The organism is Flavobacterium odoriferum (assembly GCF_025499515.1).
In the GTDB taxonomy this organism is placed as follows: domain Bacteria; phylum Bacteroidota; class Bacteroidia; order Flavobacteriales; family Flavobacteriaceae; genus Flavobacterium; species Flavobacterium odoriferum.
Map to the genome: position 1 here is coordinate 173,015 of NZ_JAMKFA010000005.1, position 99,669 is coordinate 272,683.

Consider the following 99,669-nt stretch of genomic DNA (forward strand, 5'->3'; position numbering starts at 1 on the left):
AATAGACAAAACATTAAATGGCGCTTTATTTATTGTTTATCTTGGATTAGCTTACAACATTTTAACTCCTGCAAAAGCAATCTCTAAAGCATCTTACGCAGTAAAAAATGGTTTAGCTGCTGCAGAACGTGTATTCGAAATTTTAGAAGTTGAAAATACCATTACTGATAAAGAAAATGCAATTGTAAAAGAATCTTTCAACGAAAAAATCAGCATTGAAAACATCAACTTTAGATATGCTGATGAAAATGTATTGAAAAACTTCTCTTTGGAAATTCCGAAAGGAAAAACGGTGGCATTGGTTGGGCAATCAGGCTCTGGAAAAAGTACGATTGCGAATTTATTGACACGTTTTTATGATGTGCAAGAAGGAACCGTAAAAATAGATGGTATCGATATTAAAGATATGACTTTACATTCGCTTCGAGATTTAATGGGATTGGTTACACAAGATTCGATTTTATTTAACGATTCGATTAAAAACAATATTCGTTTAGGAAAACAAGATGCGACAGATGAGGAAATTATTGCGGCTTTAAAAGTAGCAAATGCCTACGAATTCGTTTCTGCTTTACCTAACGGAATTGAAACCAACATTGGTGATGCGGGTGGAAAACTTTCGGGCGGACAAAAACAACGTTTATCGATTGCGAGAGCCGTTTTGAAAAATCCACCGATTATGATTTTGGATGAAGCAACTTCAGCTTTAGATACCGAAAGTGAAAAGTTTGTTCAAGTGGCATTAGAAAATATGATGCAAAATAGAACTTCGATAGTGATTGCGCACCGTTTATCAACCATTCAAAAAGCAGATAAAATTGTGGTGATGCACAAAGGCGAAATCGTGGAACAAGGAACGCATGACGAATTATTAGCTTTAAACAGAACGTATTCTAAGTTGGTGATGATGCAGAGTTTCGAGTAAATTAGTACGCTGATGAAACTGATTCGCTAAAGCGAAACGCTGATTTAAACAGATTTTTAAATTTTAAACATATAAGTCACATAAGTTTTTGAAGTTAAGTATCTTTATGGATTAAGTTCATTTAAGTCTTACACAAACTTATCATTCCGACAGGAATCTATTTTATAATTGAATTTTGAACTTGAATTTTGAACTTGAAAAATGTACATAAACAGCTCAAATATTACGTTACCCGAAGACAATGATACTATTGTTTGGAAATATTTGGACTTGTCTAAATTTTTAGACATGTTGATGTCGCGTCAGTTATTTATGTCACGCTCTGATAAGTTTGAAGACCAATATGAAGGCACATTTTCAGAACCCACTTTTGAAGAAATCAAGAAAATTGCAGCAAATAACCCAAAGTTTTTAGACAATTATAAATCGCATCGTGAAAAAGTAGTGGTTAGTAGTTGGCACATTAACGAATATGAATCGTTTGCCATGTGGCAGATTTTCACTCAAAATACGGAAGGTTTAGCCATTCAAACTACTATTGGCAGATTAAAAGAAGCCTTACTTCCTGAGAAAAAAACGGAGCAATACATTGGAGCCGTAAATTATATCGATTACAAAAAAGAATTTATTCCTTTTGATGATACGTTTTTCCCGTTTTTATTTAAACGAAAAAGTTTTCAGTACGAAAGAGAAATTCGCATTATCTCTGACGTTTCCAACACCAATTTAAAAATCGACAACGGGTTAAAAGTAGATGTAAACCTAAACCAATTGATTGAAAAAATCTACATTCACCCAAAAAGTGAAAACTGGTATAAAAATTTGGTAATTGAATTGGTTTCTAAACTAGGATTTGATTTCGAAATTGAAAAATCGGATTTAGAAAGTGATATTTTGATTTAGAGGTTGAACGCAGATGAAAAGGATGCTTTGCAACGCGGATTGAAACTGATTTTATTTTTTAATTTCTATTATTTTAATGTCGTCCCTACGGGACTTTTTCTCACCTATCACTTATTGTTACCAAAATATCGTTCCTACGGAACTAACAAGTCTATGCTAAAAAATTATTGCAATTTGAATAAATGCCGTTAGGCATGTAATATTGGTAACAAAAGAAATCAACAGAAACTAAAATCCCGTAGGGATGATATATACTAATTCGGAGTATACACTTCCACTTTCCACTCGTTTGCTAACAAGTTTACATAGTGATAATGTACTTTATCATTTTTATCAAAAGCACCGTTTTTGTTGATGTCTTCGATACATCTAAAGTATAAACGGTTCTGTGCTTCAATAATATTCCAATCGACTAATTCTTGAAATTCTTCTGAAAGTTTTGTGAAATTTTCGCCACTTGCCGTACTCAAATACAATGATTTAATGTCGTTTTGGTTGATTTTTCCATCTTTATTGGTATCCGCATCAACCAATGTGTAAGCAATAATTTGCTTCTTGGTTTTTGAAGCAATTCCGTCTAAAAAAGTAGCAGTTTGAATTTGAATTTTTTTATCGGTTAAAGGTTTTACATTCGTAGAATCAATATGTTGGAAATTTAAATTATCAAAATATCCTGTAATTTCAAATCGATTATAATTTGAAATTGCATAGCTCACTTGGTTTGTTTTACTACTTCCATATGCTCTACTATCAGTATCATACACACGAATATCGCCAACAGGATGAATCAAATATTGTGTTTCTTCCATCAAAATAGGCAAATCGGCAACTTTAAAAGACGCGGTATCTTTAGCAGTAGTTCCCACTTTAGATTTACCATCTTCGTAAATTACTTTTGGCGTTTCCTTTTCTTGCTTGCAACTGATAAGTGCGGTTAGCAAAACTATTGATGTGATAATGCGTTTCATGGAAAAGTATTTATAGTCAAATATACTAAAAAACATTGATTACAGCCTTGCAACCAATTTAATATTAAAAACTCGAGTAGTCATGTAATTTGGAATTCCGTATTGCGATTTGGTATACACATCTCGCACCCAAGTATTCGTAATGGCATTTTGATTGTTGAATAAATTGAAAATTTCTAATCCCAATGAAAATTCATTAAACGGTTTTAACCAAACTTTACTTGATTTGATTTTTTCATCTTTAAACACAAAAGAGAATCCAACATCGGCTCTGCGGTAATCATTCAAACGTAATTGATAAGCGTATGGGTCAGCATAAGCAGGTGAACCACCTGGCAATCCGGTGTTGTAAACTAAATTCAGATACAATCTCAAATTTGGAATATTTGGCATATAATCTTGAAACAAAACGCCAAATTTTAATCGTTGATCGGTTGGACGAGCAATAAAACCTTTTCCATCTTGATTTTCTTCGGTTTTTAAATAACCAAAAGTAAACCACGATTCTGTTCCTGGTACAAATTCTCCGTTTAAACGAGCATCAAACCCATAAGCATAAGCTTCGGCATCGTTGTTGGCTCTGTAACGAATACGAACGTTATCAATTGTATACGTATTTACATCGGTAATATTTTTATAATACGCTTCGGAAACCAATTTAAACGGTCGCTTCCACATTTTAAAACTATAATCATTGCTCAAAACTACATGAACCGATTGCTGTGCTTTTACATTAGTTTGCACTACACCATCATAATCTCGTAATTCTCTATAAAACGGCGGTTGATGATATAATCCTCCTGATAATCGGAACAACATATCTTTATCCCAATTAGGTTTAAAAGCAAACTGAACTCTTGGTGAAAATGTTATTTGGCTATCCCCTTTAGGTCTTCCATCGGCATCCACTTGCCATTGATGTGCACGAATTCCAGCATTTACCCAATAGTCATGATCGCCAATATTTCCTCTGTAATTCCATTGTGCATAACCTGACAATCGATTGATTTTAGTATAATTAGTTGCTCTTACATTCTGATAAGGTGCTAATGGTCCAACATACGGATTGTAAGGCTGATCATTTTGATAATCTAAAATAGGATTAGGTAAGGAAAACCCAGCTGAGTCAATTACTTCCCATTCTACAATTCTATCACGAATATCTTCTTTAGTGAATTTTGCACCCCATTCAAATTGTGATTTTTCGTTTAGTTCATGAAAACCTTTTACTTCGGCATTTACGATTAAAGCATCTAAATCGTTACGCGCGTGATTTAATTGTGATCCAATTCCACGAGTAAAAACAACATCCCCAAACGTTTCAGAACCAATATTCGCATCCACTTCACCCAAACGATATTGTGCTAAAATATCATAATATTCTTGCTCTTGCGTGTGATATCCTGAAAGGATGAATTTTAATTTATTTTTTTCGTTGTATTGATAAACGGCTTTTCCGGCACCAAAAAACGTTAGGTATTTATCTTTTTCTTGTCCTTCATAAAATACTAACAATGCAATTGGTTCATCGATAGTTCCAAAATTAGTTTGACGCGTTAAAGGTTCGTAGTTATATCGATTTTGCGAAATATTACCTAAAAAACTAAAATTCCATTTGGTTGAAGCATTGAAATTCAACAAGGTTTGAACATCAAAAAATGTGGGTCTAAAATTAGTTTCAGTTTCCTGACTATTTACTAAAAGACTATTATCTCTATATCGAACACCTGTGATATTAGTCCATTTTTGATTTTTGGAAACGCCTTCAAGGGTAAGGCTTCCTCCTAATAAACTAGCTTCTAAACTCGCACCAAAACGTTTTGGATTTCGGTAGGTAATATCTAAAACCGAAGACAATTTATCGCCATATTTCGACTGAAATCCTCCTGCAGAAAAATCCACATTTTGAACCATATCAGTATTCGTAAAACTCAAACCTTCTTGTTGACCAGAACGAATTAAAAACGGACGATAAACTTCAATTTCGTTGACATATACTAAATTTTCATCGTAATTTCCACCACGAACCGCATAAGAAGTACTCAATTCGTTATTGGAATAAACACCCGGAAGCGTTTTGATAATATTTTCGATTCCCGCATTAGCTCCAGGAATTTTTCTAATGACTACAGGGTCAATTGTGGTAACACCTTCGATTCGTTTTTTATTGTTCCCAACCAAAACCACTTCTCCAATTTCTTCAACTTTTGAATTTAAAACAGGATTTAATTCATAATCTTCATTTGGTTTTAATTCTAAAACAAGTTTATAATTCTTAAATGATACATGTGAAAAAACAAGCGTTACTTTTTTATTGGCTGGAATTTCTAACTGATAAAATCCGTTGGAATTTGTAACAGTTCCCAAATCTTCTGCTGAAATACTTACATTTTCAACAGGATTATTATTTTCGTCCAAAATAACACCTTTAACACGGGCTTTTTGGGCAACAGCAACTACAGATACTAAACTAAAAACTAAAAATAGAACTATATTTTTCAAATGAATGCGTTTTAATTATTTTAAAAAGTAAGATTCAAAGGTAGTTGAATTTTGTAAATTATCGGTAACAACAATCTTTAAATCGTTTCTACCTTCAACGTAAATTTTATCATCTAAATTGTGTGTGAGCTTTTTTGTTTTGTAATCATACTCCATTAAAATCCATTTTCCGTTCAAATAACCATTATAGGTATCAATATCGGAATGTAAATCGGTTACAGAAACACTAATCGTTTTTTGGTCTGTAAGTTTTTTTCCTTCAACAAAATTTACATTATAAATTCTTGGTGGTGTAGTGTCTTGTGCTAATTTATATTTCCCTAATGATTTTGTTTTTACTGAAAAACTATTGCCTTTTCGATAGGTTTTGTTGTAATCTAATTTATATCCATCAAGCGTTGCAATATATGTCTTACTTAATTGCTCTTCGGTTAAACCTACAACATCGTTAAATGTAAGTGTGATGTTTTTATGTACTGGAACACTATCATCGTGTAGCGTTACAATATCATTACTTACATCAAAATTCATATAAAAATTATTGTAAAAAGCATTTTCGGGCACATAAACGGAAACATTATTTTTTTCGAAAATAGATTCTGTTTTGGCTTTTATGTAGTATGGCGTTTTTTGAACTGTTTTTGCAATTTTGGTTTCTTGTAAAGCAAATTCAATTGGAATAACCAAATCGACTTTGTTTCCGTGAAAATCATATAATTCAACTTTATAATTGTAATTTGTATTGGGTTGTACTTTTATAATTCCATCTTTTTTATTTCCTGAAACCACCGAAAGAGGATATTCGTTCAATTGAAATAATTTTTGAACACGTTGACCCATTTCGTGAAAACGTTCATAATCAATAAAATTATTGATGTAACGCGATTCATCAAAAGCAAAAGAATCAAAACCATATTGGTACTGCAAAACACCATTTAAATAAGCTTTTACTTTGTATAATCCGTTTTTATTGTAACCATTTGTACAAAAATCGTAGGCATTAATTCCAAAAGCGACTTTTCCGTTGGTTTTTACTTTTACGCTTAAATAACTTCCATCAGCTTGTTTAGAAAACGAAATATTGATTGGTTTTTGCGAATTATTTACAATTGTAGAATCAATAGGATATGCTAGGACACCTTGAATTACAGGTTTTCTTTCATCTTTAATTATTTTTTTAAAACCAAAATGCATCGGATTTATTATTTGTTCAGATTTTGTATCTCTGAATTCAAAATGTAAATGTGGACCTCCGCTACCGCCAGTATTTCCAGAATAAGCAATGATATCTCCTTTTTTTACAGGCAATTCTGTTGGATACAAATACATTTCAATTTCATAAGATCTCTCTTGATAATGTCTTTTTCTTATGTAATCCTGAATTGCACCATTGGCTTTTTGCAAATGACCATAAACCGAAGTATAACCATTTGGATGCGTAATATAAATTGCTTTTCCGTAGCCAAAAGTTGAAATTTTAATACGTGAAATATAACCATCCGCTGCAGCATAAACTGGTAAACCTTCTTTTCCTGAAGTTTTAAAATCCAATCCCGAATGAAAATGATTACTGCGCAATTCGCCAAAAGAACCCGATAAATCTAACGGAATTCCTAATGGAGATTGAAAGGTTTCTTGTGGATAATCTTGACTAAAAAGAAATAAAGGGGCGAGTAAAATGGCTAATAATAATTTCATAGTGCTTTTGTTTATTGCTAAAATAATAAAAAATATTGAGTTAAAGTGAACAAAAATCATACCTCAAATAAATGCTTAACAACCAAATACTTACAAATAATAAAAATTTAATCACAAAATTTAGTAAAAACTATTGCTAATTTTGATTACTAATGTTAACTTTGTGAAATATTGAAATGAATTGTATCGTTAATGAACGGATTATCTGAATTAATTGATTCTCTCGAAGTTAAATTTTTTAAGCTTAACCAAAAATTGGTTCTGTTAGAAAAGAAAAACCAAGAGTTGCAAGACGAATTGTTGCTTTCTAAAAAAAATCAACAAGAGCAATCTGATGAAATTGTTTCGTTAAAAAATCAAATAGATACTCTAAAAATGGTTAATTCATTACTAGGCAGTGAAGAAAATAAACGAGAAACAAAACTCAAAATAAATTCATTAATTCGCGAAATTGATTATTGCATAGCGCAACTTTCTGATTAGAAAGCATTATGAGTGAAAAACTGAAAATAAAAATATCAATTGCAGACCGAGTGTATCCACTAACAGTAGATACAGCGCAAGAAGAAGGACTAAGAAGTGCTTCTAAAAAAATTGATGCTATGATTAAACAGTTTGAACAAAGCTACGCTGTAAGAGATAAGCAAGATGTTTTAGCCATGTGTGCTTTGCAATTTGCAGCACAAGTAGAGCAAAAACAAATCTCGGGTTCGCAGGATAATGAAACAGCTATAACCAGATTGCAAAATTTGGACAAAAAATTGAGTGAGTTACTCGCAAAATAAATACGTTCTTACAACATAAATACAATACTGCCTACATTAGTATATATTTGATAAACTCAACACTAACAAAATAAACGAGTGAATCTTTGCAACTATAACAGGCCCTTTAGTGGGAAGTTTGAACTGCAAGTTAACTCAAATCTTGTATAACAGAGTTTATACAAACACCTAATGTAGGCTTTTTTTATATAATTTTTTTACACACATCATGATACTAAACATAATAATAGGTATTTTAATCGGTCTTGCAGGAGGTTTTGGAATCGCTAAATTTTTAGAGAAAAGCAATGTTTCAAACCTTATTAAAAACGCAAAAAAAGAAGCAGGTTCAATCTTAAAAGACGCAAAAGCTGAAGCTGAAGCCACTAAAAAAGAGAAAATTTTACAAGCAAAAGAAAAGTTTTTAGAACTAAAAGCAGAACACGAACAAGTCATTTTAGCTAGAGATAAAAAAACAGCAGAAGCTGAAAAAAGAACAAGAGACAAAGAATCTCAAATTTCTAATGAATTAGCTAAAGCGAAAAAAGTAAATGACGAAGCGGAAGCCAAAATTGCTGAATATTCGACTAAAATTGAACTTTTAGACAAAAAACAACAAGAAATAGACAAACTTCACAAAAGTCAGGTAGAACAATTAGAAGTAATTTCTGGTTTATCAGCTGAGGAAGCTAAAGAACAATTGGTAGAAAGCTTAAAAGCAGAAGCCAAAACAAATGCTATGTCATTCATTCAAGATACAGTTGAAGAAGCAAAAATGACAGCACATCAAGAAGCTAAGAAAATAATCATTAGCACTATTCAACGTGTAGGTACTGAAGAAGCAGTAGAAAACTGTGTATCGGTATTTAACATTGAATCTGATGATGTAAAAGGTAGAATCATTGGTCGTGAAGGTCGTAACATTAGAGCTTTAGAAGCAGCAACTGGAGTTGAAATCATTGTTGATGACACACCAGAAGCTATTATCTTATCTTGTTTTGATCCAGTAAGAAGAGAAATCGCTCGTTTAGCATTACACAAATTAGTAACCGACGGACGTATTCACCCAGCTCGTATCGAAGAAGTTGTTGCAAAAACAGCAAAACAAATCGACGAGGAAATCATCGAAACTGGAAAACGTACGGTAATTGATTTAGGAATACACGGATTACACCCTGAATTAATCAAAGTAGTAGGTAGAATGAAATACCGTTCATCTTACGGACAAAACTTATTACAACACTCAAGAGAAGTTGCCAAGTTATGTGGTATTATGGCGGCAGAATTAGGATTAAACGTTAAATTAGCTAAAAGAGCTGGTTTATTACACGATATTGGAAAAGTACCAGATACAGAAAGTGAATTACCTCACGCAATCTTAGGTATGCAATGGGCTGAAAAATATGGTGAAAAAGAGGAAGTTTGTAATGCGATTGGAGCTCACCACGACGAAATTGAAATGAAATCATTGATTTCTCCAATTATCCAAGTTTGTGATGCTATTTCTGGAGCACGCCCTGGAGCAAGAAGACAAGTATTAGATTCTTACATACAACGTTTAAAAGATTTAGAAGATATTGCTTTTGGATTTGGTGGTGTTAAAAACGCCTATGCAATTCAGGCTGGTAGAGAATTACGTGTTATTGTAGAAAGTGAAAAAGTTTCTGATGAAGCTGCTTCAAACTTATCATTTGACATTTCTCAAAAAATTCAAACTGAAATGACATATCCTGGTCAAGTAAAAATTACAGTTATTCGAGAAACAAGAGCTGTAAATATTGCGAAATAAAATCTAAAAATATCATATATAAAAAGAGGCTTGTAAATTACAAGCCTCTTTTTATTTCTTAAAATATACTTTAAAAGTACTTCCAACATTTGGTTTGCTTTCCACTTCAATCTTCCCTCCCATAGTTTCAATTTGGTTTTTGGTGATATACAAACCAACTCCTCGAGAATCTTCATGTCCATGAAAAGTTTTATACAATCCAAAAATTGAACTACCATAGCGTTCCATGTCAATTCCTACACCATTATCAGATACATTCAATATTAAAAAATCTGTTGTATCAGTTACATTGAAAGAAATTAAAATATCTTTTTTATCATTGGAATATTTAATTGCATTAGTAACTAAATTCAGTAAAATACTTTCCAAATATGCCGGAATACAATTTACTTGAATTTTTTCATTTACATTATTTTCAATTATGATATTCTTATTGGTAATATCTTCATTCAAAATATAAAGCATTCTAGTAATATAATCTGACAATTGTGATGAAACAAATTCTTTATTAGTTTGTGTATGTACTTTTACTAAATCATTTAAATTTTCTATCGTTTCATTAAGTTCTTTAGACACAATATCAATATTCGTAATAGTTTCTTCGTGTGTAAAACTACTATTATGGTATAACTCTAAAAGCGATTTAATATTTCCAGCATGAGTACGCAAATTATGAGAAACAATATGTGCAAAATTTAGTAACTTATTGTTTTGCAAATTTACAATTTCAAGCATTTTTAACAATTCTTGCTCTTTCTCTTTCTGTGCCGAAATATCTGTATGAGTTCCTGCAATTCGCAAAGGTTTTCCATTTTCATCACGTTCAATTACTTTTCCTCTGTCTAATATCCACTTGTATTCACCATTGCACAATACACGATGACAAGTTTCGTAAAAAGGAATTTTGTTTTCAAAATGCAAATTAATATTCCCATAATATTCCTCACGATCATCTGGATGAACTCGATCATCCCATTCTTCTGGTGAAGCAACCAAATCAGATTCAGTTAACCCCAAAATTTTCATAGATTCCGAAGAATAGTACACTTTATTTGTTACCATATCCCAATCCCAAACACCTCTGTCTGATGCTTGAACTGCAAAATGATAACGTTCATCGGCAACTCTTAATTGAATTTCTTGTTCTTTAATTGTAGTAATATCAGACAACAAGCCATAAAAGATAGTATCATCATTTTCTGTGGCTTTTGGAGTAGCTTCAATTCGAATCCACTTATAGCTGCTATCAGGTAAGAGAAAACGAAAATCTACTTCCCATTTAGCTTTAGTTTCAACTGCAACATTAAAGGTTTCTTTAAAAACCTTTAAATCACTTTCATAAATTCTATACTTTGCAAACTTATATGAATCTTCTAAAATTTCTTCAATAGAAAATTGGTATAAAAATTCAACAGGCTTACTTATAAATTCCAAATGAACTTCCCTATTAGCAGTTACTCTAATTTGAAAAATTATATTTGGAAGTTGCTTTATTAAACTTTCGTATAATTTATTTAAATCTTCAGGCTTTTTGGATGTAAAAATCATGAATATGGGGATTTTTTTAAATATTTACCAGAAAAATAAATTTGGAGTTTACAAAAATACTGAAAACCAATGATTTATTTTGTTAAAATTAAACAAATGTTAATTTATTTTCTTGGATGAAAGTTATGCAAAACCTGTGCCAAATATTTTCGATCTAAATGCATATAAACTTCGGTAGTAGTAATAGATTCGTGACCTAGCATCATTTGAATCGAACGCAAATCGGCTCCATTTTCTAGTAAATGAGTTGCAAAAGAATGACGAAAAGTATGCGGACTTATTGTTTTGTTTAAGCCTATTTTTATAGCTAAATTCTTAATAATAGTAAAAACCATTGCTCTTGTAAGTTGTCTACCACGACGGTTTAAAAATAAGGTATCTTCAAAATTTTTATGAATAGGATAATGTACCCGTATTTGATTGACATATTGAGTAATATATTTTATAGTAGTTTTCCCTACTGGAACAAAACGCTGTTTGTTTCCTTTACCAGTGATTTTAACAAAGCCTTCTTCAAAAAATAAATCAGATATTTTTAATGAAATTAATTCTGAAACTCTTAATCCACAACTGTATAAGGTTTCTAACATTGCCTTATTTCGTTCACCTTCTGGTGTAGACAAATCAATCGCAGCAATTAATCTATCAATTTCTTCTGTAGAGAGTGTATCGGGAAGTTTTCTACCAGTTTTAGGAACTTCTATTAATTCTAAAGGTGTGTCTTTCCGATAATCTTCAAAAATTAAGTAATTAAAAAAACTCTTTAAACCCGAAATTAAACGCGATTGACTTCTTGGATTTACTTGTGTTGCCATTTCATAAATAAATTGCTGCAGTATTTCCTCAGAAATATGAATAGGTGAAACCTCAATTTCTTTTTGATTTAAAAACAACAACAGCTTTTCAACATCAAACGTATAATTTTCAATGGTATTTTTAGAAAGACCACGCTCTAATCTTAAATAGTTTTGATATTCTTTTATATACGATTGCCATGTACTCATATTTCAAATATAAGCAATTTGATGCAATAAAAAAATCCCGATTTTTCTCGGGATTAATAAAATATATTTTCGTTTTGATTAAAATCTAAAACCTAAACCTATTTGAAAAACAGAATTTTTAACACTATTCCCACCAGCTTCAGAATCGCCAATTTCTGTTAAACCACCTTGATATCTTGCATTTGCAAAAATAACATCAGAAAATTCATAATTCATCCCAACACCTATACCAAAATCTGTAGATTTTACATCATCTTTCATATCAACTGTATCTGAACCTAAACCTTCAACATCAAATTTCAATTTAGCACTTGTTAAAAAACCAATATATGGCCCTGCTTCTAATGAAAATTTATTTGCAACTTGATATTTGAACATTAATGGAACATTGATGTAATTAAATTTTAAAGTCGCATCAACATTATAACCATCAATAATTCCATCAGACTTTGAACCTTGAGCTGAATATAAAATTTCTGGTTGAAATATTAATTTATCAGCAACAGGGATTTCAACAAAGAAACCTGCATTAAAACCAATAAAAACATTAGCATCTCCAGCGTCATCACCTACTATATTTGCTATATTTAATCCGCCTTTTGCACCATATTTAATATCAGAACCCGATTTTGTCTCTTCTTGTGCAAACGAAATTCCAAAACTCAAAAGCACTACTAATGCAACAAATATTTTTTTCATGTTTATAATTTTTAATTTGGAGCAAATGTAAGAAAAGTGTACTAAAATTAAAATATAACCGATAAAAAAAATTAAAACTAGTTGAAATAAAAAAATCCCGCTCGAAAGCAGGATTTTATCTATATTAAACCAGAATTATAGTTTAAACACACCACCTACATTAAAAGAACTGTAAGCATTTTTTAATGTAAAATCGCTATCTTTTGGAACTTCCGTTAAACCTGTAATCCCTTGAAAATCAACTAAAATACTGAATTTTTCATTTACTTCAATTTTATAACCAATTCCATAAGCTAAACCTAATTGAAATGAATTAGCGCTATCTTTAATATCCCCAAAATTATTTTCTGCCGACATCAACATACTAAAACTTGGACCAAAATTCAAATTCCATTTTCTTGTAGAGCCAAAATGCCAATTTGCATTTACTGGAAGTGTAAGATAATTTAATTTTTCTTCATAACCTCCAGATCCTTCAGCTCCCATTTTTTGATAATGTAATCCAGAACGTAAACTCCATCTATCATTAAAAAAATAATCAGCTCCAACTCCAAAAGTAACACCTGAAATTGCATTAGATTCTAAATCACTCTCTCCATAATAATTTGCGCTTGAATAACCGATTTGAGGTATTAACTCAATTGCACCTTTTTCTCTATTTTGTGCATTTGTAAAACCAAATACCATAACTGCAATAGCAGCAAAAAATATTTTTTTCATGTTTAAAGTTTTAAATTTTGAGCAAATGTAAGAAAAGTACACAAAAATCAAAATTTAAACGATAAAATAAATTAAAACTAGATAAAAATAAAAAATCCCGCCGAAGCGGGATTTTTGACTTATTTGTCTTTTACAAATTAGAATTTGTAGTTAACTCCGAAAGTAACTGCTCTCCAATCACCACCAAAAGAAAAAGTGTTAGTTTTTTCAGCTCCATCTCCTCCATTATCATTAGAAGAGTAACCTAAAACAGCCACACCAGCTTCGATTGAAAAGTTTGAAGATACGAAATAGTTCATACCAGCCCCTAAACCAAATCCTAATTCTTTACTTTCAAACGAAGTACCAGGAACAATAATAGAACCATCAGTATCAACGAAATACTCATTGTCGTAAGATGTATAATCTACACCTAACTCAGCGAATAAAGAAAATTTGCTTGCTGGAGTAAAATAGTAACGTCCAAAAGCTCCTAAACCTAAACCTGTGTTAGAAACATCATCAGAACCATTATCTAATTTATTAGATTGGTAACCAATTGTAGCACCAACAGCAATGTTTTCAGTTACAAAGTAACCTACTTTTGGAGCAATCTCGAATGAATTCTCTTTGAAATCTCCAGTTTTAGCTGAACTTAATGTGAAAGCACCTGAAACGAATACATCACCTTTAGCGAATCCACCGTTTCCTTTTTCTTCTTCTTGTGCGTTAGCAAAACCAAAAGCTAATAATGCTACTGCAGAAAATAAAACTTTTTTCATGTTTAGTTTAAATTTAAAGTTAATGCAGCAAATTTATATCATTTTTTTATATAAACGAACAAAATTTGTTAGGTTATTAACATTTTTTTTAACCGAAAAAAGCCTACCTATTGTTTATCAAATAGTTACAAAATATGAGTGTTTGTAGTATTTTAACAAAAACAGAGATTCAGAGTTATCAACAATCTAAAACGCTATAGTTAACAAAGTTAAATACTAAAAAAGGTCAAAAAGTTATAAAAATACGTTAATTGAAGTTTTTTGTCTAATAAAATAACGACATTTACGTTAGTAAAAATATAAACCCAATAAATATATAATATGAAAAAAGCAATCTTATTAGCGGTACTTCTAATTCTAGGAATTGGTACTTCTCAAGCACAGTTATTGAAATTTGGTGTTAAAGGTGGTTTAAATTTTGCCAACTATACGGGTGGCGATGTTGAAGGTTATGATTTTAAAACCATCACAAGTTATCATGCTGGTGTTGTTGCAGAAATTAAACTTTTTGAAAACTTTGCTCTACAACCCGAGTTATTGTATTCTACTCAAGGATCAGAATTAGATGGCCTTGGTGAACAAATTAAAAATGAACTAGGTTATGTTTCTTTACCTGTATTAGCAAAATTTTACTTAACAAAAGACAAATTGAGTTTAGAATTAGGTCCTCAAGCTTCTGTATTGGTAAGTGAACGTAATGAAGTAAGTGCAGAAGATAGCAATACATTTGACTTTGCTGTTGCTGGAGGTTTGAGTTATAAAATCACAGATGGCTTATTTGTTTCCGGAAGATATGCAGCTGGTTTAACTGAACCTAAAAAAGATGCTGATGTTAAAAATTCAGTTATTCAGTTTTCTGTTGGATATATGTTTTAATTTATATTCATAATATTTTACTAAAACCATTCTACAAACGAATGGTTTTTTTATTTTTACAAAAACAAACTTCATGCAAATAATTATTATTAATGGTCCAAACCTAAACTTATTAGGTAAACGCGAACCCGAAGTCTACGGAAACGAAACATTTGAATCCTATTTCGAAAAATTAAAATCAAAATTTGCTACTATCGATTTTACTTATTTTCAAAGTAATATTGAAGGTGAATTAATTGATAAAATTCAAGAAGTTGGTTTTTTATATGATGGTATTATTTTAAACGCTGGCGCTTATACGCATACTTCAATAGGTATTGGTGATGCTGTAAAAGCCATAACCACGCCAGTTGTAGAAGTACATATTTCTAATACTTTCTCACGTGAATCGTTCAGGCATCAATCGTATATCTCATCAAATGCAAAAGGTGTAATCATTGGTTTTGGATTGCAGAGTTATGATTTAGCCGTTCAATCGTTTTAAACAATACAACCATTTCATTTTTTATATCGTCTATACAAATAAAGTCCCATGAAAAAAACAATACTTGTAATTACTCTTCTTTTTTCAATTATTTCTTTTGCTCAAATTAGAGGAACTGTAAAAGATACTGATGGAAATCCATTACCTTTTGTAAATATTTATATTGAAAACACCTATATAGGAACCACTACTAATGAATTAGGAAAATACGAAATCAATACAACCGAAAAAAACAATGTTCCATTGATATTCCAATATTTAGGCTATAAAACGCAAAAGCAAATACTAAATATTTCGCAATTTCCATATGAATTTGATGTAACACTTCAAGAAGAAAATTATGAATTAAAAGATATTGTTGTTACGAACTCAGAAAACCCAGCTTACGAAATAATCCGTCAAGCAATAGCATCTAAAAAGAAAAACGCTGCCAAAACGGATAAATTTGAAGCTGATTTTTATTCAAGAGGAATTTTTAGAGCAAAAGATATTCCAAAGAAATTTATGGGCGTTGAAATTGGCGATTTAGATGGCAACTTAGATTCTACCAGAAGTGGAATTATTTATCATTCTGAAACGGTTTCTAAAATTAAATTTGAAAAACCAGACAATTTAAAAGAAGAAATTATTGCTTCAAAAGTTGCTGGTGATGATAATGGATTTAGTTATAATACTGCTATAAAAACCAATTATGATTTTTATGAAAATTATGTTGATTTTGGTATCAATATGATTTCACCAATAGCCGACAATACTTTTAATTATTATAAATTTAAGTTAGAAAGCACTTTTTATGACGATAAAAATCAATTAATCAATAAAATTTTAGTTACACCAAAGCGCGATAAAGAACCGGTTTTTGAAGGTTATATCTACATTGTTGAAGATTCTTGGGCTATTTATGGAATTGATTTAGACATCAAAGGATATCGCATGCAACAACCAATCTTAGAAACCATGAAAATTAATCAGAATTTTAGTTATAATGAAACTACTAAAATTTGGGCAAAAAACGTGCAATCATTGGATTTTATTGCAGGAATTTTTGGAATGAAATTTACAGGTAAATTCACCTATGTTTTTTCTAATTATGTTTTTAAAGATGCATTTGAGAAGAAAACCTTTGGTAAAGAAGTAGTCTCTTTTGCTGAAAATGCCAATAAAAAAGAAACTTCGTTTTGGACAGAAACTAGACCAGTGCCTTTAACTGAAGAAGAAGAAAACAATTATATAAGAAAAGACAGTATTCAAAACGCACGAAAATCTCAAGTATATTTAGATTCAATTGATGCTAAAGGCAATAAGTTTAAATTGCTAAAAATAATTACAGGATACACCTATAAAAACAGCTATAAAAACTGGAATTTTAATTATCAAGGCTTAACAAATTTGAGTTCATTGAGTTTTAATACGGTACAAGGTTACAATTTAGATAGTGGCTTTTCATTTAGAAAATGGAATGAAGAAACTGGAAAATTTACTTCAGTATCATCCACATTTAATTATGGCTTTGCCGAAGATAGATTGCGTGTAAAAGGGAATTTTTATCATCGATTCAATACTATAAATAATGCTTACATTAATTTTTCAGGCGGAAGCGCAATTAGTCAATTTAATCCAAATGAACCAATAAGTAACATTGTAAATTCTGTGGCGACTTTATTCTTTAAAAACAATTATATGAAATTGTACAATAAAGAATTCGCTGAAATTAATTACGGAAGAGAAGTTACCAATGGCATTTTTGCTTCAGGTAAATTGTTATATGAAAACCGAAGAGCGTTATTCAATAATACCGATTATACTATTATTAAAAATGATGATTTGTATTTTTCAAACGATCCGTTACAACCTGATAATTATACTTCGGTTCCGTTCGAAAAGCATCATATTATGAAAGCGAGTTTAGGAACACGTATTCGTTTTGGTCAAAAATACATTTCGCGTCCAGATGGAAAAATCAACATTCAAAACGATGATTATCCAATTTTGAGTTTCTATTACGAAAAAGCATTTGGTGCTTCCAACAGCAATTATCATTATGATTTAATCAGCGGAACAGTTGATTACAACAAAACCATAGGAAATAAAGGCGATTTTGGCTTACGTTTTAAAGCAGGAAAATTCTTTAATGCTGATAATATCTCATTCGTAGATTACAAACATTTCAATGGTAATCAAACACATATAAACTTGTTGAACAATTCCTTGAACTCATTTAATTTGCTTCCTTATTATACACATTCTACGAATGATGCGTATTTAGAAACGCATATTGAGCACAATTTTAAAGGCTACATTATGAATAAAATTCCGTTGCTAAACAAACTACAATGGAATTTAATTGGAGGTTTTCATCAATTGAACATTCCAAACATGAAACCTTATCAAGAGTTTACAGTAGGGTTTGATAATATTGGTTGGGGCAAATTTAGATTCTTACGAGTTGATTATGTAAGAAGTTATCAAAACGGTTTTCAAGGTGATGGCGTGATGTTTGGGTTGAAGTTTTAGCATTTACATAGATATCATTAAGTGGATGTAAAATAATAATTTCTTTTTTTAAATTTTGTATTAACAAAGTCAAAAGACATTTCTAAACGAAATGTCTTTTTTTATTGGTGTACTTTCCACTTTACTTTAATTAGATACTTCCTATTATAAATTTAATTTTATCCATTGATTATACTACAACAAATTCTAACTGTAGTGATGAAAATTATGTCTCTACAGTTCTTGATACATTTTACCTTTATAAATCTGAGGCTTTAAAATGCAAAATACGCGAAGTGACGTTAGTGGAATTACTTTTTATAAAACACAAGAAATGTAATATTAATCCTTTTTGTTACGATTAAGGCTACCTGAATTTTTTATTTTATATTTGGTTAGTATTAATAAACAGTACTATATTAGTGCTATATCTGTGCTATAACAGTGCTATATATAGTAATGAAATTATGGGTAACTATTTATAATGAATTATTCATGGGAAAATTAAAAGGGATTATACAGTTAACTGGAAAATTTGATGGTTTATCATTTTATGAGATGAATGGTAAAATAGTAGTACGAAAAACGGGTGGATTTGATGGCGATAAAATTAAGAATAATGCTAATTATGCTCGTGTTAGAGAAAACAGTTCTGAATTTGCGCATTGTGCTAAAGTGGGAAAATATTTTAGAAGCGCTTTTAGTTCTTGTTTGATGCCGCTACGTATACCTTATGTACACAACCATATTGTGAGTTTGTTTCAAGGGATTTTAAAATTAGATGAGATACAAAAAAGAGGAAATAGAACCGTTAGAAATGGGATGCTAACATCGGAAGGTAAAAAGGCGCTTTTGGCTTTTGAATTTGATAAAACTCAAAAGTTTAGTCGATACTTTCCTTTTAAAATGGAGGTTGATTTTACTGCCGGTAGTTTAAAGGTTTTAGATTTTTGCGCTTCTACTCTTATTGCCCCAAAGGGAGCTGACCAAGTACAATTACAATTACATGTTGCGAAATTAGATTTTGAACATTTTAGAACACCAATAACTCAGACAAGTTCTATGACTTTAATTAACTTGAATGACGCCACTACATACGATTTAGTTTTATCCTATACCCCTACTCTAGAGGATTCAAATATTCCTATAGCTGTATTGGAGGTAGTTTTTTTTCAAAAAGTAAACGGAAGTTTTGTACCACTTAAAGGCGGAGGAATGAAAATTGTGTGGATTGATAATAATTCGTTCTACTAGTTGTAGCTTGAGAATTGAAAAAAACACCCCTTTAAAAGAAGGTTTTTAGGTTTTTGTTGTTTCTTTTTGGGTAAAAAGGAGCAGGAGATCTTGATGGCCTCCGAGTTTTTTCTTTAAACGTTGTTTTGCTTTTTTAACGGCATCTGTAGTGATTCCTAGCGATTGAGAAATTTCGATATTGCTAAATCCTAATTTTTGTAAAAAAATAATTCTCTTATTGGAGTCAGTAAGTTCTGGAAAATTGGTTATTAGGTTTTGAGAAAAATCTGGGAATTCTTTTTCAAATTCTCGCTTAAATCTAATCCAATTGCTTTCGGTCATTAGATGTGATTCGAGAAGTGCATGGAGTTTTCCATTTTTCTTTTCTAAGTAAGAAGAGGAGGAAGTTTCAACGGTTTCAATTTCTTTCTTTAGTAGGTTTATTTGAACGTTTTTATTTTTAAGGTATTCCACTTGACTGCTAAGACTTTCATTTGAAGATTTGAATTTTTCTTCCATTTTTCGTTTCTGATCTTCCAGCGCTGCCACTTTTAGTTCATAAACTTTATGGCGTTTTTTATGCTTCTTTTTTTGATAAAAGAATAGCCCTATGGCTCCAAAAACTGATAATCCAATTAGAACCGCCAAAATATTTTTCACAACGATTTCCTTCTGATATTGTGTGTTAGCTTGAGTAATTTTTTGTTGGTATTTGTCTTTTTGTACTTGCCATTTAACTTGTAGAATTTGTTCATCACCATCTGTTGCTTTTAACGAATCTAGTAAGACCATCATGCGTCTGGTAGTGATCAATTCTTGATTGGCATTGGGTATTCTTTTTAGTAATTCGAGTTTTAACTTAATGATTTCCAGTTCTGATTTTCGAAAATAAGATTTCGAAACTGCAATTTTTTCTGCTTCCGTTAGTATTGCTTGTGCATCGGATAAATTATTATTTTTTAAATAAATTCGGGCTAAGGCAATCGAGGCAAACATTTTATTTTTAGACTCTTTTAACCGTTCCGATAAAGCAATGTCTTCTTTTAAAAGTTGTATGGCTTCAGCGTACTTATTTTGTTCTTCATAAACAAGGGCTTTGTTGCCTAATGTTTTAGCATATCGGAGACTATCATTAATTTTTAAGGCGATTAAACCCGATTTATGAAACTGTTTTAGGGCTTCCTGATAACGACGGTTTTTGTATAAATTTATTCCATAATTGTCCAGTATCGCAGCATAATTTACACTCTCTGGTTTACAATATTTTAAAGCCCGTTTCAGATAGTAATCCGCTTCTGGATAATCGGAGAGCGTTTGCATGATCCAGCCGATAGTTTTATAGGTTTCTAAAGGATTGATTATTTCTGATTCCTTTGTTTGGCGAATGACTTTCATCAACTCTAACAAAACGGGTTGCATTTCTTGATAGTATCCATAATGATAAAGACGTTTTACATAGTTGAGTCGGGTCCAAATGATCAAATAGTTGTTGTTTGCTTGGTTGGCTTGTTCTATAGATTTTTGATAAAGTGCCTTACTTTTTTTTGAAATATTGTCATAAGCGCTTGCGTAGCCATTGGCTAACAAAGCATTATAAATGAGCAAATGAGATTCTGATTTTATTAGAGGTTGTAGGTATTTTTGTAGCGCAATAGTGTCCTTATCAAAATTTCTTTCCTGTTGAATGAGCTGTGTTGTTATTTGAAAATTGGTTCCATTATTAGGTATCTTAATGGTTTGAGCCTTAAGATTTGTAAAAATGCATACTAAAAGTAAATGAAAAAAATGAGATACATTCATGTGGGTGTTCTGCCTTTGGAGCGCTAAAGTAAGAAATCTCATTTGTTTTTTTATATAAAATGACTTGGATTTGTTATTTAATTTAGGAATAAAAAAAATATAATACGTTTCTATTTAAAAATCTTCAGTTTTGATTTTTTTTTCTTAAATAAAAAGAAATGGTCGTTTAAGGTGTTCATTTCCGAAACGTTTTGCATCCATTTATTCATAATTTAAATTAAAACATTAATAATCAATATATTAAAATTTTAATTGTCCCCCATTTGTCCCCCTGTTTCAACTTGAATTTTTAAACAATTCAGATAGTTTTGTGCCAGCCCCAAATCTTTTATTTGTAACCAATTGTGTAACTCTTGTTGTTAGTGTAAAACTTTTAATCATGAAATTAAAAAAACTATTGTTGTTAAGTTGTAACGTATTCGGTCTAATTTCCTTTGCGCAGGTAGGGATTAATACCACCACACCTAATGCGCAATTGGATATTCGCGCGACCAGTGCCACTGCCCCATCAAATACGGATGGATTACTAATTCCTAAAGTGAATATATTTCCAGCCACCAACCCAACCGCTGCCCAACAAGGGATGTTGTTGTACCTAACCACCACTTCAGGAAGCAACGCACCGGGGTTTTATTATTGGGACAATCCTACTGCCACCTGGATTGGTTTAGGAAAAGATGTAAAAGCGTGGCAATTGAACGGTAACACCGTAAACGCCACCACGGATTTCATGGGTTCGACCAACAATGCCGATGTTATTTTTAAACGCAACAATGTAAGAGCCGGACGTTTGGGTGTAGACAATACCTCAATTGGGGTAGGTGCCTTGAATCCACTCGTTACCGGAACATATAATACTTCGATTGGTATGTATACTTTATCTAATACAACTACAGGGTCGCAAAACACCACCATTGGTGAAGAATCATTAAGGATTAATACTTCGGGTAATTTAAATACAGGAAACGGAGCACATGCGCTTTATTTCAATTCTACAGGTTCCGGTAATACTGCTTCTGGGAGTAATTCATTACAGTCCAATACTACCGGAAATTATAACACCGGTTTAGGATATAACAGCCAAACAGGAGCAAATTTGACGAACGCTACAGCCATAGGAGCCAATGCCTCTGCAACGACTTCCAATAGTTTGGTTTTGGGGAGTATCAATGGCACCAACGGCGCTACTGCCAGTACTAGGGTAGGTATTGGCACGACAGCCCCCAATGCTGCTTTAGAGGTAAAAGCTATTAACCCTGCGGCTCCTACGAACACTGAGGGCTTGTTGATTCCGAGAATAAATGTTTTTCCGGCCACCAACCCAACGGCTGCTCAGCACGGTATGCAAGTTTTTTTAACCACAGCCGTGGGTACCCAGCAGCCCGGTTTTTATTATTGGGATAATCCTACCACTAGCTGGGTAGGTATCGGCGGTAGTGCCACAGGAAACAATTGGGCGTTAGCGGGCAATACCGTAAATGCTACCACCGATTTCATGGGCTCGACCAACGATGCGGATGTTATTTTTAAACGGAATAATGTGAGAGCCGGACGCTTAGGAGCTAATAATGTGTCGCTTGGAGTAGGGGCTTTAAACACGGCAACTACCGGTTCATGGAATGCAGCGGTTGGAGGCAATTCTCTTTTGTCAAATACCACCGGATCTTCCAATACAGCTGTAGGAGATGACGCTTCACGAGGCAATACAACGGGTGGATTTAATACTGCAGTTGGATCTAGAGCTTTACGCAATAATGCCACTGGAAATGATAATGTAGGGATTGGGTATGAGGCTTTAGAATCAAATACGGCAGGCGAGAATGTTGCTGTAGGAAATCACACATTGCAAAATAATACCACTGGATATCAAAATACAGCTTTAGGGACTAATGCTTTACTAAGTAATACCACAGGATATGAAAATTCTGCTACAGGGTTAAACGCTCTGCGGTCAAATACTACCGGAAGATGGTTAACGGCCAATGGTGCCTATGCCTTACGTAACAATACCATTGGTGAAGGGAATACGGGAATTGGTGTTACTGCATTAGAAAATAACACTACAGGAAATAGAAATACAGCTTTAGGCCAAGCTGCTTTACGTAACAATGCTACAGGAAATGATAATACAGGTATCGGTTATCAGGCTTTAAGCAGTAATACGGCATCTGGTAATGTAGCTGTAGGGACTAATGCATTACAAAATAATACTGTGGGTAACTTTAATACAGCTGTAGGCTCTAGAGCATTAAGCGTTAATTCAACAGGGAATTGGAATCATGCTTTTGGTTATGAAGGATTAGAGTTTAATACGACGGGAGTATCTAACATATCTGTGGGAGGCCAAACTATGCAATATAATACTACAGGTAGTTGGGGTACTGCATTAGGAGGTGGAGCTCTTGCTTTAAATACCACTGGTAATGACAATACCGCTTTAGGTTTTCAGGCTTTAGCAGGAAATACCACAGGGTCTGCAAATACAGCTTTAGGGAGATGGGCTTATCAGACTAATTTGAATTATTCCAACTCAACCGCTTTGGGGGCTAATACCAATATCACTGCCAGCAACCAAGTGCGCTTAGGGAACAATGCCGTAAGCAGTATAGGTGGGCAAGTGGGCTGGACGACGTTATCCGATGCGCGTTTTAAAACCGAAAACGCTGCAAAAGTGCCGGGTATCGATTTTATCAAAAAACTGCGCCCGGTAACGTATTATGTAGACCATGAGGCGATGAAAGCGTTTATTGAAGCTCATCATAAAGGTTCTGGATTGAGAACTAAAGATGAAAAAAACACATCTATGGGTAAAAGTGATTATAAACCAGAATATATTAAAACCCTAGAATCCGGTTTCATGGCGCAGGAAGTGGAGCAAGCTGCTAAAGAACTAGGCTACGAATTTAACGGTGTAGATGTGCCTAAAAGCGATGATGATTACTACGGTTTGCGTTACGGTCAGTTTGTGGTACCGTTGGTTAAAGCGGTACAGGAGCTCAATGAAAAGTTAGATCAAAAACAAGCCGAAAACGACCAACTGAGAGCCATGTTGCTGGAACTGGAAAAACGCATCGCTAAACTTGAAAAAAATGCTTCTAATTAAATAATTAAATTTTATCATGTTAAAAAAGTACCTTTTTGTGTTGCCTTTTACTTTGGCAGGATTAGTATCGAATGCTCAGACTATTTTGGAAAATAAAACTGTCAATGCTGTGCCGGCAACGCATTTGGATTTTGACGGTATTAACGATTATGTGAACTGTGGTAACGCTCCTGCGGTGCAAATTTCAGGAAATGCCATCACATTAGAAGCCAGAGTTAAGTTCAAATCTTTTGCAGGTTCTTTTAATGACGGAAGTATTATTAATAAAGAACAAAATAGTCCTGATTATGGTTACATGTTGCGTGCCGGATCGTCTGGAATTGTGAATTTTAATTTAGGTAATGGTTGGTGGAATGAATTGTCCTCCCCTAGCTATTCGGTAACTATAGGAGTGTGGCATCATATTGCGGCAACTTATGATGGGACGACCATGAAAATTTATGTAGATGGGGTGTTAGTAGCTTCTCAAGTAAGTGCCAATATTTATTTTAGTAGTACAAACCAAAATCTAATGATTGGCTCTTGGAGTAATATTGGTAGGTATTTAAATGCAGCGGTAGACGAAGTGCGTGTTTGGAATGTGTCTCGTACAGCAGCAGAAATACAGCATTATATGAATTGTGAATTAAGTAATCCGACTTCTCAAACCGGTTTGGTTGCGTATTACCAATTTAACCAAGGCATTGATAGTGCAGATAACACAGCTCTGACTACTTTAACGGATAGTTCTGTAACGGCATACACGGCAACGTTAACTAATTTTGCCTTGAACGGAACAGTGTCGAACTGGTTGTCTGGCTCCAGTGTGGTAACTGGCAGTACTTGTTCCATTTTAAGTTCGAATGATTTTGCATTCAATTTTGAGAATGTAAAAGTATATCCTAATCCTTCATCTGGTATTTTTCAACTACAAATTCAAGAAGAAGTACAGCTAGAAGTATATGATTTAATGGGGAAAATGTTTTTACAAAAAAACGTACAAGCTGGTGCCGCTTTTTTTGATCTTTCACAATATGCTTCTGGAGTATATATATTGAAGGCTACGAATGTTTTTGGAGATACAATTGTTTCAAAAATAGTGAAAGAATAATTCAATAAACTATTTTAAAATTAGAATTTGAATGTGTTTTTTAAATAGAATGATTTATTCGTTGTCATTGACGATGAGTAAACTTCTCATAAGTATTACTTTAATTAAGTAATCTTATTACCGTTTTTTTTAGTTTTTCTTTGTGACATCGTAAAGGCAGTTACAATTATACTGCTTTTACGCTTGTCTTTTTTTTTGTTTTATTGTTCTTCTAATTGTGTTGACTATGAAGTTTTAAAATCTATTCTTTTCTAAGGATTGATCTTTTAGATGACGCTAGTTTTTTTTATAAATAGAAAGATTCACCTTACTCTAATAATCAACTAGTAATCAATGTGTTGTTTTTTTTGTCCCCTATTTGTCCCCCCTTTGTTTTTCGTTTTTTTAGTTAAAAAAGTAATTTTGACTTTCTTCAATTATTGTTTTAACAAAAGCCAATGTTGTGTTATTTAGATTAAAAACTTAGATTTAATATGGAAAATAAAATAAAATATAGTTTTGCGGTGGTAATGCTTATGGCTTTTGCCTTGGTTGGTATTGTATTAAACGTATATGCCTTACTATTGACATAGTGATTGAAATTTGAATACGATGATAGGCAGTAAATACTTAATGTAATTTCTATAAACCTTCTATATTATCTATTATCATATTTGATAATTAAGACATTAAGTTCTTGTTTTTGAGTTAATTTCACATCAAAACACATTATACCACATCAAATACCCTCTTTAAACTTTGAATAAATAACGAAATACTTTCTTAGCAAAAGTCCAATTTGGTTTTGAGACGTAAATTTTGGATATCTATTTTGTATGTAATTGAAATTTATTTGAGATTAAAAATATTGAACGATAGTCCAGAATAATATCCAAAGTCGTATACATTTTTAGTAAAGCTGTTCACATTGTTTAAATTCGTATGATCACCCACTTGTAAACCATTTGTCATTTATTACCCTATATAGAATCTGCTATGATTTATGGAGAAGGAAAGCCTTATAACATTTGTATTGTGGTACCTGACAAAGCCATTTTACAAAAAACGGCTGAAATACTTGACGTAAAAACAGAGGTTGGCACGTTAATTCATTCCCCTATTGTACAAGAGTTTGTAGCCATTGAGATTATAAAAAGTCTGAAAGAGAAATATGGAGGTTATAAAATACCAAAGAAATTTATTTTCTCTGACACTCCTTTTACTGTAGAAAATGGTTTTTTAACCCAAACTTTAAAATTAAAAAGACGATTGGTTGTTGAGAAATTTAAAAATCAGATCGATGGTTTATATCAAGAGTAATTTTGATATAAAATTTGAAAAAATACTTACAAGAAGCACTTCGGTTAAATGAAGTGCTTCTTTTATTTCAAAAATACATCATATCCAAATCGAAGCAACGCCAATCCTACCACAATTAAAAAGAAAACGCGAATAAATCCGTTGCCTTTTGAAATGGCTAACCTTGCTCCTAACCACGAACCTGTAACGTTGCAAATTGCCATTGGAATAGCAATTGTCCAAATGATTTTTCCTTTTAACACAAATAAAGTTATGGAACCAATGTTGGTAGCCAAATTGACTAATTTCGCATAGATATTCGCCTTTAAAAAATCGAAGCCAAGAATTGCAATAAAAGCCATAATTAGTAAACTTCCAGTTCCTGGACCGATGAATCCATCGTAAAAACCTAAAAAAACACAAATTATACTTCCGTAAATGTACGTTTGATTTTTTGACAATTTATCTACTTGAAATTGTCCGAAATCTTTTTTAAAATAAGTATACAGCAAGAGTAAAATTAAAACCACAAAAAGTAAGGGTTTCATGAAATCGTTTTGCATTACGTTGAGTAAACTCGAACCTAAATAAGCAAATGTGAAAGAAACAATTGCTAATACAAAAAACAACTTCCAATTCACTTTTGCCGATTTCAAATAGTGATAGGTTGCCATACTCGTTCCGCTGAAGCCTGGAATTTTTAATGTCCCAATGATAGAAGCAACAGGCACATTAGGTAATAAAATTAAAGCGGCTGGAGTTTGAATTAATCCACCGCCACCTACAATAGCATCGATAAAACCGGCTACGAAGGAAGCAATGCAGAGAAAAATGATGATGTAGGTTTCCATTTTAAAATATCAAGTTCAAGGGCAAATTCAAATACAAAATCAAGTACAAAATTCAAATTCAAATCTAAACGAAAAAATAGGAACACTGATTTGAGAAATTGGTAAAATCTTAATAATTATTTTTAAATTGATAAATCAATAGCGCAAGAGATTCCTGACGGAATGACAAAGTTTGTGGAATATTTTGCTTTTATGGACTTTTTAAAGTAATTAAAATGAACTTAAAACTTATGTGACTTATATGTTTAAATTTGAAGCTGAAACGAGTTCAGCTTGACAAAGCAGTAGTCATTTGGTTTATAATAAAAAAACCAAACTCCTTTTTACTTGGAATTTGGTTTTTCAGTTTTGAAATTTAAAATTATACTCTTACGATGTTAGCTCCAATTGCGCGAAGTCTTTCGTCGATGCGCTCGTAACCTCTGTCGATTTGTTCGATATTTTGAATAGTTGACGTTCCTTTTGCTGTTAAAGCGGCAATTAATAATGAGATTCCAGCTCTAATATCTGGTGAACTCATCGTAGTTGCTTTTAATTGCGATTGGAAATTATGTCCCATAACCACAGCCCTGTGCGGGTCACATAACATAATTTTTGCTCCCATATCAATTAATTTATCCACGAAGAACAAACGGCTTTCAAACATTTTTTGGTGAATTAAAACATCGCCTTTAGCTTGGGTACAAACTACTAAAACGATACTTAACAAGTCAGGTGTAAATCCTGGCCATGGCGCATCGGAAACCGTTAAGATAGAGCCATCGATATCGGTTTTGATTTCGTATCCATCTTTATGAGCTGGAATGTAAATATCATCCCCTTTTCTTTCTAAAGTAATCCCTAATTTTCTAAACACGTTTGGAATTTGTCCTAAGTTATCCCAACTCACATTTTTAATTGTGATTTCACTTCTTGTCATAGCTGCAAGACCAATCCAAGAACCGATTTCTACCATATCAGGTAAAATTCTGTGTTCGCATCCGCCTAACTTTTCCACTCCTTCAATCGTTAATAAGTTAGATCCTACTCCTGAGATTTTAGCTCCCATTGAGTTTAACATTTTACACAATTGTTGTAAGTATGGCTCACAAGCTGCATTATAAATCGTTGTTGTTCCTTCTGCTAAAACCGCAGCCATTACAATATTAGCAGTTCCGGTTACTGAAGCTTCGTCTAATAACATATAAGAACCTTGTAATCTTCCGTCGATTTCCACTCCGTAGAAATGGTCTTCTCTTTCGTATCTGAATTTAGCTCCTAGGTTAATAAAACCTTCAAAGTGTGTATCTAAACGACGACGTCCAATTTTATCACCTCCTGGTTTTGGAATATAGCCACAACCAAAACGGGCTAATAAAGGGCCAACAATCATAATTGAACCTCTTAAACTTCCACCTTCTTTTTTGAATGCTTCTGTTTTTAAGTAGTTTACATTTACTTCATCGGCTTGAAACGTGTAATCGCCAGGTCCATTTTTTTGAATTTTAACTCCTAAATTACCTAAAAGCGTAATCAATTTGTTAACATCAATAATATCTGGAATATTAGTTACTCTTACCTTTTCAGAAGTTAGCAAAACAGGACATAACACTTGTAACGCTTCATTTTTTGCACCTTGTGGTGTAATATCTCCTTTTAATGCGATTCCTCCTTCGATTTTAAATGTTCCCATGCAACTGCCTATTTTTTAAATGTATTTTTATTGTTCTTGTTCAAATGTCCTTTTGGATTGTTACTTTTCTTAATAATCCCCACTTTACTAGGACCAAATTGTGTTTTATTCGAAACTTTCTTATTCACTTTCATTAAATCGTGTGTATTTGAAAGCTCTTCATTCGATTTAGAAAGATTTAATTTTCCTCCCGAAAGTTCTAATAAATGTTCGAAAATCACCTCATCGGTTACCGTGTCTTTGTTCCAGCTCAAGTAACTTTTTTTCATGTGATTGGCAATCACTAAAACCAAGGCATTTTTTAATTCGCTTTCTTCCCAGCTGTTGGCCACATCAATCATGTATTTGATGTTATTGCCATAAAAACGGTACTTAGGAAAATTTTGTGGGTATTTTAAACGATCTGGTTTTTGCGTTAAAATATCTTTTGAAGGAATAGGATAAGGTGAATCTACATCTAATTTAAAATCAGACATAATGAACAACTGATCCCACAATTTATGCTGAAAATCCAACACATCTCTCAAATGTGGATTCAAAGAACCCATTACCGAAATGATGTATTTTGCGGCTTTGTTTCGTTCCTCTCTATCTTCAATTGCTGTAGCTTGGTCGATTAATTTTTGTAAATGTCTTCCATACTCAGGAATAATTAAATGAGAGCGTTGCGAATTATATTCTAAATAACTTACTTCTTCTTGCATGATTTTTTATAATGAAATGATGCCTTCTATGTCAGAAACGGCAATATATTTATCAATAACACTTTGAGCACTTGGCATAGTTACACTTATCGAAATACTTGTAAATTTTCCTGTTTTAGATTGTTGTGTAGTAATCACAGCACCCATATCGTTAAATGTAGCTTCCACTTTAGCAATTTTATGCACATCTGAAGGAATAATAAATTTATATAAGTATTCTGAAGGCCAAAGGGTTGAATTTGACAATTCTTCTTTTAATCGAATGTAAAAATCTTCGGTTTTCTTATCCATCATCATTTCGTATTTGAAAAGCAAATATACTTTTTTATGTTCAGAAATATATTGTTGCAACTTATAAAATTTTTAAGTTGATTAGATTTTTAAAAAAACTTACTTTTGCGCCTTAGAATTTCAGATATGAACAAAGAAATTGTAGTTTTAATCGGCGGACCAAGTTCGGGAAAAACAACTTTAATTGAAGCGTTAAAAGAAAAAGGACACACTTGTTATCCAGAAGTTTCGCGCGAAGTAATCAAAGAAGCTCAAGAGCAAGGTATTGAACAATTGTTTCTGGAAAAACCTTTGTTATTTAGCGAATTACTTTTAGAAGGAAGAAAAAAACAATTTCGTTCAGCTCAAGAAGAAAAGGCTTCTTTGATTTTTTTAGACCGTGGAATTCCTGATGTTTTAGCCTATATGCATTACATTGGTGATTCATACCCTTCGTTTTTTGATCAAGCTTGTAAAGACCACAAATACTCTTCCATTTTTGTTTTACCGCCTTGGAAAGAAATTTATGTAAGCGATGCCGAACGCTATGAAAACTATGAACAAGCGGTTTTGATTCATGAACACTTGATGGAAACTTATAAAAAATATGGTTATTCAATTACAGAAGTTCCAAAAGATTCGGTAGAAAATCGTATTGATTTCATTATGAAACACCTTGCGAAATAAAACTTTTTGTACATTAGTGTTTCTAAAAGCCATTTAACATGTCTGAAGCCTTATTATTACTTCAAAAATATTGGAAACACGAAACCTTTAGAACACCGCAAGAGGAAATTATTCAGTCGGTTTTAGACGGAAATGATACCTTTGCTTTATTGCCAACCGGTGGCGGAAAATCAGTTTGTTTTCAAATTCCAGCATTACTTTTAAACGGAATTTGCTTAGTGGTTTCGCCTTTGATTGCCTTGATGAAAGACCAAGTTCAAAACTTACAAAGCCGAAACATTAAAGCAATTGCCTTAACGGGTGGCGTTTCGCAAGATGAAGTAATTGATATTTTAGACAATTGCCAATTTGGAAATTACAAATTTTTATACCTTTCTCCCGAACGTTTACAACACGATTGGATTGTAGGACGTTTAAAACAATTGCCTATCAACCTTATCGCTATTGACGAAGCACACTGCGTAAGTCAATGGGGACATGACTTTAGACCGGCTTATTTGAAAATTTCGGAATTAAAAACAGCCTTTCCAAAAACGCCTTTTTTAGCTTTAACAGCCACAGCAACCAAGCGTGTACAAGAAGATATTTGCAAAAATTTAGCCTTAGAAAGTCCGCAATTTTTCACCAAATCATTTACCCGAGAAAATTTAGCCTATCATGTTATTAAAACAGAAGATAAGTTATTTAAAATACAACAAATTCTGACCAAAAACCCACAATCTTCAATTATCTATGTGCGTAATCGCAAATCGTGTATTGAAACTTCGCAACAGTTAAATCAATTGGGATTTTCGTCTACATTTTACCACGGTGGTTTACCTGCAAAAGAGAAAGAAAAAAACATGCAATCGTGGTTAGAGAATAAATCACAAGTCATGGTCGCAACGAATGCTTTTGGAATGGGAATTGACAAACCTGATGTAAAAACGGTTATCCATATTCAACTGCCTGAAAACATTGAAAATTATTACCAAGAAGCTGGAAGAGCTGGAAGAAATGGTGAAAAAGCATTTGGAATTATTTTGACCAATTCTGGCGACATCAACTATACAAAAAGACAATTTCTTGATGTGCTACCCGATAAAAAATTTGTGCGCGATGTGTATGTAAAACTAAATAACTATTTCAGAATTGCCTATGGAGAAGGCTTTAACGAAAGTTTCGCTTTCAATTTAAACCAATTCTGTTCGCACTATAATTTTCCAATTTTAAAGGCATTTAATAGTTTACAATTTTTAGATCGACAAGGCATTTTGACTTTTCAGAGTGAATCTTCAGAAAAAATTAGTTTGCAATTCATCATACCGAGCAAAGAAGTAATTCGTTACATCAGTTTGCATCCGCATGACGAACCCATTATTACCAATATTTTAAGAACTTATTCTGGAATTTTTGATGTAGAAACAACCATAAATCCGCATTTAGTTGCCAAAAAATCAAATACAACCGAAGCAGCGGTTGAAAAAGTGATTGATCAATTAGCCGAAAGTCAATGTATTATTCTTCATGCAAAAAATAATGATAGTTCGATTACCTTTAACGAAGTTCGTGAAGATGATTTAACTATTAATCGTGTGGCTAAATTTTTAGAACATCAAAACCAATTGAAACAAAACCAGTTTCAAAGCGTAATTGATTATATTTCGAATGAAGACTGTTGTAAAAACAAACTGCTTCTCGCCTACTTTGAAGAGATTACCGAAGAAGATTGCGGCATTTGTTCGTATTGTTTTTCCAAAAAAAAGAGCAATCCTAAAGAAAATACCGAATTAATCCTTCAATTGTTACAAAAAGACAACTTATCATCCCGAGAAATTGAAAATTCGTTACAAATTTCTCCCGAAGCCACTATCTTTGCATTGCAGTTGTTGTTAGAACACAATAAAATTGCTATCAATTCATACAATCAATATTACTTATTATAATGGAAAAACTTAGAATTGTATTCATGGGAACACCCGACTTTGCTGTGGGAATTTTGGATACTATTTATCAAAATAATTATGAAATTGTTGGAGTAATTACCGCTCCAGACAAACCTGCGGGTCGTGGTCAAAAAGTGAGCACAAGTGCAGTTAAAGACTATGCCGTATCTAAAAATTTACGTTTATTGCAACCTACCAACTTAAAATCGGAAGATTTTTTAGCCGAATTAAAAAGTTTGAATGCCAATTTACATGTGGTAGTGGCGTTTAGAATGTTGCCCGAAGTAGTGTGGAAAATGCCAAGATTAGGTACATTCAACTTGCACGCTTCTTTGTTACCAGAATATCGTGGTGCTGCACCTATTAATTGGGCAATTATTAATGGAGAAAAGAAAACAGGTGTGACTACTTTTTTTATTGATGATAAAATTGATACCGGTGCAATGATTTTGAGCAAGGAAACTACCATTGGCGCAAATGAATCAGCTGGAGAATTACACGATAGATTAATGCAATTAGGAAGTGAAGCCGTAATTGAAACACTACATTTAATTGAGGAAGGAAAAGCAACCACTACACTTCAAACAGAAAATCCTGAAGTAAAAACAGCTTACAAATTAAATAAGGACAACTGCAAAATAGATTGGTCCCAATCAGGAAAAACGATTTTTAACTTGATTAGAGGTTTATCACCCTATCCAGCGGCTTGGACCTATATAAAAGATGGCGAAAACGAATGGAATGTAAAAATATATGCCGCATCGTTTGAAGAAAAAGAACAAACTAATGCAATTGGAAGCGTTACAACCACCAAAAAAGAGATCTTCATTGCAACAAAAGACGGCGTTTTAAAAATAACCAGTTTACAATTTCCTGGAAAGAAAAGAATGCAAGCCCATGAATTGTTAAACGGAATTTCATTTTCTGAAAACGCGATGGCGCTGTAAGCCCTGAAAATGCTACAAACGAGCCTAAAATTTAAAAAAACAAACAATGTTATTAACATTTGGTCTATTTTATCAACATTTTAGTCGAAAAGTTTGCCAAATGCTTGCACAGCTCAATTATACCGCTAAATTTGCTATAAATAATTAAGTTTAACCAATTATAAATAACTTTAATCATGAACAAATCAGAATTAATCGATGCAATGGCAGCTTCTGCTGGTATTACAAAAGCAGCTGCTAAATTAGCTTTAGAATCATTTTTAAGCAATGTTGAAGGAACTTTAAACAAAGGTGGAAGAGTATCTTTAGTAGGTTTCGGATCTTGGTCAGTATCTAAAAGAGCTGCAAGAGATGGTAGAAATCCACAAACTGGAAAAACTATCAAAATCGCTGCTAAAAATGTAGTAAAATTCAAAGCTGGTGCTGAATTAGAAGGAGCAGTAAACAAAAAATAATTTTTTGATTTATACAGTATAAAAATCCCGAAATAATCGGGATTTTTTTGTTTCTAAACGATTTTATTTGATTTTGTAAACTTTTTTTGATAACTTTAATTAATAAACTTACAGAATATGATATCAACTTTACCAAAAAAAGGACACTTGCTCATAGCGGAACCTTCTACTTTAGGCGATGTTTCATTTAATCGCTCTGTGGTTTTATTGGCAGAACATAATAGCGAAGGTTCAATAGGGTTTATTTTAAACAAACCTTTGAATTACACTATTAATGATTTGCTTCCAGAAATAGAAGCTTCTTTTAAAATCTACAATGGTGGTCCTGTTGAGCAAGATAACTTGTATTTTATTCACAATATTCCTGAAATTATACCAAATAGTATTGAAATTTCGAATGGAATATATTGGGGTGGCGATTTTGAAACCACAAAACACCTAATCAATACGGGAGAAATAAACAAAAACAACATTCGTTTTTTTCTTGGATATAGTGGCTGGAGCGTGAATCAGCTGGAGATGGAAATGCAAGAAAACGCTTGGATTGTTAGTGAAAATTCTTTGAAAAAGAAATTGCTATCAAAATCAAGTAATCAATTTTGGAAAGAAAAAATCATTGAACAAGGTGGTGAATATGTTTTGTTTTCAAATGCGCCCGAAAATCCAATGCTTAACTAAGTCTTATTTTAGCGTTTAGTTTAACCAGTATTTCATTAGAAAAATTTGCATTATATTCTTTTTTTCTATACTTTGTTATGGGCTGAATTCCTGTGATTACATTGGTTAAGAATAGTTCATCCGCTTTTTGCAAATCAAAAGGTGAAATTGACGTTTCTTTCACTTCAATTCCGTCCATTTTATTTAGAATTTCAATTACTTGTTTGCGCATAATTCCGTTTAAACAACCATCAGAAATTGGTGGCGTTACCACTACATTACCTGTTTTCATGAATAAATTACTTTGCAAAGCTTCAACCACATTTTTTTCATCGTTTAAAACCAAGCAATTATCATAACCATTTTCTTTGGCAAAAATACTTCCTGTAATTTGAAGCATTTTATTGTTTGTTTTTAAAGTCGAAAGCAATTGTTTTGGAATAAAGAAATCTTTGTATAATTCAACTTCATAATTGGATTTTTCAATCGTATAAACAGTGTTTTCGGAAGAAACTGCAACTATGATAAATTCAATTTCATTGCTAATTGGCGTGTAAAATCCGTCAGAATTTCTGAAAACAGAAAAACGAACCCTAAACGAATTTGATTTTTCAAGAGAATTTGTCAGTTTTAGAATCTGTTCTTCGAAGAATTCCATGGTGAAATTCATTGGGATTTCCATGCGACAAATACGCATTGAGGCCATCAATCTAAAGTAGTGACCTTCCAAGAACAAAACCTTGTTATCTAACACTTTAATAGTTTCAAAAACGGCATCACCGTACAAAAAACCTCTATTTGATTCTACTGTACAATTGCTATTTTCCTGAATGTTTCCGTTGTAATTTACCATAAAAAATCCCGATTAAAATCGGGACAAATATACTCTTTATAATTTGTTTTTTAAACAGAACCTAAGACATGTTTTAAGTCGGAAATTTGATTTTCCCAAAGTAATTTTGATTCGTCTAATTCGTCTTCGTGAGCAAAATCTGAAATTACAATAGAAACATCTTTTGTGATTTCGTCTTCCATAATTTTTAATTCAAAAAAGTAATCAGTTTCGGTATCATCTTCGTTTAACCATCTGAATTTAATGCGTTCACCCGATTTTTTTGATGCTAATTTTGCTTTTTCTTCGGAATCATCCCAAATGAAAGTAAAAAATTCTCCTCTTGAATTAACATTATCTGCAAACCATTCAGAAAGACCAGATGGTGTTGATATATATTGATATAATAATTGCGGAGAAGACTGAATTGGAAACTCTAATTCGTATTTTACTTTTGTACTCATTTTGTAATTTTTAAGTTTGGAAATATATAGAGAATAAATTGAAAATACAAAAAAAGATTTTATTTATTTTTTAGAAAATAATTGTAAAATAATATTTGCAAACAACAGAATTAGTTTTATATTTGCACCCGCATTCAGTAAGGATGTTAGAGTAATATTTGGCGAGGTAGCTCAGTTGGTTAGAGCGCAGGATTCATAACCCTGAGGTCACGGGTTCAACTCCCGTCTTCGCTACGAAAAGGAAGCTTTTAAAAATCAACGGATTAGTGTTTACTAATCCGTTTTTTTTATGTCTAAATATTTCTTAGTTTTACAAACAGTAAACGAAACAGTAAACGATTTTACCTCTAAATCAACCAATTTACTCACCATGAAAAGAATTTATTCTGAACCAAAAATTTCTACAGGAGGTGTAGATATAACCCAATGGAACAAACTTTCAACTAAACAAAAAAAGGAAGCTTTAGAAAAAGATTGGTTTATCTATTACAGTTTTAGAGATGAAAAAACAGGCAAACTAAAAAGAATGCCTCACGTGAAAGCAGGTGTAAATCGTTACCATACTAAAGAAGAAAGATTTGAATACCTAAAAACAGTAAAAAGTGCATTACTTTTTTTACTAGAAAAAGGATTGAATCCTTACAAGGATAACGACCTTTCAAATCTTGATTTAAAACTTGAAGAAAACCACAGTACTAAATTTGTACAAATTGTTAAAGAAAAAGAAGTTGCAACTGAAAAACCAACCGAACTAACCATTCAGGAAGCTTTAGATTTTGTGTTCAAATTAAAGTATAAGACTTTATCTAGCACTTCTTATAGAAACTTTGAAAACAGAATTAATAAATTCGCAAGTAACTTTGATAAAAGCAATCCTATTTCGTCTATAGATAGAAAGGCTGTTAATGAATACTTGAATGATATTCTAATTAATAACAGCGCACGAACAAGAAACAATCACAGAACCGATTTAAGTAGTTTTTTTCAAACTTTAGAAGATAACGACATTGTTGCTAGCAACTTTGTAAAAAAAATCAAAATACTTAGTTCAAAAGCAGAAAAAAATAAAACATATACAACTGAACAAGAAAAAGAAATTTTTGCCTATTTAGAGCAAAACGATCCTTTACTCCTTTTATATATTAAATTCATTAGTTACAATTTTTTACGCCCAGTAGAGGTAAATCGATTATTAGTAAAAAGTATAAATTTGAAAGAGAAAAAATTATCTATTAAAACCAAAACGAATAAATTAAAAACAAAGATAATTCCTGATATTTTACTTCAGGAACTTCCAGATTTATCGCAACTAAATCAAGACAATTATTTGTTTACTCCTAATGGTTTAGGGTTAGAATGGGTAGTAGAAGAAAATAATAGAAGAGACAGCTTTTCAAAACGTTTTAAAACCGTTATTAAAGACCATTTCAATCTGGGTAGCGAATACGGATTGTATAGCTTTAGACACACCTTCATAACTAAACTTTACCGAAATTTAAGGGAAGACAAATCACCATTTGAAACTAAAAGTATTTTAATGAACATTACAGGACACTCCACTATGGATGCACTTGAAAAATACTTACGTGACATAGATGCTGAACTTCCTGAAGATTATTCTAATTTATTTAGATAGTTACCTTTGTTTCCTAATCAAATAATATAGAAATGGAAACAAAATTAATCCAAATTGAAACTGTAAGTGCTGAGGAATTTAAAACAGAAATCGTAAACGCTATTTTAGAGCAGTTAAAACCTCTACTACAAAAGGAAAAAATTGAAGACAATAAAAAAGAAATGATTACTAGAGCCGAAGCCGCAGACTTATTGAATATTTCTTTGGTTAAACTTTGGGAAATTACTAAGAATAATCTAATTCAAAAATATAAAATCGGAGGCAAGGTTTTATATAAGAAAGCAGACATTCAACTATTTATAAAAGATAGTATTAAATCCTAATTACAATTGGTTGCAACTAGTTGCAACCAAAAATTTTATTTAAAAACAATGGAAGATAAAATAGATTATATAGGAATTTTGAAAGATTTAAAAAACAATCTAAATAAATTGATGGTATATTATTTAAGTGAAATTATGCTTGATTCACCACAATTAAGTGATATAAAAGCAAATTTTGAAGACCCTAGTATATTAAATCAGACCCTCTTGGTAACTAAAAATTTAGACTTTAAAGGTGAAGTTACTCCTGAAGACTTCGTAGAATTGCTTAATAAAAAATCCTTATTAGAATCCAACACCTTTTACTTAATTGAACTTAAAGCATCATTGAATCCAGAATCTTTTGATTTCTTGATTGATAAGTACATGGAAGATTTGAGAATGTTTATAAGAAACTCAGAATTACTTATTCAAAACTACGAGGTAGCTTGCAAAGTAAAATCTAATACTTTAAATAACTATTTACTTTTACAGGACAAATTATTTAAAGAACATCTACAAGAAATCAACAATAAATTTTTTCCGCCAATTTTCAAATGGAAATTACCTAAACCTACAATTCCTATTCAAGAACCTAAACCTAGACTGAAGGATTTAATTATAAAAGGTAATGCAGAAGCAATTGAAAAAGTTTTAATGAATGAATTTAAAAACACTAATAGTGTAACAATTAACAGAATGTTTACAGCTCTTAACAGCCTTGGTTATATTATTGAAGAATATGGCAATAAAAAAAATTTAATTGAATGCCTTAATAATAGTATTGGTTCTGAAAAATACATTTCTAGACTTGTTTTTATTAATAAAATTAACGTCTATAACGACAAAAAATATATTCAATTAAGAACCAAAATTTCCAACCTTCTTGAAAAACTATGATTTGTTTTTCAAGAAGTAATAATTCTTAAAAAGTAATCAAAACATATTTTTAATTTTTGAAAACAATACTGCTGGCTAAGGGAAAAATCCGACATAATCCGACATAATCCTACATAATCCTACATAATCCTACATCCATATTTTAGATTTAACTGAATTTTACCAAAAGAAATTCATTGTTATAAATAATTCAATTTGAAAGTTTCTGGAAAACCAGAAAGTGATTTGAAAGTTTTAATAAAAAACCAGATTTTCCTTGAAACTATCAGAAAGCAATTGAAAACTAATGAATTAACAAAGTATCTAGAGTTTAATATAAAAACTCAAACTATACTTTTGGCCTTGTAAATTCATTGTTATGGAAAATTTGACGGAACTAAAAAACACCCTAATTAAAGAATTAGGCTCTGAAAATAAAAACAATCAATTCATTATCAAAACCGCTAATGAGTGGATTGAAGGCGCAAAAGCCAGACCAAAACCTAAAATGCTATTTGGCGAACTTTGGTTTGAAAATGAAGTAGGTATTCTTTTTTCAGACACAAATTTAGGTAAATCAATAATTACAGTTCAAATTGCCGTAAACATAGCTGCTGGAAGTTCATCTTGTGGCTTACAAAACGAAGTTGAACCCCAAATGGTGATTTATTTCGATTTTGAATTATCTGACAAGCAATTCGAAAATCGTTATTCAAACGATTATGCAGAACATTACCAATTTCCTTCAAACTTTATTCGTGCAGAAATAAACGACGAATACATGTGCAATAATATTGTAGATTTTGAAAAAGAATTTATAAAATCTTTAGAGGCTACAATTATTGAAAACGATGTTAAAGTTATCATCATTGATAATCTTACCTACTTAAAAAACGAGACTGAAAAAGCCAAAGATGCTCTGTCTTTAATGAAAGAATTAAAAGCTTTAAAAAATAAGCATAATCTTTCTATGCTAATTCTCGCACACACCCCAAAAAGAGATTCTTCAAAGCCTTTAACTAAGAACGATTTATCAGGAAGTAAAATGCTAATTAACTTCTGTGATAGTGCCTTTGCCATTGGTGAAAGCTCAAGCGAAAAGGGATTAAAATATATCAAGCAAATCAAGCAACGTAATACCGAACAACGCTATGGTGCTGAGAATGTAATCCTATGTGAAATCGAAAAAACAAACAGCTTTTTACAATTTAGCTTTATGGACTTTGGTAACGAATACGAACACCTTAAAACCGTTGAAATCGCAAATAAAGACGATAGAAACGATTTAGTACTTGAATTACACAATCAAGGAAAAAGCAATGTTGCTATTGCTGATGAATTAAGCCTTTCAGAAGGAACTATTCGATATATTTTAAAAAAATTAAAATCTTAAATAAGCGACTATGAAAGCTAATGTCGCATATGAAGTATTTAAAGCCCTTTCCGATGAGGAAAAAGGGCACTTCATGACATTGGTGCAAGATGACGAATTTAACCTTAGAACAGTCGTTCAAAAAGAAAAAAGGACTAAAAAAGTACTGATTACAAAACAAGAGGCAATCGACTTATTATTAAAAACTGTTTTCTCAAAACCTCAAAAACAAAAATCGTAAAAATCGTAAACATTTTTCTTTACGATTTTTACGAATGTAACGAACAAATACTATGAATTTTAAATTTTCACTTGATATTTCTAGTAAAAAATTCAATTGCCCTTCGTGTGCAAAAAAACGATTTGTGCGATATGTGGATAATGAAACGAAAAACTATCTCTCTGATGAATTTGGCAGATGTGATCGTGAAAGCAGTTGCGGTTATCACTTACCTCCTACTTCAAACCCAACTTTGGTTGACAGTTCTACAATAAAACCATTGCAACCGATTTCTACAATAGATTCAAGATTTGTTTCAGCCTCAGAAACTAAATATGATGAAAACTATTTATTCCAATACTTAACCCAACATTTTAAAAAGGAAGAAATTTTACAATGTTTCAAAAAATACAGAGTAGGAACCTCAAAACATTGGAAAGGTGCTACCGTTTTTTGGCAAATTGACCAAAACAACAAAGTTCGTAGTGGCAAAATAATGCTAATTAACCCGAGTACTGGCAAACGAGTAAAAGAACCTTTTCCGCACATTAATTGGGTGCATAAAGTTTTAGGCTTGCAAGATTACAATTTAAAACAATGTTTATTTGGCGAACATCTAGTTGCGAAACCATTGCAACCGATTGCAACCAAACCAATTATTGCCATTTTAGAATCAGAAAAGACGGCTATTACTATGAGCTTGTTTTTAAAAAACACATTGTGGGTTGCAACTGGCAGCAAGCAAAATCTCAAACATGAATTACTTCAAGGCTTAAAAAATTACAACATCATTTTATTTCCAGACTGTGGCGAATATGAAGACTGGAATAAAAAAGCATTAGAACTAACCAAATTAGGCTACACCATTAAATGCAGTAAATTGTTAGAAAGTTGCAACTACATAACAGGAACAGATTTAGCTGACATCTATTTCAATTTAAACGAAAAAAGCAAAACAAAAATTACCAACGAATTCCAATTATCAGAAACCGAAAAACAGTTGCAACGAATTGCAAAAACAAATCCACTTATCATTGACCTAATCAATATCTTTGATTTAATTGACAAGAAAGGTGGTGGAATAAGGACTGATTTGATAATTTAAAAAACGAAACACCTTTACTTTAATAACTTAATAGAGTTTTATTTTTAAAAAAAGTTGTATATATTTGAAGATAGTTACTAGTTATAGGACATTTTAGGAAACCCGCATGAAAAAGACAATTAACATATTTCTAGTACTTCTTTTTTTTTATATTCACAGCTTGTGGACAAAAACAAATAAAATTACCAACTAACACAATGGAGAAATTCGAAAAGTTTAAAGCTAAAGAAAAGTTTGTAGAAGACTTAAAAATATTATATCCTGGAATTGGAGATGAAAAATCAAAACCAATTTTAACTGAAAAAATTAATTTAGCAGCCGAAGACTTTGAAAAAATTGCGCAAAATGAAAACGCTACTGAAAAAGATTATCAAAATGCAATCGGAAAAGGTTTGGACAGATTTAAAAGTATTTATGTGGAAATTGATACCGAAGACAGAGAAAGAGTTTGCGACTATTTTGAAGAGCTTATGGATATTGTTGGTCTTGAAAGTTCAGACGGACATTTGAATAATTTCCTGTATGGGTTTTAAGCAAACTGAAAATTAAAAACGTCCTATAACATAACAACGGTTTGGCGCAATAGCTAAATTTACAATTAACAACACGTTCGATTTTCCGCTGGAAAATCTAACTTAACAAGAAAATAATCGTTCACGGAGTCGCTACTGCGCCAAGCCGCGGAACATTATAGGTAAGTGCATATCATCAGATTGAATATCACCGTTAACAATAACATATATTCACATAAATTAGCGAATCATTTTTTATGTCCGAGTGTTAATTTTGTAATTATTTCAAAATAATGCAAAGCATTTCGAAATAACTTCAATATCCGAGTGAATGCGGATATTCAACCAAATTATTGCAGGATACAATGCTAAAAAAGCCAAAGGAAAGTTATTGAGTCCCATAACCACAGCATTAATAATATGAAACAGAAGAGCACAACACAGCCAAACGATTAACCACGGTAATGGAACAAATATGATAATAATTACTGAACACTCAAATAAAATTAATAGCCAAGAAATTATTTTATAAGTTACAGTGTATCTATCACAGAATTCCCAAAGTCGTTTATTTCCAAATGTTTCGAGTCGTAATATATTTCTAAGGTACCTGCCATTCCACCAATTTTTTTTCACCAATCTCAAAAAGCCTGGAGTGAAATAAGCTAAAATAAGTTGGAATGTAATAAAGAACAATCCTACTTGAAATACCCAAGTTGATGAAACTGCAAAACATAAGGTAAGAATTGTGAAAACAATCTTTGAGGTAGAATCGGCACCATTGAATCCATTGACACCGCGATATGTAATTAAGAAATAAGTAAATGCTAAATACCCCATTGAGATAGCTATTGATAAGTCGCTTTGTTGCTTAAATAAAATTATGAGTGCTACAATTAATTGGGTAAATATGACAAATAAAATATTTGGATACTTGAAAATAAAATTAAAACTTAATGCAAGTCTGTCTCTGTTTTTTTTTGCCCAAATCTTATGAATTTCCCATGAGAAAATTCCATTAGGTCTGAAATGTTTATAAAGTGAAAGCCATTCTAAAGAAGCAAGAATAGAACTTAAAGCGGCTATCCTCGAAATAACTACGAATGTTTCTTTTGGATCAGAGAAAGTATTAAAGAAAATCATTTTAGCTTATGAATTGACGACATAAATAAACACTCACGAGTAGTATTCTCAAAACCTGTGTGTTTGGTTATCATAAACTGCACATGAGTTGAACTACCATCCTCCTTAATACATCCTGCAGCAACGTTTAATAATTTGATATAAGGAAATGACAAGTGAATAATTTCTCTATTATCAAGATAAGTCTTTAATTCCTTAACATTTGTTAGCAGGGCCTTTTCAAGACGAGAGGTTGGATTCCAAAGATAATACATAGCCAATCTCTTTTCTGCAACTGGTTCTTTCCATGAGGAACTTTGTCCATCAACATCAAATCCCCTAATATAAAATCTTGTATCATGAGAAACTGGATCAGGAGCAAAAAATCTACAATATGGCAAGTAGCCATAAAAATTGTACTTCAATATTTTTGAAGTAGATAATTGCATTTTGATAGAAGCAACTCCCCATATAAAGAATATTGCTGTAATAAAAATATTGACTAACAATTATTTTATAGGTGGGCTTTAAGGATTTCCTCTAAGGAAGCATTATTTGAAGGAAAAGAACTCATACTTTCTAAACTATCTCTTTTTTTAACAAACAAATAATGGTTTGTATGATCTCCTCTTTCGTGTCCCTTACCATCGCCATCATGAGTATCGTGACCAGCACTATCTTCGTTACCATAAATAGACCCTTCGAATTTCGCGAAATCGTATTCTTTAATAGAACCGTTTTCTGTCATAATTGAGATTTTTTCTTTTTTCATATTGAAATGTTTTTTAAACTAAGGCTAATTTATAGAAAAAAAAATTATTCGCAAAATATTTTTGACTTCATACAAGACCAAACTCCGTATTTACAAAGTGAATCTAATTAGATAAACACATACAATGGAGAAATTGAAACACTGTATTCGCAAGTAAAGAGCACCTATCTATAACAGCCGTTTCACGAAATTGCGGGGTTTGGGATTTATCAGAATTGTTACTTTTTTGAAAGTAAAATATGTCTATATTTGTAAATGAAAGTGCTGAAAATCAGCAACTTCTTTAAGCAGCAAAACTTCGATGAAATAAAATAATGGAAAGTTATAAAAGGATAATACATGAAGTAGCTACAAAAACTTCAATTCAAAATGAAGATATATTTGATTATGAACATTCACCTTTAAAAGATGAATTTGATACTACATTTGAATTTTATTATGAAGCTCTTTTAAACAATGCACATTATGGAATAGAACCGAGCTTACTATTTTTTAAGAATGACACTTCAATAAATGCTGCTGCAGGTCTTAATAATGGACACTACATTATCTATATTCACATGGGTACTATTTTGGGTTTAATAAACCGTTTTAAACAAAAATCAGACTTGTTGAATAATTGTGATGTTGATGACTACATAGAATTTGAAAATTCTCTTGATATTCCAATAAATGAACTTATGTATCAAAATGCAATGCATTATACATTTTACCACGAAATGGCGCATTTAATTCAAAAATCAGACTTATTAGAACAAACACTGTATGAATCCTCTAATAATGAAAATGATTTTTCGATAAAAAAACATCTTTTAGAATTAGACGCTGACCAATTTAGTTCTTTATGTATAGGAGCTCATACATTACAATATGTGAAAAAAATCTGGGGAACAGAGTTAACAAATGAGCAATTAGAAAAGACTTTGATATTAATTTGTAGTTCTGCTCTTTTCTACATACTTTCCTTTGAAACCAATAAACTTGAAATTTATTATAAAGAGAATAGTCATCCGCATCCTGTAATAAGAATAACATGTATTGTATTTCATATTGTGGGCTATGTTAGTCAAGCACTCGACAAAGAGGGCTATAATATTGAATTAAATATTAAAAATATTGTAAATAAATGTCTTGACTTTTCAAATAAACTTGCAGTAAAAAAATTCGATGTAAATCTGATTGAAGATTATAAAGTGATTATAGGTAGAGAAGCTATAAATATTACAGAATATCTTAAAGAAATGAGAGAATTAGAAGAGAAAGATATGACGCTGGCGGCATACAAATGGAATATAATTGCAGAACAAATGAATACCAAATAATTACGTCTCCTAACAGCGGTTTAGCACAATAACTACATTTACAATAAATAACACATTTGATTTTCAGCTGAAAAATCTTATCTTAGCAAGAAAAAAATCGTTCAAGCAGCCGCTACTGTGCCAAGCTGCGGAACGTTAGCCGTATTTTTTTTTAAGAAACTTCTAAATATGATAAACTACCGAGAATTACCTGAAGATGGAATTCGATTTGAGCAATTAATTCGTGAGATATTCATTAGAGAAAATTACCAAACATCTTGGACAGGTATTGGTCCAGATGGTGGTAGAGATTTAATTATTATTGAAAATTTATCTGGAACTCTTTCTACAAAGGAAAGAAAATGGATTATCAGTTGCAAGCATTTTGCAAATGCAGGAAAAAATGGAAGAGCAGTTGGCACTGATGATTTGAAAAATATTGTTTCAGACTGCCAAGCAATTAATGCAGAAGGATATATCTTAGCCTGTTCAACATATCCATCCTCATCAGTTGTAAAACGTTTAGAAGAAATCGAATCAAATCATAAAATAATTACTAAGATTTGGGACGGTATAGAAATCGAAAAAAGGCTTTTAAATCCAAATACATTTGGATTAATACACACTTTTTTCCCTGTCAGTTCCTTAGAATATAAATGGAAAATTTATAATGAATTTTCACCTTCATTTTGGTCTGCTAATTATAAGGACTACTTTTTCTATTTGAGTTCTAGAGATGCAAATATTTATCCCAATCTCACCGGAATTGAAACGATTGTAAATCTCATAGAAAAGATTGATATAAACTCTGAAAGGAAAGTCGATGAAGAAAACCATTTACTTTGCCCAAGATCAATTCATTATGACGATAAGCATTGTACTCATATGATTTATTTAGATTATTTAATGCCTTATCATACAAAAAAAGAAACAATAATAAGACCTAGTGAAATTCGACAAATGTTATTTGAAAAATTCTCAGATGACGATCATGAGTTCATTAATGTTCCTGATTGGGATATACGTTACGTAGAAGTGAGTTTTGGTAGTGATCATTTTCATAAAAACCACAAAAAATATTATGAACCTTATGTTCAAAACTATACAACTGGAAGTCCAAGGGGGAAATTATATTTCGGATATGAATTCTGAAAAACTACGGCTAACAGCGGTTTTATAAAATGGCTGGCGCCTGTTCATAAAAGGAAGAGTCAGTGTTAGCACTTTAGTGCTAATTTTTCTCGTTTTTTCTTTCTAACATTTCGGTATATTTGTAAACATCAGTAATAAAAATCCCAAACTTCGCAAAGCCTCAAAAAGTTACAAGCTATACTAAGAAAAACCAAAAATAAGAACTAAAATATGGCAAATTACGATTTCCAAAATTTGTTATCACCTTTAGATTTTGAACATTTAGTAAGAGATTTACTTTCAAAAGATTTAGGAATTGAATTATCTGCGTTTACTGAAGGAAAAGACGGTGGAATTGATTTAAGACATTCTACCAATAAATCAAAATCATTAATTGTTCAATGTAAAAGAGTAAAAAACTTATCCAAAGAAGATATAGATAAAGAGTTTATAAAAATAAATAAAATAAACCCTAAAGAATACTATTTTGTATGTTCTAAAGAATTGAGCGTCGAAATGTTTGATTATATTAAATTAGTGTTCAAACAATGGATGAATAATGACGATAAATATATTTATACAAGAAGTAAATTAAATAACCTATTAGACTCGAATTTAGACATCCATCAAAAAAATTACAAATTATGGTTAAATTCTTCGACAATATTCAACACTTTAATCAATCAACCTCTTTTTCAAAGGGCAAAATCTTTAATTGGTGATATAAAGAAAGATAATGTCTATTATGTTAAAAATGATAGTTTGAACAAAGCATTTGAAATACTTAACAACAATCAATTTATTATAATAAGTGGAATTCCAGGAATAGGTAAAAGTACTTTAGCGAAACTAATTTTATGGGAATATCTACAAAAAGGATTTGAAGTTATCGAAATAAGAAAAGTAATTGAATGTGAACAAATTTTAATTGAAGATTCTGAAAACAATCAAGTGTTTTATTATGATGATTTTTTAGGTGAAAACTTTTTAAAATATGATGTTATTGAAGGTAGGTCTAATGATTTAGTACAATTAATTAATAGAATAAAAAACAGCAAAAATAAAATCCTTGTGATGACTACAAGAGAATATATTTTGAATCAAGCAAAAGAAGTATATGAAAAATTAGATTCTTCTGAATTAAATTTAGCTAAACAAACTCTTGATTTATCTTCTTACAGTAAAAGAATAAAATCATTAATTTTATATAATCATCTTTTTTACTCAAACATTTCAAACGAGTATATAAAATCAATTATAGAATCTGAAACATATAAAGACATAATAAATCATAAAAATTATAGTCCTAGAATAATTGAACAATTGACAATTAAATTAAATAATGTTTCTGTTGAAGATTATCCAAAAGAGTTCATTAATAGTCTTGATAAACCATTTGGAATTTGGAATAAAGCATTTAACTCTCAAATATCAAAAGGTTCACAGACTACTCTTTTTTTATTAATGTCAATTTCAGGACCAATTCTTCTTTCCGATTTAAGAATTGCAATGAATAATGCTTATAATTTAACTAAACAAATCGGTCTAGACTTTAGACCATTTGATTTTCAAAATTACTTAAAAGAATTAGAAAACAGTTTTATAAAAATAAGCATTACTGATAAAAATAATCATTACATTGATTTTTTAAATCCTTCAATAAAGGATTTTATGCTATCACTTATTAAAGATGATATTCAAGTTATCAAACTATTAATTAGTTCAAGTTTATTTTACAACCAATTTGCATACACAACACGTTATCTTGCAGAAAATTTTCATGAAAATCTCGAAATTACAGAAAATATAGATAAGGCGATTTTAGCCAATTTTGATAATTTTTATAATCCTTCAAAAATTTACTCAACAGAGAAAGAAAACATTATTACAATTAATGTTATACAAAAAATTGATGGATTAAAATATTACTTACAACACACTAAAAATCAAGATGTAATTTCTTTGTTTATAGATAAATTTAAAACAATTAATTTACGCTCACTATTCTACAATGATGAGAAAAAATATATTGAGTTTTATTTAGACCATATTGATCTAATTGATATTGAATTTGAATCTATTTTAGACCAAGTCATTGAAAATATTAGTTGGTACGATGGAGTCAAAAATCTATTCATTTTAAGAGACTATAACAAATCATTATTTGAAAAATTTGTAAGTAATAATCTAGACCGCTACAATAATAAAATAAAAGATTCAATTATTAAAGAAATAGAATTTATTGATAGTAAAGATGGATTAGATTATTTTAAATCAATACTCTCTGTTGACTTTAATTTATCAAAGTATACAATTCCAATAGAAGAATTTGAAACTTATTTTGAAGAAAAAGAAACTAAAATAATAGAATTAGAAAAAACTAATGAAGATTCAAAAAATATAAATGTAGAAATTGAAAAGATAGTCGAAAAAATAGATGAAGAGTTTGACGAAGATTCAATTTTCAAAATGGAAATGTTTGAAAAAGAATAAAAAAAAGATGGCAACAAGCGTTTCTCGCAATTGCGAGTTTTGAGGTAAGTTCACCTTCACATTTTGCCAGAATTTTTATCTTTAACAGAAAATAATTCGTTCCGAACTTCGCCACTTCTTGAAGACGCTTAAATTTAGTGGCAACCATGAATCAACTCCATGATAAAATTATGAATACTGAAAAAGAAAAATTAGATAGAATGATAAATCGTCCAGGCGAAATAGTTATGGAAGACTTAATTCAACAAGCTTTTCATATTTTTTCCAACAAATTAGCATATGGAGGCATTGTAGCAAAAAATGAATTTGCTTTCCAATTTGAGCTTGGATCAATATTAAAAACTTTAGGACAGCTTTATGAGTTTAACTTAAATGATAAATTTCATTTAGAATTTGAAACTACCATAATCCTTGAGGAAGAATTTGTTAAAAGCAATTCTAAAAAAGCTAGAATTGATATTCTAATCATTTATCAACTGGGTGGTAAAACTACAAAGACAGCTATTGAATTAAAGTTCTTTAAAAAAGAAAATCATCGTGAACCAAATAACCGATACGATGTTTTTAAAGATATAGCTAACTTGGAATCATATAAGCGATTTGGAATTGACATTTGCTATTTTCTGCTACTAACAGACCATACTCATTATGTTAATCAACAAAAATATTCAACAGATACAGCTGATTTTGATTTTAGACAAGGGCAAAGATATATGGCAAATACTATTTTATCATATAGAACTCCAAAATCTTATGGTCCAGAAATCTCGTTATCTCAAGATTATGAATTCAAATGGAAAACCTTGAATGACTTATATTTTCTAAAATTAAAAGTTTAATAATAGTAGCCACTAACAGCGTTTTTATAAAATAGCGGCGCTTAATGATTTTTTGGAAAGATTAGTGTTTGCACTTCTCTTCTATTTTTCAACTTTTTCTTTCAAGCTTTTCTTTATATTTGTTGACAATAGTAATAAAAGTTCGCAACTTCATGAAGTTGGCGGGACGTTTTGTACAATACTAAGTAAACCCGTTGAGAACCAAATCTAATTAGCCATATGGAGGAAAAACCAAAAATTGAAAAATCTATTCAGGAACAAATACTTGACAAAATGATTTCAAAGCTAAAGGAGAAAAATTCTTTAGAAGATGATTTTTTGGATGAACTGAGAAAAATTGATTTAACAAAAACTTCAGCAGTAAAAGAAATTCTAACTAAATCATTTAAAAAAGATGAAGATTCAGAAACTGGAAATTAAACATCTTAGAGGAATCACTGATTTAAAAATTGAACCGAAAGGAAAATCATTTGTAGTATATGGTCCTAACGGCTCTGGAAAAAGTGCTGTAATAGATGCCCTAGATTTTCTGTTAACTGGTAAGATTGCTCGTCTTAATGGTGAAGGAACAGAAGGTGTTTCTCTTAAAGAACATGGACCTCATATTGATTCCGTTAGTGACATAGATAAAGTTATTGTTTCTGCAGAAATTATAATTCCAGGCATTCCAGAAGCCATTTTAATGACAAGAAAAATGAAAAAGCCTTCGGAACTGATTTATGATTCAAAATTCGAAATACAGCTAAAACCAATTATCGAACTATTAAATCGCGGACAATATGTTTTTACTAGACGAGAAATACTAAAGCTAATAACAGCTAAATCATCTACAAGATCTCAAGAAATTCAGAAAGTTTTGAAGCTAAGCGAACTCGAAGAAATTAGGACAAATTTAGTAAGAGTATACAATGAAAATAAAAGAGAGTATAAAGCTGCAGAAGACAATGTTAAAAAATCTGAAAACGAAATTAATGCAATAACAGGTCACGAAAAATATAGTGATTCCGAAGTGCTTAAATTTATTAATGAGCAACGTGAAAAACTTGGAGGTAATGAATTAGAAAAACTAAGTATTGATACAATACAAGTTGGAATTACAAGCGTTTCATATAATCCTCTAAGTGTGAACCATGAAAATTTAAGTGAGCGCCTTAACAAACTTAGATATTCAGAAATTCAAAAAAGCAAACCTCAATTAATAGAAACTGAAAAAATAATCAAAACTGCTATTGAAGAGATAAAATTAGATTCACTAGCAAATTGGAATTCTAAACGGCTAAATTTAACCAAAGAAGGTCTATCATTAATTCCCGAAACTGGAGAATGTCCATTGTGTGATACTGAATGGCCAGTGGGTGATTTAGAAAAAATTCTTCAAGACAGAATTGAAACTGTCATCAAAAGACAAAAAGACATAAATGAGAATTCCATTATAATTAAAGAAATTGTTGAATCATTTAAAACTAAAGTTTCACAGTTATTCGAGTTATTGAAGCAAGTCAATACAACTGAATCTTTTTTAGAAAATGAAAAAATCCAAACTGGTATTGTTCATTTCAATGATTTAAAAACTTCTCTTGAAAAACTATCAAAAGCTCTTGAAAACCCAATTAAAGATTTTTCAAATGAGGATTTTAAAACTGATGATGTAAGCAATTTGTTTGTCTTAATTGATAACAAAACAATAATTAAGGATTTTGAAGATTCAATTAAACTTCTATTTCCTGAAGCCACACCAGAACAAAGTGCTTGGGACAATTTGATAAAATTAATTGAGCGTTTAAAAATCTTAGCAGATAATAAAAATAATCTTTTAACTGCACATGCTATTCTTGAAAAGTCAACACTTCTTGTACAAGCATATGTTGAAGCAAGAAATGAAGTTCTAGAAAGTTTATATGATAAAATCAAGGATAGATTTGTTGAACTATATAAGGAAATGCATGGAGATGATGAAATTGACTTTAATGCAACTTTTGTCCCGCAAGATGCGGGTTTAGATTTATCTGTTGATTTTTATGGTCGTGGCTATCATCCACCTCACGCTATGCACAGTGAAGGACATCAGGATAGCATGGGTATATGTCTTTTTTTAGCTCTATCAGAACATTTGAATACTGGTTTGATTGAATTAGTGATTTTAGATGATGTTGTTATGTCTGTTGACACAGGGCATCGAAGAGCTTTTTGTAACGTGTTAACAAAATATTTCCCTAACATTCAATTTATAATTACCACTCATGACACAACTTGGGCAAATCAACTCAAAAGCGCAGGAGTAGTTCCAGGAAAGCAAATGTTAAAATTTTCAAATTGGACTGTTGAAAAAGGACCTTCAATTCATTACGAAGCTGACATGTGGGGAAGAATCCAAAAAGATTTAGACAATGATGATGTTTCTTCAGCAGCTGCTAAACTTCGCAGAGGAATGGAAGAGTTTTCAAGGTATGTTTGCCATAACTTAAAAGCAAGCGTGCCATATTCGCTTGACGATGCTGGCAGTTTGGGAGATCTTTTACCAGCGGCAATTAGTAGATATAAAGATTTAATGGGTAAGGCAAAAGATGCTGCAAATTCATGGAATCAAACAACTATAATTGAAGACTTAAAAAAAATAGATGATGAATCCAAAGCTATAATTTCTAAAACTGGAATCGAACAGTGGAATATCAATAAAGCTGTGCATTATAATGAATGGGCAAATTTTCAGAAACAAGATTTCCAGCCAGTCGTTGATGCATTTAAAGATCTTTATGAAAAAGTGTTTGCCTGTTCTAATTGTCAAGCAGTATTACAAATAACATTTGATGGTTCTAATATCTCAGGAGTGAAATGTAAATGCGGAAATACCAATTGGAATCTAATAAAAAAATAAGCAAAGCACACTACAGCAGTTTTATGAAATGGCAGTGTAATTGCAAAATTCATATTTTTCTTTCGCAAGAAATACTATCTTAGCAGGAATTACTCGGTCACGAAGTCTGCAACTTCATGAAGCAGCGGAACGTTAGAAGAAAACATAAACCAAATTCACGATGACTTTTTTTAATGAATATTCACTAACCGTTACGGGGATTATGTTGGAAATTTTTGGAGCATTTATGCTCACACTTGAGGCGTATGGATCCAAATGGCTGGAAAAACCTATAAAAAAATTTGTACAATTTTCCAATTGGACTGGAAGTAGTTTTATAGCAAGTATAATAATCTCTTTAATTACAATTATTCCATTCATTGCAGCTGGATTCTTGGGCAACAAAATTTGCCAAACATTATTGTTACCTGCCTTAATTTTAGGCCTAATAATTCCAACTCTTTTCGACGATGCGGAAAAGCTTGAAAAATGGGCATCAATAACTTTTAATGACAAAAAAATTGGACCAAAAGGGTTTCTTTTAATTTTAATAGGCAGCATTCTCCAGCTAATTAGCACGATTATTCAAATCAAGTAATTGCTCTTGCCAGCAGCCGTTTCACTCGATGGCTGTTTTTTTTTTCATGTTCACTAAAACGTTTATTTTACCATCAATAAATTTCCCTTTTTTATTGCTCATCCCAATTAAATCAAATAAATTTGAGCAAATCATTTTTTACAAAACCAATACAAAATGTCTGAAGACCAAAAACGAGTATTAGAACAACAACTATGGGGAATTGCTAACCTTTTACGTGGCAAAATTAGTGCAGACGACTACCGTGATTACATTCTAGGATTCATTTTTTACAAATACCTTTCCGAAAAACAATATTTATACGCTAACGATTTATTAGAAGGCGAAGAAGTAACCGATTACGCTAAAGTAACCGACAAAGAAACGCTTCAAGCCATTGAAGAAGAATCGTTATTGAAACTAGGCTATTTCTTAAAGCCAACCGAACTTTTCTCAGTAGTTGCCGCTAAAGGAAACGCCAATACCGAAGTACAAAGCAATTACATCATCGACGATTTAAAAGCCGTTTTAAATCACATTGAGTTGAGTACGATGGGTACCGAAAGCGAAGACGATTTTAATGCGTTGTTCGAAGATTTGGATTTGAATTCTACTAAAATTGGTAGAACACCCGAAGCTCGAAATACGATTATCGTTCAAATTTTAAACCATTTAGACCAAATCGATTTCAAGCTAAAAGACATTGATTCGGATGTTTTGGGTGATGCTTACGAATATTTGATTGCAAAATTTGCCGCTGGTGCTGGAAAAAGTGCTGGCGAATTCTATACACCCCAACAAGTGTCTAAAATTTTAGCACAAATTGTAACTACTGGAAAAACCAAAATCAAATCGGTTTATGATCCTACATGTGGTTCGGGTTCGTTGTTGTTACGTGTGGCAAAAGAAGTGGAAGTAAGTGAGTTTTACGGACAAGAACAAAACCGTACGACCTACAACTTAGCTCGAATGAACATGATTTTACACGATGTCCATTTTCGTGAATTTGACATCAAACATGAAGATACGCTAGAACATCCTAAGCATCTAGACCTACGTTTTGAAGCGGTGGTAGCCAATCCCCCATTTTCGGCACATTGGAAAGGCGATGCTAGTCCGTTGTTTAGTACTGATGAACGTTTTAGCCAATACGGAAAGTTAGCGCCAAAAACCAAAGCCGATTATGCCTTTTTATTACACATGGTGCATCAATTAGCCGATAACGGAATTATGGCAACCGTGGTGCCGCATGGCGTTTTGTTTCGTGGTGCTGCCGAAGGTGTTATTCGTGAATATTTGATTAAAGAATTGAATTATTTGGATGCCGTAATTGGTTTACCTGCTAATATTTTCTACGGAACTTCTATCCCAACCTGTATAATGGTATTTAAAAAATGCCGTGAAGCAAACGATAGCATTTTGTTTATTGATGCCAGTAGTGATGAGAATTTCGTAAAAGAAGGCAACCAAAACATATTGCGCCACCAAGACGTTGAAAAAATAATTGCAACCTACCGCAACCGAACTGCCATTGAAAAATACAGTTACGTTGCAACCCTAGACGAACTAAAAGAAAACGATTACAACCTGAACATTCCTCGTTATGTAGATACGTTTGAAGAAGAGGATGTCATAGATTTAGACTTTGTTGCAACAGAATTGGTACAAATTGCAACCGATTTAAAAACAAATGAAAATACAATTGCAACCTACTGCCACCAATTGAATATTAAAACACCTTTTTAATTATGGAAAAGTTAGTACCAAAACTACGTTTTCCTGAGTTTCAAGGAAATTGGGAAGAAAAAAAATTAAAAAATGTTTCTAATTATTTTAATGGAGGTAGTTTTGAAAATGATGTAAAAGAGGAAGGTAGATATGAGCTTATCACTCTAAAATCTGTTGATATGAGTGGGAATTTAGCGCATTCAAAAAGATATCTTGATATCGAAGTACCAACCTTAAAGAAAGGTACTCTTGTTATGATTTTAAGTGAACAATCACCAGGATTACTTGGTATGACAGCAATAATTTCAGAAGAGAATAAATATGTTCTAAATCAACGAGTTGCAGAGATAAGACCAAAAAGTGATGTTGTAAGTTATTTTTTGTCAATGGCAATTAATCGAAACCAAAAATATTTTAGCAAACATGGTGCAGGAACTAAAGTTCAAAACATTTCAAAACCAAATGTTGAAAATTACACTTTTTTATGTCCCAAACCCGAAGAACAACAAAAAATCGCCACATTTTTAACATCAGTTGATGAACGATTAACGCTTTTAGCCCAACAAAAAGAAAAACTAGAGTTGTATAAAAAAGGCGTTATGCAACAAATTTTCTCCCAAAAACTAAGATTCAAAGATGAAAATGGCAAAGATTATCCAGATTGGGAAGAAAAGAATTTTAATGAAATTATTGAACGAACTTCAACTGGATTAAATCCAAGACAAAATTTTACTTTAGGTAAAGGAAATAATTATTATGTTACAATTAAAAATATTTCTAACGGAAAATTAGACTTTAAAAGTTGTGAAATGATTGATGATGATGCTCTAAAATTGATTAAAAAACGTTCAGATTTATCAAAAAATGATATAATAATGTCTAGTATTGGAAATATTGGTGAGGCTTATTTGTTAAAGGAAGAACCTACAAATTGGAATATAAATGAATCCGTATTTATGATTAGATCAAAAAAAGAAGTTGTCATGCCTTTGTTCATGTATTACATCTTATCAAATGATTATACAAAAAGATATTTTGAAAATAATATGACAGGTAGTTCTTTCAAAAGTATTAAAATTGGTGATTTAAAATTAATGCCTGTTGAAATACCTTGTCTAGAAGAACAACAAAAAATTGCTTCGTTTTTATCGGCAATAGATGTTCAAATTGAGGGTGTTAGCAAGAAAATAGAGCAAACAAAACTGTTTAAAAAAGGGTTGTTGCAGCAAATGTTTGTGTAATGTTAGAAGAACAATTAAATAAAGAAATTTTAAATTGGTGGTATCAATTACCTGAAGTATTTAGAACTAATAAGCCAACATTTATCCATCCTCTAAATAACAAGGCAAAAATTTTATTTGTTGGATTAAATCCTTCTGGAAATACAAACCCAGAAACTGTTATCGAAAATATTAGCAACGAAGACATTCAACAAAAAATTTGTACTGAAATTAAAGCTATTTTTGGAGATGGAACAAAACAAAGAATAGGTCAGTATAAAAGATACTACAAACCAATAACAGATATTGCAGATGATTTAGAATTAGAATTTGAACATTGCGATTTATTTCAAATGAGTTATCAAAATGCTAAAGTTGTAGTAAACGAATTATTTGATTCAAAAAATGAATTAAAACCACAACATAAATCACATCTTTTAGTTTTTGATGAGATATATAAGTTTGTATCTCCAAATATTGTAATTACAAATAATGTAAACACAGCCAATATTCTAAAAAAACATTTAGAATTAAAGTTTGATACCGAAACAGGCTTGTATAAAGATAAAAACAGTATATTTTTTTATTTAAATGGTATTATGTCCTATGGTAGACAAACTAAATTTGACCGTGAGCGATTAATGTGGCAAATAAAAAAAGTTTTATATCTTCACAACCCGAATAAATTTTAGAAAAAGTCTAGTTGCAACAACTAATCATGTAATAAAAAGTTAAAAAGTAAACCTATAGGTTGATTTTATGAAAATAATAGATATCTTTGCCAATAGAAAACTATACGCCGTTAAGTATGATGGTGAGGATTTTCATGAACTAGACCGATTACTAGATTTATGGAATGATCCTGTCCATTTACAAACTTTTGTTAAAACCAATAGTAAAGATATCCCAAAAGAAAGGACATCCTATCAGGTTATTAACGATATTCTAAACAATGTAAGCGAACTTGAAGACATATTAGATGAAATCGCAACCGATGGTAACAGACAGTTTAAAGAGTTTTTCAACCCATTATACAATCAAGAGTATAAGGTGGTGGAATTGTCAATGCAAAAAGGAAGAAAAAATTATCTTAGACTGTATGCAATAAAAATTGACGAAAATTGCTTTTTAATCACAGGAGGAGCAATAAAGTTTACGCACTTAATGGAAGAAAGACAACACACTTTAGAAGAATTAAATAAAATCAAAAGCTGTAGAGATTTTTTAAAATCTCATGGTGTTTTTGACGATGGTTCATTCTATGAATTTATAAACCAAGACTTATGAGTAATAAAGAAAAATTTTTGAATTTAGTTTCGGAAGAGAAATCTAATACACTTCAAAATTTAAAAGAGCGCAAGAAAAACAGAGCTATGCTACGTGAGTCACAAAGCATTGCTGTTAAAGTTTTGATGCGTTTAGATGCTCTTAAATGGACACAAAAAAAATTAGCTGAAAAGCTTGAGGTTACGCCTCAACAAGTAAGTAAAATAATTAGTGGAAAAGAAAATTTAACACTAGAAACATTGGTTAAATTACAAAATGTTTTAGAAATTCCACTTTTATTTACGGCTGTTGAAAGAGCGTTTGAAGAAATTATGGAAACCCACAAAGTAGAAGTAACTCAAGATTATGATGTTCCTGAGAATATAATAATTTCAGTTAAACCAAACACTCCTAGTGTGGTTAAATTAAGTTATAAACAAGAAACATCTACTTATGATTATTATCCATTAGCCAATTAATTATGGAAAAGCAAATAGGATTTAAAATTATTGGCATTAGAACAGAACAGTTTGCCACAATTGAAGATAATTTAGTCGAAAAAAAGAAAATAGAAGTTTTAACAGATTTAGAATATAAAGGTAATACTGAATCTAATCAAATAGGAGCTTTTGTAACTTTTACATTTAATGCTGCTAAAAAACCTTTTATCATTTTACAAGTAAGCTGTCATTTTCAAATTGCAGAAGATTCTTGGAAAGAATGTGTAGGTAATACACATATAACTTTCCCTAGAGATTTTATGATTCATTTAGCAATGATTACAATAGGATCAGCAAGAGGAATTCTTCACTCTAAAACAGAAGGAACTTCTTTTAACAAGTTCTTATTACCAACAATAAATGTACATGAATTAGTTAAAGAAGATATTGTTTTTAACAGTATTAATTAAAAAATAAAAGCCAAACGATTGTTTGGCTTTTATTCGACTAGGGACTCCCCAATCCTTTTTAATTAATTAAGCAAAAAACGTATAACATCAAGGCTTACGATTTTTGATTTCTTTCTCTCAAATGAGAAATGAACTTGGTACAAAATTAATAAAAATTTGTAAATGACCAGCCAACCCGAACAAATATTAGAAAACAATCTTATTGCACAATTAGCCAAATTAGGTTACAAAAAAGTCGAAATCAAAGATGAAACCGATTTGTTAGCCAATTTAAAAGTGCAATTGGAAATTCATAATAAAATCACCTTAACCGATAGCAGTTTTCAGCAAATTTTAAACTACATCAACAAAGGAAACATTTACGAAAGAGCGCAAATCTTACGTGACCGTGTTCCTTATACCAATGAACATGGCGAAACCAAAACTATTGAGTTAATCAATCAAATCCACTGGTGTCAAAATCAATTCCAAGTTACCCAACAGGTAAGCATGGAAGGAAAATATAAAAATCGTTATGATGTTACTATCTTAATCAACGGTTTGCCCCTAGCCCAAATTGAATTAAAGCGAAGAGGATTAGAACTAAAAGAAGCGTTTAACCAAATCAACCGCTACGAAAGACATTCGTTTACTGCTGGTTTTGGTTTATTTCAATTTGTGCAATTGTTTGTCATTAGCAACGGTGTAAACACTAAGTATTTTGCTAATGCACCCATAAAAGCACGTTCGTTCAAACAAACTTTTTATTGGACAGACGTCAGTAACAATCTAATTACTCAACTACCCGATTTTACCGATTTATTTTTAGAGCCGTGTCATTTATCCAAAATGATAACTAAGTACATTGTCTTAAATGAATCGTATCGCATGTTGATGGTTTTACGCCCGTACCAATTTTATGCTACCGAAGCCATAGTAGAACGAGTAAAAACAACTACTAAATTTGGTTACATTTGGCATACAACAGGTTCAGGAAAAACGCTAACATCGTTTAAAACCGCCCAAATCTTAACCAATTTACCCGAAGTTTACAAAGTAGTTTTTGTGGTAGATAGAAAAGATTTGGATTACCAAACCACCAAAGAATTCAACAGTTTTTCCAAAGGAAGCATTGACGGAACCAACAATACGAATACGCTAGTTAACCAATTGGCAGATCAAACTAAATTGATTGTTACTACTATTCAGAAGTTAAATACGGCTATTTCAAAAACTAATTATTTAAACCGTATTACTCATTTAATAGACCAACGTATTGTTTTTATTTTTGATGAATGTCACCGCAGCCAATTTGGAAAAACGCATGACGACATTAAAAACTTCTTTACAGCAAGCCAAATGTTTGGTTTCACAGGAACTCCTATTTTTGAAGAAAATGCGGGTTCTAATGAATTTGGTAAACGTACCACTGCAATGTTATTTGAAAAATGTTTGCACAAATATGTAATTACCAATGCCATTAAAGACGAAAACGTTTTAAAATTTTCGATAGAATACATCAGTACATTCAAAAGAAAAGACCAAATTTTAGACATTGAAGTTGAAGCTATTGATGAAGCCGAAGTAATGGAAGCACCACAACGTTTAAACAACATTGTGGATTATATTATTGCAAATCATAGTCGTAAGACACACAACAAATCATTCACAGGAATGTTTTGTGTTTCAAGTGTCGAAACTTTAATCAAGTACTACCAATTGTTTCATCAAAAAAGACAAGACGGCTTGCATAATTTAAAGGTTGCAACCATTTTTTCGTATGCAGCAAACGAAGACGATGCCGAAGCAAAAGGACTTTTTATTGATGATGAATTTTCAGAGGAAAACCCAACAGAATTATTAATTGCAGCCGAACCAAAAACAGCTTACAATTCAAAACATACTAGAGAATATTTAGACGATTTTATTTCACATTACAATAAAGATTTCAATACAAATTATTCAACAAAAGATAGCATTTCGTTTTACAACTATTACAACGATATTGCCAAACGAGTAAAAAATAAAGACATTGATATTTTACTAGTTGTAAATATGTTTTTAACTGGATTTGACAGCAAAACATTAAATACACTTTATGTAGATAAAAACTTGAAATATCACGGTTTAATTCAAGCATATTCTAGAACTAACCGTATTTTAGACGAAGTAAAATCGCAAGGAAATATAGTTAGCTTTAGAAACTTAAAAAAAGCTACAGATGATGCCATTCAATTGTTTTCCAATTTGGATGCCAAAGAAATCATCATCATGGAGCCTTATGAAGATTATATTAAACTATTCAATTTAGCTTATGCTGAATTACTTGAAATTGCGCCAACGGTTGATAGTGTAAATGGTTTTATTACAGAAGAACAAGAATTAGAATTTGTAACTGCATTTAGAGAATTAATGCGTTTAAAAAACAAATTAATCACTTTTACTGAATTTAGTTTTGAAAATCTACAAATGGAAGAACAGACCTTTGAAGATTATAAAAGCAAGTATTTAGACTTGTATGACAAAACCAAATCGGATAGTAAAAAAGAATTAGTGTCCATTTTAGACGATATTGACTTTGAATTGGAGCTAATCCACCGTGACGAGGTAAACGTTTCTTATATCATGCGATTATTAACTCAATTGAAAGATGAAACTTCTGAACAAGAACACGAAAAACAAAAACAAAGAATAATTGACATCATTGCTGGAGAATCTCAATTAAGAAGCAAACGAGAATTGATTGAGAGATTCATCAACAATCACTTACCACAAATTGAAGACACCGATTTAGTTGAAGAAAAATTTGACGAATATTTAAAAGTGGAAAGAAAAGCTGCTATTCAGGAATTAAGCAATGAAGAAAACTTAAATCAAATGATATTAGAGCAAGTTATTGGAAACTATCTTTTTACGAACAAAAAACCTCTTAGAGATGAAATTATTGCAACTATGCAACAACGACCTTCTCTAAAAGAACGTGCCTCAACAACAGAACGAATTACAAATAAAATTATCAACTTTGTAGAAACGTTTATTAGTGGTTTTGCTGGGTAATCGAAAAGCGGCAACCAATGGTTGCAATGTTTTATCAACCATAATTAGATAGATAGGTAAATTGATAGAAACGCACGTAATAAAACTTCAATCAACGTATTTTAAACGTGAATTGATTTTACGTTGAACGTGATTACTACGTAACGTTTAACGTAAATTGAACGTAAACTTGTTTTACGTTAAACGTAAATTCAACGTAACGTTTAACGTAAATTCAACGTGAATCTATTTTACGTTTAACGTTATTTCTTATATGTTATTTTTAGAAAATTATTGATTATAAACCACAATAAAAAATTACTTTCAATTCTCATTTTGATTAAAAATAAAATTGTATTTTTGGTCTTATAACCGTAAACATTACCGTAAACGATTTTATCAAAAAACGCTTATTTTTCGTGTAAAATATAATGATTGGGGCAATTCATAACCCTGAGGTCACGGGTTCAACTCCCGTCTTCGCTACGAGTTTCAAAGGTTTCAAGATTTTTTCTTGAAACCTTTTTTATTATATTCATTTTCAAAATCAACATCTTATAACTTACTGAATATTAAAGTTGTATATTTTTATTTGATAAATAATTTATACAACTTGTCTTGATTTTTTTTACAATATATTCCCAAAACGAACCACTTATCCAAAAATCTTCATCAGTTATTAATTAGTAATTGATATTCAGTCTTATAATAATAAACTTTGCTTAACAGTGAAGTAATCCATAGCGCCATAAAATTTATATTTCTTCGAATTATACTCAAAAAACAGCATTTATACCCAAAAATCTATTCACTGAAATGAACTAAAACGAATACTAATTTTAAATGCAAACAATTTATGGAAAAGAAAACTACCTCAATTACACGCAATTTTGTGTTGCTTATTGTTTTCTGGTTCGTTGGACAATTGAGTTGTCAAGCACAAACTTTAATTTCTTATCAAGGATTTGATAGCACAATTTCGGATACATGGAATTACACTAATTCTTTAAACACAGGAACAATTGGAACAAATACAACAAGATTTGTTTCTTCACCAAATTCATTGCGTTTTGGTGGCTCGAATTCCTCAATATCAGGAATTATTTATAATGACCCTAGTATAAATTTCTCAAATGTAAATATTAGTGCTTATACGAATGTAAAAGTAACAATCCATTTTTCTTGCGATGGGACTCCAGACGACAATGACGATTTGTACTTAGATGTATCTTATAACAATGGTATTTCTTACACCTCAACTAAACTAATTGATGGAAAAAATGACACAAGTGATAATCTCGCTTTTTCACATGCTGCTTCTAGCGGAATTACGGTTGGCTCATCATATATTTTTACTATTCCAAATGGAAATTCGCAAGCTTTAGTTAGAATACGATTTGACGAAAGAGACAATCAAGGTAACACAGGAGACTATTATTTTATTGATAATGTGAGTTTGTCAGGAACTCCTGTTGGTAACTATATTGATGTTACGGGAACAGATAATATTGCTGTATCATACAATTCATTGGCATCAATGAGTAATGGAACCGATTTTGGAACAACACAAGTTGGTGCCACTCCAATAATTAAAACTTTTACAATTAAAAATATAGGTTCAAATACTATAAATTTATCTGGAAGTCCAACCATCCAACTAACTGGGAGTACTGATTTTAGTGTAAGTAGTTCCCCCTCAAGTACGATAAATAGCGAAACTTCAACAACATTTCAAATTACTTTTAACCCATTAGTATTAGGCACAAAATCAGCTATAGTTTCAATTCCAAGCAATGCAGATACAAATAATCCATACTTATTTGAAATAAAAGGAGAAGGAATTCAAACTTTTTTTGATAGTGATAATGATGCAGTTTATGATAATATTGATATTGATGATGATAACGATTGTATTCAAGATGCTACAGAAGAAAATAATTGTAATTTAATGAATGGACCAAAAGTAAATTATAAATTTTTAAATGAGACTTTTGGAACAGGTACAAGAACAACAATTAACACTACATACGATGCTATAACAACATATTGCTATGAAGACGGAAGCGCTGGAACGAATACTCCTGAATGCCCAAATTTAAGCACCATTGATTTAAATGACGGAAAATATACGGTAGGCTCAACGGCTCAAATTGCCTCGTGGGCAGCAGCCTATTGGCATTTAGGCGGAGATCACACAGGTGACGTAAATGGCAGAATGGCTATTTTTAATGCTTCATATACTCCAGGCATTTTTTATACTGCTACTATTTCTGGTGCGTTGCCAAATATTCCTATAACCTATAGTTTCTGGGTTCTAAATTTAGACAGAACAGATGCACCTGGAATTGCTACACGATTAAGACCTGATGTAAGAGTTGAATTCAGAGATATGAACGATGATATAATCACTTTTATTGAAACAGGCGATATAACTCCAACCACTGCTGGGAATTTAGCAGGTGATTGGCAACATTTTACAGCTGATTTAGTATTGAATGTAAGTGCTTTTAAAGTGATTTTCATCAATAACGAAACAGGTGGAACAGGAAACGATATAGCTTTAGATGATATTTTAATCTCTCAAACATTATGCGATTTAGATAATGATGGCGTTGCTGATGTTTTTGATTTGGATTCGGATAATGATGGGATTCCTGATATTGTTGAAGTAAATTTAGGAAATCTAAGCGAAGGTAAAGCTTATGTAGTCAACTGGTTAGACACAAACTTAAACGGAATGCACGATGCTGCCGAATCGCATTTAGTGCCTGATAATGATGGTGATGGTGTTCCAAACTATTTGGATTTAGATAGTGACAATGATACTATTTTTGATGTAGATGAATCTTGGGCAGAAAACAGCAATGCTTATATAGGCTATGAAAATGGTGATGGCGACATTAATGGTGATGGAACTGGTGACGGACCAGAATCTGAAACGTTTAGAAATAGTGACACAAATGCTGACGGAAATTTAGAAGGTTTTGGTGATGGAATCTTAGACATTTATGATTACAATTTTGGGTTTTACGGAAATCTCAATCAAGGAACAAACATTATCCCTTTTAACAATTATGTTTTAGATGCAGATGGAGACGGAATTCCAAATTATCTTGATATAACTTCTGATGGGATTGCCTTTGATATTTCTAAAACGCTGTATGCAAATTTAGACACAAATAATGATGGAATAATTGACGGAACTACTGACAATGATAAAGACGGAATAACAGATAATTTTGATACCAATGACAATCTATTTGGTTCTCCAAGAGATTTAGAACGAAAACTCTTTTTATCATTTGATGGAAGAAACGACTATGCAACAGACGTAGCATTAGTTGGCGGTTGGCAAAATGCTTCGTTAATGGCTTGGGTAAATATAAACAGCTCATTTATATCAGAAGGTGTAATTGTAGGTCAAGACAAATTAAAATTAGTAATCGACAATACAAAAAAACTGAAAGTCATTGCAAATGGAACTTCTTTACAATACAATAATTCATTATCGGATTCACAATGGATTCATGTTGCTGCAGTTTATGACGGAACAAATGGTTTACTAAACTTATACATTAATGGTGAAAAAACAAATAGTACTTCAATTTCTGGAACATTAAATGCAGACTCTTCATTATTTACAATTGGTAAAAATCCGATTTCAAATACAGGATATTTCAAAGGAAAAATAGATGAAGTAAGACTATTTAATATTGCCTTGTCGGATACACAATTGCAAAAAATGGTTTACCAAGAAATCAAAACCAATAGCGGTCAAATTAGAGGCGAAATTATTCCCAAAGATATTCCTTCTTTACCTTGGGCAAACCTGATTCGCTATTTCAGAATGGATAATTATAAGCACGATATTATTGACAATCACACTTCTGCAACAATTGATACTTCTGTAGGTGCGAAAATTTTTAATGTAAAAACTATAAAATATCAAGAAGCTCCAATGCCTTTCGTTACTGAACAATCAGGCAATTTTGCAACGGCTGTTAATTCAATTACAAAAGAAATTAGAGGTTTAGACACCGATGATTACGATTGGTCGATAATTCATGCAAAACATAATATAACATCAGTAACTAACAACATTGACTTGGGATTATTGATTGACCCATCGATTAACATCATCATGCAAGGCGATTCTAACCTTCAAAATGATTGGTATCTAAAATTAGATGGTAAAATAGATTTACAAGGTAAATCACAATTATTACAAACTACAGAAAGTGATTTAGACCCTTCGAGTGCTGGATTTTTAGAACGCGATCAACAAGGAACAGGAAACAAATACAACTATAATTATTGGTCATCACCAGTAAGTTCAATTATTTCAACAACAGAAAACAATACTGGTTTTACAATCGCAAATACATTAAAAGATGGCACCGATGCTAATAATCCTCAACCCATCTTGTGGATTGCAGGATATGATGGTGCTTCAAATCCATTGAAATTAGCAAAATTTTGGTTAAACAAATTCACAAACCTTACGCCTCTTTATGCAAATTGGCAACAGATTAATGAAAACTCAACACTTTTAGTTGGGCAAGGTTTTACAATGAAAGGATCAGGTATAGCTACCGCACCAGCTATTGTATTACAAAATTATGTTTTCTCTGGAAAACCAAATAATGGAGCTATCAACCATACTGGAATTCAAATTGCGCCTAACAATATACTCTTAACTGGAAACCCATACCCTTCTGCACTTGATGCAAATGATTTTATTATTGACAACCTAAGTTTTATTACAGGAACATTATATTTTTGGGAACATTACCCATCAAATAACACACACATTTTATCAGGATATCAAGGAGGCTATGGTGCAAGAAATCTTGTAGGTGGAATTGCACCAATTGCACCAGCATTAATAAGCGGTGCGGGTTCAAGTAGCAGAATTCCTGGTAGAAATATTCCGGTGGCTCAAGGCTACATTATTAAAGGAAATGACATTGGAGGACAAATAACATTCCAAAACAGCCAAAGAGATTTTGTAAAAGAAGATGAAATTAATTCCAATGTCATGTTTAGAAGCGATTTAAAAGCAAACGAACAAGAAAATAGTATTAGCGCACAAGCATCTGGTTTTACAACCATACGATTAGGTTTTACAGGTTGCACAAATATGCATCGTCAATTATTGCTCGGTTTTATGAATCAATATGCAGATGATAATTACAACCCTGGATATGACGGAGAAATATTAGATCCACAACCAAATGATGCATATTTTGCATTGGGTAGCATTAATCTTATCATTCAAGGAGTTGGTTATTTTAATACCGCTAATATTTATCCATTAACCGTAGTAAGTAACCAATCTGGATTAATAAAATTTATGATTGATGATTTAGAAAATTTTGATTCAAATCAACCAATTTATATACATGATAATTTAACAGATACCTATCATGATATCAGTAATAGTATGTTTGAAATAATTGTACCAGCTGGGATAATTTCTTCAAGATTTAGTTTACGATTTTACAATCCAACATTATCATCTGATTCTAACTCTATTGAAAATACAATAATTGCTTTTTTTGATTCCCAAAATCAAGAAATTAAAATCAATAATCCAGTAACAAATTTACTTATTGAAGAAGTTACACTTTATTCAATATTAGGACAAAAATTAGAAATTTGGAATGTATTAAATCAAGATCAAAAAAACATATCCTTAAAAGTAAAAAATCTTAGTAAAGGTATTTACATATTGTTATTTAAAACCAATGATTCAAAATCTATTAGTAAAAAAATAATTTATAAATAAAAAAAAGCCCTTAAAAAGGGCTTTTTTTTTATTAAACTATTCTATAATAATCTTTTTCGAATATTTACCTTCTGAAGTGGTAATATTTACAATATAGATACCCTTTGCAAACATTTTTGTTGGTAAAGATATTCTAGTTGCACCAGTTTCAATTGCATCATTATTCCATGTTTTAATATTTTGACCTAAAATATTAAATACTTTAACTTCTTTTATTTCTTCTTTAAGAAGTTTGTCTAAAATTATGATTTCGTTGTTGTAATGATAGAACAAATTATTATTCAATTCAAAATCATCGTTTCCTAATGTTTTATTTTTAAAACGAATTGTAAATCTATTCGCGTTTTCTCCTGTTGAAACTGGCAAAACAACTTCTCCACCTTTTAAATCGTGATAAATTCCAGTTTGATTATCGTGTAGATAAATTTCTTGTGCATCATCAAAATTCACTAATTCTTCAATAATAAATTTACCATTTGTACTTGCAGAAGCTTTTACATTGACTGGAAAAATTCCATTATCATTAAAACTTCCCTCGGCTTGAATAACTAAATTTTTATCCGATAATGGAAAATAAGCATCATTTGTTTGCAAATCAAATAAAACACCATCAAATCCGTTATCAATTCCTGAAGTAGCTTCGTTATTAGGTGTGAATCCTAATAATAACTGTCGGTGCATATTTGTATTCAAAGCGGTAAAACCTATTCTAATAAGTTTATACGGATTCATTTCGTATGCATCTTCTTGATTACTTTCTTCGGATATAATTGATGAGCTTAATACTGATGAACTTCTAAACATAATATTTGAATCAACATTATCTTCCTTGATAAATAATCTTTGATTGTTATTAAATCTAACCGTTCCACCAGACGCACTTCCTTTAACAAAAAACGCTTGACCAACTGGAATAAATCTACCTGGAATTCTTGTACTCGAACCAGAGCCACTAATTAAAGCAGGAGCAACTGGAGCAACACCTCCTAGAGCTGTTCTAACTGCATAACCGCCTTGATAACCAGATAAAACATGTGTGTTATTTGTTGCATAATGCTCCCAGAAATACAGCGTTCCATCAATATTTGCTAAATTGTCATTAATAAAAGTAGTTGCATCTAAAGCAGATGGATAAGGGTTACCAAGTAGGTTGATACTTCCTGCACCGATATTCAATCCAGATGAAGAAATTAAACCATTATTTGGTTTTCCTACAAATACATAATTTTGAGTTGTAATTGTTGGAGGAGCTGCTACTCCACTTCCCTTCATTGTATATCCTTGACCTGTAGCTAAAACTGAGTTTTCATTAACTTGTTGCCAATTTGCATAATCTGGAGTTAAGTTAGTAAACTTATACAACCAATATCTTGCAATGTTAAAAGGAGCTGTGCTTCCGTTATAACCAGTAACCCAATTAATATTTGATGGTGTTGCAGGATTTGTTCCATTTTTCATCGCATTATTAATTGTAAATCCTGTGTTATTAGAAATTGCACTCGCAACTGTACTAACTGGAGATGACCAATAATTATAGTTAAATAAATTTCCTGTTCCTTGTTGATCTCTTTCGATAGTTCCTGTACTTGCAACATCTAAATCGCTATTTAATGTTTGGATTAATTGCGAACGACCTACTAAATCAATTTTTCCGTCCAATAATAAGTAATGCGAAATTTGCATTTTAGTGTCGTTTTGAACTAATAAATTTCGAGTAGTATTCACAAACAATCCTAATACTGATTTGTTGCCCGTTGAAATAACATCATTATTAATTTTCACAATGTTCCAATCAATTGGAGTTGTACCATCGATAACAGAGTTTGAATTTGGAATATAATTTAATGCACTATTCGTCCATGTCCCTGCTGTATTCCAATTTCCATTTGAACCAGATTCGTATGGAAGTGGAGCAGTTTGTCTGTCTACGGTAGTTAAATTTCTTAATGCACCCACTACATTATTATCGGATTTGTCTTTTAAATTTGTGAAGCTAAAAGTTGACATTGGATAATATACAAGTAAATTATTCCATGATAATGAAACTACTTCATTTAGAGATATGTTTTGCGGAATTATACTTCCTTTGATATTACCATCAGAATGCTTATCCATTTCTTGATTCATCAAAAATCTAATTTGACTTTCTGTAATTTCCATATCCCAAACTCGAACTTCATCAATAGTACCATTGAAAAAACGAGTAGGTGAAGCCGAATTTGCAGCACCAACTAAAAAGTCGAATGTATTCGCTTGAGGTCTTAATAAGTTTACCGTGTTATTTAATATTCCATCAATATACATTTTAGCTGTAGTTCCGTCATAAGAAACAGTTATATAATGCCATTTTGAAGCTGGAATAACAATTGTTGATGTTATGTTTTGTGCAGCACCACCATTAGTCCAAGTCATTTGTGCATTTCCTGAAGCGTTAATGAAAAAATCGTAACCAGTTGTTGCGTTTCTTTTACTTAAAATACTTCCATTTACAGCATCTCTTTTTATCCAAGCCGATACAGTAAATTCATTTTCTAAGTCTACGTTATCTCCTGAATTGATATAATCTGATGTACCATTAAAATCTATTGATCTTGCAAAAGTTTTATCTGGAGAATATCCAAAAGTGATGTATTTTGTTCCGTTAAAATCGTAATTTGTTTCTAAATTAGATCCATTGGCTGTCATTACTCTATATTCTGCAGCAGCTGTGAAAGTTGGAGTGTCAGAAACTAACATATAAAAATCACCTGGAGGCGCTAGTGTAGCAGTAAGCATTACTGAAGGTATTGAAACTTTTACAGCACCAACATCTCCACCAGTTTCTACTACTCTCCATTTTCTTTCAACAGATGTAAATTCAACATCTGTAGTTAGAGCTGGCGTAATACCCGAACTTATGTTAGCTGTAAGTGGTGTTGCAGCTCCTAATGTTCCATTATCGTTACCCCAAACTAAAAATCTTCTATTTCCTTGAAAAGTATTTGTATTTAAACTATTAGTTTCAAAAATATTACTTAAACCAATGGTAATATCATTACTTTTATTTTCTGTTTTAGATTGTTTCTGATTTAACTGTGCTAAATCATCTCTACCAATTCCAGCGATATCGAAATTAAATCCAGCAGATGCATTATAAATGGTTGTTCCATTAGAATCTACATAATCTAAACTAGTTCCATTTACCCCTAAAGTAATTCCATATTTTATGGCTAAATAAGATTCAATTCTTCTTCTATTTGCATCATTATTTCTGGCATCATAAGTAATCACTTCAAGTATTTCTCCATTATAACTAGCATCAAAGAACTCACTTCTTCCTAACCAATATCTTGAATTTAATATGTTTTTGTATGTCCCTGTTGCAACTGAAGTTGTAGATAATTGTATTCCATTATTAAAAAGATGCATTAAACTATTATTATTTACATTTCTTTTTCTTGCATTAAATAGTTGAATTCCAGTATATGATTTAGTGGTACTAGTTTCAGCTTCGCCGTATTCAGTATTAGCTGCTTGATTATAAGCTATAACTTCATTAGTATATCTTGCTGATGAACTTCCTAAGTTGAAACCAGTAACGTCCTGACTTCCTTGATTTGTATTTACATCATCACCACTAAAAACGTCTTGTGCACTAGTAGATCTAGTTATTGTATTAGTAGGTTTGATAACAATAAACATGTCATGATTGTTAAATCCTTGTCCTGCATACATAGCACTGCTTCCGTCAAAATGTACTACAGGATTAAAGTTTACATTATAGGTTGGATTGTTATAAAATATGGGATTTCTTCCAAGTTTTGAATTCGCATTTCTTGTATTACCAAATGTATTGTCTTGCCAAGTACTAAGGTTTGCTCCGTCTGCAATGGTACCAATATTTCTGTCTGCTTTCAACCAAAGTTTAAGGTTAGGGATAACTCCACCTGGTGCATTTGTTAGCGTAGGTAAGGCAATAACTCTAGCAGAAACTCTAAAAGTATATGTTGGTTTTCCGGCATTTATATTACTATTATTATTTACAGTAACAGTAGCGTCAAAAGTACCGGTTACTGTTGGAGTAAATGTTACTACAAAAGATGCTACACCTCCTGATGGTATATCTCCAGCTAAATTTGTAACCGTAAAACCAGTTCCACCAGTTATAACAGTAGAGTTAACTCTTAAAGTATTTGTTCCAACTGAAAAAACTTGAAAAGGAATTGAGATAGGTGTACCTATAAAAGTAGTTCCGAAGTCAGTCAAATCAATAGTAGAAGGAGTTACATCTCCGTCCGCGATTGTTTCCTCGTTTCCTTTTACGTTTATTTCAGTCCCTACTACCGTACCATTTCCTTGAATTACAAAATCAAAAATACTTTCACTAGTATCGTTATTTAATATAGTAATTAACGCTAAAAAGTTATCGGCTGTTGTTGGACTAAATGAAATAATTAAATCTGATGAACCACCCACAGGTATCGGGCCTGTTGGGAATGTAGTAATTGTAAATGCTGAGCTACCACTAATTTGAACTACTGGTGTACCAGTAAAATTTAAAGGCGCATTTCCTGAATTTCTAATAGTGAAAGTTCTAGTGCTCGTATTGCCTACTAATGTATTTGGGAAAAGGGTTCCATTGATTAAATTTCCGGCAGAGGCGTTATCAGGAACATCATTTCCCAAACCTCTTATACTAATTTCAGGCTCACCACCAGTACCGCTTATATTAAAATTAAATGGATTTTCGTTAGTATCGTTGTTAACAAATGAAAGTTGTGCAGTTCTGATACCTAATGCAGTAGGTAAAAACTGAACTGTAAACGTTGTTGAACCACCCGGGATAACTGTTGCAGCAGGAGGTGTAACTAATGTAAATTCAGTAGCATTTACTCCACTGAAAGTAAAAGCTCCGATAGTTAAATTTTGAAAACCTGTATTTCTGATTTCAAAAGTTCTTGTAATTGAATTTCCTGGTAAAATACCACCTAGATCTGTAAAATCAGCTAAAGAAGTTGCAGTGTTGTTGTCTGGAATGTTAACATTATTTCCTCTAACTTGAATCTCTGGAGCCGTAAAACCTATTAATCTAAAGTTATCAAAAGCTGCACCTACATCGTTATTATTGTTGTCAGAAGCAAATACTACTCTAAATTGAACAGCATCGTTTCCGTTAAAATTGATATCTTGATTTGAAATATTAATTGTTCTGTTTACCCATTGCGTATTTGCGTTTCCACCAGACCAACCATTTGAACCAAGCGCCGATATAGTGCTGTTGTACCAACCAGCAAATCCGTTTCCTAAATCTTGCCATGCACCATTATTCAAACTATACTGAACTTTAATTCCATCATCTGTATTATCTGCAATGTCAGTTCTTGTACTTATCGATAATGTAACATTTTGATAACCAGAAAAATTTATTACTGGAGAAGTAGCCTGAATGTTAGTATTGCTTTGATAAGTCGTAGTATGTCTTTGTGTGTACAAACAATTAGTTGTATTACCAGTTCCTGCAAAAAGTAGAGGAACTGCTGGTCTGTTATGACCTACACCAGCTGCATTGTCTACACCTCGCAACCAGCTACTTGCGTTTGCACCTGTACTAGAAGTAGTCCAAGCGTTATTTCCAGTTGCATTTTCAAAATTTGCATTAAAGAAAGTGGTTTGAGCATTTGTTAAATTAAAAAACAGTACCAACATAAAAGTTAGTAATGCTTTTGTTTTGTTTTGTTTAAGTAGGGGTGCTACCATAAGAATAAAAATTAGTTTGCAATTATTTTTGTTTTTGTTACACCTTTATTTTTAGTGATAACTTTAACAATTAACACCTGATTTTTAACCCCTTGAAGAGAAAAATCAAATGCTGTTTCGTTTATTTTTGTTTTATATAAAATGTTTCTGCCTAATATATCGTATACCTCAATCTGTTCAATTTCATCGTTATCAGATTTTACATGTACGATATTTTCTGATTGATGGATTGTTATATTTGAAAATTCTTCTAAATTATTTGATAAAGTTTCATTTTTAAATACAATTTCAAATCTGTTTTCAATAGTTTCAACTGATGAGTTGAATGAATATGGAGCACTTTTTAAATCATGAATAACATTTAAAACTTTATCCTTTAAATAAATTTTTTGGCTTCCAGCAAACAATCCGTCTAAATTGTCAATCGTTATTTCATAAACACTTGGCTCAACAATTGATATACCTAGCGGTACAACATCTTCATCTGTAAATGGAAGTGTTCTCCCTTGTACCGCAAATTTATTTGCATCTTCAATTGAGTATAAATTACTTCCTTGGTTACCAAAAGCAAGTCCATCAATTCCGAAGTCATAATCATTCGTTGCTTCATTCATATATCCAATTAAAATTTGGCTAAATTGTCCAGAATTATTTTTAAGATTTAACCAAATTCTGTGTTTTTCTTCAGTATTAAATGCAACAACTGAAGGATTAAAGGCTCTGAAAAACTGATTTCCATTATTTACCAATCGCATTTCGTTCGAAAAAGAAATATAACTTGGTACAACTGCATTTACAATAAATCCCTGACCTACTTGAATTATTCCGTTTGGAGTTGCTCCACCTGCAGCAGAAGCTGTTCCTCCTAATAGCGTATAAGTTGCATAATTATTTAAAGGATAGGTTCCGCTAACAGCTTGTTGTGTATGCGTCCAAAAATATAAGGTCCCATCGATGGTTTGATTTTCTGTTCCTCTATTAAAAGTGTTTTTTAAGATGAAATCATTAGCACTAATAGTTGATGGATAAGGATTTCCAATAGCATTGTAACCAGAAGTTCCTTTTTTGATTACTGGCTTAAAATATGAATTATTAAATGTTCCTATGAAGATTCCATTATAAGGAGAATAAACAGAACTTGACCAATTGTTTGGAGCTCTTACCAAATAACCTTTTGTAGGTACAAAATTATTTGAACTTGGAATAATTGCATCATAAGAACCATTAGTTCCTGTTAATGGATTATATACATAAAATCTATTTGCAACCGTTTGTGGTGAAAATGCTAATAAATTTTGATTTACAACTGGCGAAGACCAAAGTGTATAATCTAAACGAACTATTGGAGTACTATTCCTATTTACTGTTGCTATTCCTGTATTATTTAAATGCTCAACTTGAATTAAATTTGCATTATTTTGAACAATTATGTTAGCCGAAGTATTTATTGAAACGGCTCTATTTACAGTAACGTTTGTTCCTGAAGCAATAGTTAGAACAGCAGAGCCATTTACCTGAATTGAGCACGCTTCAATATTTGCAGAAGTTGTAAAGTTTCCATTGAAAATAACATTTTTATTTTTATCTGGAATTCCGTTACTCCAAGTTGCTCCATTCCATGTAGTTGAAGTAGCACATGTTTGTGGCGTAATATTTATTGTGAAAGTTTGACCTCCTAACAAGGCTAAATTATTCCCTTTTATTGTGGCTACAAAATTATCAGCAACTGTACTCAATGCGTTGTGTTTGTATGAAAGTTGTACGCTGTTAATATTTGCTTGTGTGAATGAATCCCCAACAAATAAACGTTGCCCATTCAATAACAAATAACCATTTGTTGGTAGTTTAGTAATTGTATACTCTAATTGAGCAGTTGTTGCACCAGATTGTGCTGCATTTAAAAAAGCTGAAGTTATATTTTGTGTAGCACCTTGATTAACCGTTAAGGCATTTTTTACTAAAGTGATATTATTAACTATTTGTAATTTTCCACAAATTGTAATACTAAATTCATTAAATGTACCTCCTGATGTATTTGAAACACGATCAGTAGCTAACAAGTTCCATGTTCCTTGAGCATTGGAGCCTATGAATCTTGAGAAAGCTTGACCTGGTTGTTGAATTCCTTCTAATCCTGCAACAACATTTGGATCCACATTACCACAAGTTAAAGGAATTCCGTCATCATCAAACGTTACATTAAAGTTAGCTCCCGAACAATCTCTGTTATAAATTTCGGCAAAAATACCATTAGGCGCTCTAAATTGCATTTTTATATCAGAAAGTAATGGATGTGTAGCTCTCATATAAAAAGTAACCTTACTAATTATCAAATTATCGGTCACATCCATTCTAGCACTAACCGCATTATTTGAATTTGTATTCCATACGTTATCGCCACCTTCAAAATATTCATTGGTGTAAGTGTTACAAAAATCTCTTGAAATTTGAAATGAATAAATTTCAGAATATGAACCATAAATACAAGTATTCTTAGGACGAACTCTCCAAAAATAAATTTTACCTTCAACTAATGAAGTTGTTTGATATTCTAATTTTGAAGTCGTAATAGTTTCTGCTAGGGTAGAAAATAATGGTGATTCAGAAATTTCAACAATATACTCTTCTGCACTAGTTAATGTATTCCATTTTAATAAAACTGAAGTAACTTGATTAGTTGCACCATTAGCTGGAGAATTTAATGTCAATTGTCCAATAAAATCTTCATATACATTTAAAGAAACTGGAATAGTTTCTGAAGCATTTGTAGAAGTTCCTTTTAAAACAACAGGATAACTTCCAGCAGAAACTGCAGTTGCTCCCGAAAGTGTTACTGTAACTTGTCCGTTAACTGAAAGAGAAGCTGGTGAAAAAGTTGCCGTAATTCCAACAGGCAAATTGTCCATTGAAAAAGTAACAACCTCTGAAAAATTTGGTGCTTTTGCGAAGTCAAAAGTAAAAGAAGCAATATTTGGTTTACAAACTGGAATATTATTATCTGTTGTAATAAATTCAAATGTGCCAGGTTTAATTTCGAAATCTTGATTAGAAATATCAAAGAAAATATTTGTTGCTGCTTCAATCTTTACTCTAGCCTTTTTTGTAATATTATTAGGAACAGTTATATTTTGAGTTCCATCATTTGCAGTATTAGAAACTAATGTAATTGGATACGTATAACCTCCATCAAGAGATAATTTAATATTAACATTTGCAGATAAGCTATTTGTAGAATTTACCGCCCAAGTAACTGTTTTAGTTTCGCCTGCATACCAAACTTCTGTTCCTAAATTAGGAGAATTAACTACAAACGGACCAGTTGCATTTACAGTAATTACTACATTATCACTATTGGTTTGGCCAACTTGAACATTATTATCTCTAACGGTTAATCTGAAATTTAAAGTTCTTGCAACAGATGGCAATACTTCCCAAGTTGGAGTTTGATTAGCAACTATTGCATCCATATTAGGAAAAACTCTTGCAGGATTAGTAGTTGGAAAAAATGAACGAAAAACTGGGCCCGCTGTATTAGTTGAAACTGGAGGTTGCGCACCTCCGTCATTTGTATCATATTGCTCCCAACAATACGTTAAAACATCTCCAACTGTTGGATCAGAGGATAAATCTCCATTTAAAATAAATGGAGTACTTCTTGGAATGGTGTAATCAGAACCTGCATTAGCTGTCGGTTCAACATTTGTATATGTGGTTTCAGTTTCACAAGTATGTGAATTTACTGCAGTTGTCATTTGTGCAATACTTCTCGCATGAAAATAACCATCGCTATTTGCTTGAACGTTTGGAGCACAAATTCCGGCATAACCTAAAATTGTTGAAGCACTTCCTGGTTCATAATCATCGGAAACTTTAGAACCAAAACAAGGATTATAGTACGTGTGACCCGCACTAAACTGATGACCAATTTCATGCGCTACATAATCTATATCAAAAGGATCAAATTCAGGTGTTACAATTCCCGTTACTCCTGAACCTTTATTTGCTCCACAAGGTCCTGTTCCTGCAATTCCACCACCACCTGTACTAAACACGTGGCCAATATCATAAGCAGCTGCAGTTATTAATCCAGAAATATTTCCTGTATTTGCAGATAGCATTTGTGACCCGCTATAATTATCGTATGGATCTGGATCTGGTGTACTATCGATATTGAAACCATTAATATAAATAAGTCTATTATTTGAAGGTACTATTTGAAATCTTAATCCCATGTCTCTTTCAAAAACACTATTTACTCTTGTCATTGTAGTGTTCATTGCTGCTAAAACATTTGCAACAGTATTACCATGATAAGCAGAATATTCAGAAGTACATGCGATTGCAATGTCATAAGTCCTAAATCTTCCATCAGTAATATTTCTTTGGAGTTGTTGTGTTCCAAATTGTACTATTTCTTCGGCATTTTCTTCATCAACATAGGCACAACTAAAATCATCATCAGTAGCTTTATTGAAATTTTTTCTATTGTAAACAATTACATAATCAGATTCGCCTCTTTTATATGGATCTAAATAAATTATTTTTTCACCATTTATTACACCATAAAAATTATCCGCAGATAAACTAATATATATTTTATGCAATGGATTTTGTCTACTAACACCAACATAAGATTGAATTTCAGGATATAATGCATTCAAGTCTTTGTGCATATAATAAACCCTTTTCATGTTAAAATCTTCAACATGTCCATCTTCAAATGGAAAAGAAACAGAAGCTCCTACACTATTTTTTAAATCGAAATTTTCTTCTGGCGCAAGTGCTAATTGATTTTTTAAATTTGAAAAACTAAAATTATATAAGTTGTAAGAAGAAGGAAGCTGTTCTTTTGTTCCTTTACCTATTTTAGTTTGTACTTCATTAACATCAACTTGTCTCCAAATAGATTGAGCTAACGAAAAATTAAGACATAGCAATGCAATTACCATGAATTGTAGGGGAGTTTTTTTCATGAATTTTAGTATTTGGGGAGAAATAATTATAAGAAACTCTTACAAAAACTTCATACATAATTTGTTACAAAATTAAGTTATTTTCTTACAGATTTTTCAGACAATAACCAATACACAACATATTTAACAACATCATAATATTTTGTGACTTTTCTTACATTTTAGTTAATTTTATCTTAATTTTAATTTAATAAACACTATAAAATATTTAAAATTACACTTACGATAATTAGCAAACATTGGTTTTAAACAATAATGATTTTCGTTAAAAATCATCAATTAGAACAAATACTCTACTTTTGTATCTTAAAATCAAGATATCATGAAATTAACATACATATTTATAATCTTATTTGTCTACAACTCAATTTCAGCGCAACTAAAAACCATAACTGATAAAACTACTTATCCATTTTGGATTAATGTTCCCGAAAAAGAAAGCACCGAAAAACAACCTATTCTTATTTTTCTCCATGGAAAAAGTCTTTCTGGAACTGATTTGAATCGTGTGAGAAGATATGGTGTCCTTCGCGCTATGGATAAAGGAAGAAAAATCCCTGCCATAGTAGTAGCGCCTCAATTAGCAAAAGGGAGTTGGAATCCTGATAAAGTTTTGGAAGTTTTAGAATATGTACAAAAAAATTACAATACTGATTCTACTCGAATTTACGTTTGCGGTATGAGTTTAGGCGGTTATGGAACCTTACATTTTGCAGGTAAGCATGCTGATAAGATTACTGCAGCAGTAGCTATTTGTGGTGGCGGAAATGTAAGCGATGGCTGCAAATTAAGCACAATTCCGCTTTGGATTCAGCATGGTGATAAAGACTACATTGTTCCGGTTTCTGAATCAGAAAAAGTGGTGAATGCAATTAGAAAATGCAATGAAAAAGCAAAACTAATTTTTACCATCATAAAAGGCGGAAATCACGGAAGTGTGGAAAACATTTTTCATCAAGATGCTATGTATAATTGGTTATTCGAACAAAAAAGAGAATAATCTATTACCTTTGCCTCATGAGCATTACCTTATTATCTTCGCCTTTACAAGGATTTACCGATTTTAGATTCCGAAACGCCTTTCACAAACACTTTGGAGGCATCGATACATTTTATTCGCCATACATCAAATTAAACGGGAAATTAGTAGTCAAAGGTTCATACGAAAGAGATATTCTTCCTGAAAACAACTCTACTCTAGAAGTTATTCCGCAAATTATAACGAATGATGCTGAGGAATTTTTATTTGTGGCGAAATATGTGCAACAATTCGGTTACAAAGAATTGAATTGGAACTTAGGTTGTCCGTATCCAATGGTGGCAAAATGCGGTATGGGTTCGGGATTGATAAAAAATACCGACCAAATTGAACACATCTTAAAACGTGTTCACAATGAAACGAATATTATCGTTTCAATGAAAATGCGAATGGGTTATGAAAATGCTACAGAAATTTTAGATGTTTTACCTATTTTAGAACAATATCCAATTAAAAATATTGCAATTCATGCCCGAATTGGCAAACAATTATACAAAGGTGGTGTCGATTTAGATTCGTTTCAAAAATGTTTAGACACATCAAAACAGAAGATTTATTATAACGGAGATATAACTTCGGTAACAAAATTTAACGAATTACAAGAGCGTTTTCCTTCGATTGACCATTGGATGATAGGAAGAGGCTTAATTGCCGATCCATTTTTACCTTCGATGATTAAAAATAACACAACAGAATATCCAAAAAATAAATTGGAAATTTTTGAAGCTTTTCATGATGAAATTTATCAAGAATATGATGCTTATTTATCTGGTCCAACGCCAATTCGCATGAAAATGTTAGGTTTTTGGGAATACTTTTCGGAATCATTTTCTAATCCGCAAAAGACTTTTAAAAAAATTAAAAAAGCTGGGAATAGTAAGAATTACGAAATTGCAGTGAAAGAGATTTTTAAAAACGGGTAATTTAAATTGAAAATATCCGTTTTACCAATTCAACATCAACTGGTAAATTCTCTTTGATTTCAATAAAGTAATTAGCTTGCCAATCCTGAGTTTTTATAGCTTGTTTATTTTCGGGTTTATCCCAAGGCGCATACACTCGAATACCACGCTTTCCTCCTTTTTCATTTTGAGAAATAATTCCTTTGGAAACTAAAACCGATTTTGGAAAAATAAACTGACCGAAATTTTCTGAATCTCGTACCGAAATAATCATAAAATCTAAAGAATCAGAAACATCAAATGGAGCTGTTATACCTTCGCTATTTCGTTTCCAAATAGCAACAAATTGTCCGATTTTTGAAGGAGTGATATTCGCAACTCGGTATTGAATTAGTTTGTTGTTCAATTCAAAAGAACAAGCACCATAATTTGCACTCTCAGAATTCCAAATAAGATTTTGAAATTGAAAACCACACTCATTATAAAGTATTTTTTTAGCTAATTGCAAATCGCTTTCAAAACTTTCTGAATTCATTTATTGAAAATTTAAATCTTAAAACGATCACCTAACTTTTTCCCAATCAAATAAGCGATTCCAATTCCTAAAATTAAAATCCAAAGATTCATGAAAATATAAAATGTGTACGCAATTGGATTTTCAGTTGAATTGAAACAATAACTATCAATCAAAAAACAAAAATTAGTAGTTTCTTTAGAAAATAACGACAACGCAAAACTCATCAAAAAAGTAATTCCAATCGCCGACAAAATATAAACAACGTTTTTATTCATCGGTTTTTTACCTGTGGGCTGAAACACATTTCGTTCTGCTTCAGTACGTTTATTGTTCTGAAGTGACCAAATTACTTTTTTAGCTTCGTCGTCTACATTCATATTAAATTCTATTAAATTTCAACAACAAAGTTCGGCTTTTATTTATTGTAATAACGTAACTAATGTTGCAAAGTCTACTTTTTGTTGTTCGCCAGTAGCTAAATTTTTCAAACCAAATTCTTCACGCTCGATTTCTGATTCACCTACAATTACTGCAAATGGAATTCCTCTCCTATCGGCGTGTTTGAATTGTTTATCGATTTTTGATTTATCAGGATATAACTCAACTTTGATTCCTTTTTGACGCAATTTACCGATGGCTTTCATCGAATACAAAGCTTCTTTGTCACCAAAGTTTAAGAATAACGCTTTTGATGTCGCTAAAACAGCTTCTGGAAACAAACCAACTTCTTCCATTACCAAAGCAATTCGGTCTAAACCAAATGAAATTCCTACGCCCGACATATTTTTCAATCCGAAAATACCCGTTAAGTCATCATAACGGCCACCGCCACCAATCGAACCCATAGCAACACCTTTTGGCGCAGCGACTTCAAAAATGGCGCCAGTGTAATAATTTAAACCACGCGCTAACGTAACATCTAAATCCAAGAAAGCGGTTTGCAAACCTAAAGTCATAACGTTGTCACAAATAAATTTCAACTCGTTTACCCCTTTCATTCCTTCTTCAGAATTCGCTAATAAATTGGCTAATTTTTCTATTTTTTCGTTGATGGTTCCTGTGAAATTAAATAATGGCTGTACTTTTTCAATCGCCGTTTCCGAAATGCCTTTTTCTAACATTTCTTTCTTCACGCCGTCCTCACCTATTTTATCTAATTTATCTAAAGCTACCGTAAAATCAATCAATTTATCTGAAGCTCCAATTACCTCAGCAATTCCAGATAATATTTTACGATTGTTAATTTTAATCGTAACGCCACCTAATCCTAACTGACTAAAAACCGAGTCATATAATTGTACCAACTCTACTTCTTGCCAAAGGGAATTCGAACCCACTACATCGGCATCACACTGATAAAACTCTCTAAAACGTCCTTTTTGAGGCCTATCGGCACGCCAAACCGGTTGAATTTGGTAACGCTTGAACGGAAACTCAATTTCGTTTTGGTGTTGCACCACATAACGCGCAAATGGAACTGTTAAATCGTAACGAAGGGCTTTTTCGGAGATTTTAGGAGTTACGACATTTTCTTGTCTGTATTCTAAAAATTCTAAAGGAACATTTTTTAAATATTCACCTGAATTCAAAATCTTAAAAATCAAACGATCGCCTTCTTCACCATATTTTCCCATTAAGGTTTCTGAGTTTTCAAACGAAGGCGTTTCAATAGGTTGAAAGCCAAATTTCTCAAAATTAGTTTTTATCGTACTAAAAATATAATTGCGTTTCGCCACTTCTGCTGGTGAAAAATCTCGGGTTCCTTTTGGTATGCTTGGTTTTTGTGCCATTTTTCTAATGTGTCAATTTGAAAATGTGTCAATAAGACAATTCTGATTTTTTGCAATGCAAATATCGGATATATTACTGACTTCAAAAAATTATAAGACTAATTACTAGTTACTTTTTACTAATTACTTTTTTAATGTAACAAAATAAATAATTTGTAGTCTTATAGTCATGGTAGGATTATTTAAAGAAAATACAAAAATTGCGCTTGATTCTATTAAAGGTCAGGCTTTGCGTACTTCGTTAACGGTTATGATTATTGCTATTGGAATCACAGCTTTGGTTGGAATTCTAACAGTTGTTTCGGCTTTAGAAAATACGATTTTAAAAGATTTTGCTTCAATGGGAGCGAATACTTTTTCAATTAGCCAATACGATTTCTCTTCTGAAATTAATCAAAACGATGCAGAACAACGCGTCAATCCTATCATTAGCTATCCAGAAGCCAAGGCTTTTCAAGACAAATTTAATTTTCCATTTACCACAACCTCTTTATCATTTACAGCAGGTTCGGCGGTTGAAGTTAAATATGGCGAAAAAAAGACCGATCCAGAAATTTCTATTGTTGGAGTAGATGAGAATTTTTGTCCGAACAAAGGTTTAGAAGTGGTAAAAGGAAGAAATTTTAATTCTTTTGACATTTCAAACAACAATTATGTTTGTGTTTTAGGTTCGGATTTTGAAAAAGGGTTATTTGAAAACATCAATCCGTTAGATAAAACCATATCAATTCGTGGAGCAAAATTCAAGGTTATTGGTGTTTTGAAAGAGAAAGGTTCAACTTTCGGAAATAGTCAAGATTTACGTGTTTTAATTCCAACACAAGTAGCGCGTTCACTGTTTTCTGCTCCAAATATCAATTACGATTTAGACGTAATGGTTACCAATGAAGCTCTTTTAGACGAAGCGGTTGACGATGCTATTATTACCATGCGAAGAGTTCGAAAATTGAGTCCCGTAGAAAAAGAAAATTTCGGAATTGAGCGTAGTGATGATTTGATTCAAACCTTACTTTCTAACACAGCAGTTTTAGGAATATCGGCTTGGGTAATTGGAATTATTACGGTTTTTGGTTCGTCGATTGCATTAATGAATATTATGTTGGTTTCGGTATCCGAACGCACACGTGAAATTGGTGTTAGAAAATCGCTTGGAGCCAAAAGAAGTACGATTGCTTGGCAGTTTTTCACTGAAACATTAGTAATTGGTCAATTAGGTGGATTGGTTGGAATTATTTTAGGAATTTTAATCGGTTTCGGAATTGCATCAGCTATTGGATTTGCCTTTGTAATTCCTTGGATGGCGATTATTGCTGCTTTTATTACGACTTTTATTGTAACGATTGTTTCTGGATTATACCCTGCGATAAAAGCTTCGAAATTAGATCCTGTGGAAGCGTTGAGATACGAATAAAAAGTTAACCACAAGAAACACAAAGAAGGCACAAGGTTTTTAAATTATATCTTCGTGGTACTTTGTGAAAAAACTTTGTGAAACTTTGTGCTACAAACCTAAATTGAACATTTTATCATTCGATCATTACCGTAAATATCTTTTTTCAATTCGATATTTTTGAAACCTAGATTTTCAAGTAACTCAACGGTTTCTTTTCCTAAATATTGATTGATTTCGAAGAATAACAATCCGTTTGGCGACAAGTTTTTCAAGGCCAATTGCGCAATTTTTCTATAAAAAAGTAAGGCATCGGTATCTTCTACAAATAGCGCCAAATGCGGTTCGTAATCCAAGACATTTTTCTTGATTTCTTGTTTTTCCAAATTACGAATGTAGGGAGGATTGGAAACGATGATGTCAAAATGTTGATTCAAATCTTCAACTTCTAAAATATTGGCTTCAATAAAATTGATTTCCACTTTATTTAACTCCGCATTCCTTTTAGCCACTTCTAATGCTTTTTCGGAAATATCAATTGCTGAAACGTTTGCTTGTGGTAAATTTACTTTTAATGAAATTGGAATACAACCTGTACCAGTTCCAATATCCAAAATATTTAAGCTGGAAGCTGGAAGTTGGAAGTTGGAAGTTTCTTTTAGAATAAATTCAACAAGTTCTTCTGTTTCAGGTCTTGGAATTAAAGTATTTTCATTGACTTCAAAACGTAATCCATAAAACCAAGCTTCTCCTGTGATGTATTGAATGGGTTTTTCTTGTTGTAAATCCACTAAAATAGCATTCCACTTTTCAATTGCTGCATCTGAAATCTCAAAATCAGGATTCAAAGCAACATCTACTCGCTTCAAATTATGCAAATATTCGGTTAGGATAAAAAAGAAACTTTTAATTTCTTGTTCATCTTGAATGTTTTTTAACGAATTGAAAAAGTGGGCTTTGTATTGTTTAAGTAGCATTAGATTCCGTATTTCTTTTTAATAAGTTCTAGAATATCTTTTCTTAATTGCCAGGGCGGTAAACCTACAGCAATTCTTCGCTTATCTAAATTATCAAAATCCTCAATCAAATCTTTTTCTATTCCACTATAAATCCCATAAAGATAAACGCCATTACCTCTTAAATTACTATCTATCAAAAAACCATAGATTTCTGCAGGCGCTCTTCCTCTTCTAATTAAATCGAGAAAAATAGGCTTCCAATATTCTGCATCTTCACTATTTATATGATAAACGAAAATAACTGCACTGAAAAATTTATCATCAACTGTATAATTTCCAAATTGAGGAAACATTTCATCAGGAAAGCAATCACAATCCGCAACAATCTTTCTTAACTTTAAATAATTAATGCTATCCACTCTTTTCAATCCTTCATAATCACGATTAATTCTTACACTTTGGTCTTCCTCCTTCATTTTTAAAATTTCATTTCTCAAATCTAAATTCACTTGTTTTAGATAAGCCTCATGATATTTTTTAGCCTTTCGTTCTAATTTTCTCCAATATCTTGTGTTTTGAATATCCTTATAAAGAGGAGCATCTTTAAAATTTTCAAACTTAGCACCATAATCTCTAACTAAAATTTCAATATAATGAACCGCTTCTTCTGGCTTGTTTAATCGCATAGCACATTCAGCTAAAACTGCAGGTTCATTAATTTCCATTTGTTTCAATAATGGACAATTCTTTTCAGCTGTTTTTAATAAATCATAGGCTTTTTGATAATTCTCCTTCAAATATTCATATTGTGCCAGATAAACAAATTGATAATAATTGTTGATGTAATCATATTCTTCGTTAATTTTTTTCTTTTGCGAAAAACCAACTACCGAAATCAATAAAAAAAATAAAATCTTAATCTTCATAAACTTAATCTTAATACTATAATTTCCTCGTCATCCAAACTTCACAACTGTTATGACCGGTATTCCCCATTGGTCCGCAAATGTTTTCAAAACCAATTCTTTTGTATAATTTTTGAGCGGTTGTCATGAAAGATAAGGTTTCTAAATAACAGATTTCAAATCCTTGTATTTTTGCATATTCTAAACATTTCTCAATAATTTTCTCTGCATAACCCGTTCCTCTTATCTCGGGAGCAAAATACATTTTTTGTAATTCACATACCGAAACATCTGCATTTTCTAGAGGTGCAATACCACAACCACCAACCACATTTCCGTCTTTTTCCACCACATAATATATGGAACGTGGTTCTTGATACACTTCGTATAAAGTATCTAAAATAGGGTCAGCGTAAGCCGTTCCAACTTTTGGTGCATCTAATTCATGAAAAATATCACGAATTACCTTAGCAATCGACTCATTATCTTTTTGTTGGATTTCTCTAATTAGCATAGCATTTTTATTGTTGGGTAAAAGTACGTAAATTGCTAGAATCGATTATTAATTCTATCTTAAAAATACTACTTTTGTATTATGACGACACACGAATTTTACATGAAACGCTGTATTGAACTCGCCAAAAATGGTTTAGGAACCACATATCCTAATCCGTTGGTGGGAAGTGTAATTGTGCATGATGATAAAATTATCGGAGAAGGTTGGCACAAAAAAGCCGGCGAACCTCATGCGGAAGTCAATGCGGTGAATTCGGTAAAAGATAAATCGTTATTGAAAGAAGCTACGATTTACGTGAGTTTAGAACCATGTAGTCACTTCGGAAAAACACCTCCGTGTTGCGATTTAATTATTGCGAATGAAATTACGAATGTTGTAATTGGTACCGTTGACCCATTTGCGAAAGTAGCTGGAAACGGAATCAAAAAACTAGTTGAAAGTGGCAAAAATGTAACCGTTGGTATTTTAGAAGACGAATGCAACGAACTCAACAAACGCTTTTTTACCTTTCATCAAAAGAAAAGACCTTATATTATTTTGAAATGGGCCGAAACCGCTGATGGATTCATTGCTCCACTTTCGAAAGAAGAAAAAGCTCCTGTTTGGATTACAAATCCATATTCCAGACAATTGGTTCACAAATGGCGTACTGAAGAACAAGCTATTTTAGTAGGAACCAATACTGTTTTAGAAGATAATCCGAAATTAGATGCACGCGATTTTTCAGGAAACAATCCAGTTCGAATAGTGTTGGATAAATCCGGAAAGATTTCGAAAAACTATCATGTAAAAGACAATTCGCAAAAAACAATTTTTATTACCGAAAGTGAAAATTTCATTTCAACTGAAAATTGTATCTATGAAAATGCTATCTTTGATATTCACCTGATTTCTTCAATTTGTGACATTTTGTATAAAAACGAAATACAATCGGTTATTATTGAAGGAGGAAGTAAAACTCTCCAATCATTCATAGATGCCAATTTATGGGACGAAGCAAGAGTTTTTATTGGAAAAACAACATTTCAAAACGGCACAACAACCCCAATTATTTCCGGAAATCCGGTTGCTGGTTTTGACATAATGAATGATGAACTTAAAATTTTCAAGAATTATGATTGAAGCAATTATTTTTGATTTTGGCGATGTTTTTATCGATTTAAACAAACAAGCTATTGATACCGAATTTAGAAAATTAGGTCTAACCGCTTGGCATGACGATTTGGATGCTTTGAATAAAAAGTACGAAATTGGAAAAATTGACGAACTTGAATTCATGCAAGGTTTTCAAAAACATTTACCAAATGCAGATTTATCAGAAATTAGAGCGGCTTGGAATTCTATTTTAGGTGATTTTCCTCTATATCGTTTGGAATTTTTACAAATGATTTCATCGAGATATAAATTGTTTCTTTTAAGCAATACCGATCATACTCACATAGAAAAATTTGAACACAAAGAAGGTCAAACTTTTGCTCGCGATTTTTATAGTTGTTTTGAAAAAGTATACTTTTCATACGAAATCGGAATTCGTAAACCCGATGAAAATGCGTTTAAATACGTGATTAACAATCATAATTTGAATCCTAAAAAGACGTTATTTGTAGACGACAAAAAAGAAAACACTGATATGGCTGAAAAGTTAGGTTTTCGAATTTGGAATTTACAACCAGGCATTGATGATGTTGTAGAACTTTTTGATAAAAAAATAATTTAACATCGTGATTTATTTATTACTGAGCATTGTATTTAATGCTGTACTTTTTGTTATTATTAAACTCTTTGCCAGATTTAACATTGATGCATTACAAGCTTTAGTAGTAAATTATTTTGTTGCTTTTCTAGTGGGATTGTTCTTTTTAGATAATAGTCTTGCGCCAAAAGAAATCATCAGTCATGATTGGTTTAAAGGAAGTATTCTCTTGGGATTTGTTTTTATATCTACTTTTTATGCCACAACATTAACATCACAAAGAAATGGACTTTCGGTTGCTTCTGTGGCTTCAAAAATGTCTGTGATTATTCCTATCTCTTTGGGTGTTATTTTATATAACGAATCTCTCGGTTTCGTTAAGATTATCGGAATACTTTTGGCGTTAATTGCCGTTTATTTTACTTCCAAAAAAGAAACTGGAGAAGTACAAAATGCCAACAATTTACTTTTTCCCGTTTTAGTATTTCTTGGTGCTGGAACTATCGATGCCAGTTTAAAATATTTGCAAACCTATCATGTCCCTGCCAATCAAATTGGGCTATTTTCAACAGTTACATTTTTTTGTGCTTTTAGTGTTGGTGTTTTAACAATACTTTTTTTAACTATCAGAGGAGAAATTAAATTTTCGGGAAGAAATATTTTAGGCGGAATAGCTTTGGGCTTACCCAATTACTTTTCTTTGTATTATTTAGTAAAAATGTTAGAAGCAAAAGCCTTTCAAAGTGCAACTTTATTTACAATTCACAATATTTCTATCGTTTTAGTTTCTACTTTTGTAGGCATTCTTTTTTTTAAAGAAAAAATTTCGCTTCGCAATGCATTCGGGATTGGATTAGCATTATTCGCCCTTTATTTAGTTACCTATTAAAATGGATTTTTTAGAAAACGATTTATACAAAACCATAGATTTTCCTTCGGAAGAAGTTTTACTCAAAGAAAAAAATAGCAAATTCTTTGGCTACGCTATTCCTGTAACTTCCGAAGAAGATGTGAAAGAAAATTTAGAACGTTTACGAAAAGAACATTTTTCGGCGCGTCATTGGTGTTATGCGTATCAAATTGGCACAGAGAAAATTCAATACCGTGCCAATGACGACGGTGAACCAAATAATAGCGCCGGAATGCCCATTTACGGACAAATTCAGTCATTTGAAGTCACGAATGTATTAGTTGTAGTGGTTCGCTATTTTGGTGGCGTAAAACTTGGTGTGGGCGGATTAATTTCAGCATACAAAACTGCCGCTCAAATGGCTTTAGAAAATGCAACTATTGTTGAAAAAACAATTAATAAACATTTTATTATTTCATTTGGTTATGCACACATGAATAAAGTGATGCGAATTATTAAAGAGAAAAATCTACAAATCGTTTCTCAAAAAATGGAAATGGATTGTGAAATTGAAATTTCTATCCGAAAAAAAAATGTCCAAAATTTATTGGACACTTTTGAAAGTTTGTATGAAATTAAATTAACCGAAATTTAAAAATTTCACAACGCATTTATCTTTTCTGAAACATAATTTGGAGGCAACATTGGACGTCCAGTTTTCATGTCTACAAACACTAACATTGAGTAACCCGTTGTTAATAACTCATTTGCTTCGTTATAAATTTCATAGTCAAATTCTATCTTCACAGAAGTCTGACTTTTAAAAATTGTTTTAACGGTTAGTAGGTCGTCATAGCGTGCTGGTTTTTTATAATTCATAGTTAAAGTAACTACAGGCAACATTACCCCATTTTCTTCCATCCATTTGTACGAAACCCCCATGTTTCTTAGCCATTCCACGCGTCCCATTTCAAAATATTGTGCGTAATTTCCGTGATAAACGACTCCCATTTGATCTGTTTCCGCATAACGCACACGAACTTGAAATTGATATTCTCTCATATTAAACTAATATTAAATTAATCTTAAAAAATTATTTACAAGGCTTACAATATTTTTTTTTAAAAATCAAGTACAAAAAAATTTTTTTTACAGAATTTTGTTCACATATTTGCTATCCCAAATTATCCGAACAGAATATCCGTTCTTTTCACTTTTGTAACCTATACAAAACTAAAATAAACAAGTAATAATTAATTGAATTTATGACAAAAACTGCGCAATCGGTATGGAATAACTGTCTGTCTTTCATAAAAGACAATATTCAAGATCAAGCTTACAAGACTTGGTTTGAACCTATACAGTCAGTTGAGCTAAACGATAACGCGTTGTCTATTCAGGTACCTAGTAAATTCTTCTACGAATGGTTAGAAGAACACTATGTAAAATTATTAAAAGTAGCCCTAACTAAAGAATTAGGTCCAGGCGCAAAGTTATTGTATAAAATTAAGATGGAAAACACTTATGGCAATAAACTTCCATTTACTGAGCAAATTCCGAGTTATAACAGAACAGCGGTAAAACCTCAAGAAGTAGATGTGCCAATTGTGAATAAAAACCCAGAACTTAAAAATCCATTTGTTATTCCTGGTATTCGTAATTTAAAAATCGAATCGCAACTGAATGCTAATTACAGTTTTGATAATTTCCTTGAAGGAGATTCTAACCGATTAGCAAGAAGTGCTGGTATGGCTGTTGCTAATAAACCAGGCGGAACTTCATTCAACCCATTGTTGATTTTTGGTGGTGTTGGTTTAGGGAAAACGCATTTAGCTCACGCTATTGGTGTTGAAATCAAAGATAAATATCCAGAAAAAACCGTGTTGTATATTTCGGCTGAAATTTTCACGCAACAATATATTGATTCTGTTAAGAAAAACACACGTAACGATTTTATTCATTTCTATCAATTAATTGATGTTTTGATTATTGACGACGTACAATTCTTATCAGGTAAATCAGGAACACAAGATGTATTTTTCCACATCTTCAATCACTTACACCAAAACGGAAAACAAGTAATTCTGACTTCTGATAAAGCACCAGTGGACATGCAAGATATTGAGCAACGCTTACTATCTCGTTTCAAATGGGGACTTTCTGCAGAATTACACCAACCTGATTATGAAACTCGTATTTCAATCCTAAAAAATATTTTATTTAGAGATGGCGTTGAAATTCCTGATGAAATAATTGAATATGTTGCTAAAAATATTAAATCAAACGTTCGTGAATTAGAAGGCGCAATCATCTCATTAATTGCACAATCTTCTTTTAACAAGCGCGAAGTTACTATTGATTTAGCTAAACAAGTTGTTGAAAAATTTGTGAAGAATGTAAAACGTGAAATTTCTATCGATTACATTCAAAAAACAGTTTCCGATTATTTCCAATTGGATATTGAAACATTGCAATCAAAAACAAGAAAACGTCATGTGGTTCAAGCTAGACAATTAGCTATGTTTTTTGCAAAAAAATTCACAAAAGCTTCTTTAGCAAATATTGGTTCTCAAATTGGCGACAGAGATCACGCAACGGTTTTACATGCTTGTAAAACGGTTGACAATTTAGTCGCTACTGATAAACAATTCAAAAAATTTGTTGACGATATCAACAAGAAATTATCGCTGTAAAATGTCGGTTAAAATCTTAATGGTTTGCTTAGGAAATATTTGCCGTTCTCCTTTGGCAGAAGGTATTTTGCGTTCTAAACTTTCGGAAGATTTTATAGTAGATTCTGCTGGAACTGGCGGTTGGCACGCAGGTCAATTACCAGATAAACGTTCCATTGCAATTGCTAAAAGCAAAGGTTTAGATATTACAAATCAAAAAGCACGACAATTTAAAGTCTCCGATTTTACTACTTTTGACCATATTTTCGTAATGGATAATTCCAATTACAAAGATGTTTTAGCTTTAGCACCAAATGAAGAAGCAAAATCAAAAGTAAAATTAATTTTAAACGAACTTTTTCCAAATGAAAACGTTGACGTTCCAGACCCATATTACGGAGGTCAAGACGGATTTGAAAACGTTTTTGATATGTTAGACCAAGCTTGCGAGGAAATTGCAAGAAAACTTAAGAGATAAAACCATGAAATCAACAGCTTTAGGTAAACTGTATTTAATTCCAATTACTTTATCCAATCCTGGAGAAACTACTGTGGCTCCTGAAGATGTTTTACCTCAAACCATTAAAAGAGCAATTGATTTTATAGATACTTATATTGTTGAAAACGAAAAAACCGCTCGAAAATTCATAAAAAGCATTCACCCCGAAAAAAAACAACCCGATTTAAAAATTTCGGTATTGAATAAACATACAGAAACAGCTGAACATTATGATTTTATCAAACCGCTTTTAAATGGTAAAAACATTGGATTAATGAGTGAATCTGGTTGTCCAGGAATTGCTGATCCTGGCGCAGTTATTGTAAAATTAGCACATGAAAAAGGAATTCAGGTAGTGCCGTTAGTTGGACCAAGTTCTATTTTATTAGCTTTGATGGCAAGTGGAATGAACGGACAGAGTTTCGCTTTCAATGGCTATTTGCCAATCGATAAAAACGATAAAAAACAGGCTTTAAAAAGTTTTGAGCGTTTGTCACAAGAAAAAAATCAGTCGCAGTTATTTATTGAAACGCCTTATAGAAACAATAAATTAATGGAAGATTTATTACAAATTTTACAACCAAGTACCTATTTATGTGTGGCTTGCGATATTACTTTGCCAACGGAATACATAAAAACAAAAACGGTAAACGAATGGAAAAAAGAAAAGGCCGATTTACATAATCGACCTTGTATTTTTATTATTCACAAAATGTAATTATTCTAAATTTACTTTTGCGTTTAAATTAGCTTCGATGTGAGAAATATCATATCCAGCAAATTTTCTGATGTAACTTGATAATGAAGTTCCAAAACCGTCTTTAAAACCGTTTTTACCGTTACTTCTCAAATATTTTTTTACTGAACCAGCACCACCTAAATGAGCTGCAGCTACTAAGCCCGATTCTGTAATTTCAACACCGTTGATTACTTTTCCAGAGAATTTTGCAATTTCTTTACGCAGTTCCCATTTATTGCGCGCTATTAATGCTTCAAAAGCTTTGTCTTGCCATTCTGCATTACGCAAAAATTCTTGAAAATCATAAATACCTACTGTACGTAGTGCACTTTTACCGAATTGGTATTTACCCATATATCCGTAAGGATTAACTAAGTGTAAAATACCTCTTGACTCTTTGTAAGCCATTTTTTGTGCAAAACCAATAAATGATTTTCCAACATGCGGAACTTTTACCGCTACTTTTTCTTCGTTTTCATATTCGTTAGCAACATGGTATTTGATTACCTCATTATCTGCTAAGTGAAAACCTTTTACTTTTTTTTCTTCTAAGCTAATAAAACCCGAAGAAACTACTAAGACTAGGAGTGTCAATCCTAAAATGTACGACCCTTTTTTTATCATGAATTGTTATTTCTCAGCGTCTGTCACCCATCTGAAATTACCGATGCAAATATACAAAAAAAATTATAATATTGATTTACAGGGTGTTAATAATTTCTAAAAGTAGATGAAGTGTGCTTTAACTCCGTTAAAATCATCATATTGCAAAGTTGGTGCAGGAATTTTTAGTGTGTTAAAAACAGAGAAAAAAGACTTTAAAAAGCGTGACTTTGTTTCAATTTTAGTTAAATCGACATCCAAACTAAGGTAAAATTGACGATATGGATTTTGGATTATTCCATTTTCGATTGCTTCGGCATCATTTCCGTACAACATTCCCTCTCCACTATAACCAATTGCAAGGTTTAACCACTTGGGAATAAAGCTATCTTTGGTAAATGATTGTATGTTAAACGACAACCAATACGTTTGACCGTTGTAATCTTTTAAAATTTGTTCATTTAGAGAAGCGCCTAATGTTTCTGGACGTTGTGATGCGAATTTGGTTTGATGAAATGAAAACTTCGGTGTGATACGTTGTTCTTTCCAAAGTAATTCTTGTGAAACATAAAGAGCAGTTCCCGAAACATTTGCAATTATATCTCCTGATGATGCACCCCATTCTTGTGAAAAACCATCAAAAACCTCAACAACAGTTAAAAAGCCTAATCCTAAAGTAGAACCATAAATTAATTGTTCTTTTTGGGATGCTCCACTCCATTGTAACATTTCAGCTCCTACCCTTCCCAAATGATAGGTAGAATATAGGTGTCCTAACTTATCCATTTGCAACCATTGCTTATTATCGTTGATGAAATGGAAATTGGTTTGTGGATAATCTTTATACCAAATTTGGTTTAAACCTACTAGTGTTGCACCTAATGCAATAGATTCACCAATATAAACGCCTGTTCTTCTTGGTTTATTGAGCGTATCAGAAGGTTTTAAGAAAGCATTGATATCTGATTGCGCCTGAGAAAAAACAGAAACAAACAGAAAAATGGACAGCAAACTAGCCCTGATTGTAGTGGAAATACTTTTATAAAACCTTAAAGTTTTATAAAAGATTGTAACGGAAAGCAGGAATATGGAAACCAAGAAAGCCCAAGCCATTCGCTCTTAAAAATTAACGATCGATTCCTAATTTAGTAACCCACTCAGCATATTTTTTGGCATTCACTTGATGTGCTTCATAGCTTGATGCAAAAGCATGATAACCTGGCTTGTCTGGATTTGCACAGAAATAAATGTAATCGTGATTAGTGGCATTTAAAACCGCATCAATAGCTGAAACATCTGGCATTGCAATTGGCCCTGGTGGTAACCCTTTGTTAATATAGGTGTTGTATGGAGACTTAATGCGTAAGTCGTTGTAAAAAACGCGTTTTATTTCTTGGTCAAAATCACCTGACTTTAATTTGATAGCATAAATAACTGTTGGATCAGCTTGAAGAGGCATATCTTGTGTTAAACGATTTAGATAAACACCAGCGACATCTGGACGTTCGTCTACTTTTGCCGTTTCTTTATGAACAATTGAAGCTAAAGTGTATACTTGAATTGGTGTCAAATTTTTAGCTTTTGCTTTAGCTAAGCGATCTTCGTTCCAAAACTTATTATATTCTTTCGCTAATTTATTGGCAATTTTATTTGCAGGTGTATTCCAATAAAACTCGTATGTATTTGGAATAAACAAGGCTAAAATTGTTTCTTCTGTAAAGCCGTTTTCTTGTAAAAATGGTGTGTTTGTAAAAGCAATTTCTAAAGCTAAACTATCCGGTTCTAATTGCGTTGACAAACGTTGAACTAATTTTCCTAAGGTTTCTTGATTATTAAATGCAACATTTACAGGAACATTTAATCGTAAGCTTCTTACCATATCAAAACTAGTCATATCTTTTTTGAAAAGAAATTTGCCTGCTTTTACATTCGTGCTATAATTTCTCGAAGTTGCTACAAAATCAAATTTTTCAAAATCTTTAATGAATGGTTTAACAATTTCCGCTACCTGTTCATAAGTTGAGTTTGTAGGAATGTAAACATAAACCTCGTTTTGAGAAAATTGAGTATTTGGTGTAAAAGCTTTAAAATAGACATAAACACCAACAGCAGTTGCAATTACGATTCCAGCAACAGCTATGATTGAAATTAATTTTTTTACGTTCAAGAGGATTTTGTGTTTTTTAGTTATTGATTAATTGAAAAAGTATTTCGTCTTTAAAAACGTTATTTACTTTTATCCAATCTTTTTTTGTTCCAATTTTTTGAAAGCCAAATTTAGTAAAAAGTTGCAAACTAATTTCATTATCGCTTCCAATATTTGCATACAATTGATGCAATTGTAACTGATTAAATGCATAGTTTATTACCAATTGTAATGCTTCTGAACCAATTCCGGAATTTCGATTGGCCTCATTTGAAATTACAATTCCAACTCCAGCTCTATTATTTTTAGGATCAAAATCAAACAAATCAATTAAACCAATTGCATGAAAAGTATCGTATAAACAAATAGCTAAGCGTAATTGTTTGGCTTCATATATATCCTGATGTGCATTTTCTAAATACTGACGAATTAAAAATCGACTATATGGAGTTTGCGTATTGCTTACTTCCCAAACTGATTCGTTGTTTTCTATAGCATAGATAAACTCTAAATCTTCGGGTTCGAGTGCACGTAGGTATATGTTCGTTCCTTTTAATGTTATCATTTCAAGTTCAATTACAAGTTCAAAAATCTAAATCAATCTTTCCTTCAAAAACAAAAGTAGCTGGGCCAATTAAAAAAACATTGGTATAATTTCCGTTGTTTTCTTCAAATTGAACTTTTAGTTTTCCGCCTTCTACGTTTAAATCGACTTGATTAGTTTTTGCTTTTCCGGTTTGATGCATTGCTATGGCAACTGCTGTTACGCCAGTTCCGCACGACAAAGTTTCATCTTCTACACCACGCTCATACGTGCGAACAGCAAAAATGTTATTTTCCAATTGGTGTACAAAATTGACATTACTTCCCGCTTTTCCGTACAAATCAGAATAACGAATTTTTGCTCCTTCAGATTTTACATCTAATGTTTTTAAATCATCAACCATTTGTACATGATGTGGAGAACCCGTATTCAAAAAGGTATAATTTGATTCGCTTTTTATTATATCAACGTCTTTCATTTGAAGTGAAACAATATTTTCTTCATCGATAGTAGCAAAATGATACCCATCAACAGCTTCAAATTCTGCTTTTTCTGAAATTACATTTAATTGCTTTGCAAAGGCAACCAAACATCTTCCGCCATTTCCACACATTGAACTTTCGTTTCCATCTGAATTATAATAAACCATTTTAAAATCATAATCAGCATGATTCTCAAGTAAAATAAGTCCATCAGCGCCAATACCAAAACGTCTATCGCACAATTTTTCAATAAGTTGCGTGTTTTCTTTTGGAAAAAACTCAGCACGATTATCAATCATCACAAAATCGTTTCCAGTTCCTTGATATTTATAAAATGTAAGTTGCATTGTCAAATTAGTTTATACAAAAGTACAAATATTAATAAGATGTTAAACATTGTTAATCGAGCGTTAAAGTGATTTTTTGGAATATTTTTTGTTATAATTTTGAGTGAACAAAAATTAATACATATGAAAAAATTTGGAAGTTTATTACTCGTATCGCTCTTGAGTGGAGCCGTAACATTAGGTGCTTACAAATTCTTTTTAGAACCAAATAATGCAGGAAAACTAACACTTGCAACACCTAATTATGCCAAAAATGTAAATTTAGGCGCTGAAAATATTGATTTTACTGTTGCAGCCGAAAACACAATTCATGCAGTGGTTCACGTTAAAAACAAAACCGTTTCTAAAATTCCGGTTATGGATTTCTTTTATGGTTACAGAGGCGACAGAGAGCAAACTCAAATTGGAACAGGCTCAGGCGTTATTATTACCGAAGACGGCTATATTGTTACGAATAATCACGTAATTAAAGATGCAACTGAATTAGAAGTTACCTTGAACAACAACAAATCGTACATTGCTAAATTAGTAGGAACCGATTCAAAAATGGACATTGCCTTATTAAAAATTGATGCAGACGAAAAATTACCTTATGCAGTTTTTGGTGATTCTGACGGAATAAAAGTCGGCGAATGGGTATTAGCGGTTGGAAATCCGTATAATTTGAATTCGACTGTTACAGCAGGAATTGTATCTGCAAAAGCAAGAAATTTAGCAAACGATGGAATTCAATCGTTCATTCAAACAGATGCTGCTGTAAATCCTGGAAACAGTGGTGGCGCTTTAGTAAACACTCGTGGCGAATTAATTGGAATTAACACTATGATTTCTTCTCCAACTGGAAGTTATGCAGGCTATTCATTTGCTGTTCCATCGAATTTGACTCGAAAAATTATTGAGGATTTGATGCAGTTTGGTAACGTACAAAGAGGTGTTTTAGGCATCGAAGGCGGTGAACTAAATTCAAACTTTGCAAAAGAATTAGGTGTAAACCAAACGCAAGGATTTTACATTAATAAAGTAACTAAAAATTCTGGTGCTGAAAAAGCTGGATTAAGTAAAGGTGACATCATTGTACAATTAGATGATAAAAAAATAAATAGCTTTTCTGAATTATCAGCTCACATCAATACAAAAAGACCAAACGACATAGTTCAAGTAAGTATTTTGAGAGATGGAAAACAAAAAACAATTCCTGTAAAATTGACTAAAAAAGAAATACTTAATTATGAATTCAACGGAATTGAATTTGAAGATATTGATGCCAGCGATAAAAAACAATTCAGAATTAAAGAAGGTATTAAAATTAAGTCAATCTCAAATCCAGAATATGCAGAATACACGGAAATTCTTGAAGGTGCTGTAATTTTAAGTATTGATGGACAAACTGCAAAAGATATGGAAACCGTTTCAAGTTATTTGGCAAAAAAAGAAAATCAAAAAGCGCGTTACCAAATAATTACAAAAACAGGACAAATGTATAGCATTATCATGTAGTTATTTATTCACACAAACTTTCAAAACCAGTCTTTCAAAAAAAGACTGGTTTTTTATTTGAAAAAATTTTACGAAAACGATTGAAATCTATACTTTTGCACTCGTAAACACACAATAACTATTTACATGAACAATACAACTTTGTACGAAAAAGAAATTGCTTTTCAGGCAGACCGAAGAAAAGCGGGTGTTGAATTTATTAAAATCATTAGTGATTTATGGTATGACAAATCAATCGAATTGGTTTTATTCCGTAATCAATTGATTGATAAAAACGTAAGCGAAATCATTAACTTACATGAATATGCTGGTGCTTTTGTTGAAAAACCAATCAATGTTTTTGATTCTGTAGAAATTGCAAGTGCCATAGTAGATTTAGATTTACCACCATCAAGAATTGACATTGGAAAATTAACGTATGAATATCATTTAGAAGATGATAAGTATAACGACGCCAAAGCATTTGTGATTGATAAATTGAAAAACGCTAAAAACTTTCAAGAAATTAAACCAAAAGATGTTGTTTTGTATGGTTTTGGTAGAATTGGACGTTTATTGGCGCGTGAAATGATGTCAAAAATTGGAAAAGGACAACAATTACGATTACGAGCTATTGTTACCAGAGATAAAAATGATGCCATCTTATTAGAAAAAAGAGCTTCATTATTACGATACGATTCAGTTCATGGCGATTTTCAAGGTTCAGTAATTGCTGACCCAGAAAACAATGCCTTATTAATCAACGGAACAACCGTTCACATTATTACAGCAAATTCTCCAGAAGAAATTGATTATACAGCTTATGGAATTGAAGATGCTTTAGTTATCGACAATACTGGAGCTTTCACCACAGAAGAAGCTTTAAAACGTCATTTAACTTCAAAAGGTGCTGACAAAGTTTTATTAACTGCGCCAGGAAAAGGTGTTCCAAATATTGTTTATGGTGTAAATCATGAAGAATATAACCCAGACGAAGTAAATATTTTTTCAGCAGCTTCATGTACAACAAATGCTATTACTCCTGTTTTAAAAGCGATTGAAGATACTTTAGGTGTGGTTAAAGGACACTTAGAAACCATTCATGCTTACACGAATGACCAAAACTTAGTAGATAATATGCACAAAAAATACCGTAGAGGTCGTGCTGCTGCACTAAACATGGTCATTACAGAAACTGGTGCTGGAAGCGCTGTTGCAAAAGCATTACCTACATTAGCAGGAAAATTAACTTCAAATGCGATTCGTGTTCCAGTTCCAAATGGTTCATTAGTAGTATTGAATTTGGAAGTTGGAAAAGAAACTTCGATTGAAGAAGTCAACAACATTATGAAAAAATACGCTTTAGAAGGTGATCTTGTAGAGCAAATTAAATATTCTTTAAACAACGAATTGGTTTCTTCAGATATTGTAGGCACATCAGCTCCAGCAATTTTTGACAGTAATGCTACAATTGTTTCTGGAGACGGAAAAAACATTGTAATGTATGTTTGGTACGATAACGAATATGGTTACAGCCATCAAGTAATTCGTTTAGCTAAATACATTGCTAAAGTAAGAAGATATAGTTATTATTAGTAGTTAAATAAAAAAAGCGCTTCAATATTGAAGCGCTTTTTTTATTTAACTAATTCGTCTAAAACTTTTCTAAAACCATCTGAATTCCAGTTGGCAGAAACTTTAGAATCAACAATAATTCTACCCTTTTTATTCAACACATAAGTAGAT

Annotated in this window: 83 protein-coding genes and 1 tRNA gene (1 of these 84 running past the window's edge); 52 read left to right on the forward strand and 32 right to left on the reverse strand. The window is 31.8% G+C overall.

The window, feature by feature from the left end:
* Positions 1 to 925, forward strand: the 3' portion of a protein-coding gene (locus M9Q43_RS05365) for an ABC transporter ATP-binding protein (RefSeq protein WP_262317930.1). Its footprint begins 905 nt before the window's first position; only the last 925 of its 1,830 coding nucleotides appear in the window; its start codon lies beyond the left edge, outside the window; it ends in the stop codon at positions 923 to 925.
* 201 nt (positions 926 to 1,126) lie between these two features.
* Positions 1,127 to 1,828 (forward strand): hypothetical protein, encoded by a 702-nt coding sequence (locus M9Q43_RS05370; protein WP_262317931.1) that lies wholly within the window; start codon positions 1,127 to 1,129, stop codon positions 1,826 to 1,828.
* Between the two features lie 254 nt (positions 1,829 to 2,082).
* Here M9Q43_RS05370 and M9Q43_RS05375 read toward each other — a convergent pair whose 3' ends face one another.
* Genes M9Q43_RS05375 through M9Q43_RS05385 form a run of 3 tightly spaced genes read right to left on the reverse strand, consistent with a single transcriptional unit; the run spans position 2,083 to position 6,996 of the window.
* On the reverse strand, positions 2,083 to 2,796 hold the full coding sequence (locus M9Q43_RS05375) for a hypothetical protein (protein ID WP_262317932.1): 714 nt from the start codon (positions 2,794 to 2,796) through the stop codon (positions 2,083 to 2,085).
* A gap of 39 nt (positions 2,797 to 2,835) precedes the next feature.
* Positions 2,836 to 5,304: a TonB-dependent receptor gene (locus tag M9Q43_RS05380; RefSeq protein ID WP_262318013.1), complete on the reverse strand. Its 2,469-nt coding sequence runs from the start codon at positions 5,302 to 5,304 to the stop codon at positions 2,836 to 2,838.
* Between the two features lie 9 nt (positions 5,305 to 5,313).
* Entirely contained in the window at positions 5,314 to 6,996 is a 1,683-nt protein-coding gene (locus M9Q43_RS05385) for a M23 family metallopeptidase (RefSeq protein WP_262317933.1), read from the reverse strand.
* A 192-nt stretch (positions 6,997 to 7,188) separates the two neighbouring features.
* Between M9Q43_RS05385 and M9Q43_RS05390 the strand changes: the two genes are divergently transcribed.
* From M9Q43_RS05390 to rny, 3 genes are all read left to right on the forward strand, one after another.
* On the forward strand, positions 7,189 to 7,479 hold the full coding sequence (locus M9Q43_RS05390) for a hypothetical protein (RefSeq protein WP_262317934.1): 291 nt from the start codon (positions 7,189 to 7,191) through the stop codon (positions 7,477 to 7,479).
* Between the two features lie 8 nt (positions 7,480 to 7,487).
* A complete protein-coding gene (locus M9Q43_RS05395) occupies positions 7,488 to 7,781 on the forward strand; it encodes a cell division protein ZapA (RefSeq protein ID WP_262317935.1) in 294 nt (97 codons plus the stop codon).
* Between the two features lie 205 nt (positions 7,782 to 7,986).
* Positions 7,987 to 9,549, forward strand: coding sequence for a ribonuclease Y (gene rny / locus M9Q43_RS05400; RefSeq protein ID WP_262318014.1), 1,563 nt, complete (start codon positions 7,987 to 7,989; stop codon positions 9,547 to 9,549).
* A gap of 51 nt (positions 9,550 to 9,600) precedes the next feature.
* On the opposite strand, the gene M9Q43_RS05405 is transcribed toward rny, so the two are convergent.
* From M9Q43_RS05405 to M9Q43_RS05425, 5 genes are all read right to left on the reverse strand, one after another.
* On the reverse strand, positions 9,601 to 11,097 hold the full coding sequence (locus M9Q43_RS05405) for a sensor histidine kinase (RefSeq protein WP_262317936.1): 1,497 nt from the start codon (positions 11,095 to 11,097) through the stop codon (positions 9,601 to 9,603).
* 104 nt (positions 11,098 to 11,201) lie between these two features.
* Positions 11,202 to 12,101 carry a site-specific tyrosine recombinase XerD gene (gene xerD / locus M9Q43_RS05410; RefSeq protein WP_262317937.1) on the reverse strand — a complete coding sequence of 300 codons (900 nt, stop codon included), beginning with the start codon at positions 12,099 to 12,101 and terminating at the stop codon, positions 11,202 to 11,204.
* Positions 12,102 to 12,179: 78 nt separating this feature from the next.
* Positions 12,180 to 12,800 carry a porin family protein gene (locus tag M9Q43_RS05415; protein ID WP_262317938.1) on the reverse strand — a complete coding sequence of 207 codons (621 nt, stop codon included), beginning with the start codon at positions 12,798 to 12,800 and terminating at the stop codon, positions 12,180 to 12,182.
* 135 nt (positions 12,801 to 12,935) lie between these two features.
* A complete protein-coding gene (locus M9Q43_RS05420) occupies positions 12,936 to 13,520 on the reverse strand; it encodes a porin family protein (RefSeq protein ID WP_262317939.1) in 585 nt (194 codons plus the stop codon).
* A 137-nt stretch (positions 13,521 to 13,657) separates the two neighbouring features.
* A complete protein-coding gene (locus M9Q43_RS05425) occupies positions 13,658 to 14,281 on the reverse strand; it encodes an outer membrane protein (RefSeq protein WP_262317940.1) in 624 nt (207 codons plus the stop codon).
* A 321-nt stretch (positions 14,282 to 14,602) separates the two neighbouring features.
* Here M9Q43_RS05425 and M9Q43_RS05430 point away from each other — a divergent pair, with 321 nt between their 5' ends.
* The 4 genes from M9Q43_RS05430 to M9Q43_RS05445 all read left to right on the forward strand — a co-directional run bounded on the left by M9Q43_RS05430 (position 14,603) and on the right by M9Q43_RS05445 (position 19,388).
* Positions 14,603 to 15,157 carry a porin family protein gene (locus M9Q43_RS05430; RefSeq protein ID WP_262317941.1) on the forward strand — a complete coding sequence of 185 codons (555 nt, stop codon included), beginning with the start codon at positions 14,603 to 14,605 and terminating at the stop codon, positions 15,155 to 15,157.
* Between the two features lie 73 nt (positions 15,158 to 15,230).
* The gene (aroQ, locus tag M9Q43_RS05435; RefSeq protein WP_262317942.1) at positions 15,231 to 15,641 is read left to right on the forward strand and encodes a type II 3-dehydroquinate dehydratase; all 411 of its coding nucleotides are present in this window, start codon (positions 15,231 to 15,233) and stop codon (positions 15,639 to 15,641) included.
* A gap of 48 nt (positions 15,642 to 15,689) precedes the next feature.
* A complete protein-coding gene (locus M9Q43_RS05440; RefSeq protein WP_262317943.1) occupies positions 15,690 to 18,155 on the forward strand; it encodes a DUF5686 and carboxypeptidase regulatory-like domain-containing protein in 2,466 nt (821 codons plus the stop codon).
* Between the two features lie 438 nt (positions 18,156 to 18,593).
* Entirely contained in the window at positions 18,594 to 19,388 is a 795-nt protein-coding gene (locus tag M9Q43_RS05445; RefSeq protein ID WP_262317944.1) for a hypothetical protein, read from the forward strand.
* A 45-nt stretch (positions 19,389 to 19,433) separates the two neighbouring features.
* Here M9Q43_RS05445 and M9Q43_RS05450 read toward each other — a convergent pair whose 3' ends face one another.
* Positions 19,434 to 21,167 carry a tetratricopeptide repeat protein gene (locus tag M9Q43_RS05450; RefSeq protein ID WP_262317945.1) on the reverse strand — a complete coding sequence of 578 codons (1,734 nt, stop codon included), beginning with the start codon at positions 21,165 to 21,167 and terminating at the stop codon, positions 19,434 to 19,436.
* A 379-nt stretch (positions 21,168 to 21,546) separates the two neighbouring features.
* On the opposite strand from M9Q43_RS05450, the gene M9Q43_RS05455 reads away from it, so the two are divergent.
* The 3 genes from M9Q43_RS05455 (at position 21,547) to M9Q43_RS05465 (ending at position 26,659) form a co-directional block, all read left to right on the forward strand.
* Complete coding sequence (locus M9Q43_RS05455; protein ID WP_262317946.1) at positions 21,547 to 24,270, forward strand: beta strand repeat-containing protein; 2,724 nt, start codon at positions 21,547 to 21,549, stop codon at positions 24,268 to 24,270.
* 109 nt (positions 24,271 to 24,379) lie between these two features.
* The gene (locus M9Q43_RS05460; RefSeq protein WP_262317947.1) at positions 24,380 to 25,360 is read left to right on the forward strand and encodes a LamG-like jellyroll fold domain-containing protein; all 981 of its coding nucleotides are present in this window, start codon (positions 24,380 to 24,382) and stop codon (positions 25,358 to 25,360) included.
* 975 nt (positions 25,361 to 26,335) lie between these two features.
* Positions 26,336 to 26,659, forward strand: coding sequence for a hypothetical protein (locus tag M9Q43_RS05465; protein ID WP_262317948.1), 324 nt, complete (start codon positions 26,336 to 26,338; stop codon positions 26,657 to 26,659).
* A gap of 62 nt (positions 26,660 to 26,721) precedes the next feature.
* Here the strand turns inward: M9Q43_RS05465 and M9Q43_RS05470 are convergent, their stop codons facing one another.
* From M9Q43_RS05470 to M9Q43_RS05485, 4 genes are all read right to left on the reverse strand, one after another.
* Positions 26,722 to 27,489 carry a sulfite exporter TauE/SafE family protein gene (locus M9Q43_RS05470; RefSeq protein ID WP_262317949.1) on the reverse strand — a complete coding sequence of 256 codons (768 nt, stop codon included), beginning with the start codon at positions 27,487 to 27,489 and terminating at the stop codon, positions 26,722 to 26,724.
* 361 nt (positions 27,490 to 27,850) lie between these two features.
* Positions 27,851 to 29,161, reverse strand: coding sequence for a UDP-N-acetylglucosamine 1-carboxyvinyltransferase (gene murA, locus M9Q43_RS05475; protein WP_262317950.1), 1,311 nt, complete (start codon positions 29,159 to 29,161; stop codon positions 27,851 to 27,853).
* Positions 29,162 to 29,169: 8 nt separating this feature from the next.
* On the reverse strand, positions 29,170 to 29,865 hold the full coding sequence (locus M9Q43_RS05480; RefSeq protein ID WP_262317951.1) for a DUF4290 domain-containing protein: 696 nt from the start codon (positions 29,863 to 29,865) through the stop codon (positions 29,170 to 29,172).
* 6 nt (positions 29,866 to 29,871) lie between these two features.
* Entirely contained in the window at positions 29,872 to 30,156 is a 285-nt protein-coding gene (locus tag M9Q43_RS05485) for a DUF493 family protein (RefSeq protein WP_262318015.1), read from the reverse strand.
* Positions 30,157 to 30,282: 126 nt separating this feature from the next.
* Between M9Q43_RS05485 and M9Q43_RS05490 the strand changes: the two genes are divergently transcribed.
* The 5 genes from M9Q43_RS05490 (at position 30,283) to M9Q43_RS05510 (ending at position 34,827) form a co-directional block, all read left to right on the forward strand.
* Positions 30,283 to 30,822, forward strand: coding sequence for an ATP-binding protein (locus M9Q43_RS05490; protein WP_262317952.1), 540 nt, complete (start codon positions 30,283 to 30,285; stop codon positions 30,820 to 30,822).
* 38 nt (positions 30,823 to 30,860) lie between these two features.
* On the forward strand, positions 30,861 to 32,747 hold the full coding sequence (locus M9Q43_RS05495; RefSeq protein WP_262317953.1) for a RecQ family ATP-dependent DNA helicase: 1,887 nt from the start codon (positions 30,861 to 30,863) through the stop codon (positions 32,745 to 32,747).
* Positions 32,747 to 33,694 (forward strand): methionyl-tRNA formyltransferase, encoded by a 948-nt coding sequence (gene fmt / locus M9Q43_RS05500; protein ID WP_262317954.1) that lies wholly within the window; start codon positions 32,747 to 32,749, stop codon positions 33,692 to 33,694. Before M9Q43_RS05495 ends, fmt begins: the two co-directional genes overlap by 1 nt.
* 176 nt (positions 33,695 to 33,870) lie before the next feature.
* A complete protein-coding gene (locus M9Q43_RS05505) occupies positions 33,871 to 34,149 on the forward strand; it encodes an HU family DNA-binding protein (protein ID WP_111567791.1) in 279 nt (92 codons plus the stop codon).
* Between the two features lie 117 nt (positions 34,150 to 34,266).
* Entirely contained in the window at positions 34,267 to 34,827 is a 561-nt protein-coding gene (locus M9Q43_RS05510) for a YqgE/AlgH family protein (protein WP_262317955.1), read from the forward strand.
* Here the strand turns inward: M9Q43_RS05510 and M9Q43_RS05515 are convergent.
* Positions 34,820 to 35,659: an aminotransferase class IV gene (locus M9Q43_RS05515; protein ID WP_262317956.1), complete on the reverse strand. Its 840-nt coding sequence runs from the start codon at positions 35,657 to 35,659 to the stop codon at positions 34,820 to 34,822. The two genes, M9Q43_RS05510 and M9Q43_RS05515, sit on opposite strands and share 8 nt — an antisense overlap.
* Before the next feature lie 50 nt (positions 35,660 to 35,709).
* Positions 35,710 to 36,102, reverse strand: a complete 393-nt coding sequence (locus M9Q43_RS05520) for an START-like domain-containing protein (protein WP_262317957.1) — start codon at positions 36,100 to 36,102, stop codon at positions 35,710 to 35,712.
* A gap of 160 nt (positions 36,103 to 36,262) precedes the next feature.
* Between M9Q43_RS05520 and M9Q43_RS05525 the strand changes: the two genes are divergently transcribed.
* The 8 genes from M9Q43_RS05525 (at position 36,263) to M9Q43_RS05560 (ending at position 42,149) form a co-directional block, all read left to right on the forward strand.
* Positions 36,263 to 36,336 (forward strand) — tRNA-Met (locus tag M9Q43_RS05525).
* Between the two features lie 55 nt (positions 36,337 to 36,391).
* Positions 36,392 to 37,738, forward strand: coding sequence for a tyrosine-type recombinase/integrase (locus M9Q43_RS05530; RefSeq protein ID WP_262317958.1), 1,347 nt, complete (start codon positions 36,392 to 36,394; stop codon positions 37,736 to 37,738).
* Between the two features lie 32 nt (positions 37,739 to 37,770).
* Entirely contained in the window at positions 37,771 to 38,061 is a 291-nt protein-coding gene (locus M9Q43_RS05535; RefSeq protein ID WP_262317959.1) for a helix-turn-helix domain-containing protein, read from the forward strand.
* 48 nt (positions 38,062 to 38,109) lie between these two features.
* A complete protein-coding gene (locus tag M9Q43_RS05540) occupies positions 38,110 to 38,940 on the forward strand; it encodes a hypothetical protein (protein ID WP_262317960.1) in 831 nt (276 codons plus the stop codon).
* A 358-nt stretch (positions 38,941 to 39,298) separates the two neighbouring features.
* Positions 39,299 to 40,312, forward strand: coding sequence for an AAA family ATPase (locus tag M9Q43_RS05545; protein ID WP_262317961.1), 1,014 nt, complete (start codon positions 39,299 to 39,301; stop codon positions 40,310 to 40,312).
* Positions 40,313 to 40,322: 10 nt separating this feature from the next.
* On the forward strand, positions 40,323 to 40,532 hold the full coding sequence (locus M9Q43_RS05550; protein WP_262317962.1) for a hypothetical protein: 210 nt from the start codon (positions 40,323 to 40,325) through the stop codon (positions 40,530 to 40,532).
* A gap of 52 nt (positions 40,533 to 40,584) precedes the next feature.
* Positions 40,585 to 41,616, forward strand: a complete 1,032-nt coding sequence (locus M9Q43_RS05555) for a DUF6371 domain-containing protein (protein WP_262317963.1) — start codon at positions 40,585 to 40,587, stop codon at positions 41,614 to 41,616.
* Between the two features lie 197 nt (positions 41,617 to 41,813).
* Entirely contained in the window at positions 41,814 to 42,149 is a 336-nt protein-coding gene (locus tag M9Q43_RS05560; RefSeq protein ID WP_262317964.1) for a DUF4844 domain-containing protein, read from the forward strand.
* A 264-nt stretch (positions 42,150 to 42,413) separates the two neighbouring features.
* On the opposite strand, the gene M9Q43_RS05565 is transcribed toward M9Q43_RS05560, so the two are convergent.
* Genes M9Q43_RS05565 through M9Q43_RS05575 form a run of 3 tightly spaced genes read right to left on the reverse strand, consistent with a single transcriptional unit; the run spans position 42,414 to position 43,998 of the window.
* On the reverse strand, positions 42,414 to 43,271 hold the full coding sequence (locus M9Q43_RS05565; protein ID WP_262317965.1) for a hypothetical protein: 858 nt from the start codon (positions 43,269 to 43,271) through the stop codon (positions 42,414 to 42,416).
* On the reverse strand, positions 43,268 to 43,759 hold the full coding sequence (locus M9Q43_RS05570) for a hypothetical protein (RefSeq protein ID WP_262317966.1): 492 nt from the start codon (positions 43,757 to 43,759) through the stop codon (positions 43,268 to 43,270). The genes M9Q43_RS05565 and M9Q43_RS05570 overlap by 4 nt, the downstream gene beginning before the upstream one ends.
* 5 nt (positions 43,760 to 43,764) lie before the next feature.
* On the reverse strand, positions 43,765 to 43,998 hold the full coding sequence (locus tag M9Q43_RS05575) for a hypothetical protein (RefSeq protein ID WP_262317967.1): 234 nt from the start codon (positions 43,996 to 43,998) through the stop codon (positions 43,765 to 43,767).
* A 338-nt stretch (positions 43,999 to 44,336) separates the two neighbouring features.
* Here M9Q43_RS05575 and M9Q43_RS05580 point away from each other — a divergent pair, with 338 nt between their 5' ends.
* From M9Q43_RS05580 to M9Q43_RS05650, 15 genes are all read left to right on the forward strand, one after another.
* Positions 44,337 to 45,344: a hypothetical protein gene (locus M9Q43_RS05580; RefSeq protein WP_262317968.1), complete on the forward strand. Its 1,008-nt coding sequence runs from the start codon at positions 44,337 to 44,339 to the stop codon at positions 45,342 to 45,344.
* A 168-nt stretch (positions 45,345 to 45,512) separates the two neighbouring features.
* The gene (locus M9Q43_RS05585; protein ID WP_262317969.1) at positions 45,513 to 46,475 is read left to right on the forward strand and encodes a restriction endonuclease; all 963 of its coding nucleotides are present in this window, start codon (positions 45,513 to 45,515) and stop codon (positions 46,473 to 46,475) included.
* Between the two features lie 210 nt (positions 46,476 to 46,685).
* Positions 46,686 to 48,947: a restriction endonuclease gene (locus M9Q43_RS05590; RefSeq protein WP_262317970.1), complete on the forward strand. Its 2,262-nt coding sequence runs from the start codon at positions 46,686 to 46,688 to the stop codon at positions 48,945 to 48,947.
* 170 nt (positions 48,948 to 49,117) lie between these two features.
* Entirely contained in the window at positions 49,118 to 49,786 is a 669-nt protein-coding gene (locus M9Q43_RS05595) for a hypothetical protein (RefSeq protein WP_262317971.1), read from the forward strand.
* Positions 49,787 to 50,005: 219 nt separating this feature from the next.
* Complete coding sequence (locus M9Q43_RS05600; protein ID WP_262317972.1) at positions 50,006 to 50,206, forward strand: hypothetical protein; 201 nt, start codon at positions 50,006 to 50,008, stop codon at positions 50,204 to 50,206.
* Complete coding sequence (locus tag M9Q43_RS05605; RefSeq protein WP_262317973.1) at positions 50,181 to 52,661, forward strand: AAA family ATPase; 2,481 nt, start codon at positions 50,181 to 50,183, stop codon at positions 52,659 to 52,661. The genes M9Q43_RS05600 and M9Q43_RS05605 overlap by 26 nt, the downstream gene beginning before the upstream one ends.
* A 160-nt stretch (positions 52,662 to 52,821) precedes the next feature.
* On the forward strand, positions 52,822 to 53,238 hold the full coding sequence (locus M9Q43_RS05610; RefSeq protein ID WP_262317974.1) for a hypothetical protein: 417 nt from the start codon (positions 52,822 to 52,824) through the stop codon (positions 53,236 to 53,238).
* 156 nt (positions 53,239 to 53,394) lie between these two features.
* A complete protein-coding gene (locus M9Q43_RS05615; RefSeq protein ID WP_262317975.1) occupies positions 53,395 to 54,963 on the forward strand; it encodes a type I restriction-modification system subunit M in 1,569 nt (522 codons plus the stop codon).
* A 2-nt stretch (positions 54,964 to 54,965) separates the two neighbouring features.
* A complete protein-coding gene (locus M9Q43_RS05620; RefSeq protein ID WP_262317976.1) occupies positions 54,966 to 56,186 on the forward strand; it encodes a restriction endonuclease subunit S in 1,221 nt (406 codons plus the stop codon).
* Positions 56,186 to 56,857, forward strand: a complete 672-nt coding sequence (locus M9Q43_RS05625; RefSeq protein ID WP_262317977.1) for a hypothetical protein — start codon at positions 56,186 to 56,188, stop codon at positions 56,855 to 56,857. Before M9Q43_RS05620 ends, M9Q43_RS05625 begins: the two co-directional genes overlap by 1 nt.
* 67 nt (positions 56,858 to 56,924) lie before the next feature.
* Entirely contained in the window at positions 56,925 to 57,452 is a 528-nt protein-coding gene (locus tag M9Q43_RS05630; RefSeq protein WP_262317978.1) for a hypothetical protein, read from the forward strand.
* Entirely contained in the window at positions 57,449 to 57,910 is a 462-nt protein-coding gene (locus M9Q43_RS05635) for a helix-turn-helix domain-containing protein (protein WP_262317979.1), read from the forward strand. The genes M9Q43_RS05630 and M9Q43_RS05635 overlap by 4 nt, the downstream gene beginning before the upstream one ends.
* Before the next feature lie 2 nt (positions 57,911 to 57,912).
* Complete coding sequence (locus M9Q43_RS05640) at positions 57,913 to 58,341, forward strand: hypothetical protein (protein WP_262317980.1); 429 nt, start codon at positions 57,913 to 57,915, stop codon at positions 58,339 to 58,341.
* Positions 58,342 to 58,503: 162 nt separating this feature from the next.
* A complete protein-coding gene (locus tag M9Q43_RS05645; protein ID WP_262317981.1) occupies positions 58,504 to 61,377 on the forward strand; it encodes a type I restriction endonuclease subunit R in 2,874 nt (957 codons plus the stop codon).
* Positions 61,378 to 62,212: 835 nt separating this feature from the next.
* A complete protein-coding gene (locus M9Q43_RS05650; protein ID WP_262317982.1) occupies positions 62,213 to 67,144 on the forward strand; it encodes a LamG-like jellyroll fold domain-containing protein in 4,932 nt (1,643 codons plus the stop codon).
* Between the two features lie 36 nt (positions 67,145 to 67,180).
* On the opposite strand, the gene M9Q43_RS05655 is transcribed toward M9Q43_RS05650, so the two are convergent.
* Together M9Q43_RS05655 and M9Q43_RS05660 are read right to left on the reverse strand one after the other, a co-directional pair.
* A complete protein-coding gene (locus tag M9Q43_RS05655) occupies positions 67,181 to 72,880 on the reverse strand; it encodes a choice-of-anchor D domain-containing protein (RefSeq protein ID WP_262317983.1) in 5,700 nt (1,899 codons plus the stop codon).
* A gap of 11 nt (positions 72,881 to 72,891) precedes the next feature.
* Positions 72,892 to 77,853, reverse strand: coding sequence for a reprolysin-like metallopeptidase (locus tag M9Q43_RS05660; protein ID WP_262317984.1), 4,962 nt, complete (start codon positions 77,851 to 77,853; stop codon positions 72,892 to 72,894).
* A gap of 322 nt (positions 77,854 to 78,175) precedes the next feature.
* Between M9Q43_RS05660 and M9Q43_RS05665 the strand changes: the two genes are divergently transcribed.
* Together M9Q43_RS05665 and M9Q43_RS05670 are read left to right on the forward strand one after the other, a co-directional pair.
* A complete protein-coding gene (locus tag M9Q43_RS05665; protein ID WP_262317985.1) occupies positions 78,176 to 78,853 on the forward strand; it encodes a carboxylesterase family protein in 678 nt (225 codons plus the stop codon).
* Between the two features lie 17 nt (positions 78,854 to 78,870).
* Positions 78,871 to 79,815 (forward strand): tRNA dihydrouridine synthase, encoded by a 945-nt coding sequence (locus M9Q43_RS05670; RefSeq protein WP_262317986.1) that lies wholly within the window; start codon positions 78,871 to 78,873, stop codon positions 79,813 to 79,815.
* A gap of 1 nt (position 79,816) precedes the next feature.
* On the opposite strand, the gene M9Q43_RS05675 is transcribed toward M9Q43_RS05670, so the two are convergent.
* The 3 genes from M9Q43_RS05675 to hisS are packed head-to-tail and all read right to left on the reverse strand — an operon-like array spanning position 79,817 to position 82,101.
* Positions 79,817 to 80,329 carry a MepB family protein gene (locus M9Q43_RS05675; RefSeq protein WP_262317987.1) on the reverse strand — a complete coding sequence of 171 codons (513 nt, stop codon included), beginning with the start codon at positions 80,327 to 80,329 and terminating at the stop codon, positions 79,817 to 79,819.
* A gap of 11 nt (positions 80,330 to 80,340) precedes the next feature.
* Positions 80,341 to 80,688 carry a hypothetical protein gene (locus M9Q43_RS05680; protein WP_262317988.1) on the reverse strand — a complete coding sequence of 116 codons (348 nt, stop codon included), beginning with the start codon at positions 80,686 to 80,688 and terminating at the stop codon, positions 80,341 to 80,343.
* Between the two features lie 42 nt (positions 80,689 to 80,730).
* Positions 80,731 to 82,101, reverse strand: coding sequence for a histidine--tRNA ligase (hisS, locus tag M9Q43_RS05685; protein WP_262317989.1), 1,371 nt, complete (start codon positions 82,099 to 82,101; stop codon positions 80,731 to 80,733).
* A 169-nt stretch (positions 82,102 to 82,270) separates the two neighbouring features.
* Here hisS and M9Q43_RS05690 point away from each other — a divergent pair, with 169 nt between their 5' ends.
* Complete coding sequence (locus M9Q43_RS05690; RefSeq protein WP_262317990.1) at positions 82,271 to 83,512, forward strand: ABC transporter permease; 1,242 nt, start codon at positions 82,271 to 82,273, stop codon at positions 83,510 to 83,512.
* Between the two features lie 98 nt (positions 83,513 to 83,610).
* Here M9Q43_RS05690 and prmC read toward each other — a convergent pair whose 3' ends face one another.
* Genes prmC through M9Q43_RS05705 form a run of 3 tightly spaced genes read right to left on the reverse strand, consistent with a single transcriptional unit; the run spans position 83,611 to position 85,869 of the window.
* Positions 83,611 to 84,468, reverse strand: a complete 858-nt coding sequence (gene prmC / locus M9Q43_RS05695; protein WP_262317991.1) for a peptide chain release factor N(5)-glutamine methyltransferase — start codon at positions 84,466 to 84,468, stop codon at positions 83,611 to 83,613.
* The gene (locus M9Q43_RS05700) at positions 84,468 to 85,376 is read right to left on the reverse strand and encodes a hypothetical protein (protein WP_262317992.1); all 909 of its coding nucleotides are present in this window, start codon (positions 85,374 to 85,376) and stop codon (positions 84,468 to 84,470) included. The genes prmC and M9Q43_RS05700 overlap by 1 nt, the downstream gene beginning before the upstream one ends.
* A gap of 16 nt (positions 85,377 to 85,392) precedes the next feature.
* A complete protein-coding gene (locus M9Q43_RS05705) occupies positions 85,393 to 85,869 on the reverse strand; it encodes a GNAT family N-acetyltransferase (RefSeq protein ID WP_262317993.1) in 477 nt (158 codons plus the stop codon).
* A gap of 81 nt (positions 85,870 to 85,950) precedes the next feature.
* Here M9Q43_RS05705 and ribD point away from each other — a divergent pair, with 81 nt between their 5' ends.
* Genes ribD through M9Q43_RS05725 form a run of 4 tightly spaced genes read left to right on the forward strand, consistent with a single transcriptional unit; the run spans position 85,951 to position 89,070 of the window.
* Entirely contained in the window at positions 85,951 to 86,994 is a 1,044-nt protein-coding gene (ribD, locus tag M9Q43_RS05710; RefSeq protein ID WP_262317994.1) for a bifunctional diaminohydroxyphosphoribosylaminopyrimidine deaminase/5-amino-6-(5-phosphoribosylamino)uracil reductase RibD, read from the forward strand.
* Positions 86,987 to 87,589: an HAD family hydrolase gene (locus M9Q43_RS05715; RefSeq protein WP_262317995.1), complete on the forward strand. Its 603-nt coding sequence runs from the start codon at positions 86,987 to 86,989 to the stop codon at positions 87,587 to 87,589. Before ribD ends, M9Q43_RS05715 begins: the two co-directional genes overlap by 8 nt.
* Positions 87,590 to 87,593: 4 nt before the next feature.
* Positions 87,594 to 88,454, forward strand: coding sequence for a DMT family transporter (locus M9Q43_RS05720; RefSeq protein WP_262317996.1), 861 nt, complete (start codon positions 87,594 to 87,596; stop codon positions 88,452 to 88,454).
* 1 nt (position 88,455) lies between these two features.
* Positions 88,456 to 89,070 carry an IMPACT family protein gene (locus tag M9Q43_RS05725; RefSeq protein WP_262317997.1) on the forward strand — a complete coding sequence of 205 codons (615 nt, stop codon included), beginning with the start codon at positions 88,456 to 88,458 and terminating at the stop codon, positions 89,068 to 89,070.
* 5 nt (positions 89,071 to 89,075) lie between these two features.
* On the opposite strand, the gene M9Q43_RS05730 is transcribed toward M9Q43_RS05725, so the two are convergent.
* On the reverse strand, positions 89,076 to 89,477 hold the full coding sequence (locus M9Q43_RS05730) for an acyl-CoA thioesterase (protein ID WP_262317998.1): 402 nt from the start codon (positions 89,475 to 89,477) through the stop codon (positions 89,076 to 89,078).
* A gap of 203 nt (positions 89,478 to 89,680) precedes the next feature.
* Here M9Q43_RS05730 and dnaA point away from each other — a divergent pair, with 203 nt between their 5' ends.
* Genes dnaA through M9Q43_RS05745 form a run of 3 tightly spaced genes read left to right on the forward strand, consistent with a single transcriptional unit; the run spans position 89,681 to position 92,304 of the window.
* On the forward strand, positions 89,681 to 91,108 hold the full coding sequence (dnaA, locus tag M9Q43_RS05735) for a chromosomal replication initiator protein DnaA (protein WP_262317999.1): 1,428 nt from the start codon (positions 89,681 to 89,683) through the stop codon (positions 91,106 to 91,108).
* 1 nt (position 91,109) lies between these two features.
* Positions 91,110 to 91,565, forward strand: a complete 456-nt coding sequence (locus tag M9Q43_RS05740) for a low molecular weight protein-tyrosine-phosphatase (protein WP_262318000.1) — start codon at positions 91,110 to 91,112, stop codon at positions 91,563 to 91,565.
* Between the two features lie 4 nt (positions 91,566 to 91,569).
* A complete protein-coding gene (locus M9Q43_RS05745; RefSeq protein ID WP_262318001.1) occupies positions 91,570 to 92,304 on the forward strand; it encodes an SAM-dependent methyltransferase in 735 nt (244 codons plus the stop codon).
* Here M9Q43_RS05745 and M9Q43_RS05750 read toward each other — a convergent pair whose 3' ends face one another.
* The 5 genes from M9Q43_RS05750 to dapF all read right to left on the reverse strand — a co-directional run bounded on the left by M9Q43_RS05750 (position 92,305) and on the right by dapF (position 96,447).
* The gene (locus M9Q43_RS05750) at positions 92,305 to 92,949 is read right to left on the reverse strand and encodes a peptidoglycan-binding protein LysM (RefSeq protein WP_262318002.1); all 645 of its coding nucleotides are present in this window, start codon (positions 92,947 to 92,949) and stop codon (positions 92,305 to 92,307) included.
* Positions 92,950 to 93,045: 96 nt separating this feature from the next.
* The gene (locus M9Q43_RS05755; protein WP_262318003.1) at positions 93,046 to 93,939 is read right to left on the reverse strand and encodes a YfiM family protein; all 894 of its coding nucleotides are present in this window, start codon (positions 93,937 to 93,939) and stop codon (positions 93,046 to 93,048) included.
* Positions 93,940 to 94,054: 115 nt separating this feature from the next.
* A complete protein-coding gene (gene mltG, locus M9Q43_RS05760; RefSeq protein WP_262318004.1) occupies positions 94,055 to 95,095 on the reverse strand; it encodes an endolytic transglycosylase MltG in 1,041 nt (346 codons plus the stop codon).
* Positions 95,096 to 95,111: 16 nt separating this feature from the next.
* Entirely contained in the window at positions 95,112 to 95,639 is a 528-nt protein-coding gene (locus M9Q43_RS05765) for a GNAT family N-acetyltransferase (protein WP_262318005.1), read from the reverse strand.
* 19 nt (positions 95,640 to 95,658) lie between these two features.
* Positions 95,659 to 96,447: a diaminopimelate epimerase gene (gene dapF, locus M9Q43_RS05770; protein ID WP_262318006.1), complete on the reverse strand. Its 789-nt coding sequence runs from the start codon at positions 96,445 to 96,447 to the stop codon at positions 95,659 to 95,661.
* 123 nt (positions 96,448 to 96,570) lie between these two features.
* Here dapF and M9Q43_RS05775 point away from each other — a divergent pair, with 123 nt between their 5' ends.
* Positions 96,571 to 97,944, forward strand: coding sequence for a Do family serine endopeptidase (locus M9Q43_RS05775; protein WP_262318007.1), 1,374 nt, complete (start codon positions 96,571 to 96,573; stop codon positions 97,942 to 97,944).
* A 126-nt stretch (positions 97,945 to 98,070) separates the two neighbouring features.
* Positions 98,071 to 99,519 (forward strand): glyceraldehyde-3-phosphate dehydrogenase, encoded by a 1,449-nt coding sequence (locus M9Q43_RS05780; RefSeq protein WP_262318008.1) that lies wholly within the window; start codon positions 98,071 to 98,073, stop codon positions 99,517 to 99,519.
* Positions 99,520 to 99,669: the final 150 nt, after the last annotated feature.

What these genes read in the sequence shown, in the direction of transcription:
- M9Q43_RS05715 (WP_262317995.1), top strand. Translation starts at nt 86,987, where the DNA reads ATGATTGAAGCAATTATTTTTGATTTTGGCGATGTTTTTATCGATTTA.
- M9Q43_RS05635 (WP_262317979.1), top strand. Translation starts at nt 57,449, where the DNA reads ATGAGTAATAAAGAAAAATTTTTGAATTTAGTTTCGGAAGAGAAATCT.
- M9Q43_RS05505 (WP_111567791.1), top strand. Translation starts at nt 33,871, where the DNA reads ATGAACAAATCAGAATTAATCGATGCAATGGCAGCTTCTGCTGGTATT.
- M9Q43_RS05440 (WP_262317943.1), top strand. Translation starts at nt 15,690, where the DNA reads ATGAAAAAAACAATACTTGTAATTACTCTTCTTTTTTCAATTATTTCT.
- M9Q43_RS05560 (WP_262317964.1), top strand. Translation starts at nt 41,814, where the DNA reads ATGGAGAAATTCGAAAAGTTTAAAGCTAAAGAAAAGTTTGTAGAAGAC.
- M9Q43_RS05575 (WP_262317967.1), bottom strand. Translation starts at nt 43,998, where the DNA reads ATGACAGAAAACGGTTCTATTAAAGAATACGATTTCGCGAAATTCGAA.
- M9Q43_RS05590 (WP_262317970.1), top strand. Translation starts at nt 46,686, where the DNA reads ATGGCAAATTACGATTTCCAAAATTTGTTATCACCTTTAGATTTTGAA.
- aroQ (WP_262317942.1), top strand. Translation starts at nt 15,231, where the DNA reads ATGCAAATAATTATTATTAATGGTCCAAACCTAAACTTATTAGGTAAA.
- M9Q43_RS05765 (WP_262318005.1), bottom strand. Translation starts at nt 95,639, where the DNA reads ATGATAACATTAAAAGGAACGAACATATACCTACGTGCACTCGAACCC.
- M9Q43_RS05690 (WP_262317990.1), top strand. Translation starts at nt 82,271, where the DNA reads ATGGTAGGATTATTTAAAGAAAATACAAAAATTGCGCTTGATTCTATT.
- M9Q43_RS05585 (WP_262317969.1), top strand. Translation starts at nt 45,513, where the DNA reads ATGATAAACTACCGAGAATTACCTGAAGATGGAATTCGATTTGAGCAA.
- M9Q43_RS05660 (WP_262317984.1), bottom strand. Translation starts at nt 77,853, where the DNA reads ATGAAAAAAACTCCCCTACAATTCATGGTAATTGCATTGCTATGTCTT.
- M9Q43_RS05655 (WP_262317983.1), bottom strand. Translation starts at nt 72,880, where the DNA reads ATGGTAGCACCCCTACTTAAACAAAACAAAACAAAAGCATTACTAACT.
- M9Q43_RS05565 (WP_262317965.1), bottom strand. Translation starts at nt 43,271, where the DNA reads ATGATTTTCTTTAATACTTTCTCTGATCCAAAAGAAACATTCGTAGTT.
- M9Q43_RS05495 (WP_262317953.1), top strand. Translation starts at nt 30,861, where the DNA reads ATGTCTGAAGCCTTATTATTACTTCAAAAATATTGGAAACACGAAACC.
- dapF (WP_262318006.1), bottom strand. Translation starts at nt 96,447, where the DNA reads ATGCAACTTACATTTTATAAATATCAAGGAACTGGAAACGATTTTGTG.
- M9Q43_RS05780 (WP_262318008.1), top strand. Translation starts at nt 98,071, where the DNA reads ATGAACAATACAACTTTGTACGAAAAAGAAATTGCTTTTCAGGCAGAC.
- M9Q43_RS05680 (WP_262317988.1), bottom strand. Translation starts at nt 80,688, where the DNA reads ATGAATGTAGACGACGAAGCTAAAAAAGTAATTTGGTCACTTCAGAAC.
- M9Q43_RS05600 (WP_262317972.1), top strand. Translation starts at nt 50,006, where the DNA reads ATGGAGGAAAAACCAAAAATTGAAAAATCTATTCAGGAACAAATACTT.
- M9Q43_RS05370 (WP_262317931.1), top strand. Translation starts at nt 1,127, where the DNA reads ATGTACATAAACAGCTCAAATATTACGTTACCCGAAGACAATGATACT.
- M9Q43_RS05445 (WP_262317944.1), top strand. Translation starts at nt 18,594, where the DNA reads ATGAAATTATGGGTAACTATTTATAATGAATTATTCATGGGAAAATTA.
- M9Q43_RS05580 (WP_262317968.1), top strand. Translation starts at nt 44,337, where the DNA reads ATGGAAAGTTATAAAAGGATAATACATGAAGTAGCTACAAAAACTTCA.
- M9Q43_RS05555 (WP_262317963.1), top strand. Translation starts at nt 40,585, where the DNA reads ATGAATTTTAAATTTTCACTTGATATTTCTAGTAAAAAATTCAATTGC.
- M9Q43_RS05430 (WP_262317941.1), top strand. Translation starts at nt 14,603, where the DNA reads ATGAAAAAAGCAATCTTATTAGCGGTACTTCTAATTCTAGGAATTGGT.
- M9Q43_RS05615 (WP_262317975.1), top strand. Translation starts at nt 53,395, where the DNA reads ATGTCTGAAGACCAAAAACGAGTATTAGAACAACAACTATGGGGAATT.
- M9Q43_RS05730 (WP_262317998.1), bottom strand. Translation starts at nt 89,477, where the DNA reads ATGAGAGAATATCAATTTCAAGTTCGTGTGCGTTATGCGGAAACAGAT.
- prmC (WP_262317991.1), bottom strand. Translation starts at nt 84,468, where the DNA reads ATGCTACTTAAACAATACAAAGCCCACTTTTTCAATTCGTTAAAAAAC.
- M9Q43_RS05450 (WP_262317945.1), bottom strand. Translation starts at nt 21,167, where the DNA reads ATGAATGTATCTCATTTTTTTCATTTACTTTTAGTATGCATTTTTACA.
- ribD (WP_262317994.1), top strand. Translation starts at nt 85,951, where the DNA reads ATGACGACACACGAATTTTACATGAAACGCTGTATTGAACTCGCCAAA.
- M9Q43_RS05470 (WP_262317949.1), bottom strand. Translation starts at nt 27,489, where the DNA reads ATGGAAACCTACATCATCATTTTTCTCTGCATTGCTTCCTTCGTAGCC.
- M9Q43_RS05395 (WP_262317935.1), top strand. Translation starts at nt 7,488, where the DNA reads ATGAGTGAAAAACTGAAAATAAAAATATCAATTGCAGACCGAGTGTAT.
- M9Q43_RS05465 (WP_262317948.1), top strand. Translation starts at nt 26,336, where the DNA reads ATGATTTATGGAGAAGGAAAGCCTTATAACATTTGTATTGTGGTACCT.
- M9Q43_RS05480 (WP_262317951.1), bottom strand. Translation starts at nt 29,865, where the DNA reads ATGCAAGAAGAAGTAAGTTATTTAGAATATAATTCGCAACGCTCTCAT.
- M9Q43_RS05535 (WP_262317959.1), top strand. Translation starts at nt 37,771, where the DNA reads ATGGAAACAAAATTAATCCAAATTGAAACTGTAAGTGCTGAGGAATTT.
- xerD (WP_262317937.1), bottom strand. Translation starts at nt 12,101, where the DNA reads ATGAGTACATGGCAATCGTATATAAAAGAATATCAAAACTATTTAAGA.
- M9Q43_RS05455 (WP_262317946.1), top strand. Translation starts at nt 21,547, where the DNA reads ATGAAATTAAAAAAACTATTGTTGTTAAGTTGTAACGTATTCGGTCTA.
- M9Q43_RS05540 (WP_262317960.1), top strand. Translation starts at nt 38,110, where the DNA reads ATGGAAGATAAAATAGATTATATAGGAATTTTGAAAGATTTAAAAAAC.
- M9Q43_RS05740 (WP_262318000.1), top strand. Translation starts at nt 91,110, where the DNA reads ATGTCGGTTAAAATCTTAATGGTTTGCTTAGGAAATATTTGCCGTTCT.
- M9Q43_RS05515 (WP_262317956.1), bottom strand. Translation starts at nt 35,659, where the DNA reads ATGGTAAATTACAACGGAAACATTCAGGAAAATAGCAATTGTACAGTA.
- M9Q43_RS05640 (WP_262317980.1), top strand. Translation starts at nt 57,913, where the DNA reads ATGGAAAAGCAAATAGGATTTAAAATTATTGGCATTAGAACAGAACAG.
- M9Q43_RS05390 (WP_262317934.1), top strand. Translation starts at nt 7,189, where the DNA reads ATGAACGGATTATCTGAATTAATTGATTCTCTCGAAGTTAAATTTTTT.
- M9Q43_RS05520 (WP_262317957.1), bottom strand. Translation starts at nt 36,102, where the DNA reads ATGAGTACAAAAGTAAAATACGAATTAGAGTTTCCAATTCAGTCTTCT.
- M9Q43_RS05425 (WP_262317940.1), bottom strand. Translation starts at nt 14,281, where the DNA reads ATGAAAAAAGTTTTATTTTCTGCAGTAGCATTATTAGCTTTTGGTTTT.
- M9Q43_RS05645 (WP_262317981.1), top strand. Translation starts at nt 58,504, where the DNA reads ATGACCAGCCAACCCGAACAAATATTAGAAAACAATCTTATTGCACAA.
- M9Q43_RS05650 (WP_262317982.1), top strand. Translation starts at nt 62,213, where the DNA reads ATGGAAAAGAAAACTACCTCAATTACACGCAATTTTGTGTTGCTTATT.
- M9Q43_RS05610 (WP_262317974.1), top strand. Translation starts at nt 52,822, where the DNA reads ATGACTTTTTTTAATGAATATTCACTAACCGTTACGGGGATTATGTTG.
- fmt (WP_262317954.1), top strand. Translation starts at nt 32,747, where the DNA reads ATGGAAAAACTTAGAATTGTATTCATGGGAACACCCGACTTTGCTGTG.
- M9Q43_RS05625 (WP_262317977.1), top strand. Translation starts at nt 56,186, where the DNA reads ATGTTAGAAGAACAATTAAATAAAGAAATTTTAAATTGGTGGTATCAA.
- M9Q43_RS05420 (WP_262317939.1), bottom strand. Translation starts at nt 13,520, where the DNA reads ATGAAAAAAATATTTTTTGCTGCTATTGCAGTTATGGTATTTGGTTTT.
- M9Q43_RS05675 (WP_262317987.1), bottom strand. Translation starts at nt 80,329, where the DNA reads ATGAATTCAGAAAGTTTTGAAAGCGATTTGCAATTAGCTAAAAAAATA.
- M9Q43_RS05545 (WP_262317961.1), top strand. Translation starts at nt 39,299, where the DNA reads ATGGAAAATTTGACGGAACTAAAAAACACCCTAATTAAAGAATTAGGC.
- M9Q43_RS05415 (WP_262317938.1), bottom strand. Translation starts at nt 12,800, where the DNA reads ATGAAAAAAATATTTGTTGCATTAGTAGTGCTTTTGAGTTTTGGAATT.
- M9Q43_RS05385 (WP_262317933.1), bottom strand. Translation starts at nt 6,996, where the DNA reads ATGAAATTATTATTAGCCATTTTACTCGCCCCTTTATTTCTTTTTAGT.
- hisS (WP_262317989.1), bottom strand. Translation starts at nt 82,101, where the DNA reads ATGGCACAAAAACCAAGCATACCAAAAGGAACCCGAGATTTTTCACCA.
- M9Q43_RS05665 (WP_262317985.1), top strand. Translation starts at nt 78,176, where the DNA reads ATGAAATTAACATACATATTTATAATCTTATTTGTCTACAACTCAATT.
- M9Q43_RS05670 (WP_262317986.1), top strand. Translation starts at nt 78,871, where the DNA reads ATGAGCATTACCTTATTATCTTCGCCTTTACAAGGATTTACCGATTTT.
- M9Q43_RS05405 (WP_262317936.1), bottom strand. Translation starts at nt 11,097, where the DNA reads ATGATTTTTACATCCAAAAAGCCTGAAGATTTAAATAAATTATACGAA.
- M9Q43_RS05490 (WP_262317952.1), top strand. Translation starts at nt 30,283, where the DNA reads ATGAACAAAGAAATTGTAGTTTTAATCGGCGGACCAAGTTCGGGAAAA.
- M9Q43_RS05605 (WP_262317973.1), top strand. Translation starts at nt 50,181, where the DNA reads ATGAAGATTCAGAAACTGGAAATTAAACATCTTAGAGGAATCACTGAT.
- M9Q43_RS05750 (WP_262318002.1), bottom strand. Translation starts at nt 92,949, where the DNA reads ATGATAAAAAAAGGGTCGTACATTTTAGGATTGACACTCCTAGTCTTA.
- M9Q43_RS05775 (WP_262318007.1), top strand. Translation starts at nt 96,571, where the DNA reads ATGAAAAAATTTGGAAGTTTATTACTCGTATCGCTCTTGAGTGGAGCC.
- M9Q43_RS05705 (WP_262317993.1), bottom strand. Translation starts at nt 85,869, where the DNA reads ATGCTAATTAGAGAAATCCAACAAAAAGATAATGAGTCGATTGCTAAG.
- M9Q43_RS05595 (WP_262317971.1), top strand. Translation starts at nt 49,118, where the DNA reads ATGAATACTGAAAAAGAAAAATTAGATAGAATGATAAATCGTCCAGGC.
- M9Q43_RS05485 (WP_262318015.1), bottom strand. Translation starts at nt 30,156, where the DNA reads ATGGATAAGAAAACCGAAGATTTTTACATTCGATTAAAAGAAGAATTG.
- M9Q43_RS05700 (WP_262317992.1), bottom strand. Translation starts at nt 85,376, where the DNA reads ATGAAGATTAAGATTTTATTTTTTTTATTGATTTCGGTAGTTGGTTTT.
- M9Q43_RS05630 (WP_262317978.1), top strand. Translation starts at nt 56,925, where the DNA reads ATGAAAATAATAGATATCTTTGCCAATAGAAAACTATACGCCGTTAAG.
- M9Q43_RS05550 (WP_262317962.1), top strand. Translation starts at nt 40,323, where the DNA reads ATGAAAGCTAATGTCGCATATGAAGTATTTAAAGCCCTTTCCGATGAG.
- M9Q43_RS05620 (WP_262317976.1), top strand. Translation starts at nt 54,966, where the DNA reads ATGGAAAAGTTAGTACCAAAACTACGTTTTCCTGAGTTTCAAGGAAAT.
- M9Q43_RS05745 (WP_262318001.1), top strand. Translation starts at nt 91,570, where the DNA reads ATGAAATCAACAGCTTTAGGTAAACTGTATTTAATTCCAATTACTTTA.
- M9Q43_RS05510 (WP_262317955.1), top strand. Translation starts at nt 34,267, where the DNA reads ATGATATCAACTTTACCAAAAAAAGGACACTTGCTCATAGCGGAACCT.
- murA (WP_262317950.1), bottom strand. Translation starts at nt 29,161, where the DNA reads ATGGGAACATTTAAAATCGAAGGAGGAATCGCATTAAAAGGAGATATT.
- M9Q43_RS05530 (WP_262317958.1), top strand. Translation starts at nt 36,392, where the DNA reads ATGTCTAAATATTTCTTAGTTTTACAAACAGTAAACGAAACAGTAAAC.
- M9Q43_RS05725 (WP_262317997.1), top strand. Translation starts at nt 88,456, where the DNA reads ATGGATTTTTTAGAAAACGATTTATACAAAACCATAGATTTTCCTTCG.
- M9Q43_RS05375 (WP_262317932.1), bottom strand. Translation starts at nt 2,796, where the DNA reads ATGAAACGCATTATCACATCAATAGTTTTGCTAACCGCACTTATCAGT.
- dnaA (WP_262317999.1), top strand. Translation starts at nt 89,681, where the DNA reads ATGACAAAAACTGCGCAATCGGTATGGAATAACTGTCTGTCTTTCATA.